This window comes from Delftia sp. BGA-UO-ETr-SB1 (genome assembly GCF_059567865.1).
This window is the reverse complement of sequence record NZ_JCAQOW010000004.1, coordinates 618472-733814: the sequence shown is the minus strand read 5'-3', so window position 1 is coordinate 733814 and position 115343 is coordinate 618472. Positions and strand designations below refer to the sequence as shown.

96 protein-coding genes and 1 tRNA gene (2 of these 97 only partly in view) are annotated in these 115343 nt (G+C 65.8%); 50 read left to right on the top strand and 47 right to left on the bottom strand.

What is annotated here, in order from left to right; translation table 11 throughout:
* Positions 1-713, top strand: the 3' portion of a protein-coding gene (locus tag AC57B5_RS03775) for a tetratricopeptide repeat protein (RefSeq protein ID WP_496398765.1). Its footprint begins 496 nt before the window's first position; 713 of the gene's 1209 nt are visible here — the last part of the coding sequence; its start codon lies beyond the left edge, outside the window; the stop codon is at positions 711-713.
* Between the two features lie 58 nt (positions 714-771).
* On the opposite strand, the gene AC57B5_RS03770 is transcribed toward AC57B5_RS03775, so the two are convergent.
* Entirely contained in the window at positions 772-1275 is a 504-nt protein-coding gene (locus AC57B5_RS03770) for a flavodoxin family protein (RefSeq protein WP_013802753.1), read from the bottom strand.
* A 55-nt stretch (positions 1276-1330) separates the two neighbouring features.
* On the bottom strand, positions 1331-2302 hold the full coding sequence (locus AC57B5_RS03765) for a LysR family transcriptional regulator (RefSeq protein WP_496398764.1): 972 nt from the start codon (positions 2300-2302) through the stop codon (positions 1331-1333).
* A gap of 99 nt (positions 2303-2401) precedes the next feature.
* On the opposite strand from AC57B5_RS03765, the gene AC57B5_RS03760 reads away from it, so the two are divergent.
* On the top strand, positions 2402-3943 hold the full coding sequence (locus AC57B5_RS03760; protein WP_496398763.1) for an MFS transporter: 1542 nt from the start codon (positions 2402-2404) through the stop codon (positions 3941-3943).
* A gap of 24 nt (positions 3944-3967) precedes the next feature.
* Here the strand turns inward: AC57B5_RS03760 and AC57B5_RS03755 are convergent, their stop codons facing one another.
* The 4 genes from AC57B5_RS03755 to AC57B5_RS03740 form a co-directional block, all read right to left on the bottom strand.
* Complete coding sequence (locus tag AC57B5_RS03755; protein WP_496398762.1) at positions 3968-6301, bottom strand: TonB-dependent siderophore receptor; 2334 nt, start codon at positions 6299-6301, stop codon at positions 3968-3970.
* A 180-nt stretch (positions 6302-6481) separates the two neighbouring features.
* A complete protein-coding gene (locus AC57B5_RS03750) occupies positions 6482-7816 on the bottom strand; it encodes a sigma-70 family RNA polymerase sigma factor (protein WP_486639902.1) in 1335 nt (444 codons plus the stop codon).
* Between the two features lie 44 nt (positions 7817-7860).
* Entirely contained in the window at positions 7861-9219 is a 1359-nt protein-coding gene (locus AC57B5_RS03745; RefSeq protein ID WP_216293383.1) for a sensor histidine kinase, read from the bottom strand.
* Positions 9200-9898 carry a response regulator transcription factor gene (locus AC57B5_RS03740; protein ID WP_043790363.1) on the bottom strand — a complete coding sequence of 233 codons (699 nt, stop codon included), beginning with the start codon at positions 9896-9898 and terminating at the stop codon, positions 9200-9202. Before AC57B5_RS03740 ends, AC57B5_RS03745 begins: the two co-directional genes overlap by 20 nt.
* A 277-nt stretch (positions 9899-10175) precedes the next feature.
* On the opposite strand from AC57B5_RS03740, the gene AC57B5_RS03735 reads away from it, so the two are divergent.
* Complete coding sequence (locus AC57B5_RS03735) at positions 10176-12188, top strand: TonB-dependent receptor domain-containing protein (protein WP_496398761.1); 2013 nt, start codon at positions 10176-10178, stop codon at positions 12186-12188.
* Positions 12189-12257: 69 nt separating this feature from the next.
* Here AC57B5_RS03735 and AC57B5_RS03730 read toward each other — a convergent pair whose 3' ends face one another.
* Positions 12258-12647: a hypothetical protein gene (locus AC57B5_RS03730; RefSeq protein ID WP_216293385.1), complete on the bottom strand. Its 390-nt coding sequence runs from the start codon at positions 12645-12647 to the stop codon at positions 12258-12260.
* A 161-nt stretch (positions 12648-12808) separates the two neighbouring features.
* Positions 12809-13708, bottom strand: a complete 900-nt coding sequence (locus AC57B5_RS03725; RefSeq protein ID WP_496398760.1) for a LysR family transcriptional regulator — start codon at positions 13706-13708, stop codon at positions 12809-12811.
* Positions 13709-13909: 201 nt separating this feature from the next.
* On the opposite strand from AC57B5_RS03725, the gene AC57B5_RS03720 reads away from it, so the two are divergent.
* A complete protein-coding gene (locus tag AC57B5_RS03720) occupies positions 13910-14521 on the top strand; it encodes a glutathione S-transferase family protein (RefSeq protein WP_099733905.1) in 612 nt (203 codons plus the stop codon).
* Positions 14522-14567: 46 nt separating this feature from the next.
* Entirely contained in the window at positions 14568-16643 is a 2076-nt protein-coding gene (locus AC57B5_RS03715; protein ID WP_496398759.1) for an FAD-binding oxidoreductase, read from the top strand.
* 86 nt (positions 16644-16729) lie between these two features.
* Here AC57B5_RS03715 and AC57B5_RS03710 read toward each other — a convergent pair whose 3' ends face one another.
* Positions 16730-17761 carry a P-loop nucleotide/nucleoside kinase family protein gene (locus AC57B5_RS03710; RefSeq protein ID WP_192367815.1) on the bottom strand — a complete coding sequence of 344 codons (1032 nt, stop codon included), beginning with the start codon at positions 17759-17761 and terminating at the stop codon, positions 16730-16732.
* Between the two features lie 149 nt (positions 17762-17910).
* Here AC57B5_RS03710 and AC57B5_RS03705 point away from each other — a divergent pair, with 149 nt between their 5' ends.
* From AC57B5_RS03705 to AC57B5_RS03690, 4 genes are all read left to right on the top strand, one after another.
* The gene (locus AC57B5_RS03705) at positions 17911-18609 is read left to right on the top strand and encodes a hypothetical protein (RefSeq protein ID WP_192367816.1); all 699 of its coding nucleotides are present in this window, start codon (positions 17911-17913) and stop codon (positions 18607-18609) included.
* Between the two features lie 15 nt (positions 18610-18624).
* Positions 18625-18858, top strand: coding sequence for a hypothetical protein (locus AC57B5_RS03700; RefSeq protein WP_043781750.1), 234 nt, complete (start codon positions 18625-18627; stop codon positions 18856-18858).
* A 167-nt stretch (positions 18859-19025) separates the two neighbouring features.
* On the top strand, positions 19026-19490 hold the full coding sequence (locus AC57B5_RS03695) for a GNAT family N-acetyltransferase (protein ID WP_192367817.1): 465 nt from the start codon (positions 19026-19028) through the stop codon (positions 19488-19490).
* A gap of 555 nt (positions 19491-20045) precedes the next feature.
* A complete protein-coding gene (locus tag AC57B5_RS03690; protein WP_496398758.1) occupies positions 20046-20975 on the top strand; it encodes a hypothetical protein in 930 nt (309 codons plus the stop codon).
* Here the strand turns inward: AC57B5_RS03690 and AC57B5_RS03685 are convergent.
* The 13 genes from AC57B5_RS03685 to AC57B5_RS03625 form a co-directional block, all read right to left on the bottom strand.
* Positions 20947-21282, bottom strand: a complete 336-nt coding sequence (locus AC57B5_RS03685; protein WP_496398757.1) for a hypothetical protein — start codon at positions 21280-21282, stop codon at positions 20947-20949. The two genes, AC57B5_RS03690 and AC57B5_RS03685, sit on opposite strands and share 29 nt — an antisense overlap.
* A gap of 272 nt (positions 21283-21554) precedes the next feature.
* The gene (locus AC57B5_RS03680; RefSeq protein WP_496398756.1) at positions 21555-23399 is read right to left on the bottom strand and encodes an acyl-CoA dehydrogenase; all 1845 of its coding nucleotides are present in this window, start codon (positions 23397-23399) and stop codon (positions 21555-21557) included.
* A gap of 108 nt (positions 23400-23507) precedes the next feature.
* Entirely contained in the window at positions 23508-24683 is a 1176-nt protein-coding gene (locus AC57B5_RS03675; RefSeq protein ID WP_496398755.1) for an acetyl-CoA C-acyltransferase, read from the bottom strand.
* A 59-nt stretch (positions 24684-24742) separates the two neighbouring features.
* The gene (locus AC57B5_RS03670; RefSeq protein WP_013802769.1) at positions 24743-26842 is read right to left on the bottom strand and encodes a 3-hydroxyacyl-CoA dehydrogenase NAD-binding domain-containing protein; all 2100 of its coding nucleotides are present in this window, start codon (positions 26840-26842) and stop codon (positions 24743-24745) included.
* Positions 26843-26992: 150 nt separating this feature from the next.
* Positions 26993-27688 carry an ABC transporter ATP-binding protein gene (locus AC57B5_RS03665; protein ID WP_012205150.1) on the bottom strand — a complete coding sequence of 232 codons (696 nt, stop codon included), beginning with the start codon at positions 27686-27688 and terminating at the stop codon, positions 26993-26995.
* 10 nt (positions 27689-27698) lie between these two features.
* Positions 27699-28526 carry an ABC transporter ATP-binding protein gene (locus AC57B5_RS03660; protein ID WP_012205149.1) on the bottom strand — a complete coding sequence of 276 codons (828 nt, stop codon included), beginning with the start codon at positions 28524-28526 and terminating at the stop codon, positions 27699-27701.
* Positions 28527-28529: 3 nt separating this feature from the next.
* Complete coding sequence (locus AC57B5_RS03655) at positions 28530-29894, bottom strand: branched-chain amino acid ABC transporter permease (protein ID WP_013802771.1); 1365 nt, start codon at positions 29892-29894, stop codon at positions 28530-28532.
* A gap of 4 nt (positions 29895-29898) precedes the next feature.
* Positions 29899-30852, bottom strand: a complete 954-nt coding sequence (locus AC57B5_RS03650) for a branched-chain amino acid ABC transporter permease (protein ID WP_013802772.1) — start codon at positions 30850-30852, stop codon at positions 29899-29901.
* Positions 30853-30904: 52 nt separating this feature from the next.
* Positions 30905-32140, bottom strand: coding sequence for a branched-chain amino acid ABC transporter substrate-binding protein (locus AC57B5_RS03645; RefSeq protein ID WP_012205146.1), 1236 nt, complete (start codon positions 32138-32140; stop codon positions 30905-30907).
* 241 nt (positions 32141-32381) lie between these two features.
* Positions 32382-33617, bottom strand: coding sequence for a branched-chain amino acid ABC transporter substrate-binding protein (locus AC57B5_RS03640; protein WP_013802774.1), 1236 nt, complete (start codon positions 33615-33617; stop codon positions 32382-32384).
* A 169-nt stretch (positions 33618-33786) separates the two neighbouring features.
* Entirely contained in the window at positions 33787-35424 is a 1638-nt protein-coding gene (locus AC57B5_RS03635) for a 3-(methylthio)propionyl-CoA ligase (protein WP_034392681.1), read from the bottom strand.
* Between the two features lie 112 nt (positions 35425-35536).
* Entirely contained in the window at positions 35537-37372 is a 1836-nt protein-coding gene (locus AC57B5_RS03630) for a CocE/NonD family hydrolase (RefSeq protein ID WP_034392679.1), read from the bottom strand.
* Positions 37373-37450: 78 nt separating this feature from the next.
* Positions 37451-39163 carry a carboxylesterase/lipase family protein gene (locus AC57B5_RS03625; RefSeq protein WP_496398754.1) on the bottom strand — a complete coding sequence of 571 codons (1713 nt, stop codon included), beginning with the start codon at positions 39161-39163 and terminating at the stop codon, positions 37451-37453.
* 190 nt (positions 39164-39353) lie between these two features.
* On the opposite strand from AC57B5_RS03625, the gene AC57B5_RS03620 reads away from it, so the two are divergent.
* The 6 genes from AC57B5_RS03620 (at position 39354) to AC57B5_RS03595 (ending at position 44265) form a co-directional block, all read left to right on the top strand.
* Positions 39354-40370 (top strand): AraC family transcriptional regulator, encoded by a 1017-nt coding sequence (locus AC57B5_RS03620; protein WP_012205141.1) that lies wholly within the window; start codon positions 39354-39356, stop codon positions 40368-40370.
* A gap of 69 nt (positions 40371-40439) precedes the next feature.
* Complete coding sequence (locus AC57B5_RS03615; protein ID WP_496398753.1) at positions 40440-41984, top strand: protein adenylyltransferase SelO; 1545 nt, start codon at positions 40440-40442, stop codon at positions 41982-41984.
* Complete coding sequence (gene msrB, locus AC57B5_RS03610; RefSeq protein ID WP_012205139.1) at positions 41981-42394, top strand: peptide-methionine (R)-S-oxide reductase MsrB; 414 nt, start codon at positions 41981-41983, stop codon at positions 42392-42394. Before AC57B5_RS03615 ends, msrB begins: the two co-directional genes overlap by 4 nt.
* 126 nt (positions 42395-42520) lie before the next feature.
* Positions 42521-43120 (top strand): septation protein A, encoded by a 600-nt coding sequence (locus AC57B5_RS03605; protein WP_034392671.1) that lies wholly within the window; start codon positions 42521-42523, stop codon positions 43118-43120.
* Positions 43117-43398, top strand: coding sequence for a BolA family protein (locus tag AC57B5_RS03600; protein WP_013802780.1), 282 nt, complete (start codon positions 43117-43119; stop codon positions 43396-43398). Before AC57B5_RS03605 ends, AC57B5_RS03600 begins: the two co-directional genes overlap by 4 nt.
* 81 nt (positions 43399-43479) lie before the next feature.
* Positions 43480-44265: a foldase protein PrsA gene (locus tag AC57B5_RS03595; RefSeq protein ID WP_496398752.1), complete on the top strand. Its 786-nt coding sequence runs from the start codon at positions 43480-43482 to the stop codon at positions 44263-44265.
* 178 nt (positions 44266-44443) lie between these two features.
* Here AC57B5_RS03595 and AC57B5_RS03590 read toward each other — a convergent pair whose 3' ends face one another.
* Together AC57B5_RS03590 and AC57B5_RS03585 are read right to left on the bottom strand one after the other, a co-directional pair.
* Positions 44444-46645, bottom strand: a complete 2202-nt coding sequence (locus AC57B5_RS03590; RefSeq protein WP_496398751.1) for a TonB-dependent receptor — start codon at positions 46643-46645, stop codon at positions 44444-44446.
* A gap of 115 nt (positions 46646-46760) precedes the next feature.
* Complete coding sequence (locus AC57B5_RS03585; RefSeq protein ID WP_012205134.1) at positions 46761-47525, bottom strand: ankyrin repeat domain-containing protein; 765 nt, start codon at positions 47523-47525, stop codon at positions 46761-46763.
* Positions 47526-47726: 201 nt separating this feature from the next.
* Between AC57B5_RS03585 and AC57B5_RS03580 the strand changes: the two genes are divergently transcribed.
* Positions 47727-48203: an SH3 domain-containing protein gene (locus AC57B5_RS03580; RefSeq protein ID WP_496398750.1), complete on the top strand. Its 477-nt coding sequence runs from the start codon at positions 47727-47729 to the stop codon at positions 48201-48203.
* Positions 48204-48236: 33 nt separating this feature from the next.
* Here the strand turns inward: AC57B5_RS03580 and thiD are convergent, their stop codons facing one another.
* Positions 48237-49118: a bifunctional hydroxymethylpyrimidine kinase/phosphomethylpyrimidine kinase gene (gene thiD, locus AC57B5_RS03575; RefSeq protein ID WP_043822751.1), complete on the bottom strand. Its 882-nt coding sequence runs from the start codon at positions 49116-49118 to the stop codon at positions 48237-48239.
* 354 nt (positions 49119-49472) lie between these two features.
* Between thiD and AC57B5_RS03570 the strand changes: the two genes are divergently transcribed.
* The 18 genes from AC57B5_RS03570 (at position 49473) to AC57B5_RS03485 (ending at position 63452) form a co-directional block, all read left to right on the top strand.
* Positions 49473-50591 (top strand): FAD-dependent oxidoreductase, encoded by a 1119-nt coding sequence (locus AC57B5_RS03570; RefSeq protein ID WP_496398749.1) that lies wholly within the window; start codon positions 49473-49475, stop codon positions 50589-50591.
* Positions 50592-50710: 119 nt separating this feature from the next.
* On the top strand, positions 50711-50908 hold the full coding sequence (gene thiS / locus AC57B5_RS03565) for a sulfur carrier protein ThiS (protein WP_012205130.1): 198 nt from the start codon (positions 50711-50713) through the stop codon (positions 50906-50908).
* A gap of 32 nt (positions 50909-50940) precedes the next feature.
* Positions 50941-51750, top strand: coding sequence for a thiazole synthase (locus tag AC57B5_RS03560; protein ID WP_013802786.1), 810 nt, complete (start codon positions 50941-50943; stop codon positions 51748-51750).
* Between the two features lie 11 nt (positions 51751-51761).
* Positions 51762-52685, top strand: coding sequence for a thiamine phosphate synthase (gene thiE, locus AC57B5_RS03555; protein WP_496398748.1), 924 nt, complete (start codon positions 51762-51764; stop codon positions 52683-52685).
* 112 nt (positions 52686-52797) lie between these two features.
* Positions 52798-53328 carry a transposase gene (locus AC57B5_RS03550; protein WP_496398747.1) on the top strand — a complete coding sequence of 177 codons (531 nt, stop codon included), beginning with the start codon at positions 52798-52800 and terminating at the stop codon, positions 53326-53328.
* Between the two features lie 152 nt (positions 53329-53480).
* Positions 53481-53819 (top strand): transposase, encoded by a 339-nt coding sequence (locus AC57B5_RS03545; protein WP_047219564.1) that lies wholly within the window; start codon positions 53481-53483, stop codon positions 53817-53819.
* A gap of 551 nt (positions 53820-54370) precedes the next feature.
* Entirely contained in the window at positions 54371-55306 is a 936-nt protein-coding gene (locus AC57B5_RS03540; protein ID WP_496398746.1) for an aromatase/cyclase, read from the top strand.
* Positions 55299-56069 carry an SDR family NAD(P)-dependent oxidoreductase gene (locus AC57B5_RS03535; protein WP_047219562.1) on the top strand — a complete coding sequence of 257 codons (771 nt, stop codon included), beginning with the start codon at positions 55299-55301 and terminating at the stop codon, positions 56067-56069. The genes AC57B5_RS03540 and AC57B5_RS03535 overlap by 8 nt, the downstream gene beginning before the upstream one ends.
* A 13-nt stretch (positions 56070-56082) precedes the next feature.
* On the top strand, positions 56083-57348 hold the full coding sequence (locus AC57B5_RS03530; protein WP_047219561.1) for a beta-ketoacyl-[acyl-carrier-protein] synthase family protein: 1266 nt from the start codon (positions 56083-56085) through the stop codon (positions 57346-57348).
* A gap of 19 nt (positions 57349-57367) precedes the next feature.
* Positions 57368-58483: a beta-ketoacyl synthase N-terminal-like domain-containing protein gene (locus tag AC57B5_RS03525; RefSeq protein ID WP_496398745.1), complete on the top strand. Its 1116-nt coding sequence runs from the start codon at positions 57368-57370 to the stop codon at positions 58481-58483.
* Complete coding sequence (locus tag AC57B5_RS03520) at positions 58480-58734, top strand: acyl carrier protein (RefSeq protein WP_047219559.1); 255 nt, start codon at positions 58480-58482, stop codon at positions 58732-58734. The genes AC57B5_RS03525 and AC57B5_RS03520 overlap by 4 nt, the downstream gene beginning before the upstream one ends.
* Before the next feature lie 513 nt (positions 58735-59247).
* Complete coding sequence (locus tag AC57B5_RS03515; RefSeq protein ID WP_496398744.1) at positions 59248-59988, top strand: antibiotic biosynthesis monooxygenase family protein; 741 nt, start codon at positions 59248-59250, stop codon at positions 59986-59988.
* The gene (locus AC57B5_RS03510; RefSeq protein ID WP_047219556.1) at positions 59985-60629 is read left to right on the top strand and encodes an antibiotic biosynthesis monooxygenase family protein; all 645 of its coding nucleotides are present in this window, start codon (positions 59985-59987) and stop codon (positions 60627-60629) included. The genes AC57B5_RS03515 and AC57B5_RS03510 overlap by 4 nt, the downstream gene beginning before the upstream one ends.
* Positions 60626-61219, top strand: coding sequence for an antibiotic biosynthesis monooxygenase family protein (locus AC57B5_RS03505; protein WP_065346693.1), 594 nt, complete (start codon positions 60626-60628; stop codon positions 61217-61219). The genes AC57B5_RS03510 and AC57B5_RS03505 overlap by 4 nt, the downstream gene beginning before the upstream one ends.
* Positions 61220-61271: 52 nt before the next feature.
* Entirely contained in the window at positions 61272-61994 is a 723-nt protein-coding gene (locus AC57B5_RS03500) for an SDR family oxidoreductase (protein WP_084027392.1), read from the top strand.
* 258 nt (positions 61995-62252) lie between these two features.
* Positions 62253-62699: an anthrone oxygenase family protein gene (locus AC57B5_RS03495; protein WP_065346692.1), complete on the top strand. Its 447-nt coding sequence runs from the start codon at positions 62253-62255 to the stop codon at positions 62697-62699.
* 11 nt (positions 62700-62710) lie between these two features.
* Positions 62711-63187: a hypothetical protein gene (locus tag AC57B5_RS03490; protein ID WP_065346691.1), complete on the top strand. Its 477-nt coding sequence runs from the start codon at positions 62711-62713 to the stop codon at positions 63185-63187.
* 82 nt (positions 63188-63269) lie between these two features.
* On the top strand, positions 63270-63452 hold the full coding sequence (locus AC57B5_RS03485) for a hypothetical protein (RefSeq protein ID WP_139093445.1): 183 nt from the start codon (positions 63270-63272) through the stop codon (positions 63450-63452).
* 194 nt (positions 63453-63646) lie between these two features.
* Here AC57B5_RS03485 and AC57B5_RS03480 read toward each other — a convergent pair whose 3' ends face one another.
* Positions 63647-66385 carry a type IV pilus assembly protein FimV gene (locus AC57B5_RS03480; RefSeq protein ID WP_496398743.1) on the bottom strand — a complete coding sequence of 913 codons (2739 nt, stop codon included), beginning with the start codon at positions 66383-66385 and terminating at the stop codon, positions 63647-63649.
* A 58-nt stretch (positions 66386-66443) separates the two neighbouring features.
* Between AC57B5_RS03480 and AC57B5_RS03475 the strand changes: the two genes are divergently transcribed.
* The 5 genes from AC57B5_RS03475 to AC57B5_RS03455 all read left to right on the top strand — a co-directional run bounded on the left by AC57B5_RS03475 (position 66444) and on the right by AC57B5_RS03455 (position 71464).
* Positions 66444-66653, top strand: a complete 210-nt coding sequence (locus tag AC57B5_RS03475) for a 3-hydroxyacyl-CoA dehydrogenase NAD-binding domain-containing protein (protein WP_496398742.1) — start codon at positions 66444-66446, stop codon at positions 66651-66653.
* Entirely contained in the window at positions 66565-67983 is a 1419-nt protein-coding gene (locus AC57B5_RS03470; protein WP_496398741.1) for a 3-hydroxyacyl-CoA dehydrogenase, read from the top strand. The genes AC57B5_RS03475 and AC57B5_RS03470 overlap by 89 nt, the downstream gene beginning before the upstream one ends.
* A 170-nt stretch (positions 67984-68153) precedes the next feature.
* On the top strand, positions 68154-68873 hold the full coding sequence (locus AC57B5_RS03465) for a Crp/Fnr family transcriptional regulator (RefSeq protein ID WP_012205125.1): 720 nt from the start codon (positions 68154-68156) through the stop codon (positions 68871-68873).
* A gap of 151 nt (positions 68874-69024) precedes the next feature.
* On the top strand, positions 69025-70110 hold the full coding sequence (locus tag AC57B5_RS03460; RefSeq protein WP_013802790.1) for a phosphotransferase: 1086 nt from the start codon (positions 69025-69027) through the stop codon (positions 70108-70110).
* A gap of 79 nt (positions 70111-70189) precedes the next feature.
* Positions 70190-71464: an acyl-CoA dehydrogenase family protein gene (locus tag AC57B5_RS03455; RefSeq protein WP_013802791.1), complete on the top strand. Its 1275-nt coding sequence runs from the start codon at positions 70190-70192 to the stop codon at positions 71462-71464.
* Between the two features lie 70 nt (positions 71465-71534).
* On the opposite strand, the gene AC57B5_RS03450 is transcribed toward AC57B5_RS03455, so the two are convergent.
* From AC57B5_RS03450 to AC57B5_RS03415, 8 genes are all read right to left on the bottom strand, one after another.
* Positions 71535-72992 carry an efflux transporter outer membrane subunit gene (locus AC57B5_RS03450; protein WP_496398740.1) on the bottom strand — a complete coding sequence of 486 codons (1458 nt, stop codon included), beginning with the start codon at positions 72990-72992 and terminating at the stop codon, positions 71535-71537.
* A 1-nt stretch (position 72993) separates the two neighbouring features.
* Positions 72994-74988, bottom strand: coding sequence for an ABC transporter permease (locus AC57B5_RS03445; protein ID WP_141836196.1), 1995 nt, complete (start codon positions 74986-74988; stop codon positions 72994-72996).
* Positions 74988-76229 carry an efflux RND transporter periplasmic adaptor subunit gene (locus AC57B5_RS03440; protein ID WP_496398739.1) on the bottom strand — a complete coding sequence of 414 codons (1242 nt, stop codon included), beginning with the start codon at positions 76227-76229 and terminating at the stop codon, positions 74988-74990. Before AC57B5_RS03440 ends, AC57B5_RS03445 begins: the two co-directional genes overlap by 1 nt.
* 49 nt (positions 76230-76278) lie before the next feature.
* Positions 76279-76656 carry a DUF3325 domain-containing protein gene (locus tag AC57B5_RS03435; RefSeq protein ID WP_063326381.1) on the bottom strand — a complete coding sequence of 126 codons (378 nt, stop codon included), beginning with the start codon at positions 76654-76656 and terminating at the stop codon, positions 76279-76281.
* Complete coding sequence (locus tag AC57B5_RS03430; RefSeq protein ID WP_496398738.1) at positions 76653-78368, bottom strand: PepSY-associated TM helix domain-containing protein; 1716 nt, start codon at positions 78366-78368, stop codon at positions 76653-76655. Before AC57B5_RS03430 ends, AC57B5_RS03435 begins: the two co-directional genes overlap by 4 nt.
* 1 nt (position 78369) lies before the next feature.
* Positions 78370-78705 carry a DUF3649 domain-containing protein gene (locus tag AC57B5_RS03425; protein WP_197485475.1) on the bottom strand — a complete coding sequence of 112 codons (336 nt, stop codon included), beginning with the start codon at positions 78703-78705 and terminating at the stop codon, positions 78370-78372.
* Between the two features lie 205 nt (positions 78706-78910).
* Positions 78911-81406, bottom strand: a complete 2496-nt coding sequence (locus AC57B5_RS03420; RefSeq protein ID WP_047473137.1) for a TonB-dependent siderophore receptor — start codon at positions 81404-81406, stop codon at positions 78911-78913.
* A gap of 132 nt (positions 81407-81538) precedes the next feature.
* Positions 81539-82894, bottom strand: coding sequence for a sigma-70 family RNA polymerase sigma factor (locus tag AC57B5_RS03415; RefSeq protein WP_496398737.1), 1356 nt, complete (start codon positions 82892-82894; stop codon positions 81539-81541).
* 489 nt (positions 82895-83383) lie between these two features.
* Here AC57B5_RS03415 and AC57B5_RS03410 point away from each other — a divergent pair, with 489 nt between their 5' ends.
* Complete coding sequence (locus tag AC57B5_RS03410) at positions 83384-83755, top strand: hypothetical protein (protein ID WP_216293405.1); 372 nt, start codon at positions 83384-83386, stop codon at positions 83753-83755.
* A gap of 9 nt (positions 83756-83764) precedes the next feature.
* On the top strand, positions 83765-84016 hold the full coding sequence (locus tag AC57B5_RS03405) for a hypothetical protein (protein ID WP_496398736.1): 252 nt from the start codon (positions 83765-83767) through the stop codon (positions 84014-84016).
* Between the two features lie 56 nt (positions 84017-84072).
* On the opposite strand, the gene AC57B5_RS03400 is transcribed toward AC57B5_RS03405, so the two are convergent.
* From AC57B5_RS03400 to AC57B5_RS03345, 12 genes are all read right to left on the bottom strand, one after another.
* On the bottom strand, positions 84073-86619 hold the full coding sequence (locus AC57B5_RS03400) for a TonB-dependent siderophore receptor (protein WP_083571160.1): 2547 nt from the start codon (positions 86617-86619) through the stop codon (positions 84073-84075).
* Positions 86620-86782: 163 nt separating this feature from the next.
* Entirely contained in the window at positions 86783-87793 is a 1011-nt protein-coding gene (locus AC57B5_RS03395; protein ID WP_496398735.1) for a FecR domain-containing protein, read from the bottom strand.
* The gene (locus AC57B5_RS03390) at positions 87790-88299 is read right to left on the bottom strand and encodes a sigma-70 family RNA polymerase sigma factor (protein ID WP_047470604.1); all 510 of its coding nucleotides are present in this window, start codon (positions 88297-88299) and stop codon (positions 87790-87792) included. The genes AC57B5_RS03395 and AC57B5_RS03390 overlap by 4 nt, the downstream gene beginning before the upstream one ends.
* 105 nt (positions 88300-88404) lie before the next feature.
* Positions 88405-90939, bottom strand: coding sequence for a ferric-rhodotorulic acid/ferric-coprogen receptor FhuE (fhuE, locus tag AC57B5_RS03385; protein WP_496398734.1), 2535 nt, complete (start codon positions 90937-90939; stop codon positions 88405-88407).
* 141 nt (positions 90940-91080) lie between these two features.
* Positions 91081-92064, bottom strand: coding sequence for a FecR domain-containing protein (locus tag AC57B5_RS03380; RefSeq protein ID WP_496398733.1), 984 nt, complete (start codon positions 92062-92064; stop codon positions 91081-91083).
* Positions 92065-92069: 5 nt separating this feature from the next.
* The gene (locus tag AC57B5_RS03375) at positions 92070-92573 is read right to left on the bottom strand and encodes a sigma-70 family RNA polymerase sigma factor (protein ID WP_448677418.1); all 504 of its coding nucleotides are present in this window, start codon (positions 92571-92573) and stop codon (positions 92070-92072) included.
* An 88-nt stretch (positions 92574-92661) separates the two neighbouring features.
* Positions 92662-95130, bottom strand: a complete 2469-nt coding sequence (locus AC57B5_RS03370) for a TonB-dependent siderophore receptor (protein ID WP_496398732.1) — start codon at positions 95128-95130, stop codon at positions 92662-92664.
* An 89-nt stretch (positions 95131-95219) separates the two neighbouring features.
* Complete coding sequence (locus AC57B5_RS03365; RefSeq protein ID WP_496398731.1) at positions 95220-96224, bottom strand: FecR domain-containing protein; 1005 nt, start codon at positions 96222-96224, stop codon at positions 95220-95222.
* On the bottom strand, positions 96203-96709 hold the full coding sequence (locus AC57B5_RS03360; RefSeq protein WP_012205109.1) for a sigma-70 family RNA polymerase sigma factor: 507 nt from the start codon (positions 96707-96709) through the stop codon (positions 96203-96205). The genes AC57B5_RS03365 and AC57B5_RS03360 overlap by 22 nt, the downstream gene beginning before the upstream one ends.
* A gap of 119 nt (positions 96710-96828) precedes the next feature.
* The gene (locus AC57B5_RS03355; protein ID WP_496398730.1) at positions 96829-99324 is read right to left on the bottom strand and encodes a TonB-dependent siderophore receptor; all 2496 of its coding nucleotides are present in this window, start codon (positions 99322-99324) and stop codon (positions 96829-96831) included.
* 95 nt (positions 99325-99419) lie between these two features.
* Positions 99420-100448 (bottom strand): FecR domain-containing protein, encoded by a 1029-nt coding sequence (locus tag AC57B5_RS03350; RefSeq protein WP_496398729.1) that lies wholly within the window; start codon positions 100446-100448, stop codon positions 99420-99422.
* The gene (locus AC57B5_RS03345) at positions 100427-100969 is read right to left on the bottom strand and encodes a sigma-70 family RNA polymerase sigma factor (protein ID WP_496398728.1); all 543 of its coding nucleotides are present in this window, start codon (positions 100967-100969) and stop codon (positions 100427-100429) included. The genes AC57B5_RS03350 and AC57B5_RS03345 overlap by 22 nt, the downstream gene beginning before the upstream one ends.
* A gap of 228 nt (positions 100970-101197) precedes the next feature.
* Here AC57B5_RS03345 and AC57B5_RS03340 point away from each other — a divergent pair, with 228 nt between their 5' ends.
* The 6 genes from AC57B5_RS03340 to AC57B5_RS03315 all read left to right on the top strand — a co-directional run bounded on the left by AC57B5_RS03340 (position 101198) and on the right by AC57B5_RS03315 (position 111298).
* Positions 101198-103798 (top strand): sensor domain-containing protein, encoded by a 2601-nt coding sequence (locus AC57B5_RS03340; protein WP_496398727.1) that lies wholly within the window; start codon positions 101198-101200, stop codon positions 103796-103798.
* Between the two features lie 255 nt (positions 103799-104053).
* The gene (locus AC57B5_RS03335) at positions 104054-105913 is read left to right on the top strand and encodes a methyl-accepting chemotaxis protein (protein WP_496398726.1); all 1860 of its coding nucleotides are present in this window, start codon (positions 104054-104056) and stop codon (positions 105911-105913) included.
* 315 nt (positions 105914-106228) lie between these two features.
* A protein-coding gene (gene prfB, locus AC57B5_RS03330; RefSeq protein WP_013802816.1) for a peptide chain release factor 2 occupies positions 106229-107333 on the top strand; the annotation gives its coding sequence in 2 pieces (ribosomal slippage) (positions 106229-106309 and positions 106311-107333; 1104 coding nt in all).
* Between the two features lie 78 nt (positions 107334-107411).
* Positions 107412-110138, top strand: a complete 2727-nt coding sequence (gene pepN / locus AC57B5_RS03325) for an aminopeptidase N (protein ID WP_496398725.1) — start codon at positions 107412-107414, stop codon at positions 110136-110138.
* Positions 110139-110188: 50 nt separating this feature from the next.
* Positions 110189-111196 carry a class 1 fructose-bisphosphatase gene (locus tag AC57B5_RS03320; protein WP_013802818.1) on the top strand — a complete coding sequence of 336 codons (1008 nt, stop codon included), beginning with the start codon at positions 110189-110191 and terminating at the stop codon, positions 111194-111196.
* A 26-nt stretch (positions 111197-111222) separates the two neighbouring features.
* Positions 111223-111298: transfer RNA gene (locus AC57B5_RS03315), tRNA-Thr, on the top strand.
* A gap of 46 nt (positions 111299-111344) precedes the next feature.
* On the opposite strand, the gene AC57B5_RS03310 is transcribed toward AC57B5_RS03315, so the two are convergent.
* On the bottom strand, positions 111345-112586 hold the full coding sequence (locus AC57B5_RS03310; protein ID WP_099752468.1) for an MFS transporter: 1242 nt from the start codon (positions 112584-112586) through the stop codon (positions 111345-111347).
* Positions 112587-113304: 718 nt separating this feature from the next.
* Between AC57B5_RS03310 and cysC the strand changes: the two genes are divergently transcribed.
* The 3 genes in view from cysC to AC57B5_RS03295 are tightly spaced (each overlapping or abutting the next) and all read left to right on the top strand, a layout consistent with a single transcriptional unit that may run on beyond the window.
* Positions 113305-113991 (top strand): adenylyl-sulfate kinase, encoded by a 687-nt coding sequence (gene cysC / locus AC57B5_RS03305; protein ID WP_496398724.1) that lies wholly within the window; start codon positions 113305-113307, stop codon positions 113989-113991.
* Complete coding sequence (locus tag AC57B5_RS03300) at positions 113988-114623, top strand: aspartyl/asparaginyl beta-hydroxylase domain-containing protein (protein ID WP_496398723.1); 636 nt, start codon at positions 113988-113990, stop codon at positions 114621-114623. The genes cysC and AC57B5_RS03300 overlap by 4 nt, the downstream gene beginning before the upstream one ends.
* Positions 114616-115343, top strand: partial view of a sulfotransferase family protein gene (locus AC57B5_RS03295; RefSeq protein WP_496398722.1) — the 5' portion only. The gene runs 433 nt beyond the window's last position; only the first 728 of its 1161 coding nucleotides appear in the window; its start codon is at positions 114616-114618; the stop codon falls past the right edge of the window. The genes AC57B5_RS03300 and AC57B5_RS03295 overlap by 8 nt, the downstream gene beginning before the upstream one ends.

Below are 115343 nucleotides of genomic sequence, written 5' to 3'. Positions count from 1 at the left end.
AGTGGAAGCGCCCCGACACGGATGCAGCGGCCCTGCAGGAAATCGAGCGCCTGCAGACCACACTCTACGAACGCTGTCTGGAGCGCTTCGCCAGCGCCGGCACGCCGGCAAACGGCCAGGAGGCCGCGCCCGCCGCGCTGGACATCCACACCTATGCCATGTGCTGCAACAACCTGGGCGTGCTGTACAACGCGCAGGAACAGTACGAGCAGGCGGCTGCCGTCCTCGAAGCCGGGCTGCAGCAGACCTGTTTCCAGGCCCTGCTGGAAAACCTGCGCCATGCCTATCGGCAACTGGGTAACCGCAAGCAAGCCACCGACCTGTCACTGCTGCTGATGGAGGACTACGCGCTTGACACCGGCCTGTATCTGGACTGCGCGCAGACCGCATGCGCTTATCTCAACGAGACCAGCCACCACCAGGACGTCCTCGACATCGTGGCCGAAGCCGAGCGCCGCTATGCGCAGCTTTCGCCGCAGCAACAGCAAGCGCAATGGGAAGTTCGCAGCATGAGCTTCGTTCATGCGCACAAGGTCACCGCCCTCAGGGCCCTGGGCCAGCTCAAGGCCTCGCACCTTCAGCCTGAACTGGTCGAGATCGCCCTGCGCCACGATCCGGGCGATGCCCAACTGCTCGGCATACGCGCCCACATGCAGGGAGCCCGGCAGCAGGTGGGTGGAAAAGGCGGATTCTGGTCGCGCCTGTTCGGCTGAACAACACCGGGCGACCGGGCCACCAAGAAACGTAGGGCACCCAAGATGCTGGCAACCCTCAAAAGACTCCCAGCGCCAGCCCCGCCCCCATCGCCTCCCCCAACGCCCGGCACTGCTCCAGCTCAGCTGCGGCAATCCGCTTGGGTGCCAGGATGGCTTCGGTGGTCTGGGCGTGGGTGCAGATGATCAGGGGCTCGGCCACGGGCTTGAGGCGCCAGCCGGTGGCGATGCGGGCGATCTGGCGGGCGGCGTTCTGGCCGTCGCTGCCCGCGCAGATGAGGCTGGCATAGGGCCGGCCATTGAGGTGATCCAGCGCCGCGTAGTAGCTGCGGTCGAAGAAGTCCTTGAGCTGCCCGCTGATGGCGGCCAGGTTTTCCGGGGTGGCGAAGAGGTAGCCGTCGGCGGACAGCACATCGTCGGGGCCGGCCTCGGAGGCATGCAGCAGGCGCACCTGCACCCCCTGGCCTTCGGCCGCTGCGCCGTCGCGCGCGGCCTCGGCCATCTGGCGGGTGCCGCCGGTCATGGAGTGGTAGACGATCAGCAGGGTCTTGCTTGCGTTCATGCCGCGAGCATAGACCGATGGAGGGAGAACCGGGCCGCTCCCGCCACGGTGCGGCTCAGGTAACCCCTCTGCCGGCCCCATCCGTCAGCGACGCCACGGAAGGCCTGATCCATTGCGGATCATCGAGCTGCCGTTGAATGCAGTCGCGCAACCATTGATGCGCGGGATCCGCCTGATGGCGCGGATGCCAGGCCATGCGCATGGGCTGCACCTGCACGTCGATGGGCAAGGCAAACACCACCAGCCCCAGCGATGCGGCCATGCCATGCGCCGTGCGTGTCGGCACGCAGGCCACCAGGTCGGTGCGGGAGGCCGCAATCAAGGCCGAGAACGAACTGGGCACCAGCAGTGCCAGTTGCCGCTGCAGGCCCAGCGCCTCCAGGGCAGCGTCCACGGGCGAGCTTTCACCCGGGCGCTGGGTGATGCCGACGTGGCGCGCGGCGGCGAACTGCTCGGCGCTCAGCCGTTGCGACTTTCTGGTGGACTTCAACAGGGGATGGCCGGCGCGCACGACGCCCACCAGGGTCTGCTCCGATATCACCAGGCTCTCGGTTTCCGGGTCCATGCTGCGAAAGCTGCCCACATCCAGGTCGATGCGGCCTTCGCGCAGGGCCCCGGGGTCGGCATGGGTTTCGGGCAGGAACTGCAGGCTGGCCAGCGGCATTTCCGCCTCCAGCGCACGCGACAGACTGGCACCGAAGACGACGGCAATGCCTTCGGGCGCCCTCACCACGAAGCGGCGGCGCAGGCCCGCCAGTCCTCCCGCATCGATAGGGTCCTGCAGCGCCCGCGCCTGGGCCAGCAGCGCGCGCACCGGCTCCGCCAGGGCCAGGGCGCGCGGCGTGGGCACAAGGCTGCGGCCCGCACGCACCAGGATGGGATCGCCAAACGCCTCCCTGATGCGTGCCAGCGTATGGCTCATGGCGGGAGTGCTCAGGTGCATGCGCCCGGCCGCTTGCGTCACGCTGCCGGTGCTGAGCAAGGCATCCAGTGCAATCAGCAGGTTGAGGTCGTATGTGTTCGCCATACGAAATCATACGTTCAATACATTGCACTGTACAAAACCCAAACCGCTCCCGACACTGGCGGCCGTTGCCTCAACCCAAGCCCTCGCCGCTGCACGCCCATGACGCCCATGCCCACAACCTCGCTGACTTCCCCGCCCGGTCGGCGGAACCTGCCCCGGCTTTGCTTCGCCATGCTCGTGCTGACGCTCGTCCTCGCGGCCCTGGACCAGACCATTCTTTCGACCGCCCTGCCCGTGATGGCCCGCGAACTGCCGGGCCATTGGCCGCTGGCTTGGGTGTTCTCGGCCTATCTGCTGGCGGCCACCGTGGTGATTGCGCTGTACGGCCGGCTGGCCGATGTGCTGGGCAGAAAGCCCATGCTGCTGCTGGCCATCGGCCTGTTCCTGGCCGGCTCCCTGGCCTGTGGTGCCAGCCATGACCTGCAGCAGCTGGTGTTGGCGCGTGCCCTGCAGGGCGCGGGCGGCGGCGGACTCATGACGCTGACGATGCTGACCCTTGCCGACCTGTTTGCGCCTGAGCAACGGGCCCGCTACCAGGGCCTGCTGGGCGCCGCCTATGGCGTATCGACCATGGTCGGCCCGCTGCTGGGCGGGGCGCTGGTGGAGCATCTGTCCTGGCACTGGGCGTTCTGGCTGAATGTGCCGCTCGCAGGGCTGGCCTGGGGAGTGCTGGCATGGGCGCTGCCCCCCAGGGCGGCTGTGCCGGAGGCTGCCGCCGAGCCCCGGCCCCGCCAGCGCATCGACTGGCTGGGTGCCGTGTTGCTGGCCGCAGCCCTGGTCAGCCTGCTGCTGGCCACCCAGCACAGCCATCTGAATCTGCCAGAGCAGCTGTCGCTGTGGGTGCTGCTGGCCCTGGGCGCCAAGTTCGCCCTGGCATTCTTCGTGCGCCAGCGCCGCGCCACCCATCCGCTGCTGCCCCTGTCGCTGTTTGCCCACCCGGCCTACGCGGCGGTCAGTTTCCTGGCTCTGTCCACGGGCGTTGCGCTGTATGCGGCCGTTGTCTTCCTTCCGCAGTATCTGCAGATTGGCCTGCACCTGTCGCCTACCGGCTCCGCCTGGCACCTGGCGCCACTGATGGCCGGCATCACCGCAGGGGCCATTGGCAGCGGCCGGCGCCTGCGCGCCCAGACGCCAGCCGCGTCGCTCGCCCGGGTGGCCTGCGTGCTGATGCTGTTGTCGTTCGGACTGATCACCGCGGCCTTGCACTGGCTGCCGCAGGCGCCGCTGGCTCTTTCCGCAGGACTGCTGCCGCTGGGCCTGGGACTGGGGCTGATGTTTCCCATCATCACCGTGGTGGCGCAGCGTGTATCGCCGGCCCGGCACCTGGGCATTGCCACGGCGGCACCCGTCATGCTGCGCAGCCTGGGCGGCGCCGCCGGCGTGGCCTTGCTGGCAGCCCTGCTCAGCCATTTGATGAAACAGGAGCTGGCTGCGGCCAGCCCCCTGGCAGCACAGGCCGATGCCGTGACCGCCGCGCTGGGCCACGGGCTGCAGGCCATCTTCGGCTGCGCGGCGCTGGCGGTTCTGGCGGCGTTGGCTGCCTGCCGATGGCTGCCGGCACGCAAAGCCGCAGCGCGTGACGGCCAGGGAGCCCCTGCGGCGCAGAGCGCCGCCATTCGCCGGGGAGCGGAAGGCGCCTAGGCCGCCAGGTTCCTCAGAAATGCCTCAGAAATCCACCGAAGCCGACACCACGAAGGTGCGCGGAATCATCGGCGAGACGGCGCCCCAGGACGTGACACCGGCCCAGGCCTTGCGGTCGCCCACGTTCTGCACCGTGGCGCGCAGCGTGGTCTTGCGACCTGCGATGCGGGTGGCGTAGCGCAGGCCCAGGTCGGTGCGTGTCCAGCCCGGGATGCGCAGGCGGTTGGCCTGGTCCACGAACTGGGCGCCGGTGTAGGCCAGGTCGCCGACCAGGGTCAGGCCCTCAAGGACGGGCACATCCCATTCCACGCCCAGGTTGGCCAGCAGCCGCGAGGTGCCGATGGGCCGGTTGCCCACCAGCGCAGGCGTGGCCGAGCGCGTGATCTCGGGCTTGAGCCAGGTCACGCCACCGAGCAGGCGCAGGCCGCGCGCGGCCTCGCCGTAGGCATACAGCTCCATGCCCAGGTTGCGCTGCTCGCCGTTGGTCTTGTAGACGCCCTGGTCCAGGCCGCCGCTGGGTTTTTCAATGCTGAACAGGGCGGCCGTGGCCATGAAGCTGCCGAAGTCGTACTTGCTGCCCACTTCGTACTGGCGGCTCTTGTAGGGGCGCAGCACCTCGCCGTAGTTGCTGGCCGCGGGCGGCGCGATGTCGCCCTTGCTCAGGCCTTCGATGTAGTTGGCGTAGAGGCTCCAGTTGGGCGCCTGGCGCCAGACCACGCCCACGGCGGGCGTGGTCACGCTCTCGTCGTAGACATTGGCGGCGCCGCCCGTGAGCACGTTGTAGTTGGTGGATTTGATGGCCTGGTGGCGCAGGCCCAGCGACAGTTGCAGCCTGTCCTGCAGCAGCGAGAGCGTGTCCACCAGGGCCAGGCTGGTGTTGCGGTTGTCATGAATGCGCGGAATGGCCGAAGGCCGCGCAATGCTCTGCGGCGCGTGGGCAATGGGCGCATAGATGTTGGACACCACGGTGGAGCCCGCCTGCAGTGCGCGGTGAAAATCCTCGCGGTAGCTGGCCAGCTGCAGCGTGACCGAATGCTTGACACCGGCCAGCGCAAAGCGCGAGCGCAGGCCCGCGTCGATGGTGCTGCGGTCCACGTCGAACACCGCGTAGGTGGGCGTGATGCTGGTGGCGCCCGCCGCACTGGTCAGGCGCGGGGCCGAGTCATAGATGCGGTCCACATCGGCACGCGACTGGCCGATGTTGGCGAACAGCGTGAGCTGCTGCGTGAGGTCCAGTTCGGTGCGCAGCAGCACGGCGCGCTCGCGGTTCTTGGACCATTCCCAGGGCTGGGTCACGTTGCGCCGGCCATCCGGCGCAGCAGGCATGGAGGTGAGCCCCGTGGGCATGATGGGCCGGCCCACGCCGTCGATGCGCTCGTCCTGCGAGAGCAGGTCCAGCGTGGCACGGAAGCGCTCCACCTCGTAGTCCAGCGCCACCGCCAGCACATGGCCGTCGGTGCTTTGATGGTCCATGGACGTATCGCCGCCGTACTTGCTGGCGTTGACGCGGATGCCGTACTGGGCCTCGTCGCCAAAGCGCCGGCCCACGTCGGCGTGGGCGCGCCAGAGGCTGTCCGAAGTCCAGCCCGTGGTCAGCCGCGCCACATCTTCATTGGCGCGCTTGGGAGCGATGTTGATCACGCCGCCCACCGAGCCGTTGGGCGACATGCCGAACAGCAGCGCGCCGGGCCCCTTGACCACCTCGATGCGGTCCACGTACTCGGTGCGCACGCGGTAGTTGGGGGCAATGCCGTAGATGCCGTCAAAGGCGATCTCGCCCGAGTTGCCCTCCCAGATCGGAAAGCCCCGGATATAGAGGTTGTCCACGTTGCCGCCCGGCAGCACGGTGTAGCGCACGGAAGGGTCGCGGTTCACCGCCTCGGCAATGGTGCCGGCCTGCTGGTTGCGCACGGCCTCGGACGTGTAGCTGGTGGTGCTGAACGGCGCCTGCATGTTGCCGGTATTGCCCAGCACGCCCAGGCGCACGCCCTTGGCCACCTGCCCGCCGGCGTAGGGCGCGGGCAGCAGGCTCACATACTGGTCGCCGGCCGTGACGGTGATCTCGGACAGGCGGTGCGCGTTCTCCGGCGCGTTGGCGGCAGTGGGAAGCAGGGTCAGCGTACCGCCCTCGATGCGCCCCTGCAGGCCGCTGCCCTGAAGCAATGCCGCCAGGCCCTGGCGCACATCGTGGCTGCCGTTGAGCGCCGGGGCCTGCCGGCCCTGCACCAGTTCGGAGGAGTAGGTGAGCTGCAGCCCCGCCTGGCGCGCAAACTGGCTCAGCGCCTGGGCCAGCGGCTGGGCCGGCACGTCGAAGGACACCGATTGCGCGGCGGCCAACTGCAGTTGCAGGCCCAGCACCAGGCCTGCACATGCATGAAAAACCGCTGTGCGGCGGAGGCGGAGGCGGAATCGGGAGGACTTGGGAGCGGACATAAGGACTTTCTGGAGGACAGGCTCATTGCGAATCGCCGGCACAGGCAGGGCGCCCGGCCTTTCATATGCAAATACGAGTCACTCCCAAAAACCCTGAAAAAAACTTCACGGCTCCGCGCGCCCGCCGCGCCGCGCAATCCGCAGGCCGCCGTCGTCCAGCACGCTGACCTGCACCGGGGCGAACTGCGGCAGCCCGCGCAGCCAGCGCTCGGTCTGGGCAATGCGCACATGGCCGCTGATGGCCAGTTGCGCCGCGCCCTCCTCCACCACCAGGCGGCGCCGCGTGTAGCGGCCCAGACGGTGCACGACGCGGCCCAGCGGCTCCTGTTCGAAGACCAGTTCGCCCTCGCGCCAGGCCGCGGGCCGTTGCTGGAGCTGCGGTTGCCAGGCAGCGCCGTCGGCATCTCCTGCACCGCCGTCCAGGGGAATGCGCAGCGACTGGCTGTCCTGCAGCAACTGGCTGCGTCCGGTGGCCGCATGCTCCACCCGCACCTGGCCCGACTCCACCTGCACGCGCACCGCATCGGGCTCCAGTTCCACGCCAAAGCGCGTGCCCAGCACGGTCACGCGCAGGGGGCCGGCCTCCACCACAAAGGGCCGTGCCGCATCGCGGGCCACGGCAAAGAAGGCAGCGCCTTCCAGCAGCTGTGCCTGTCGCAGGTCGGCACGGTATGTCAGCGCCACGCGGCTGGCGGCGTCCACGCGCAGCACGCTGCCATCGGGCAGTTCCAGGCTGCGCTGCACGCCCGTGGCGCTGGCCAGTTCACCTTGCCACAGCACGCGGCGGCTCCACATCTGCCAGGCGGGCCAGGCCGCGCAGGCCATGCCGGCCACGCCCAGCAGCGCGCCAAGGGCACGCCGCCGCCGCTTTCTGGAAGAGGCCTGCAAGCCCGCCTCCACCCCGCCGCGCCAGCGCAGCAAGGCGGCTTCCAGGCAGGCGTCGGCCTGCATCAGGTCGCGCTCCACGGTATTCAGGGAGACCTGCAGGCGCTGGGCGATGTCGGCCTGCCGCTCGCCATGCAGGCGGTGGGCCAGCAAGGCGGCCTGCATGCGCTCGGGCAGGTCTGCAATCGTGCGCTCCACCACGGCCAGTGCCTGCCGGTACATGGCGCGGTCGGCCACATCGCCTTCGGCCTCGGGCTGCAATTGCGCCCAGTCGTCCATGCAGCGCTGCTGCGCACCGCGCTGGCGCAGCCTGTCTATCGCCAGATGCTTGGCGGTGGCAAACAGGTAGGCCCGCGCAGCCTCCAGCGTGGGCGAGCTGCCATCGGGCAGTTGCGGCGGCGCATCGGCCAGGCGCAGCCAGGTTTCCTGGGCCAGTTCCTGCGCCTCGTCACGGCTGCCGGTCTTGCCGGCCAGATAGGCCACCAGTTGCTGCTGGCAGGCACAGAAAAGCTGGTGCCAGCGCGCAGCGGTCCAGGAAGCGGAAGGGGTGGGCATGGCCGGGGGGAGGTGAGAAATCGACAACGAGAATGACTATCATTCTAGTTTTGTTTGCCAATGGCCCCTGGCGCAACAGCCCCATGCGATGCACTCCTGAAGCACAGTTCCAGCTCGCAATGGGGACTGCCCAGAAAGCGGATGTCCCCGCCTGCATTGCGCAATATCTTGCGGGTGATGGCCAGTCCCAGGCCGGCGCCCCTGCTGCCGGGCCGCGCCTTGCTGAAGCGGGTGAACATGGCTTCCTGCCGGTCGGACGGAACGCCAGGCCCCTGGTCGGCCACCGTCAGGCGGATCACGTCACCTTCAACCGCCGTCATGGCCACCAAGACATCTCCCTGGCCATGGTGAAAGGCGTTCTCGAGCACATTGGAGATGGCGGTGTGCAGCAGGCTTGCGTCGCCCTGGCAGTGCACGCCATCGATGAGGTCCACCTGCATGCTGCGCGAGCCGGCCTCGAACAACGGCAGCATTGCGGCGATGGCCTCCCTCACCAGCCGCGTGAGATGCGTGGACGCTGCTGCGGGAGCAGCCTCGCCTGCGCCCAGGTCCTGCTCCTGGCGCGCCAGCAGCAACAGCTGCTCGGCCACGCGGCGCAGGTAGCGCACGTCGCCGTCCACGGCCTGCCAATCGGGGCGGGGGTCCGTGCGCGCCTTCTGCAGGCGCAGGTCCAGCACGGTCAGGGGCGTGCGCAGCTCATGCGCCGCGTCGGCGACCAGGCGCTTTTCGTTGGCCAGCGACTGCGCCAGATTCTCCAGTGCGCGGTTGACGGCTTCGGCCAGCGGCAGCAGTTCGCGCGGCAGCCGGGCGGTCGGAATGGGCTGGACCTGACCTGGCTTCATGCCCTGCACAAAACGTGCGGCCTGCTGCACGGGCCTGAGCGTCCAGCGCATCATCCAGTAGATGAGCAGCAGCGCCAGCAGGCCTACAGGCACCAGCATGACCAGGCTTTGCAGCAGCTTGGCGTGCAGCAGATCGCCAATGGCCTGGCGCTCCAGCACATCGCGCTTGGCCACCATCAGGGTGGCTCCATCGGCCAGCGGTGCGGCCACGTTGACAACCTGGCCGCTGTAGATGGGCAGCCGCAACAGCGGCGCCCGCGCACCGTCGGGCGGCAGGCGCAGGCGGCGCGGGGATTGGAGGTTGTCGGAGAACCAGAGCACCCTCCCCTCGGGCGAATACAGCGTGTACGACAGCTCGCCGCCCGCATGGCTTTTGGGCAGCCGGGCCGGATCGCTTTGCATGGTGAAGCCTTCGGCGATCTCCCGCGCCTGGATCACCATCGCCACGCGGCGCAGCTGGTCGCGCGTGTCGTACAGCGACAGCGACAGTGCTCCGGCGCCAGCCGCAAAGGCCAGCGCCAGCCCCAACAGCACGCGCCGCTCAAGACTGGTGCTCTTCATGCGCGGCAGCGGGCAAGACCATGCGATAGCCCACGCCACGCACGGTATCTATCAGCACATTGGCGCCGCCGTCGCGCAGCTTGCGGCGCAGGCGCGAGATCAGCGCCTCCACGGCATTCAGGGTCACGCTCTCGCGCGAGGCGTACAGGTGCTCTTCCATGCGTTCCTTGACCACGATGCGGGGCCACACGCGCAGCATCTCCTCCAGCAGCATGGCCTCGCGCCGGAGCAGATCGATGTGCCTGCCATCCACGGTCGCATGGCGGGAATCGGTTTCAAAGGCCAGATTGCCCAGGCTCAGCCGAGGCTCGCGGCCGCCCTGTGCACGGCGCAGCACGGCGCGTACGCGCGCTTGCAGCTCGGAGATGTCAAAGGGCTTGAGCACATAGTCATCGGCGCCGCAATTGAGCCCGGCCAGACGGCTTTCCAGCGCGTCGCGTGCCGTGAGGATGATGCAGGGGGTTCTGCGGCGGCGGTCATCACAGCGGGCCAGCACCTGCATGCCATCCATATCAGGCAGCCCCAGGTCCAGGATCAGGGCCTCATAGTCGGTGACGGCAAGCGCGTCCAGCGCCTGCCGTCCGGTGGCGGCCACATCCACCGCGAATCCCATGCGCTCCAGATGGGCCTGCAACAGCGCTCGCAAATCTTGGTGGTCTTCAACAACGAGCAGCTTCATCGGTCAGACGTTGATCAGGAATGTCAGATACAAATACGAATCAGACGTATTTTAAATTTGAAAGCTGCAAGGCCAGCGCCATGACGCCGCAAGATCCAGAACCTGCGCCCCCCGCAAGCCCTGAGCCGGCTTAGGCAGCCGCCTGCAGCGCAGCCCCCGCCTCGCCGTTGCCTTGGCGAGGGCGCCCCACCCCAACCCATCACCCGCACCGCCTGCCCGGCGGCGCGTGCCGTCGTGTACGGACAACCCCATTTTCAATAGCGACCGGAGCCAACCAGTGATCGACTCTTTCCTGCAGCCGGCCAGGGCCTGCACCCCTGCCAACCCGCTCACCCTCATCGGCAAAGGCCTAGCCTGTCTGCTGACCGGCAGCACCGTGCTGCTGGCCCATGCACAGCAGGCGGCCGGCGAAGGCAAGCTGTCCGAAGTGGTGGTGACCGCCACAGGCTTCGAGCAATCGCTGGCCGACGCGCCTGCATCCATCACCGTGGTGACAGCCAAGGAGCTGGAAGGCAAGCGCTACCGCGACGTGACCGATGCCCTGCTCGACATTCCAGGCGTCACCATCGAGGGCGGTGCGGGCGGCAAGATCGAATCCACGCAGATCTATATCCGCGGCCTGGGCGAGGACTACACCCTGTTCCTGGTGGACGGCAAGCCCCTGGGCAGCTCCTCCCAGGCCTACTACAACGGCTTTGGCGGCGCGCAACAGACAAGTTGGCTGCCACCCATGTCGGCCATCGAACGCATCGAGGTCATTCGCGGCCCCATGTCGTCGCTGTACGGATCCAGCGCGCTGGGCGGGGTGATCAACATCATCACCAAGAAGGTGTCCACGCAATGGACCGGCAGCGTCACCGTGGACGGAACGATGCAGGAAAACCCACAGGCCGGCAGCGAGGGCCAGCAGCGCTTCTACCTCAGCGGCCCGCTGGTACAGGACCGGCTGGGCCTGACGTTGTACGGCTCGCGCTTCAAGCGCCATGAGGACCGGTTCACCGGCGGCTACGCCGCCCGCGAGAACCGCGACATCACCGCCAAGCTGGCCTGGAAACTCACCGGCAACCAGACCCTGGGCCTGCAGGCCACGCGCGGCACCGGGGACAACGAGCGCACGGCCCGCACGGGCGCCGCAGGCTCGGTGCAGAACGAACGCAACTACTACGCGCTGACGCATGACATCGAATGGGGCTGGCGCATCCGCACCAGCTCCTTCATCACGCGGGAGAACGTGCAGATCACCAATGGCGCCTACCAGTCCGAATACCGGGCCACCTACCTGCAGTCCAAGACCGTCGTGCCGCTGGACCGGCACATGGTCTCGTTCGGTGCCGAGTACAAGAACGAAGAGACTGCGCACGACGGCAGCCGCTTTCCGGGATCGCGCAACATCAACCTCGAACGCTGGCAGATGGCCCTGTTTGCCGAGGACGAATACTTCCTGACCGACCGCTTCTCCGTCGTGGGCGGCATACGCTACGACCGCAACCAGCACTACGGCAGCGAATGGATTCCGCGCCTGTACGGCATCTACCGCCTGAGCAGTGCACTGACCCTCAAGGGCGGCATCAGCGGCGGCTACAAGGCACCCACCCTCAAGCAGGCCGACGACAACATCGTGGAAATCGCTGCGCGTGGAGCGGCCTGGGACATGGGCAACAAAAACCTCAAGCCCGAGAAAAGCACCAACTACGAAATCGGCCTGAACTGGACGCCCGCGCAGGACGTGAACGCCAGCATCACCGCCTACCAAACCGACTTCAAGGACAAGATCAGCACGCAGACCATCTGCACCAGCCCCACCTCCGCCCCCGCCTGCGAATACAACGGCGAAGTGCGCTCGCGCATCAACCAGTACGTCAACGTCAGCTCGGCCACTATCAAGGGACTGGAGTTGGCCTACGGCATGCCCATCGCCCTGCCGCTGGGCCGGGGTCGGTTCAACACCTCGTACACCTTCACCTCCAGCGACGTGGCCAGCGGACCGGACGCCGGCAGGCCTCTCAACAACCTGCCCCGCCACATGCTCAATCTGGGCGCGGACTGGAACATCACAGGCCAGATCAAGCTCTGGGGCAAGGCCCGCTACAAAAGCAGGAGCATAGACGGCGGCACGGCCCAGCTACCCGCCTACACCCTGGTGGACATCGGCGCCAGCTACCAGGCAACGCCCAACATCCAGCTGTTCACGGGCCTGTACAACCTGCTGGACAAGACCGTGAACCTCGCCGACTACGGCAAGACGCTGGATGGACGGCGCTTGTATTTGGGGGTGACGGCGCAGTTTTGAGGGTAGCGGCATAGAAGACCGAGCGATTTCACCGCATCAGGTGGAGAAAGCTACGGGCACGAGTATTAATCAGTCCCAGACACTGGGAACGTGCAGGGTCTCGGCCTTTCTCGCCCTGGGAACCGGAATATATTTAGACAAGGCATCTTTTTCGCGCCGGACTTCATTGCAGGTGATTTCCGCGCTGCGGAAGATGCGCTTTCCCTGCGGACCACCGCTGGAGAAAGGCCTCACTTCAATGCGCACGCTTACGGTCTCAGGCAGAGGAGACCCGTTTGCCGCTTCAGCGCCGCATAGCAGGTTCAGTTTTCTCTGAGCACTACTGTGAGATGAGTGACGAGAACTCTTGGTGGGATTGCCCTGTGCATCGAATCCGAGAACATTCCAGTCCAAAACCGGTTCAGCACGAACAAGGCATGCGCTGCACGCCACTAAAACAAAAGCAACAAGGGATTTCATGGATCTATCGAGAAATTGCACCGGCTCTTAACGCCCATTCATCAATGGGCATTGAATGAAAGTGCCTGCCTGTAGAAAGATGACTAGCTGTCCGGATTATGCAGTGACTTCAATAGGCGGACTTGCCGCCAGTGTGCCGAGGAAAACCCAGTCCGGGCCCGCTACCACCTCAACGCCGCCACCCGCAGCGCATCCACCGCCATATCGATGAAGGCCCGCACGCGATGCGCGGCGTGCCTCCCTTCCCTGTGCACCAAATGAATCGGCAGCGGTGGCCGCTCGAAGGGCTCCAGCACCAGGCGCAGTGCGCCGTCCTGCACGGGCTTGGCGATCTGGTAGAGCGGCAGGCGCGTGATGCCTTGCCCGGCCAGGGCGCAGTCCGCCGCAGCCTCGTTGGTCATGGACATGAGGCGCGGCTGCAGGCGCACGGCCAGGGCCTTGTCGCCTTCAAGAAACCGCCATTCGGGCGTGGAGGTGAGGCCGGATGCGGTGATGGTGGTGTGCTGCGCAAGCTCCTCGGGCCGCTGGGGCACGCCGTGGCCGGCCAGGTATGCGGGCGAGGCGCACAGCACCTGCCGCACGCTGCCCACGCGGATCGCCTGCAGCGAGGAGTCGGGCAGATCGCCGATGCGCACGGCCACGTCCACGCCCTCGTCCACCAGGCTGACCACGCGGTCCACAAACCAGCAGTTGACGTCCACCTCGGGAAACCGGCCCAGGTAGTCGTGCACCACGGGCAGCACGTGCATGCGCCCGAAGTTGACCGGCGCCGTGAGCGTGAGCCGGCCGCGCGGTGCGGCATGGGCGCTGGCGGCATGCTCGTCGGCCTCTTCCAGCTCGGCCAGGATGCGGCGGCAGCTGTCCGCATAGGCGGTGCCGGCCTCGGTCACGCGCACGAAGCGCGTGGTGCGCGTGAGCAGGCGCACGCCCAGGCGCTCCTCCAGGTCGGAGACGGCCCGCGTCACCACCGAGGGCGAGACCTTGAGCCGCCGTGCGGCCGAGGCGAAGCCGCCCGTGTCCACCACCGCGAGAAATGCCGTCATGGACTGGAAGCGATCCATCTGTGCCTGCCTTGTCTTTGTCGTGTGTCTGCCCGGCTGCGAGCGGCCCGCGCAGGCCTGCCCAGGTTGGCGCCGGCGCTTTGTTCGCGTTCCCGCAAGAGTGACTTGCCGCCGCCAGGGATTCTAAAGATGCGGGCGGAGAAGGAGGATACGTCCCGTGGCGCCGACAACCGGCGCCTTCACCAACCCCAAGGAACCGCAATGAAGCTCTACCACTTTCCCCTGTCCGGCCACGCCCATCGCGCCCGCCTCTTCCTCGGCCTGCTGGGCGTGGAGCATGAGCTGGTCCACGTGGACCTGGCCAACGGCGCGCAGAAGAAGCCCGAATTCCTGGCGCTGAACCCGCTGGGCCAGGTGCCGGTGCTGGACGACAACGGCACGGTGATTGCCGACTCCAACGCCATCCTGGTCTACCTGGCGCGCAAGCTGGACCGCCAGGACTGGATGCCCCGGGGCGCGCAGGCCGAGGCCGAGATCCAGAAATGGCTGAGCATCGCCGCCGGCCCCATCGCCTTCGGCCCGGCGGCGGCCCGGCTGGTCACGGTGTTCAAGGCCCCCTTCCAGGCCGAGGAAGTGATAGCCCGCGCCCACGCCATCCTCGCCAAGATCGAGGCGCAATTGACCACCCGCCCCTTCCTCACCGGCGGCACGCCCACGATTGCCGACGTGGCCCTGTACAGCTACATCGCCAGCGCGCCCGAGGGCAATGTGGACCTGCAACCCTACCGCGAAGTGCGCGCCTGGCTGGGCCGCATCGAGGCGCTGCCGGGCTTCGTGGCATTCGCCCAGACACCGGCCGGCCTGCGGGCCTGAGTGCCTGAGCCACACCTCCCCTGACCCCCCGGCAAAGGAGCGCACCATGCACCCGCAACCCCTGCAAAACCCCGCCTCGCCCTGGCATGCGGGCGAACTGGCGATCCAGCAAAGCGTTGGCGTCGTGGGCCGCATGGACATGCCGGGCCGCAAGTTCCTGCGCCCCTTCCTGCTGGACCAGCACCGCGAGTTCTATCCTCTGCTGCATTTCGTGGTGCTGGGCAGCGTGGATGCGCAAGGCGACGCCTGGGCCACGGTACGGGCAGGCGAGCCGGGCTTCCTGCACTCTCCCGACCCGCTGACACTGCATGTGGCGGCGGGCCGCGATGCGGCCGACCCGGCCGAGCCGGGCCTGGCAGACGGCCGTGCCGTGGGCCTGCTGGGCATGGACCCCATGACGCGCCGGCGCAACCGGCTCAACGGCACCGTGCGGCGCAAGACAGGCGTTGATGGGACGGGCGCCTTCGACATCAGCGTGGTCCAGAGTTTCGGCAACTGCCCGCGCTATATCCAGAACCGCAGCGTCCGGTTCGTCCGTCCTGCGGACGAGCCCACGCAGGTGCCGGCGGTCGAACTGGCATCGCTGGACCCGCGCGCGCGGGAGCTGATTGCGCAGGCGGACACGTTCTACGTGGCGTCCTACGTTGAGGACGGGGACGGCTCGCGCCAGGTCGATGTCTCCCACCGTGGCGGCAAGCCGGGCTTTGTACGGATCGACGCCGATGGAACGCTGACCATTCCAGACTTCTCGGGCAACCTGTTCTTCATGACCCTGGGCAACTTCCTGGTCAATCCCAAGGCAGGCCTGCTGTTCATCGACTCCGAAACCGGGGAAATGCTGCAGATGACGGGCGAGGCCAGCGTCATCCTCGACTCCCCGGAAATCGCCGCCTTCGAGGGCGCCGAGCGCCTGTGGACCTTCAAGCCCCGCCGCATCGTGCGCCGGCCCGACGCCTTGCCGCTGCGCTGGAGCATGGCCGCCGACGGCTGGTCGCCCCACCTGCAGATGACCGGAAGCTGGGCCGATGCCAGCCAGCGCCTGGCCGCCGCCCGGCTGGGGCGGCAGTGGCGGCCGTTCCGGGTGGCGCAGGTCGTGGATGAGAGTTCCAACATCCGCTCGCTCTACCTGGAGCCGGCCGATGGCATGGCCACGGTGGCTCCCCTGGCCGGCCAGCACCTGCCGCTGCGCCTCACGCTGGCGGACGGCAGCCATCTGCAGCGCACCTATACGCTGTCGCTGGCGCCTTCGGACGGGCGCTTGCGCATCAGCGTCAAAAGGCAAGGCCGAGCATCCAGCCATCTGCATGGCCTGAAGCCCGGCGATCTGGTCGAGGCCCGCCCGCCCGCTGGCAGCTTCACCGCCGATACGGCCCTGCGCCGCCCCGCCGTGCTGCTGGCCGCAGGCATAGGCATCACGCCCTTGCTGGCCATGCTGCGCCACATCGTCCACGAAGGCCGGCGCACCCGCAGCCTGCGGCCCACCTGGCTGTTCCAGGCGGCTCGCACGCGCAGCGAACGGGCCTTTGACACGGAGATTGCCGAACTGGTGAAGGCCGGCAATGCCGAGGTGCACTGGGTGCGCACGCTCAGCCAGCCCGGCACGGCAAAGGCCGGCCGAGACTACGACCATGAGGGCCACATCGACATGGCCCTGTTGAAAGCCACCCTGCCCTGGGACGACTATGACTTCTACCTCTGCGGCCCGGACACCTTCATGCAGGCCACCTATGACGGCCTGCGCGAACGCAATGTGCCCGACGAGCGCATCCACGCAGAAGCCTTCGGTCCCTCGGCCCTGAAGCGCTCCATGGCCGGTGCAACCCCCGCCGCCGAACTGCGGGCACCCGCCACACAGCCTGTCCGCATCATCTTTGCCGACTCGGCCAAGGAAGCGCGCTGGAAGCCCGGCGACGGCAGCCTGCTCGAAGTGGCCGAGGCCCGGGGGCTGGAGCCCGCCTTCGGTTGCCGGGGCGGCAGCTGCGGCGACTGCCGCGCGCGCGTGCTGCAGGGCGGGGTGACCTATGCCTCGCCACCCTCCTTCGCCGTGCCAGCGGGCGAGGCGCTGATCTGCTGCGCCGTGCCTGCGCAGGGGACGGGGGAGGCTTTGCATCTGGCGTTGTGAGGAGCCTGTCTCTGCGCGCTTTCCACATCAGGACATACCGACGGCAAAAGGCACATCAGCGATTGCTGCCCAATGCTTGGCTGCATCTAGCTTTCTATCTGGACGAGTATCGATTCATCAAGCTCTATGACTTCAAACAGGCCCTGACCCCGCTCATAGACCTCCCCTGACAGGAACCGAACCACTTTCTGGCCGATGAGCATGCACATCTCCACGACAAAGCCATCTGCATCCCGGCGCATGTCTTTTATCCGCACAAGGCCCAAGGGCAACTCAGCCAGCAGTCGGTCACGGTAACCAATGGATGCAGGCACGCCGGGACCCGACTCAGACGCCTCTGGAGTCACAAGGTACAGGCCGTGAAACCCGCTGCCATCCTCGATACGGGAAAGCATTGACCAGACACGTCCGTCCACCAGTTGGATCCAAATCTCGATGAACTGGAGATAGGGCACCTGCGGATGGCTCCAGACTGCTTCGCCAGGTACCCAGTGCTGCCGACCTGATTCATCCATATCCCAGCGGCCGCCTTCGGCCAACGCCATCTCGCAAGCTCGCCAGCCCACAATCACCTGCTGGTCGAGATCCTGAAGGGACGGGAACTGGCGCGGCCCCATGGGCTGGATGGAGCTCCCGGGGGCCGGCTTGGTGTCGTCGATATGGACTACCGCGAACCCTTCCTGCTCACTCGGCGGCTCGAACATGGCAAACACGCTGCGAATGGCCTGCTCCGGCACCTGGTGATCGGCTCGCCGCTGCGTGTTCCTCCGCAAGGCGGTCTGCAAATCGGCTTTGAGCCAAATACAGACTACGGGCACGCCATGTGATCTGGCGATCTGAATGGCACGCTCACGATGCACCGTCTTCGGAAGGGCGGCATCAAAGAACACCGCATCACCACCCAACGCTGCGGCGTTCTGTTGAATCCAGCTGCTCTTGCCTGCAGCTTGCACCCCCACCACCACATAGAGCTTGGTCGCGGGCGAGCTGACAGACAGTGCTTTGTCCAAGTCCCGGTACGCCAACTCCCATGCGGCAGCACTGCGTTCCGGGGTGAACAGGCGACCTTGTTCGGTTTCCAGATAGTGGTCTGGATTGATGTGCTTTGTAGTGTCCATGGTGAGCTGCAAGATTCTGGATCACTGTAGCTGGGCACGGCGCCGTACCGTCCGCAGACAAACGAACCCGCCATGCAAAACGGCCTTGATCGATACACTCGCTGCAATTCCTGCGCCCTCGTACACGCCGCAAATCCAAAGCCCTGCCCATGCAACTCACCAACTGCCTGCTCCGCCTGTCGCCCTTGGTCCTCACCTGCCACATCGGCCTGGCCTGCGCACAGATCACCACGCCCTCAGCAGGCACCTATGTGCGCAAGGGCGGGGGTGGCGATCTGGTGGTGCGGGCCAATGGCAAGTTCCATATCCAGACCGTCGGTGCCAACGGCCATACCTGTGAGCTGGAAGGCACCATCACCAACGGCCGGGCCAGGATGGCGAATTCGGCCTGCGCCGTGGACTTCACGCCTGCAGGCCAGCGCGTCGGCGTCGACACGGCCACCGCCGATGCATGCCGGGACTTCTGCGGCATGCGGGCCTGGTTCGGTGGCGATTACCTTCGGCCCACACCCGGCTGCACGGACAAGGCCATTGCCGCATCGCGCAGAAACTTCAAGCGCGCGTACGACGCCAAGGACTACCGCCTGGCGCTGACCACGCTGGCGCCGGTGCTGCAGGACTGCGATGAGGTGCTGACCGGGGTTATCAAGGGCTGGCTGCGCAACGACCTGGCGCTGGCGCAGCTTCGCTCGGGCGATGCAGCCGCCTGCCGCCAGACCCTGGCGCCGCTGGCCGAGGAAGCCGGCAAGACGGATCAGGAACTGCGCGAGGCCTATCCACCCACCGATGCCGATGTGGTGCTGCCCATGCTCAAGGCTGCGCGCACCAATCTGCGCTTGTGCAGTTGAGGCGGTGCCATCGCCATGAAAGATCCCGCATCGCCCAACGCAGGAATCTCCGGGCATTTCCGGCGTGAGGCGAAGTGGATGCTGTGGGTGCTTGGCGTGCTGCCCTTGGCGCTTGCCTTGCTGGCAGCGTGGCTGGCGCCACTGATCCTGAACCATGTGGAGAAAGACAAATGCCTGAAAGCTGGAGCACAGATCTCCAGGCAAACCGGCAGGTGCGAACGCCCTGAACAGGCGCCCCCGAAGGAGTGAATTGCGGGCTATCCCGTTGCCCGCCTGGCGCACGACGATGCCCTGTGCTTGGGCGTGGTGCCCATGCTGTAGCGGATCGGCGGCGGCCCGGGCGTCTTGCCCTATCCTTGTGCGCTTTCATTCCAACTGAGCAGCGCCCTTGAACCGGGCTTGACCCCTTGCCACCCATGACCGATATCCGCCCCGCCCACTTTCCCGAAGACCTCGACGCCGTGGTCCGCATCTTCCGGGAGTACGTGGCCAGCCCCACCGTGAGCCTGGACTTCCAGGACTTCGAGACCGAGTTCGCCGCCCTGCCCGGCAAGTACGCCGCACCCGAAGGCTGCGTGCTGCTGGCCTGGAAAGACGGCCAGCCCGTGGGCTGCGCCGCCCTGCGCCAGGTGGATGCGCAGACAGGCGAAATGAAGCGCGTCTACGTGCGCCCCACGGTACGCGGCGAGAACCTGGGGCGCCGCCTGGTGGAAGGCATCCTGGACGCTGCACGCCACACAGGCTACAGCCGCATCTGCCTGGACGTGCTGCCCGAGTTCCAGGCCGCGCAGCGGCTGTATGAGTCCCTGGGTTTTGCGGATGCAGAGCCGGTGAGCTTCAATCCCGTGCCGGGCACGCGTTATCTCGGACTGGATCTTTGAGGCATGCACCCTCCGGCAGGCGGCCTTCAGCGCCTGCACGGCTTCCGATGCGCTGACACCTGGTCCCTGAGTCCTCGTCTGCCAGCATTCGGCACGGTGAGACCGTAGCCCATCCCCCGGTCCAACAGCCTGCCCGCAAGCGCAGCGGCGGTACGGACCACCTCTCCCCGCATCCTTCATCCGCAAATGCCCGTGGCCGAGCCGGGCAGCCTGCGCTTGTGCCCCGTGAATACCGCCCATGGCGAATGGCGCTGCCTGGGACCAAACGCTCATTGGCAGCATCTCTATTCACCTGGAATTTCAAACCTGATTTTAGGAATTGTCCTAAGGATAATTCTGAAAATGATCTGTGGGCGACTTCTTTGATTGACCTCGTGCAGGCCATGAAATCAAATGAGGACTCTTCGCACAGCAAACATCAGAAACCCGCTCGGACACTGACAGCGGATTATTCGCCTGCTTGCAACCACTCATTTCCGTCAAATTGCCTTTATTGATCAAGGCGCATTGGCTGGAATCCTCGATTCCGCTTCTGATCCAGCGTCTCCATACACCATGCCAGCCTCCATTGCCGCCACCTTCTATCAGATCGGCTATGCCGACATGCTTGCTCGCCAAATGGAGCAGAAACAGATCGATGCCATTGTGCTCACGCCACAGGAATACGCAGACATACTGAGCGACAAGGCGCGCAACAATCCTCGCCTGGCGGCCACGCTGCATGCCATGCTGGCCCACAGTGCGCTTGGTCGATACTGGACACACACCGCCAGCCCGAATGCAGGCAAACCCTGGGTCGCTCCCGCCTCCCTGATGGTCAGCGACGCGTACCTGATCACCAAAACGCTGATTGCATTGGGCCTGGCCGGTGCCCGCTCCTATATCAAGACAACCGCCACAGGCACCTATATCATCATCACGGGCTACGCGGGACTTCGCCGCCAGCTGCTGCAAGGCACGCGATTCCTTGCCGCCAATCCACGCATGGTCCAGATGGGCCTGGGTATTCGCGGTCTGCAGAATGTGGCCAAGGGCGGGTTTCTTCTGAGCCTGGTGGTGGGCACCGGGATAGAGACACTGGACTTCATCTTCAATGACGAGAAGACCATGCATGATCTTGTGGGTGGGATTGGAGTGGAGGCGGTCAAGGCGGGATTGGCGACGATGGTGGGCCTTGGCTTGGGAATAAAGCTTGCAACGGCAACGTCCCTTGCAATTCTTCCTTTGGCTGCTGTGGCAGTGGCCGTACTTGTCACAGGAATCATCTTGAATCAAATAGACGATGATTTAAAAATCAAACAACATGTGATCAACATGCTACGCATTTCCACAAGCAGCATGCCTCAAGGAATATATCGAATAAATATAGACAAACTCAATCTGGAAAATCATAAAACAAATCATCAGATAGAGTATAAACTTAACGAGTGTTCCACAGAAATTTTCAGAAATGAATTTATGTGCCGCACAAATCGCAAAAACTAATCAATAAAATGTTGGACGCAAAAAAAATAAGGAAAACCTTGATTTGGGGCATCCCTTTAGATGTTTTCGTTTTTATTCTTTGCATTTGGTACATTAAGCATGCAATATTTAATGATATCAAAGATCTCATTGAACTATCAGCATCAATAAGAATAACACCCGGAGCACCAGTCGTAGCATATTTTCCCGTAATATTGGCAGTTGGTCTAATTTCTTCATTATCCAAGGCAATACCATGCAAAACATCAATTTTAAAGGTAACTGAACGCAGCTTTAACGCAACCATGCTGGCAGGATTAATAATCATGGCTTCTTGCCTTGCCCTCATAGCTCCCTTGCAATACTATGCAATGCCCAAACTTGGCTATACACGCTGTAATATCCTGGAAGGGCACCCCACCATATATTTCACGGACTGGGTCAAAAACCCCGAGTGGTGCGTTCGCGGAAAAACCAGGGAATGGGTCAAAGAGCAGGCCAGGCTCTCCGGCAACCTTGAAAATCCCTGAAATAAAAAAAAACGCAGACCACATGGTCCGCGCCTTTTTGCATCCTCCGGCAGCCGTGCTGCCAACTCCCTCAGAACGCCTCTTCACTCATCTCCGCGCAGGTCATGTCGCGCTCACGCACGACCTTGAGCCATGCGCCTATCCGGGGCAGTTCGTAACGGAAGAAGTAGCGCATGGCGGCCATGCGGCCAGCGTTGGCAGGTTCAGCCAGGGCGGCGTCCTTGGCGAGTACGGCCAGGGACACGTCCAGCCAGGTCCAGGCCAGTACCGTGTGGCCGAAGGCCTGCATGTACGGCACGGCATTGGCCAGGGCCTGTTGCGGGTCGTCGGTGGCCCATGCGGCCTTGGTGGTGGCGCCGACTTCCTGCAGAGCCTTGGCCAGTTCATTGGCATGGCCGGCCAGTTCGGGCCGGGCCATGGCGCGCTGGATGGTGTCGTTGATGCGCGTGGCCAGCAGCTGCAGGCCCTTGCCGCCCTCCATGAGCACCTTGCGGCCCAGCAGGTCCATGGCCTGTATGCCGTGCGTGCCTTCATGGATCATGTTCAGGCGGTTGTCGCGCCAGTATTGCTCCACGGGGAAGTCGCGCGTATAGCCGTAGCCGCCATGGATCTGTATGGCCAGGGAGTTGGCCTCCAGGCAGAACTCGCTGGGCCAGCTCTTGGAGATGGGGGTCAGCACTTCCAGCAGCAGCCGGGCCTCGGCCACGGATTCGGGCGTGCCGGTGTGCTGCTCATCGACCAGGCGCGCGCAGAACAGGTTCAGCGCCAGCGCGCCTTCGCAATAGGACTTCTGCGCCAGCAGCATGCGCTTGACGTCGGCGTGCTCGATGATGCGCGACTGGGGCCGCGTGGCATCCTTGCCGGCTGCACCCGGCGCCCCCTTGATCGGCCGGCCCTGCGGGCGGCTCTGCGCGTAGTCCAGGCTGGCGTGGTAGCCGGCCAGGCCCAGCATGGTGGCGGCCATGCCGATGGAGATGCGGGCCTCGTTCATCATATGGAACATGCATTTGAGGCCCTCGCCGGGCTTGCCGACCAGGTAGCCCACGGCCCCGGCGCCGCCGCGCACGGGAAAGCGCCCTTCCCCGAAGTTCAGCAGCGTGTTGGTGGTGCCACGCCAGCCCAGCTTGTGGTTGAGGCCGGCCAGGGCGACGTCGTTGCGCTCGCCGGTGAGTTGTCCTTCGGTGTCCACGAGCTTCTTGGGCACGATGAACAGCGAGATGCCCCGCACGCCGGGCACGGGCTTGCCATCGGGGCCGGGGATCTTGGCCAGCACCAGGTGGACGATGTTCTCGGTCAGCTCATGGTCGCCCGCGCTGATCCACATCTTGTTGCCCTTGAGGCGGTAGCGCGGGCCCAGCGCATCGCTCTCGAAGTCGGCGCCATCGGGCTCGGCACGGGTGGCAATGTCGCTCAGTGACGAGCCGGCCTGGGGTTCGGACAGGCACATGGTGCCGGCCCAGCGGCCATTGAATTCATTGGTGGCAAAGACCTGCTTTTGCATGTCCGTGCCGTGGGCCATGATGGCATTGGCATTGCCCGAGGTCAGCATGTTGGAGCCGATGCTGATGGAGGCCGCCGCGAAGAAGCTGTTGGCTGCCGCCTCCACCGTATAGGGCAGCTGCATGCCACCGATGTCGTAGTCCTGGGCGGCGCTGAGCATGCCCGAGTCGGCATAGGCCTGGCGCGCATCGTGGGTGCACTGGGGCAGGATGACTTTCTCGCCGTCGAACTGCGGCTCCTGCGTGTCCACGGTGCGGTTGAAGGGGGCGTACTTCTCGCGGGCGATGCGCTCGCAGGTGTCGAGCACGGCATCGAAGGTGTCGCGCGAATGGTCGGCAAAGCGCTCGCGCTCGCCCAGCGCATCGGCGCGCAGCCATTCATAGAGCAGGAAATCGATGGTGGAACGCAGGCGCATGGTGATGTCCGGAATCAAAAAAGAAGCCGCAGGCGCCGCCAGAGGGAGCGCGTGCGGCCAACAGGAGTAACGGGAACAGGCGGTGGCGGCCGCAGCCGCCACCTGCACTTACAGCACTTCGAACACGCCGGCGGCACCCATGCCGCCGCCGATGCACATGGTCACGCAGACACGCTTGGCACCGCGGCGCTTGCCTTCGATCAGGGCGTGGCCCGTCAGGCGCTGGCCCGACACGCCATAGGGATGGCCCAGGGCGATGGCGCCGCCGTTGACATTGAGGCGGTCGTTGGGGATGCCCAGCTTGTCGCGGCAGTACAGCACCTGCACGGCAAAGGCTTCATTGAGCTCCCACAGGTCGATGTCCTGCACCGTCAGGCCCAGCTTCTTGAGCACCTTGGGCACGGCGAAGACGGGGCCGATGCCCATTTCGTCGGGCTCGCAGCCGGCCACGGCAAAGCCCAGGAAGCGGCCAAGAGGCTTGAGGTTGTTGCGCGATGCATAGTCCTCGCTGACCACCACGCAGGCGCCTGCGCCGTCGGAGAACTGGCTGGCATTGCCGGCCGAGATCACGCCGCCGGGCAGCGCGGGGCGGATGCCCGAGATGCCTTCCTTGGTCGTGCCTTCGCGCACGCCCTCGTCCTTGCTGCAGGTCACTTCCTTGGTGATCAGGCCGCGCACCTTGTCGGCCACGCCCATGGTCACGGTGATGGGCGCGATCTCGGCGTCCAGCAGGCCGGCGGCCTGGGCCGCGCAGGCCTTTTGCTGGCTGGCGGCGCCGTATTCGTCCATGGCGTCGCGGCCGATGCCGTAGCGCTTGGCGACCTGTTCGGCGGTCTGCAGCATGCTCCAGTAGATCTCGGGCTTTTGCTTGGCCAGGGCCAGGTCCTGGATCATGTGCAGGTTCATTTCCTGCTGCACGCAGGAGATGGACTCCACGCCGCCGGCCACGTAGACATCGCCCTCGCCCGCGATGATGCGCTGCGATGCGGTGGCGATGGTCTGCAGGCCCGAGGAGCAGAAGCGGTTGATGGTCATGCCCGATGCGGTGATGGGCAGGCCGGCCTTGAGCGCGATCTGGCGCGCAATGTTCATGCCGGTGGCGCCTTCGGGGTTGGCGCAGCCCATGATCACGTCATCGACGGCGGCAGGGTCGACGCCTGCGCGCTGCACGGCGTGCTGCACGGCATGGCCGCCCAGCGTGGCGCCATGGGTCATGTTGAAGGAGCCCTGCCAGCTTTTGGCCAGGGGCGTGCGGGCGGTGGAAACGATCACGGCGGATGTCATGGATATTCCTTGTATGGCGGGTTTGCGGTGGTTCGCAAAAAGTTCGTGCGCCGCACGTCTCAGCTGAATTGCTTGCCTTCGGCCGCCAGCTTCGCCAGCAGCGGGGCTGGCTGCCAGAAATCGGCGTCGTCGTTGGGGTTCTTGGCGAAGCGGTTCATGGCCTGGACCACGTTGAACAGCCCGACCTCACCCGCGTAGTGCATGGGGCCGCCGCGCCAGATGGGGAAGCCATAGCCGGTCAGGTAGACCATGTCGATATCGCCCGACTTGCCAGCGATGCCGTCTTCCAGGATGTGGGCGCCTTCGTTGACCAGGGCGAAGACCAGGCGCTGGACGATTTCCTCATCGGAGATCTTGCGCGGGGTGATGCCCAGCTCCTTGCGGTGGGACTCGATCATCTGGTTGACCAGCTCGGACGGGATGGCGTCGCGCTTGCCCGCCTGGTAGTCGTACCAGCCCGCGCCGGTCTTCTGGCCGAAGCGACCCAGCTCGCACAGCTTGTCGGCCGTGCGGCTGTACTTCATGTCGGCGCGCTCGACGGCGCGGCGCTTGCGGATGGCCCAGCCGATGTCGTTGCCGGCCAGATCGCCCATGCGGAACGGGCCCATGGCGAAACCGAACTTCTCGATGGCCTTGTCCACCTGGGCGGGCGTGGCGCCTTCGTCCAGCAGGAAGCCGGCCTGGCGCGAGTACTGCTCGATCATGCGGTTGCCGATGAAGCCATCGCACACGCCCGAGACCACGGCGGTCTTCTTGATCTTCTTGGCCAGCTTCATCACGGTGGCCAGCACGTCCTTGGCGGTGTGCTTGCCGCGCACCACTTCCAGCAGCTTCATCACGTTGGCGGGGCTGAAGAAGTGCATGCCCACCACGTCCTGCGGGCGCTTGGTGAAGGCGGCGATCTTGTCCACGTCCAGCGTGGAGGTGTTGGAGGCCAGGATGGCGCCAGGCTTGGCAACCTCGTCCAGCTGCTTGAACACGGTTTCCTTGACGCCCAGCTCCTCGAACACCGCCTCGATGATGAGGTCGGCATTCTTGAGCGCGTCATACGACAGCGTGGTGCTCAGCAGCGCCATGCGCTGGTCGTACTTTTCCTGGGTGAGTTTGCCCTTCTTGACCTGGGCTTCGTAGTTCTTGCGGATGGTGGCCACGCCACGGTCCAGCGCTTCCTGCTTGGTCTCCAGAATGGTCACGGGAATGCCCGCGTTCAGGAAGTTCATGGAGATGCCGCCGCCCATGGTGCCGGCACCGATGACGCCCACGGTCTTGATGTCGCGCACAGCCGTGTCCGAGGGCACGTCGGCGATCTTGGAGGCCGCGCGCTCGGCCATGAACAGGTGGCGCAGCGCGCGCGACTCGGGCGACCACATCAGTTGCATGAAGGCATCGCGCTCCAGGGCCATGCCCTCGTCGAACTTCTTGCGCGCGGCGTTCTCCACCGTGTCCACGCAGCGGGCCGGGGCCGGGTAGTTCTTGGCCATGCCCTTGACCATGTTGCGTGCGAACTGGAAGTAGGCGTCGCCCTGGGGGTGCTTGCAAGGCAGGTCGCGCACGCGCGGCAGCGGACGCTTGTCGGCCACTTCCAGCGCAAAGGCCTTGGCCTCGTCCAGCAGGGACTCGGGCGAAGCGGCCATCTTGTCGAACAGCTTCTGGCCGGGGATGGAGGCCAGCAGCTCGCTCTTGACGGGTTCGCCGCTGACGATCATGTTCAGCGCGGTCTCCACGCCCAGCACGCGCGGCAGGCGCTGCGTGCCGCCTGCACCGGGCAGCAGGCCCAGCTTGACTTCTGGCAGGGCCACCAGGGTGCCGGGAGCGGCCACGCGGTAGTTGCAGCCCAGCGCCAGCTCCAACCCGCCGCCCATGCAGACGGTATGGATGGCGGCCACCACGGGCTTGCTGCCCTGGTCCAGCGAGTTGATCAGCGAGACCAGGTGAGGCTCGCGATACGCCTCTTCCTTGCCGAACTCGTTGATGTCAGCGCCGCCCGAAAAAGCCTTGCCGGCGCCCGTGATGACGATGGCCTTGACGGCCGGGTCGGAATAGGCCTTGTCCAGCCCCTCGACGATGCCCCGCCGCGTGGATAGTCCCAGGCCGTTGACCGGCGGATTGTTCAAGGTGATGACGGCGATGGCACCGTCCACTTTGTATTCAGCAGTCATGCTGTTGTCCCCTATGCGATAGAAAAAGAACGATCGTGCGATTTTGATTGTAAAAAAAATGCGGGCCGGCGCCACTGCGGTTTGTCCCAAGCGGGACAAGCGCCGTGGCCCGGGCCGCCTGCCTGGCAGCATGCCCAGCCTTGTGCGGCATCAGACCTCCAGCCACTCCTTGCGCACCTTCTGATCGGCGCGCAGCCCGTCGGGCGTGCCGTCGAAGACGATGCGCCCATGGCCCATGACCAGGGCGCGGTCCGAGATGCTCATGGCAATGGTGAGCTTTTGCTCGATCAGCAGCACGGACACGCCGCGCTGCTTGATCTTTTGCAGGTACTCGCCCACCAGCTCGACGATCTTGGGTGCCAGGCCCTCGGTGGGCTCGTCGATGATGATCAGGTCGGGGTCGCCCATCAGCGTGCGGCACAGGGTCAGCATCTGCTGCTCGCCGCCCGACATCACGCCGGCCTCGGTGTGCTGGCGCTCCTTCAGGCGCGGGAACATGGCGTACATGTCGTCGAAGCCCCAGCGGCTGTCCCGGCCCTTGCCCTTCTGTCCCAGCAGCAGGTTCTGGTGCACGGTGAGGTTGGGGAACACGTCGCGGCTCTCGGGCACGTAGCCCACGCCCAGGTGGGCGATCTCGTAGGCCTTGCGGCCGGTCAGGCTCTGGCCCTTCCAGTCCAGCGAGCCCTCCCAGTGCACCAGGCCCATGATGGCCTTGGCCGTGGTGGAGCGGCCCGAGCCGTTGCGCCCCAGCAGCGCGACGATCTCGCCGGGCTGCACCGAGAAATCCACGCCATGCAACACATGGCTTTTGCCGTAATAGGCATGCAGGTTGTTGATGTTCAGCATCCGTGCTCCCTCAATGTGCGCCAGCTTGTTGATCCGCCACAGACGAGCCCAGATAGGCCTCCTGCACGCGCGGATTGGCACGCACGGCCTCGGGCGTGTCGTAGGCGATGACTTCGCCGTAGACCACGACGGCGATCTTGTCGGCCAGGCCGAAGACCACGCCCATGTCGTGCTCCACGGTCAGCAGGGTCTTGCCTTCGGTGACCTTCTTGATCAGCTGGATGAAGTGGGCCGTTTCGCTGTTGCTCATGCCGGCCGTGGGTTCGTCCAGCAGGATGACGCCGGCGCCGCCGCCGATGGTGATGCCGATCTCCAGCGCACGCTGCTCGGCATAGGTCAGGTTGACCGCCAGCGTGTCGCGCTTTCTGTGCAGGCCGATCATCTCCATCAGCTCATCGGCGCGGGCATTGGCGTCGCGCAGCTTCGACAGGAAGCGCCAGCAGCTGTAGCGGTAGCCCAGGCTCCACAGCACGCTGCAGCGCAGATTCTCGAACACGCTGAGCTTGGGAAAGATGTTGGTGATCTGAAAGCTGCGCGACAGCCCCATGCGGTTGATTTCATAGGGCTTCTTGCCGTCGATGCGCTGGCCGTTGAGCAGCACCTGGCCGCTGGTGGGCTCGAAGCGGCCACTGATCAGGTTGAACAGCGTGCTCTTGCCCGCGCCGTTGGGGCCGATGATGGCCACGCGCTCGCCCGGCTTCACGGCCAGCTGGGCGCCGCGGATGATCTCGGCCTTGCCGAAGCGCTTGTACAGGTCGCGCAGCTCCAGCGCATAGGTGGCCTCGCCAGCCGCGGCGGCGGCCGCGGTGCCCGGACGTTCGATTGCAATGCTGGACATGGTTCAACCCTCCCCGCGCTTGATGGCTTCTTCGATTTCTTCCTGGATGCGCTCCCAGCGGCGCAGGCACCAGCGCCTGGCCACTTCCAGCAGGCCCAGGCCCACCACGAAGATGGCAACGGCCACGGTCCAGGTCGATGCCGAGCTGGTATCGAGCTGCACGCCCATGAACGAGACCTGCGGACCCAGGGCCGCATTGAGCTGCAGGTGGTAGATCATCTCGACGATGGCCGCGCCGCCCACGATCATGACCAGGGCGCTGGCCGCGATGGCCAGGTAGGGCTGGGCCAGCCGGCGCCACTTGCCGAAGCGCGCCACGCGCAGGTTCATCATGATCAGGCTGGCCACGCCACCGGGTGCGTACATCACCATCAGCAGGAACACCAGGCCCAGGTACAGCAGCCAGGCCTTGGTCAGCTCCGACAGCAGCACCGAGGCCAGCACCAGCAGCACGGCGCCGATGATGGGCCCGAAGAAGAAGGTGGCGCCGCCCAGGAAGGTGAACAGCAGGTACGAGCCCGAGCGCATCACGCTCACGCTGTCCATGGCCGTGATGATCTCGAAGTTGATGGCTGCAAGTCCCCCGCCCACGCCTGCGAAGAAGCCCGCGATGATGAAGGAGAAGTAGCGCACGCGCTGCGTGTTGTAGCCCACGAACTCCACGCGCTCGGGGTTGTCGCGCACGGCGTTGAGCATGCGGCCCAGCGGCGTGCCCGTGAAGGCGAACATGGCGGCCGTGCAGATGAAGCAGTAGGCGGCGATCAGGTAGTACACCTCCATGCCCGAGCCGAAGGTCAGCCCGAAGAAGGGCTTGCCATAGACGCGGTCGGTGGTGATGCCGCCCTCGCCTCCGAAGAACTCGGGGAACATCAGCGCCATGGACGCCACCAGCTCGCCGATGCCCATGGTGATCATGGCGAAGGTGGTGCCCGACTTCTTGGTGGTCACATAGCCCAGCAGGGCCGCGAAGAACATGCCGCCCAGGCCGCCGATGATGGGAATCAGCACCAGCGGAATGCCCCAGTCGCCGGAGCTGGCCCGGTTCATCGCATGGATGGCGATGAACGAGCCCAGCCCCGTGTAGACCGCATGGCCGAAGCTCAGCATGCCGCCCTGCCCCAGCAGGATGTTGTAGGACAGGCAGATGATGATGAGATAGCCGATCTGGCTGAGCATGGTCAGCGCCAGGCTGCTGGTGAACACCAGCGGCGCGACGATCAGCGCCAGGGCGAAGGCGCCCCAGATCAGGATGCGGCCGATGTTGAGCGGCTGGAAGCTGTAGTGGCGCCCTGCGCCCGCAGCCCCCGAAGCGCCCGGAACGCCTTTTGCGGCAGTGGATGTCATGGTCGTTTTGGTGATCGAGGACATGGTGTCAATCTCCCCGCGTGCCCAGGAGGCCCTTGGGCCGGAAGATGAGGATCAGCACCAGGAACAGGTAGGGCAGGATGGGCGCGACCTGGGAGATGGTGAGCTTGAGCAGCGGCCAGCCAAAGGTCTGCTCGCCGACCGGGCTGCCCAGCGAGGTCAGCAGGCTGGCCAGCGACCAGTCGATGGCCACGGCAAAGGTCTGCACGACGCCGATCAGCAGCGAGGCCACGAAGGCCCCCGCCAGCGAGCCCATGCCGCCGACCACCACCACCACGAAGATGATGGAGCCGACCGACATGGCCATGGCCGGCTCGGTCACATAGGTGTTGCCGCCGATGACGCCGGCCAGCCCCGCCAGCGCGCAGCCGCCGCCGAACACCATCATGAACACGCGCGGCACGTTGTGGCCCAGCGCCTCCACCATCTCGGGGTTCTTGAGCGCGGCCTGGATGACCAGGCCGATGCGCGTGCGCGTCAGCAGCAGCCAGACGGCCACCAGCATCAGCAGCGCCAGCAGCATCACGAAGGAGCGCGAGCGCGGGAACTGCGTGCCGTACAGCGTGAACAGCGGGCCCTGCAGCGCGGGCGGCAGGCCGTAGGGCACGGTGCCCCGGCCCCAGACCAGCTGCACCACCTCGAGGATGAGATAGGACAGGCCGAAGGTCACGAGCAGTTCGGGCACATGGCCGTACTTGTGCACGCGGCGCAGGCTGTAGCGCTCGAACATGGCGCCCAGCGCGCCCACCAGCAGGGGCGCGACGAACAGCGCGCCCCAGAAGCCGATGATGCCGCTGAGCGTGTAGCCGAAGTACGCGCCCAGCATGTAGAAGCTGGTGTGGGCGAAGTTGAGCACGCCCATCATGCTGAAGATCAGCGTCAGCCCCGAGCTGAGCATGAACAGCAGCAGTCCATAGCTCACGCCGTTGAGCAGCGATATGGTGAAGAACTCAAGCGTCATCGAAAGGCCTTGGTCTCGGTGCGTTGGGGACAGGAAGCGGTGCGGGCCGCTCTCAGGACGGGCGCTTCATCTGGCAGGAGGTGGGCGTGCTGGCCACGTAGGGCTCGTAGTACTTCACCGGGGCGAAGGTGTAGCCCGTGTTCTCTGCGTCATACGGGTTCTTGCCGCCGGCCTTTTCCCAGCGCGTGATGTACAGGCCCTGCTGCAGCTGGTGGTCGGTCTTGCGCATCTCCACTTCGCCGTTGAAGCTCTTGAGCTTCATGCCCTCCAGCGCGGCCGCCACCTTCACGGGGTCGGTGCCGCCGGTCTTGACGAAGGCCGCATCCAGCAGCGCGAACACGTGGTAGATCGAGCTTTGCGTGAGGTCGTCGTTCATCTTCTTCTTGAACTCGGCCATCAGCGGCTGGATGGGGCCGCCCATGTTGTAGTGGCCATAGCCCACGGTGTAGACCTTGCCGTCGGAGGCCGCGCCCATGGCCGTGGGCGAGCCCGAGCCGAAGGCGTAGTAGGTATAGAACTTGACGTTGTTCAGGCCCGCGTCATTGGCGGCCTTGAGCAGCAGCGACAGGTCCGAGCCCCAGTTGCCCGTGATCACCGTGTCGGCGCCCGATTGCTTGATCTTGGCGATGTAGGGCGCGAAGTCGCGCACCTGGGCCAGGGGCGCGAAGTCGTCGCCCACCACCTGCACGTCGGGCCGCTTGGCCTTGAGCATTTCCTTGGCGTACTTGGAGACCTGCTGGCCGTGCGAGTAGTTCTGGTTGATCAGGTAGACCTTCTTGACTTCGGGCACGTCCTTCATGTACGTGGTCAAGGCCTCCATCTTCATGGAGGTGTCGGCATCCAGGCGGAAGTGCCAGTAGCTGCACTTGCTGTTGGTGAGGTCCGGGTCCACGGCAGCGTAGTTGAGGTAGACGACTTCCTTGCCCTTGTTGCGCGCGTTGTGCTTTTCCAGCGCATCCATGATGGCCAGGGCCGGGCCCGAGCCGTTGCCCTGCACCACGTAGCGTGCGCCCTGGTCCATGGCCGAGCGCAGCACGGCCGTGGTCTCCTGCGGGCTGAGCTTGTTGTCCAGCGGGATGATCTCGAACTTCACGCCCGAGGCATTTTTCCTGTTGAACTCCTCGGCCATCAGCTGGAAGGTCTTGAGCTGGTTCGTGCCCACGGCGGCCATCAGACCCGACAGCGGATCGATCCAGCCGATCTTCACCGTCTCGCCCTTTTGCGCCCAGGCGCCCGATGCACAGGCCAGCATGGCCGAGGCGGCCACCGAATGCACGATCCACTTCATTTTTCTGTCTCCTTTTTCCGGTTGATTCGGATATCTGTATTGGCGCCAGACTAACGCCTGAATGACAATTTCCCTCTGGGGAATGCCTTAGAAACTATCGCGCATGCGACTTGGCTGCGGCCCTGGACACATTGGCGACAGATCGCCATCGATCAGGCCAGGAAACCGTGTTTTGCCTGATTTCGGGCAAAAAAAGGGGCGCCTCGCGCCCCTTTGCGAAGTTCAATGGCCAGTTATGCCGTCATGAGGGTCGCTTCATCTCACAAGATGTCGGCGTGCTGGCCACATAGGGCTCGTAGTACTTCACGGGAACGAAGGTGTAGCCGGTGTTCTCCGAATCCATCGGGTACTTGCCGCCGGCCTTTTCCCAACGCGCGATGAACAGGCCCTGCTGCAGCTGGTGGTCGCTCTTGCGCATCTCCACTTCGCCGTTGAGGCTGTTGAACTTCATGCCTTCCATGGTGGCCGCCACCTTGGCCGGGTCCGTGGTCTTGGCGCGCAGGAAGGCCTGGTCCAGCATGGTCAGGCCCGAGTACAGCGAGCCCGTGTACATGTCGTCGTTGAACTTGGCCTTGTAGCCCTTGGTGATGCGGTCCAGCGGGCCGGGCAGGTTCATGTGGCCGTAGCCCACCATGTAGACCTTGTCGGCGGCGGCCGCGCCCATGGCCGTGGGCGCGCCGGTGGCGATGGCGTAGTAGGTGTAGAACTTGACGTTGTTCAGGCCTGCATCGCTGGCGGCCTTGATCAGCAGCGCCAAGTCCGAGCCCCAGTTGCCCGTGATCACCGAGTCGGCACCCGACTGCTTGATCTTGGCTATGTAGGGTGCGAAGTCGCGCACCTGGGCCAGCGGCGAGAAGTCGTCGCCCACGATCTCCACATCGGGGCGCTTGCGCTTGAGCATCTCCTTGGCGTATTTGGAGACCTGCTGGCCGTGCGAGTAATTCTGGTTGATCAGGTAGACCTTCTTGACTTCGGGCACGTCCTTCATGTACGTGGTCAAGGCCTCCATCTTCATGGAGGTGTCGGCATCCAGGCGGAAGTGCCAGTAGCTGCACTTGCTGTTGGTGAGGTCCGGGTCCACGGCAGCGTAGTTGAGGTAGACGACTTCCTTGCCCTTGTTGCGCGCGTTGTGCTTTTCCAGCGCATCCATGATGGCCAGGGCCGGGCCCGAGCCGTTGCCCTGGAAGACGTAGCGCACGCCCTGGTCCATGGCCGAGCGCAGGGCCGCCGTGGTTTCCTGCGGGCTGAGCTTGTTGTCGATGCCGATGATCTCGAACTTCACGCCCGAGGCCGTGCCCTTGTTGAGCTCCTCGGCGATGTACTGCAGGCTCTTGAGCTGGTTGGACCCCAGCGCGGCCATGAGGCCGGACAGCGGGTCGATCCACGCAACCTTCACCGTCTCGCCCTTCTGGGCCATGGCGCCCGTGGCGCAAGCCAGGGCCAGGGATGCCGTCAATGCCTTGATCGCAAACTTCATGAAGCGTCTCCTCTTGTGGTGGTTTCTGGGCGAGGCCCAGGGTAATGGCCCCTGTGCCCTGCCCTGATCGGTGATTGCCCCTAGCGGCTATCGCCGACGAGACTCGGACCGGCCGCCCCGGCCAGGACATGCCCCCGCATGCCCTGGCCCGGTGGCCGCCCGCAACGGCTCAAAGCCCCGGCAGCCGGTAGCCGGCCAGCTGCTCGCGCAGCCGGGTCTTGAGCATTTTTCCGGTGGCGCCCAGCGGAATGGCATCGACGAAGACCACGTCGTCGGGGATCTGCCACTTGGCGGTCTTGCCCTCGTAGAACTTGAGCAGTTCCTCGCGCGTGACCTCGGCGCCGGGCTTCTTCGCCACGGCGACGATGGGGCGCTCGTCCCACTTGGGATGCGGCATGCCGATGCAGGCGGCCATGGCCACGGCCGGATGGGCCATGGCGATGTTCTCGATGTCGATGGAGCTGATCCACTCGCCGCCGGACTTGATCACGTCCTTGCTGCGGTCGGTGATCTGCATGAAGCCGTCCGGGTCGATGGTGGCCACGTCGCCCGTGGGGAACCAGCCGCGGCCCTGCGCGTCCTTGACCAGCGGGCTCTCGCCCTTGAAGTAGCTGTCCACGATCCAGGGGCCGCGCACCAGCAGGTCGCCGTAGCTCTTGCCGTCCCAGGGCTGGTCGGTGCCGTCGCTGTCGACGATGCGCATGTCCACGCCGTAGATGGCGCGGCCCTGCTTTTGCAGGATCTTCATCTGCTCGTCCTTGGGCAGCTGCAGCTGCTTGTTCTTGAGCGTGCACAGCGTGCCCAGCGGGCTCATCTCGGTCATTCCCCAGGCATGCAGCACCTCCACGCCGAACTCGTCCTGGAAGGCCGTGATCATGGCCGGCGGGCAGGCGGAACCGCCGATCACCGTGCGCTTGAGCGTGGAAAACCGCAGGCCGCCCGGCCTGATGTGGCCCAGCAGCATCTGCCAGACCGTGGGCACGCCGGCCGCGTAGGTGACGCCTTCGGCCTCGATCAGCTCGTACAGCGACTTGCCGTCCAGCGCCGGGCCGGGAAACACCAGCTTGCAGCCCGTGAGCGCGGCCGAGTAGGGAATGCCCCAGGCGTTGACGTGGAACATGGGCACGACGGGCAGCACCGAGTCGCGCGCCGATATGCACATCACATCGGGCAGCGCGGCCGCGTAGGCGTGCAGCGTGGTGGAGCGGTGGCTGTACAGCACGGCCTTCGGGTTGCCCGTGGTGCCGCTGGTGTAGCACATGCTGGAGGCCGTGTTCTCGTCGAATTCGGGCCACTGGTACTGGTCGGACTGGCCGCCAATCCAGTCCTCGTAGCTGACCAGGCCCGGAATGCCGCTGTCGGCGGGCAGGCGGTCCGCATCGCACAGCGCCACCCACTGGCGTACCGTGGGGCACTTGGCATGCACGGCCTGGATGATGGGAAGGAAGGTCAGGTCAAAGCACATGACGCGGTCTTCCGCGTGGTTGATGATCCACGCCACCTGGTCGGGGTGCAGGCGCGGGTTGACCGTGTGCAGCACGCGGCCCGAGCCGCTGACGCCGAAGTACATCTCCATGTGGCGGTAGCCGTTCCAGGCCAGCGAGGCCACGCGGTCGCCGGGCTGCAGGCCCAGGCCGTCCAGCGTGTTCGCCAGCTGGCGCGAACGCCGTGCCAGGTCGCGGTACGTATAGCGATGGATATCGCCCTCCACCCTGCGCGAGACGATCTCCGCATCGCCATGGTGGCGGTCGGCGAAGTCGATCAGCGACGAGATCAACAGTGGTTGGCTTTGCATCAGACCCAGCATCTATAGGCTCCTAAGGTGATTGAACTTCGTGAACGTCGTGAACTGCGGACCGCGGATTCGCGCAAGGCCAAGGCCCTGGTGCGCGATGCCGCTGCCCGCATGGAGGGTGGGCTCAGGCCGGCGCCCTGGGTCCGATCCCGGCAGGGACAGGCGCATCGTTTTTCCGGCATGGTTGACGCATTGTCTTGTCGCAACTCGGCAGCGTCTTCGCATGCTCGTATGGGATATACCCTAGGACGATGCTGGAGGCATGCGCCGCGTCATGCCACAGCGTGTTCGTGGACGGCGTCTTGTCGTTGCCGAAGATCCAGTATCCGGTCTGCGATGGCGAATCCACTGTCACGCGAATGCTTGAACCGGCGCGGAACACATGCGCGAATTTCTGGATCTCCACCCGCATCAACTGGGGCTGGCCGGCAACCAGTGGCACATCCTTGTCCCGTGTGTAGGCACCCCAGGGACGCAGCGCCGTGGAACGGCTCTCATCGAGCGCACGCTTGGAGGCACGCAGCCAGCCGCGCTGCACGAACATCTCCTGCCCGTCCGGCCGCACCTCGGACACGGTGACCTGGATGTCGGTATTGGCGGCCGTGGCGCTGAGCCACAGGTCGGCCGAGCCTTCGCCATAAAAACTCAGGTCCTGCGGCAGGGCCGCCGTGGTGAAGACCAGCTGGCCATCCTTTTCCGACGCGGGCACGGCGGGCCAGCCTTCGGCCGCCGGGTTGTTCACCTGCGGACTCAGGGCCGGATAGCGGTAGCTGGACGAAGCCGTGCCTGAGGCGGGTGCGCTGTCGCCCAGCGCCTGGCCGGGCTGCATCCACAGGCGCAGGGGCTTGACCTGGACAGGCAGCCGGTCAAACCGTGCCTCGCCCGTGGGCATGAGCTTGGCGCCGCCATTGAGGGCCTTGGCGTCCGTGGTCTGCATCTCCTGCAGCAGGCGCACGCGCGGCTCCTTGTCGAAGCCGTTGTCCTCGCCCTTGACGAAGCGCGCCAGGAAGCGCTTCAAGGTCTGGTCGATATGGTCCGAGGTGATGTTCGTGTGGTGGTCGCCGTTGGAGCTGACCAGCCACATCCTGTCGGGCGCAATGGTGTCCTCGTAGTAGCCCGAGCGCGGGCCGATCTGCTCGTCCTGCCAGGACTGCGTGCCCAGCGTGGGGATATTGATCTTGCCGCTTTGCAGCATGGCGCTGCGCTCCAGGTACAGGCCATCGGCATAGGGGTTGTCCAGCCACTTGATGAGGTCCAGCTCGGGCCGCTTGATCTTCTCGATATTGTCGGCCACCGTCTTGGCGCATTCCGTGTCGCCACCGTTCTTCACCGCCAGGTCGGCAGCCGTGCGCCAGATGCGCGGGAAGCCGTTCCACCACTGCGCCGGAAAACCGATGTTGGCAATGCCGCCCGGATAGCCCACGTCGCGGTAGGGATCGCCCACATTCTTGCTGGGCGTGATCGCCAGCAGCCCCTTGGGCCGGTGCGCAGCCACCCACAGCTGGTTGTAGCCCGAATACGAGTAGCCGATCATGCCGATGCGGCCATTGGACCAGGCCTGCCGCCCGGCCCATTCGATGGCAAAGGCCCCAGCCGCACCTACGCTGGCGTCAAACACCTTGTCATCCCCCGTGGAGCAGCCCGTGCCCGGCACATTCAGCCCCATGACCGCATAGCCTTCCTTGGTCCAGGGACTGCTGATGTTGGGGTACGAGCCCGAGATATAGCCGTCGTACTCGACCAGCAGCGGGAACGGGCCCTGCCCCTCGGGCAGCAGCAGCGAGTAGCGCATCCTGCTGCCGTCCGGCAGGGTGATGTAGCCCGATTGCTGGCCCGGCCCCATGGGCGCGGGCATGCCCGACGATCCCCCTCCGCAGGCGGCCAGGCCCACGGCGGCGGCGGCAATGGCCCCCGCCAGCGGCCAGCGCCAGGCATGTGTGAAAACGGTCTTGACTGTCATGGGTACTTGTCTCCTTCGTTGTTGTTGGCTGTCTCTCGGGGCTTGCCGCGGCAAGCCCCTGCTCGCTCACCTGCTCGCTCACTGCAGCCGGATGCTGGTCGCGCCCGGCTCGGCATCAAAGATCAGGCTGGACGGCCAGGGCTTCCATGTCTGGCCCAGGGCCGCGTTCTGCGGATTGCCCGTCTGCATGAAGGCCTTGAGGCTGGCCATCATGGCGTTCGACAGCGCAAGCCGGCCCGGGGCATTCGCCGTGCTGTTGGTCACGCGGGAGAACACGGACGGCCCGAAGTTGCCGAAGAGAAAGGGCAGATCGAACGCATGGGCCGCTCCGTAGACCGTGTTCCAGGGCGCGGGCTGGCGCGCCCAGTCGAAGCGGTAGCTCCAGACCTCGGCCTGCCGGGTGCGCAGCGTGTTGAGCAACTGGTCGCGGCTGGGGTCGGCGAACAGATGGGTCAGTTGCGCCATGCGGGCGTTGTAGCCGGTGACCGGCGTATCGACGGGCAGGTAGGCGGCATCGATGATGTCGGCCAGGCCCGGCGCGTTGGGCGACTGCGCATCGAAGGACTGCATCATGCGAAAGCGCGCCGCATCATCGATCCTGAAGCCCGGCTTGCCGCCCAGCGCAGCCAGCAGGGGCGCGAACAGCTTGCCCTCATCGGCCGTGTAGCCGGCCATCACGGGCATGCGGTTGTATTGGCCCGCAGCCAGCGCGGCCATGGGATCGGTGGGCAGCAGCAGGCCGTCGGGAATCGGTCCCGCGCCCGTCAGGCCCTTGGCCACCAGGGTCTGCAGCAGCACGCGCGCATCCTTGCCGCGCAGGTAGGCCGCAATCTGCGCCGGTGTCCAGCCGGCAGCCACCGTGGCCGCAGCCGCCACATCGGCAGCCAGCCCATCGGCCACCATCAGATGGGCCAGCAGCAGCGCGGACTGGGTGGCGTAGGCCGAAGCCGGCTTGAGCGTGGCCAGCACGCCGGCCGGCAGGTTGGATGGAAGCGACAGCCCGCCGCTGATGGGCACCAGCCTGTGGAACAGGCCGCGCGCCGACTCGGCCGCCAGCAGCGCCAGCACATTGGTGGCACCCGCCGACTGGCCCATGAGCGTGACATTGCCCGGATCGCCGCCAAAGCCCGCGATATTGCGCTGCACAAAGCGCAGCGCCTGCAGGTTGTCCAGCAGCGCGAAGTTGCCCGTGGCCGGCGCGCCGGCCTGCATCTGCGGCATGTGCATGTAGCCCAGGATGTCCAGCCGGTAGTTGGCCGTCACCACCACGGCATTGGCGGCGCGCGCCAGGGCCGCACCGTCATACAGCGGATCGGCCGTATAGCCCGAGATGGCGCTGCCGCCATGGATGAACACCAGCACCGGCAGCTTCTCGGCGCCGCTGGCCGGGCGCCAGATGTTGAGCGTCAGGCAGTCCTCGCTGCCCACGGGCTGGCCCAGGGTGGAGGCAATGGTGTCGTCGAAGCGGTTGTTGGCTCCCGGGCCGTACATGCGCCCGATCTGCAGGCAGGCATTGCCGAACTGGCGCGCCTCGCGCACGCCCTCCCAGGCCTTGGGCTCGGCCGGCGGCTGCCAGCGCAGCGCGCCCACGGGCGCCTGGGCAAAGGGCACGCCCTTCCAGTAATAGGTGCCCGTGGCCGCGCCATCGTCCACGCCGCGCAAGGGGCCGTAGGCCGTCTCGCGCAGTTCGGGACCTCCGCCGCCCGAGCCGCCGCAGGCCGCAAGCCACAAAGCCATTGAAGCCACGGCCAGGCGTATGCCGCCAGCCATCCACCGCTGTCCTGTGCGCATGCTTGTCTCCTGAATGGTTTTTGGGGTTTCCCGTATGGGCCGCGCCGGGCCCATGGGTCACACTGCGCAGTCGTTCGCCGCGCTGCAAAAATTCTAGGAACAGCGCGGCAAAACGCCGCTATCGCAACCACGCCAAAACAGTGACTTCAGAACGCAAACAGCGCCCCGAATGGCCCAGGAAAACCCGGTCATGACAACGCAGCGCAGCAGCTCCGCCGCCTGGGTGCGCGGCATCCTGGACATGATGGCCACCGAAGGGCTGGCCCCGCAAAGCCTGTGCGCCGCAGCCGATATCGACCTTGCCGCACTGCAGCATTCGCAGGCCCGTACCGATGTGGACCGAGTGAGCCGGCTCTGGGAGCTGGCCGTGGCCCAGTCCGCCAATCCCACGCTGGGGCTGGACCGGCAACTGGCCGCGCGCCACGGCAACATCGATCTGGTCGGCTACTCGCTGGCTTCGGGCCCGCACCTGCTGGCCGGCTTCCGCGACCTGGAACGCCACATGGCCGTGATCTCGGACGCAACGTCCTTCACGCTGGAGCGCGATGCGCGCGGCTACTGGCTGTCCATACATCACATCGGCGCCACAAGGCCCGTGCCGCGCCAGCGCGTGGAGTTCGCCGTGCTCACGCTGCTGGTGCTGTGCAACTGGCTGACGCGGCGCGATGTCCGGCCGCTGGCCGTGGAATTCATGGCCGAGGCGCCCGCCCCCTCGCACGAGGCCGCCTACCGCGCAGCCTTCGGCCTGCTGCCGCGCTTCGGCGAGGACGCGAACCGCTTCCTGCTGTCCGAGGCCGACCTGCTCGCCCCCATTCCCACGCACAACCCCGAACTGCTGGCACTGCACGAAAAGCTGGTCGAAACCGAACTCGACCACCTGGGCCAGGCCGGCGTGGGCGCGCGCGTGCGCCACGAGATCGCGCGCCTGCTGCCCCAGGGCGAGCCGCGCCGCGAAGACGTGGCCAGCCTGCTGGGCCTGACCGACCGCACCTTGCAGCGCCGCCTGCAGGCCGAAGACACCAGCTACCAGCAACTGCTGGACGAAACCCGGCGCGAGCTGGCCCTGCAGTACCTGGGCGAGCCGCGCCGCAGCCTGGCCGAGGTGGCCGACCTGCTGGGCTTTGTGGACCAGAGCAACCTCTTTCGCGCCTGCCGCCGCTGGTTCGGCATGCCGCCGGGCCAGTACCGGCAGCAACTGCGTGCGTGAATGCATGGGGTGAATGCGCGCATGAACCTTGCGCCCCACGGGGCATAGGCGCTGGGGGACAATTCCCGCATGAACCTGCATGCTGCCGCCGAAGGCCAGGCTCCGGCGACCTCCCCACGCCCTCCCATCTCCTGGCAAGACGGCTTCGCCGCCCTGGGCCCGGACTTCTTCACCCATCTGCGCCCCACGCCGCTGCCCGAGCCGCACTGGATTGCCACCAGCACCGGCACCGCCGAGCTGCTGGGCCTGGACCCGCAGTGGCTGGCCTCCGATGAGGCCCTGCAGGCGCTCACCGGCAATGCCGTGCTGCCCGGCAGCCATCCGCTGGCCAGCGTCTACAGCGGCCACCAGTTCGGCGTCTGGGCCGGCCAGCTTGGCGACGGCCGTGCCATCTTGCTGGGCGAAACGGCCTCGGGCCAGGAAATCCAGCTCAAGGGCGCGGGCCGCACGCCCTACTCGCGCATGGGCGACGGACGCGCCGTGCTGCGCTCGTCCATCCGCGAGTTCCTGTGCAGCGAGGCCATGCACGCCCTGGGCATTCCCACCACGCGCGCGCTGAGCCTCACCGGATCGCCCGCCCCCATTCGCCGCGAAGAGATCGAGACCGCCGCCGTGGTGGCGCGCGTGGCGCCCAGCTTCATACGCTTTGGCCACTTCGAGCACTTTGCGGCGCGCGACCAGATAGCGCCGCTGCGCCAGCTGACCGACTACGTGATAGACCGCTACTACCCCGAATGCCGCACGGCCGAGGCACTGGCCGGCAACGCCTACGCCAACTTCCTGCAGGCCGTGAGCGAGCGCACGGCGCGGCTGCTGGCGCACTGGCAGGCCGTGGGCTTTTGCCATGGCGTGATGAACACCGACAACATGAGCATCCTGGGGCTGACCATCGACTACGGGCCCTTCCAGTTTCTCGATGCCTTCAACCCCGGCCATATCTGCAACCACAGCGACACCCAGGGCCGCTACGCCTTCAACCGCCAGCCCCAGGTGGCCTACTGGAACCTGTACTGCCTGGGCCAGGCCCTGCTGCCGCTGATCGGCGAAGAGGAACTGACCATTGCAGCGCTGGAGTCGTACAAGCAGGTGTTTCCGCAGGCCTATGGCGCCCTCATGCTGCGCAAGCTGGGCCTGCCCGAAGATGCGCCAGGCACGCCGCCCGCCGAGGGGCGCTTTGCCGCCCTGGTGAACCCGCTGCTGCAGCTCATGGCCGACAACGCGGTGGACTACACCATCTTCTTCAGCCGCCTGACCGATGCGGTGGCTGCCGGTGCCAGTGCCGGCACGGACCTCGACCTCGACCTCGAGCCCGTGCGCGACCTGGTGCTGGACCGCGAGGCCTTCGACCGCTGGGCGGCCCTGTACGCACGGCACCTGGCAGGCACGGATGCCGCAGCGGCCGCCGCTTTGATGCAAGAATCGAATCCGCGCTTCGTGCTGCGCAACCACCTGGGCGAGATGACCATCCGCGCCGCAAAGGCCGGTGACTTCGCTCCCGTGCGCCAATTGCTGGCCGTGCTGCAGACTCCGTTCGACCCCCACGCCGAGCATGCCGAATGGGCAGGCTTCCCGCCCGACTGGGCTTCCTCCATCGAGATCAGCTGTTCATCATGAGCTTTCCCATCCACAAGACCGAACAGGAATGGCAGGCCGAGCTGCAGGCCAAGGGCGCCGAACCTGCCGCGTTCCAGGTGACACGCCATGCAGCCACCGAGCGCCCGTTCACCGGCCGCTATGAACAGTTCTGGGCCGATGGCAGCTACCACTGCATCTGCTGCGGCAGCAAGCTGTTCGACTCCGACACCAAGTTCGATGCCGGCTGCGGCTGGCCCAGCTTCGACCGCGCCATCCCCGGCGCCATCACCGAAATCGTGGACCGCAGCCACGGCATGGTGCGCACCGAAACCGTCTGCAGCCAGTGCGGCGCCCACCTGGGGCATGTGTTCCCCGACGGCCCCTCCGACACAGGACTGCGCTACTGCATGAATTCCGCATCGCTGGAATTCGAGCCGCCCAAGGCCTAGGCTCCAGGCACGCAAAAACCCCAGGCCACGCGGCCCTGCACCGGTGCCGGGCCGCGCCGGCTGCGCCACAATGCGCCTGCCAAGCTCAGGCCCCATGCCTGACTCCAAGCCCATCGAAACCTTCCAATGAAGTTACTGATCGACTTTTTCCCCATCATCCTGTTCTTCGTCGCCTTCAAGGTCTGGGGCATCTACACGGCAACGGCCGTGGCCATCGTCGCCACCATTGCCCAGATCGCCTATCTGCGCGTGCGCCACGGCAAGGTCGAGCCCATGCAATGGGTGAGCCTGGGCGTGATCGTGCTGTTCGGCGGCGCCACCTTGCTGGCCCACAACGACACCTTCATCAAGTGGAAGCCCACCGTGCTGTACTGGCTCATGGGCAGCGCCCTGTTGATAGGCCAGCTGGTGTTCCGCAAGAACCTGCTGCGCTCGGTCATGGGCGCACAGCTGCAACTGCCCGACAACGCATGGCGCACCCTGAACTGGAGCTGGGCGGCGTTCTTCGCGGTCATGGGCGCGCTCAACCTGGTCATCGCCTACCGCTTCGACACCGACACCTGGGTCAACTTCAAGCTGTTCGGCGGCATGGGGCTGATGCTGGTCTTCGTGATCGGCCAGGCCATCTACATGAGCCGCTTCATGCAGGAAGACAAGGGCGAGGCAGCAGCCGCCACGCCCGACGCCCTGCCCCCGTCTGGCGTGCAGCAGGACAAGCAGCCATGAGCGCGCCCGCCCATCCGCTGCCCATCACCGCCGAAGCCATGCAGGCCGTGCTGCGCGAGCGCCTCGCCCCCGATCACCTGGAAGTGATCGACGAGAGCCACCAGCACGCCGGCCATGTGGGCGCCAACGGCACCGGCTTCGGCACGCATTTCCGCGTGCGCATTGCGTCACCTTTGTTTCAAGGCAAGCCACGCGTGGCACGCCATCGCCTTGTGTATGATGCGCTGCAAGAATTCATTGACCAGGGCGCACACGCCATCGCCATCGAGGTTCTTTGAACTTTTACAGGCTCCGACGATTCGGAGCCTGTTGCGTATCCGCGCTATAGAATCAATTTTTCCTTCATATCTGGAATTCGCATGAAAAAACAGCTTCTGACCAGCCTGGTGACTGCCGCCGTGCTGAGCACCGCGGCCCTGTCCGCCTCGGCCCAGAACATCGCCGTCGTCAACGGCAAGGCTGTGCCCAAGGCACGCGCCGAAGCGCTCAAGCAACAGATCGAGCAAAGCGGCCGCCCCGTGACGCCCGAGCTGGAAGGGCAGATCAAGGAAGAAGTCATCGCCCGCGAGATCTTCATGCAGGAAGCCAACAAGCGCAGCCTGGCCAACAGCGAAGCCTACAAGCAGCAGATGGAACTGGCCCGCCAGACCATCCTGATCCGCGCGCTGTTCGAGGACTTCCAGAAGAAGAACCCCGTGACCGACGCCGAAGCCAAGGCCGAGTACGACAAGGCCGTCGCTGCCAACAGCGGCAAGGAATACAAGGCCAGCCACATCCTGGTCGAGTCGGAAGACCGCGCCAAGGCCATCATTGCCGAGATCAAGGCCGGCAAGAAGTTTGAAGACATCGCCAAGAAGGAGTCCAAGGACCCCGGATCCGGCGCCCGTGGCGGTGACCTCGACTGGGCCAACCCCGGCAACTACGTGCCCGAGTTCTCCGAAGCCCTGATCAAGCTCGAAAAGGGTGGCATGACCCAGGAGCCGGTCAAGACCCAGTTCGGCTACCACATCATCCGCCTGGACGACGCACGTCAGGCCGAACTGCCCAAGTTCGAGGAAGTCAAACCTGAGATCGTGAAGCAGCTGCAACAGCAAAAGCTGGCGCAATTCCAGGAATCGCTGCGCGAAAAGGCCAAGATCCAGTAAGATGCGTACGAGTCGGCGGTTTTTGCCGCCGGCCTGACCATCACCAGCCCGCCTTGTGCGGGCTCTTTTTTTGTCCGACGACCCTGTCAAAAACAAAAGCTGCCCTCTGGGGGCAGCTTGCACGCATTGTTGCCTGCGGCCGACACGCTGAGCGTCGGGCCCCAGGCAATCCGGCACTTCAGAACTGATAGGTTGCCGTTACCCTGGCCGTGCGGCCTTCGCCGTATTCAACGGCCGAGGAACGCGACTGCTCGCCCAGGCGCTGGCGCACGCCGGCCACATAGGCCTTGTTGCCGATGTTTTCGAGATTGAGCCTGAGCTTCCATTGCCGGTTGAGTTCATAGCCGACCATGGCGCTGTGCACCCAATAGGCAGAGAGTTTCCCATCGCCTGCCGAGGTGACATTGCGCGTGCCCACGAAGCGCACCCCATAGCCCAGCGTCCAGCCTTGGGGCAATGCATAGGTGGTCCACAGGTTCAGCGAATGGCGCGGCGTATTGCCCAGCGCCTGGCCCACACGCGCAGGCTCGTTCAATGACTTGAGGGTCTTGCTGGCCATGAAGGTGTAGTTGGCGAAGACATCCCATTGCGGCGTCACCTTGCCTGCGGCACCGAGCTCCAGCCCGCGCACGCGCTGCTCTCCGGCCAGCAGATAGCTGCCATCGGCCATCTGCTCTCGGGCATTGGTCTTGTCCACCTGGAACAGGGCGCCGGTCAGCGCCAGCTGGCGGTCCAGCACATCCCACTTGGTTCCCAGTTCCAGGCTGGTGTTCTTCTCGGGTGCCAGCGAGGCCGTGGCCGCATCCAGGCCCGAGCCCGTGGAGACCAGGAATTCCGCGGAAGGATTGAAGGCCGTGCCGTAGGCCAGGTAGATGCGGCCGTTGTCGGCGGGCTTGAAGCTCAGGGCCGTGCGGCCGCTGAGCCGGCCGTCGGAGCTGTCCACCGAGGTGCGCACGCCAGCGGCCGTTGTGGCGTTGGAGCGCCCGTCGATCCAGTCATAGCGCAGGCCAAGGTTCAGATCCCAGCGCGGACCCAGCGCAATGGAGTCGGTGGCATACAGCGCGCGGGTGTCCAGGCTGGTTTCGTTCCTTCCGCTGTTTTGCAAGTCCGTCGTGCCCGTCCAGTATCCGGGCGGACGGGCCAGCGGATAGCCGCCGGCCGGGAACTGCCGGTTGATGTTGTAGGAAGAGGTGGTGCGGTCATAGGTCTCGCGTGCGATCTCGAAGCCCGTGATCAGCGTATGCCCCAGCACGCCTGTGTCGAAGCGCTGGGTCAGGTTGGCCTGGTTGATCCACAGGGTGGTGGCCGCATCGCGGCCATAGGCCTGGGGCCCTGCGGGCCGGTAGTAGCCAGGCTGCATGCCCCGGAGATCGACATGCGAGGCAGAGATCACGGTATCGCGGCTCAGCCGCGAGTAGCGCGAGAGGTTCTGCAGCTTGGCGCCCGAGGCGAAGTCATGCTCGATCTTCGCGGTCAGGGCATCCTGGCTGATCTTTTCCCGGTCAAGGTTGCGCCAGCCGAAATAGGCATTGCGCGAGACGCCATCGAGCATCTTGCCGCGAAAGGCCGGCACACCAAAGTCGGGAAGATTGTCATCGTTCTGGTGGAAGAAGCTGAGAGTCACGCGCGTGGGCGAATTCAATCCCAGAGCCAGCGAGGGCGCCACACCCCAGCGCCGCTTGAAGATGGTGTCGCGCCCGGCCACGTCGCTGTCATGGCCCATGAGGTTCAGGCGCATGGCGGCCTTGCCGCCAGCCAGCACCCGGTTGGTGTCGAGCGTGAGGCGCCGGTAGCTGGCCGTGCCCAGGCCTGCGTCGGCCTCGGTGAAGTCATGGGCCTTGGGCTGCTTGCTGATCATGTTGATGCTGCCGCCCGAGGTGCCTGCCCCGCCAAAGACCGAGTTCGGGCCCTTGATGACTTCGACAGACTCCGTGTTGAAGAGGTCGCTACGGTTGTTCTGCCCACTGTCGCGCAGCCCGTCGATCTGCAGGTTGGCGTTGGCGCTGAAGCCGCGGATGTTGATGCTGTCGCCCGAGCCCGCACCGCCCTCGCCCGCATTGAAGGTGATGCCCGACACATTGGACAGCGCCTGCTGCAGGCTCAGGGCGTTCTGTTCCTGGAGCACCTGCCCCGGTACCACCGTAATGGTCTGGGGCACGTCCAGCAGCGGCTTGGCGTACTTGACCGAGCCGGATGCCTCGGTGCGCGAGCCGGTGGTGCGCGGCCCCGAAACGGTGACCGGCGCCAGCTGGACCTGGCGATCCTCAGGGGGCACATCCTGCGCGTATGCGGGTGTGACCAGCGCCGCAGCGAAGACCGAATAAAGGCATGACTGGGGGCCGGAGACGAAAGGTCGGGAACGGCAATCTGAAGTGCGCATGGCAAGGGCCTTTGTTGAAAATGAAAATCATTTGCAACAAGGCCTTTCCCAAGCAATCAGATCCGTCTGATTCTGATGCTCAGACCTTGATTTCAGTCGTTTTCGCTTGCGTCGATCAGCGCGCTCCCGCCTCCTGCAGCAGCCGCTCCACCTCATGCTGGCTGCGCTGGCGGGCGTGGGCCAGGGCCGTGACGCCGTCCTTGTCGGGCAGGCTGAGGTCCGCCTTCGCCGTGATCAGCTGGCGCACGATGTCCTGGTAGCGCGGGCCACCATCGCCCAGCAAAACGGCTTCGAGCAGGCAGGTCCAGCCCAGCCGGTTCACATGGTCGGCCCGCACACCGGCAGCCAGCAAGGCCTGCACGGTATCGACGTGGCCGCGCTCGCAGGCGGGGATTAGCGCCGTGCCGCCATAGCGGTTGACGCTTTGCAGGTCCGCACCATACGACAGTGTCATGCGCAGGATTTCCAGCCGGCCCAGGGCACCGGCCAGCAGATAGGCGCTGTCCTGCAGGTCGTTCTTGAGATTGGGATTGGCCCCGTGGACCAGCAAGGAGCGCGCGACCTCGACATGGTTGCCGCGCACGGCCAGCAGCAGCGGCGTGTTGCCCTGCGGATCGCGCACATCCACCGGCGCGCCGCGCTTGAGCCAGTCGCGCACCTGCAGCGCTTCGCCCGCCTGGGCGGCCGCCAGCAGCGCGGGGCCGAATTCGGGGCGGTTCACCACACCCTCCTGCGCCTTGGCCGCGTCGCGGCCCTCGGCGGCTGCGGCAACGGCCTGGGCCTCCTGCGCCTGGACGTCCGCCAGTCCCGCCGCAAGGCAGGCCGTCAGAATCGCCGCGTGCCGGCCCTGCGCGCCGGATCGGGAAACAGCATGGTGCATACAAGCCCTCCTGGAAAACACTGTGGTGCGGCAAGCGTACGGCAAGCCCGGGCGATTGCACGCGAACCCGGGGTGCCGCCCGTCAGTTTCATTCAGGAACTATAGCGGCATCGCCTGATCCCACGCGCTTTCCCTGGGCTCGGCCCGCGCTGGAAAGTCTCCGCGCGCCAGCCGACCTCGAACGAAAGGAGACCCGTTCCCGTGCCTTGCAATCAACGCCGTGCCGCCCGCTGGCTGGCAGCAGCCGCCACCGCCCTCGCCGTCCTCACCACCACCCTGGCCCCGGCCGCCGCCCATGCGCGCGAGTTCGTCAGCGTCAAGGGATCCAGCGTCAATGTGCGGCAGCAGCCCACCACGCGCTCGGCCACGCTGTGGGAACTGGGCAAGGGCTATCCGCTGCAGGTGATGCAGCGCAAGGGCCAGTGGCTGCGCGTCAGGGACAACGAGAGCACGCTGGGCTGGGTGCATGCGCCGCTGACCGGCAAGACCCCGCACATGGTGGTGACCGGGCGCACCGCCAACCTGCGCGCCGGCCCGGGCCAGAACCATCGCGTGGTGGGCAAGCTGGCTGAAATGGAAGTGGTGCGCACGCTCAGGAAACAGGGCTCCTGGGCCCAGGTCCAGCGCGACAACGGCCAAAAGGGCTGGGTGGCGCGCAGCCTGACCTGGGGCTGGTGACCTGGGCTGATTACCTGGACGTCTGGCTGACGTTCAGCCGTTGACCACAACCTGCGCGCGCGGCGCATAGCCGTGGTTCAGCGGGCCATGGCCGGCGCCCGTGAACACATCGGCGCCGGCCGCAATCGCGCCCAGGATGTAATCGCGCGCCTGGGCCACGGCCGCCTCCAGCGGCAGGCCCAGCGCCAGGTGCGAGGCAATCGCCGAAGACAGCGTGCAGCCCGTGCCGTGCCCGTTGTGCGTGGCAATGCGCTGCGACTGCAGGCGCAGCCGCTGGCCGTTGCCATGGCCCAGCAGGTCCACCACCAGATCGCCCGACAAGTGCCCGCCCTTGAGCAAGGCGGCCGGCGCCCCCAGCGCCAGGAGTTCCTGCACGGCGCCGTCCAGTGCGTCTATGCCCTCAATGGAGTGGCCCAGCAGCAGCGCCGCCTCGTCCAGATTGGGCGTGACCACGGTGGCCAGGGGGAACAGTTCGCGCACCAGCACGGAGGCGGTTTCCGGCGCGATCAGCCGGTCGCCGCTGGTGGCCACCATCACGGGGTCCAGCACCACGTTGCGCAACTGGTGGCGGCGGATGGCATCGGCCACCACCTGCACCACCTCGGGCGTGGCCAGCATGCCGATCTTGACGGCGTCGGCGCCGATGTCCTCGACCACCGCATCGATCTGGCCGCGCAGTATGTCCACGGGAATGCCGTGGATGCCGCTGACGCCCAGCGTGTTCTGCACGGTGATGGCCGTGATGGCCGTCATGCCGTAGCAGCCCAGGGCGCTGCAGGTCTTGAGGTCGGCCTGTATGCCGGCGCCGCCACCGCTGTCGGAGCCCGCGATGATGAGCACGCGGGCATAGCGCTTGCGCGCGGCGGGAGCCGGTTCGGGGGATGCGGCGGTCGAAGGGGAGTGGTCGGCAGTCATGGGCGAAAATTATCACCCATGCGCATGGTCAATACCGGCAGCTGCGGGATGTGCTGTAATGCCTGCTGACGGACGAAACAGGGGTGTCCCGTCGGTGAAACAGGGCCTGGCCCGCCTCGCCGATGCGTGACTGAGAAACACCCTGGGGCCCCGGGGCGACCAGCCCCCTGCCGCACAAGCCTGCACCACAGGCACCTTGCCGCGCAGCGCCCCTGCACCCGATCCAGGTCATGCTGGCGTGGGGAGTTTCAATCAATCGGGGTGGTACGCCGCGTTTTGTCCAGCACATGCCCTGTGCGCGGACAGCCGGCCGGCAGTCCCACGGGCATGGGCGCACTTGACCACCAGATGCACATGTCCGTTCTACAAGCTTCTTCCCGCATCGCCATTCTGGGCGGCGGCCTCATGGGCCGGCTGCTGGCATTGGCGCTGGCCCGTCGCGGCCACGGCATTGCCGTATACGACGCCCACGGCCCCGAAGGCGATGGCGCAGCGGCCCGCGTGGCAGCCGCCATGCTCGCGCCCCTGGCCGAATCGGCCATCACCGAGCCCGGCGTGGTGCGCATGGGCCAGCACGGCCTGACGCGCTGGCCCGAACTGCTGGCCCAGCTCGATGCGCCCGTGTTCTTCCAGCAAAACGGCACCCTCATCCTCTGGCACCGCCAGGACGCGGGCGATGCCCAGCGCTTCTTCGGCCTGCTGGAGAAAAACCGCCGCATCAACCCCAGCCTTCCCGCGCTGCAGCCGCTGGCCGACCAGGCCCTGCACGACTGCGAGCCCGCACTTGAGCGGCGCTTTGCCCAGGCCATGTACCTGCAGGGCGAAGGCCAGCTGGACAACCGCCAGCTGCTGGCCGCACTCCACGCCACGCTGACCCGCCTGGGCGTGGAGCAGCACTGGAACCAGCCGCGCGAGCTGGCCGACTTCCAACCCGGCACGCCGGGCCAGCCCGACTGGGTGCTGGATTGCCGGGGCCTGGGCGCACGCGGCCAGTGGCCTGCGCTGCGCGGCGTGCGCGGCGAGGTGGTGCGCATCCACGCGCCCGAGGTCACGCTGCAGCGGCCCACGCGCCTGATCCATCCGCGCTACCCGATCTACATTGCGCCCAAGGAGGACCACCTCTTCGTCATCGGCGCCACCGAGATCGAGTCCGACGACATGTCGCCGGCCAGCGTGCGCTCCACGCTGGAGCTGCTGAGCGCCGCCTACACCGTGCATCCGGGTTTTGCCGAGGGCCGCATCGTCGAGATAGCCACCCAGTGCCGCCCCACCCTGCCCGACAATCTGCCGGCCGTGCGCTGGAGCGCGTCGCGCGTGATGGAGGTCAACGGCCTGTACCGCCATGGCTTCATGATCGCGCCGGCCATGCTGGACGTGGTGCTGCAGCTGCTCGACAGCGGCGATTCCGAACTGGCCCGCCGCTTCGATGTCGCCGTCGAGAATGCGCCATCGCAGCACAAGGCAGCCGCCTGAACGGCACGCACGGCACTTTCACGCACAACAGACCGGACATGCATGCAGGGTCGCCAGGCCCGGCCCTGCCTAAGATCGAACAAGCCCCCGTACCCGCCTTTCGTTTCCCCCCAGCCGCCATGAACATCACCATCAACCAGCAAGCGACCGAACTGAGCGACGGAGCCACCGTGGCCGACGCGCTGGCCCAGCTTGCGCCGCGCCCGCCCTTTGCCGTGGCCATCAACACCGTCTTCGTGCCCAAGGCCCGCTATGCCGAGCAGGCGCTGAACGACGGCGACCGCCTCGAAGTGATCTCGCCGGTGACCGGCGGCTGATGCCTCATCCGACTCTCCCATTGCCTCACGCCATGACGACTTCCGCCCCTTCCTCCGACGACAGCCTGGTCCTGTACGGCCAGCGCTTTGACAGCCGCCTGCTGCTGGGCACCTCCCGCTATCCCTCGCCCGCCGTGCTGGAAGCTGCCGTGCAGCGCGCCCGCCCGGCCATGGTCACGGCCTCGCTGCGCCGCCAGGGCAGCAATGCCGCCGAGACCGGTGCCAGCTTCTGGGAACTGCTCAGAAAGCTCAACGTGCCCGTGCTGCCCAACACTGCCGGCTGCATGACCGTGCAGGAAGCCGTCACCACGGCCCAGATGGCGCGCGAAGTCTTCGAGACCCCCTGGATCAAGCTGGAGCTGATCGGCGACGACTACACCCTGCAGCCCGACACGCTGAACCTGGTCGAGGCCGCCTCCATCCTCATCAAGGACGGCTTCCAGGTCCTGCCCTACACCACCGAGGACCTGGTGCTGTGCCAGCGCCTGGTGGATGTGGGCTGCCAGGCCGTCATGCCCTGGGCGGCGCCCATCGGCACGGGCCGCGGCCCCGTCAACCCCTACGCCATGCAGACGCTGCGCGAGCGCCTGAAGGTGCCGCTGATCGTGGATGCGGGCCTGGGCCGGCCCTCGCATGCCTGCCAGGTCATGGAATGGGGCTATGACGCCGTGCTGCTGAACACGGCCGTGGCCCTGTCCGAAGATCCCGTCGCCATGGCCGGCGCCTTTGCCGATGCCGTGAATGCCGGCCACGCCGCCCACCGCGCCGGCGCCATGGCCGAGCAATCGGCCGCCCAGCCCAGCACGCCCGTGCTGGGCACGCCGTTCTGGCACCACGGCTGAGGAGACCGGCCATGAGCAACGACTCCATCCAATCCTGGGCAGATGCCATCGTGCGCCTGCACGGCGCCACCTTCGCCCCTGAAGGCTCCGCCCTGCCCTCGCAGCCCGTGCCGCAGGCACAGCTCCAGGAGCCGGCCTATCTTGCGGCGCTGCAGGCCTGCAGCGCGCTGGGCTTCATCGCCATCGACGCCGAGACGCTGGCCTGCGCCTGGCAGGCGCAGACGCTGCGCAGGGGCCGCTTCGAGGCCACGCTATGGCCCGACGATCCGCGCGACTTCGGCCTGGAGGGCGCCGATCCCGCACTGGCCTTCCCGGACTGCCCAAGGTCCCTGGGCCTGTACGGCGTGCTGCCCGATGCGCAATGGGTGGGCCGCATGGCCCGCGCCGGTGTGCCCACCGTGCAATTGCGCTTCAAGTCCGAGGACCGCGACGCCATCGCCCGCGAAGTGCGCGCCGCCGTGGCCGCCGTGGAAGGCACGGGCGCCCTGCTCTTCATCAACGACCACTGGCGCGAGGCCATCGATGCCGGCGCCTATGGCGTGCATGTGGGCCAGGAAGACCTGGATGCGCTGGCCGGTGCCGACCTGCAGGCCATCCACGCCTCGGGCCTGCGCCTGGGCGTGAGCACGCATGGCTATGCCGAAATGGTGCGCGCCCATGCGGTGCAGCCCAGCTACATCGCGCTGGGCGCCGTCTTTCCCACCACGCTCAAGAAAATGGCCACGGCTCCGCAGGGCCTGGCGCGCCTGGGCGCCTATGTGCGCCTGATGCAGCGCTATCCGCTGGTGGCCATCGGCGGAATCTCGGCCGACCAGTTCCCGGCCGTGCGCGCCACGGGCGTGGGCTCGGTGGCCGTGGTGCGGGCACTGGTCAATGCCGAGGATCCTGAAGCGGCGGCGCAGCAGTTGCTCGCAAGCATGCACGCTGCCGACTGAGGTACTGGCCAAGTGCCAAGGCAAAAAGGGAGCATGTCAGGCTGTGTAAAAAGTCTTCAGCTGTCCTAGTCGCGATGCCCTCCAGGAGTTAGCCTGGAGGGCATCGTTGTTTGTGGAGCAGCTCTACGGCCCGCCGCAGTGGAGAGAGCCGGCACAAGCCGCCGTGTTACCAGTAATGCTCGATGAGTTTGTCGCGCCAGATGCCCTTGTCCGCGTCATCGACGGCTGGATTGCCGCTTTACCCATGGCTTATCTGGGCTTTGCCAAGTCCATCCTCCAACGCATGGGCGCGCCGCCATATGACACTGCCGATCTGCTGCGGCTCTATCTCCAGGGCTATCTCAACGCGACACGTCCCTTTCGCTCTTTGAGGCGCGAGTGCCACCACAACGCCGAGTGCATGTGGCTGCTCGGTCGCCTGGCTCCAGACTACAAGACCATCGCCGAATTCCGCCGAGGCAATCTGCAGGCATTGGTTTCCACCAGTGCTGCCTTCGTGCAGTTCGCCCGCACGCAGTGCTTGATCGCCCCAACGACTGTGGCCATCGACGGCTGCAAGGTGCAGGCCGTCGCCTCAAGCAAAGCCATCGTCGGCCCGCGCCGGGCCTGGTACAAAAAGCCCAGTGCAATGCCCAGCAGATAGAGAGATACCTCGCCTTACTCGAAGAATCGGCCCGGCAGGAGACGTCAACGCCCGGGCAGGGCATTCGTGTGTGCAAGGCTTTGGCACAACTGCAGGCCAACAGCGAGGCAACTGCAGGCTAGGCAAAGGCCCTGGCCGCCAGTGGCAAGACCATGTACATCACCATCGAGTCCGATGCCCAGGTCATGCAAAGCCTCAACAGTGTGCCGGGCTACAACCTGCCGACCGCTGTGGAGGCCGAGAGCCACCTGATAGTGGCCCACGAGGGCTGTGCCGATGCCAACGATCAGAGGCAGATCCAGCCAATGGCCCAAGCCGCAAGCGATGTACTGCTAGCACCCTGCACCGCTGATGCGGGTTATGCCAATGCAGCGCAGATCACCGCACTGCAAGCCCAGGGCATACGGTGTTATGTGCCGGCCAAGCGCACGATCAACAACCAAACTGGAGGGCGCCGCAGCGGCCTGCCTCCTTGGAGTACGGATCGATGAGAGCTATCAGGCCTGCTCATGGCACCACTTGATCCATCGATTCCAAGCACTCACTCTTGTGTGTCCACTTGTTGGACTGCGGCTGGGCTAGGCTGATTTGCTTCATGGGTGATGAGTATGGTCGCCGTCGCTCAACGCAAGCACGTCTCGCATGGATTCTTGCAGACCCTCTTTAGCGTGCGCACTCCCTCGCATTCGAGAAACCAGGACGATGCCCAATAATCCTGAAATGACAGCATCTGAGCGTGCGCCTGCAATTCCTAGGAGAACTCTGATTTTCCAAAAAGGACTTGCCAAGCGATAGGCATGTGGAAAAAAATAAATCTCAGTTGCAAATCTCCAGGGATCCAGAATTTTGGTCCGACGCTCACTGTCATCCCGAGAATAGAGATTCTTACCGACGCAACAAATCTGCCCCTCATCATTTTGGGCGCCAAAGACGGCGTCTCCTTTTCGCTTAAGCGCCGTCAGCGGATGCTCGATTCTTCAGAAGCCTCGGAGTAACAAGCAACTCCAAACCGCATACTACCTGCAGGGAGAGGTCAAGTTTAATGAAAACGGAACATAGTATTCTCATCTGCCATTCGCCTGAGGAAGCGTTTCAGGTAAGCCTCAACGTTGCTAAATGGCCCGAAATTTTCCCTCCCTGCCTGGAAGCCAACGTCCTTTCGGAAACGGAGACGGAGCAGGCTATCGCGCTAACAGCCCTGGCCAACGGTCAAATCCTATCCTGGCAGTCGGTCCGGCAGATTGATCGCAAGCGTCGCTTAATCAAATTTCGCCAAAGCAAACCTTCACCCTTGGTCAAGTCGATGGTGGGCTCCTGGACCTTCGACCCGCTCCCCAAAGGCTGCAAGATTAGCCTGATGCATGAATTCGAGATCGCAGATCAGGTGAAAGGATTCGTTCCTGAAGTCGAGACCAAAGAACAAGCGATGCAATTCATGGAACGGAGTATCGAGGCAAACAGCAACCGCGAGCTATCTGCAATCGCAAAGCACTTGGATCAGAAAGCCTGGTATCACAGTTTCTCGGAGACCATGATTTTCCATGCCCCCAAAAACCTCATTCTAGACCTGATCTGGGACGCAGAAGAATGGCCGAACTTGCTGCCGCACTGTTCGAATATAAGAATGATTTATTCCGATAGCGTGAACCAAGAGTTTGTTATGACCGTAAATGTTACCAATGGGACTGAAGAGATTCGGAGCATTCGCAGGAAAGATGCCGACGCGATTTCATACTTCCAGCCCTCTCCCCCAGAGGTTCTCCTGGAACATCGTGGTTCGTGGACATTTTCGTCTGTGAACGAAGGCTCTGGGATAGCGGTCACCTCGTACCATGAGGTACTACTCAATCCTTCACTCTGGGCCGCGAAAGGATCGCGGAACGACGCCAAGCAAAAGGTCGAAACCGCGATCAATCTTAATAGTTTCGGCACTATGAAGGCCATCAAATCAAGGTTGGAAGGCAGATCAAATGCGTAATGCAATAGTGACTGGCGGAAGCCGCGGCATTGGCTTATCGATAGCGCAGAGCCTCTTAAACGCAGGCTACAACGTTGCAATAGTCGGGCGTAGTCAGTCCAATCTCGATGCCGCCGTGAAACAGCTCTCTGGGACGGGTCGGGAGGTAATCGGAATACGATGCGATGTAACAGATTCCGATGAAATTACCCAAATGACATCGTCCGCTGTCGAAAAACTTGGTCCTATCAAGGTTCTCGTGAACTGCGCGGGTCGCAGCGGCGGCGGTGTGACGGAGAATATCGATAATGAGTTATGGCTATCTGTTATCAATACAAACCTGAATTCTGTTTTCTTCGTAACGAAAGAGGTTCTCAGGTCCAAGGCAATGGGCGCTGGCGGTGCCATTATCAATATTGCTTCAACAGGGGGCAAGCAAGGAGTTGTGCATGGTGCCCCCTATAGTGCTTCGAAGCATGGTGTTATTGGGTTCACCAAAGCACTTGGATTGGAGCTCGCGCGCAAAAGGGCAGACATCACCGTCAATGCAGTGTGCCCGGGCTTTGTCGAAACCGAGATGGCCGCGACGGTCCGTCAAAACTACGCGAAGCTCTGGAGCGTCACCCCCGAGGAAGCCAAGCGACGGATTGAGGAACGTGTGCCGCTCGGACGGTACATCGAACCCGGCGAGGTCGCCAGCATGGTTATCTACTTGGCATCCGACCAGGCGCGCGGGATCACGGCCCAGGCAATGAATGTCTGCGGCGGTCTTGGAAATTACTAATTCAAGAGGGTTTATGAAAAAGAAGCGTGTGGCCGTCACGGGCCTGGGTGTCATTGCACCCAACGGATGCAATGTTGAAGATTTCTGGACCGCAACGTGCAATGGCAGAAGTGGTGTGCGGCCAATCACGACTTTCGATGCTTCACCGTTCAAGGCCAAGGTGGCCGGGATCGTCGAGTACTTCGACGAGGAAGACTGCGAGGTCTCTGCCGCTTCTCAGGCTGGATATGATCGTTATGTCCTGTTCGCTCTGGCCGCTGCCTCGGAAGCAGTCAATATGGCCAAGCTCGATTTCGACAAACTTGATCCTCATCGTATCGGAGTTTGCGTTGCAACCGCTATCGGTGCGACGAAGTATCTGGAAGAAGAATTTCTGCACCTCACGGATGGCGGGCATGGTGACGTCGATGCGGAAAAGGCGTCACCAGTACTGCTGTCAGGCCTCGGCTTTCACGTCGCATCGACGGAGATCGCCCGTCGCTACGGCGCATCCGGACCGGTCTCGACATTGGCAACGGGCTGCACGGGCGGTATTGACGCTGTCGGCGAGGCGTTGGATATGATCCGGTCCGGCAATGCGGACATTGTCATCGCGGGAGCGTCAGATGCACCGATAACTCCTATCGCGCTCGGTGCTTTCGATATCATCGGCGCCGTCACCAATGATCGGAACGACAAGCCCGAATCCGCCTCCCGGCCATATGATGCATCGCGCAGCGGCTTTGTACTCGCCGAGGGCGCTGGAATATTCATTCTGGAAGACATGGAACACGCGATTGCTCGCGATGCACATATTTTCGCGGAAATTTCTGGTTTTGGGTCGACATGCAACGCCCATCATATGACAGACCTCAAACCTGATGGCGAGGATTTACATCGGGCCATGATTTTGAGTCTTGCCGATGCGGGGGTTGCTTTCTCAGAGATTTCGCATGTCAATGCTCACGGAAGTTCGACGCCACAGAATGACATCAACGAAACCAATGCGATCAAGCGAACCTTCGGAGACTATGCATATCGCATACCTGTTACCTCCATAAAGTCGATCGTAGGGCATGCTCTGGCGGCGGCCAATGCAATTGAGCTGGTCGCATCTATACAGTCGATTGTCCACCAAGAGGTTCCACCGACGCTCAATCTGCACCAGCCCGACCCAGCCTGCGACCTCGACTATGTACCCGGCAAGGGGCGGCCGGCGGTGCTGGGACATATTCTCAAGGACGCAAGTGGCTTCTCCGGAATTCATAGCGCCTTGATCATCTCGCAAATCGTCCCCTAACGCAGAGGATTGCATAACCATGGAGCGTAATGCTGTCATCACGGGCATTGGAGTCATCTTACCTGGCATACGAACCAAGGAAGATCTCTGGACATCCCAATCAAATTCCAGCATCTTTTTCAGGCAGGTCTCAAAAAATATCAGCGGAGCCAGCATCGACCCATCCGAATTCAAGGGAGAGATTTCAGGCCGAACGGCCATAAAGATCGACGTTTTCACAAGCTATGCTCTAATCGCAACTCAGTCAGCAATTGCAGATGCTGGGATAGATATAGAGATAATCGACAGGCAAAGAACTGGCGTGTTTGTCGGAAACTGTTTTGGCGGCTGGCAATTCACGGAACGCGAGTTGCGGAAACTATATATCCAGGGGCCACGAGCTGTCAGCCCATTCCAAGCCACCAGCTGGTTTCCCACTGCACCTCAGGGACAAATCACCATCCTTCACGGTCTAAAGGGCTTCAGTAAGACCTATATGGCTGATCGAATGAGTAGCCTCTTATCTGTAGCGGCAGCAGCAGCAAAGATCCGCTCAGGTATCCTGGATGTGGCAATCGCTGGTGGGACTGAAAGCACCAACACCGGTTTTATCTATGCCGGCCTCGACTTCGTTCCGTCAGCGCACGCGGTGGATGGCAGCAAACACGGGTTTCGAATTTCTGAGGGCTCGACATTCCTCGTGCTCGAAGAGGAGGAGGCAGCGCGACGGCGCGGTGCCCGAATCTATGCCCGCATAGGCGCTTTCTCACAGGCCAACAGCCCGAGCAAGGCGGACCGATACCCTACGGATGCCGATGCATTCCGCCGCACGATGCGTTCCGTGATCGGTAATCGTCAGCCGGAGATCGTGATCTCGGACGCAAGCGGTCTCGATTGCGTCGAGAACGCTGAACATGAGGCCATCGCCAACATCGCCTCGAAGTCGATTATTGCTCGCCCCAAAGAACGTATCGGCCACACCTTCGGTGCGGAAAGCGCAGTCGACATCGCGTTTGGCTGCCTTATGCTTGAAAAGCAGCAGCAATCTCCGCATATCATCGGTCAACCAGTCTCGATTGAACGTATTGTCATAAATGCCGCTGCCATGGGTGGCGGAGTCGCAAGCCTAATCATTGAGCATGGGAGCACATCATGAAAGATCATGTATCCATTGAAGCAATCGTGATTAATTCCTTGAAGGCCCTTGTCGAAAGCGAGGGGTTGAAAGTCGAGATCACGCGGACAAGCATTATGGCAGATGACCTTGGGGTTGACTCCACAGAGTTGGTTTTCATCCTCCTCGAAATCGAAAAGCAAACAGCTCAAGCGTTGAAAGACATTGACTACGGCCGGATTAGCACCGTTGGCGATCTGATTGATGCAGCCCAAGAGGCTGCCGGTGTATAGGTTTGACCAGCAACCTAGCTAGGCCCTGCGGCTTCTCGATTACAGCTGTTGCAGAAGGGAGCTCTGACCAGTGCCTTGTACGTTTAACTTCTATACGTCCGTCTCAGAGGTTGGCCTGACTGAATCCACATATCGGGCAGGACAACTGATCGCTATCGCCTCAAGTGCGAAATTGGAGCTGCAGGGCTACGCCCAGCCTAGCTATGAGGCGATGGTGATCAGCAGCCGTCGAAATAGCATTGCTCAGCCTGCAGCGCTCAACTTTCGGACCCAGATCATCAGGCGTGGATATGGCGGGCGGCCCATGGCCGATGCGCCCAGCATCTTGCTGGTGACTTTGTGCTTGATGCGAGCGGCCGATCAGAGCCAATTCCTGAACCAGTTCGACCGCGCTTTGTCATTCATTAAGGGAAAACCAGGATTTTTCACATCACGCCTTTTCCGCGAATGCGACGCCATCGACCTGATCAGGTTCGTCAACATAGCTCATTGGTCCGACCTGAATAGCTTTCAATGCGTTTTCCGCAATCCTGCGTTCCACAAGATCGTGAGTACGACCTTTCGCCCGACCAGCGAATTGATGTTGGCGGAAATTCCATCGACTTCGAAACACAAACTCCAATGATGCTTGCACGTATAGATATACTGACATCAGCTCAGATCGAGGAATGCTCCTCGCGTTGGCTTGAGCAGACCAATGAGGCTCTAAAAACCAGAAGCATAGATGCCGCTTGCCTTCTGAAAGTATTTAGACGCGTCAATCTTCCGGGGTACGCAGCAGTCAGCATCGCAATTATTAATGAACCGCCTGACGACATGGCATTCAATTCTGTTGACCAGGGGCTAGGAGCTGCAAATCTGTTCAGGCCCGTCGACCGCTGCCACGGACCTTGCTTTGTCGGCGACGTCCGTGAGCGAATGATAATTGTGAACCCGTATCGCATTTCCGTCGAGGAAGCGCCCGCCAATGCCGAAATGTGGCTTGAGACGGCCACGATGATGAAAGATAAGCTTGGCTTTATGTCGGCAACCCTCTTCCAGACTATTACGCCTGGTCAGGGCAATTATCACTTTGTCAGCATGGCCGAATGGGCATCGGAGGATGCTTTTCTCTCGATATTTGGCGGCGAAGACTACCACGCCATCGTCGCCCCCTATCAAGAAAAATTTCAAATTTGCTTCGCTCGCACGGCCTATGCCAGCGAGGACGACACTTATTCTCCGCATGCGGTGATGACAGGAAAATCTTCATGATCATGGCACTTGACTTCATCCAAAGTGACCACCCTGCCGAAGCTGCTTCCATTTGGAACCTTATTGCGACGTATTTTTCGGGATGTGATGGTTTCGACAGGGCTCAGCTGGTCAAGGTCGATCAGGAGTATCAAACACGTTCGCGGTATGCGTTTGCCAGCCTTTGCAAATGGTCATCCGCGTCGGCATGGATCGCAGCGCGTGACCGAGCGCGACAGGAGCTCGCCATCATCGAGGCCCTACGCTCTGGAAAGGTCAGGTTCTTTGGCCATACCATGAGGCTCGTCGATGGGGACGACTATATTTTCTCCTCGGATACAAAACGATGCATATTGCTCGATGTCATTTATATTCCGAACGCGCGCGTCAATAACTATGAAGAAATGTGGAACCAGTGCAACGCGTACATGCGGACACAGCCCGGCTACATCAACGCATCGCTCTACCAAAATCAATCCGACGCTGATGAAGTGAAATTCATCAATATTGCGGAGTGGAATCGAACCAACGACCTTATCGACGCAACGCACACAAATCGATTCAGCGAAATTGTCGCTGACTTCAAAGAAGATTTCGCCCTCTATTTTTCTCATCGTTTGAGCATCGGACCTAAGCGCCTTCTCGGGGAGAGCGGCGCATGAATTATCTTATTGAAATTGTGCGAAGCAATGCGCAATTTAAGGACTACTGGCTCGCACGAGCTGACGAGCTTAATGCCATGAGCGCCGGCATTGTTATGGAGCTTTACTCGTTCAACGAGGATATCCGAAACGCGGACTATAGCCATTTGTCGATATTGAAGTTCGATTCACCAGAGCAGCGAGCAGATTTTCTATTTCATCCGACACGTCTGTTGGAACAGAAATTCGAGACTGACAGAGTCGAGTGCGATCTCGATATCGAGATCGGATTACTTAGTGACGCGGCCAGCGGACACGTTTTCTTGATCAATCCATTCGAGATCCAGCAGGAAGACATCCCCGCTGTGCTCGACATGTGGCACAAAGCAAAGGGACACATGATTGCCCATGAGGGCTTTATAAATGCCAGGCTGTTCCGATCTAGTGATCCATCGGCCAAATACGGTCTCGTCAACGTGGCACATTGGCAGTCGTCAAAGTTGTTTAAGGATGCGCTCAACGATCAGGCATATGACAGCCATCGTGAACGATCCCTGAACTACAAGTTGCATCCGTCGCTCTGCAAATTTGAAGCCAGATTCCCCACTTAGCGGGGGATTTTGGCCACCATTCAACCAGCACACATCCACACAGGAAATGAAAATGACGAAACCCTTAGCTCTAATAACAGGGGCCAGCCGTGGCATCGGAAATTCGCTAGCATGCGCATTTTCTGAAGATGGCTTCAACATTGTCGCGGTTGCTCGGAATGGGGAGAAGCTTGAGCAGCTTGCGGAAAAGTTGAAGCGTGAACACGGAACCAAAGTCATTCCGATCACAGTCGATCTAACTGACAATATAGCCACCGCAACTCAGATTGAAGCGGTGCTCTCAAAAGAAAAGCGATTGGATGTACTGATCCATTGTGCTGGGATCTTCCGCTTTGGCACTGGAGATCTGGGCGTCGCCGATTTTGAGCTCATGTTTAGAACTAACGCAATGGCAGCCCATAATATCACAAAAATCAGCCTTCATTATCTTCGGCAGGCAAAGAAGGCCCATATTTTCGCAGTCGCCTCAATCGCAGGCATAGAGCCATTCGCACCGGTAGGCGGATATGCGGCGAGTAAACATGCACTGGTTGGCTACACCCGTTCAATTGCCAGACAAGAGATATTGAACGGCATTCGAACGACCGTAATCTGCCCTGACGTGGTGAACACCGAAATGGCCTCCGGCAGCGGCATGACGCCAGAACAGATGATTGAATCGGAGGATATTGTCCGAGCGGCTCGTTTTGCTATGTCATTATCTGACGCCGCAACACTAGAAACCATCACTATTGGATGCCGGCCGGTTCACGGCAGCATCCGTCATCAATTGTGAACTCAACCGGTCAATACAACGCAATGACTACACCTGGTGCAAGTAGTGCTGGCAGGAAGCAACGATCACGGATTTACATCACCGAAACACGGAATGCGATGAGGAAAGCTCGCTGAAGCTAGGGCGACACCCTGCACCAGATCGGCAAGCTCTCGGCCTATCCATTGTCCGCCTTCGCGCCACCCCGCATCTGCTTCAGAATGTCTGGCGTGGCTGGCATTTTGAACCCCCGATACCGGATCACGGCAGGAGATAGTAATGCAGCTCTTATTCAGAATTCTGGCGATTATTGGATCGGCTATGTTCGCGGGCGTCATGCTCGCTATCGGCGTGATCCTCGGTGGCTACTGGAAACACTTGCCGCCCGCTGAGTTCTTAGATTGGTTTGCGCAGCACAGCGGCCTCGTCATGCGCGCAATCCCATTGGTCGTCATCCCGACCTTGATTGGCTTGGTCGGTGCATTCTGGTACGACTCGAAAAAACCTGCCACGCGCTGGCTTTGGCTTGCGTCCCTCGCCTGCATCGTCGTTGTCCTGGGCTTCACACTTGCCTATTTCATGCCGATCAATACTGCCTTCGCCAGCAAGGTGGTTGCGATTGATCAGGTAGCCGCGATGCTCGAATCCTGGCTTTTACTCCACAATATCCGCATTGCCCTCGCATTGGCTGCATCGGTGCTGGGAATCTTGGCTATCAATCACTAAAGAGAAACACGATGCTCAGAATTATTCACCCTATTGCCGGTCTGGTCGCCATCCTCACAATAGCAACGTTCTGGCTCTCAACAGCCATTTCCGAATTATTCGCCTCCCAGGCCACGATGATTTTCATCAAGACGGCTATTCCCTGGGGCTTCATCCTGCTGGTGCCAGCCCTTGCCGCCACGGGCTGCTCCGGCTTCATCCTATCGAAAGGGCGACGACAAGGGTTGGTCAATACCAAACTCAAACGCATGCCCTTCATCGCTGCAAATGGTCTGCTGTTACTGATACCGGCGGCATTTTTCCTTGCGTCCAAGGCAAAGGCTGGCGAGTTCGATATTGCGTTCTATGCGGTGCAGGCACTAGAACTGGCTGCTGGCGCGTTGAATATCACCCTACTGGGCCTGAGCATGCGCGATGGGATAGCGCTTACGCAATGGCGGCGCAAAAAGGTATCTTCCAGCGCTACGCATAGGAGCATCCGTAAGTGAACCGGCTTGAATCGCCCCAGGAATCGAAGAGGCTCCTTTAAATGCTCCACCGAGGTTGTTGAGCGCCCCGTGCGCATGGTCCTTGAAAGTGAGGACCTTCATCGACGAGCAGTGCAAGCGCTTCGGGCTCAAGCCGATCTGCAAGGCCTCGCAGATTGCCCCGTCGGGCTACTGCCGCCGTGCGGCGCGTCTGCGCAATCAGGCGCTGTTGCCAACCAGAACGCAGCGCGATGCCAGCCTGGCACAGCAGATCGGGCGCGTCTAAACCAGCAATTTTCAGGTCTACGGCTATCTCGCAAGGCCTGGCGGCAAACGCGTTGCGGTAGCGCGCCAGTCAGGCCATACCTGCCTGACTCACACCAGCTAGCCTCCACGAATGCCGGGGCGATTCACTTTCTAGCCTGAGCAGGCAGACTATTTACACAGCCTGACATGCTCCCTTTTTTCGGTGCACACCGCTCAACCCTTGGGCGGATCCTTGTCGTCTGCCTGCGGCGACGGAGCCTGTGGTGAGCTACGAAAGGCCGGGTCGGTCTCGCGCGACAGCAGCATGTCCACCGAGCGGCTCAGCGGCTCGTCCAGGCCACGGTGCTCACGCACGGTGTCGGGCGGCTCCAGCTCCCACTTGTCCAGCGCCAGGTCCATGTCCAGCGGCGCCTTGAGATTGTGGCTGCTGAAACCCACGGCACCCGAGCCGGGCACCGACAGCGTCACGGGCGGGAAGCGCGAGGGCACATCGACATGCGGCAGCTCGTTCTCGCCCAGGTCCGTGAGGTCTATGTCCAGCAGCGGTGCCGACTCATCGTGGATGAAGGAAGGCGCCTCGCCCAGGGGCACGGCGCGCACCTGGCCTGCGGGCAGTTGGCCGGCCTGATCCAGATCGAAGTTCAGGGGCTGCAGCTCGAAGTGCAGCGGTGCGGACAACGAGTCCGGTGCGCTGCTCGCAGGCCTGTCGCCGCCACCGACTGCACCCGTGGACAGGGGCAGCGTGTCCATGGGGGTGAACTCCAGGCCCGGCTCCAGCGGCGTCACCGAGGCCGGCTGCGGCTGTGCAGGTTCTATCGGCGGCTGCAGCTCTGCCATCCAGTCCACGCCCGTGGCTGCGGATGCAGGAGCATGCGCCGGCGTGGCTTCTGCAGCCGCTGTGAAGGCAGCCGCGCCAGCCGTGGTTGCTGCGGCCGTGCCCGTGACCATGCGCGGTGTGGTGCGCTCGCGCGGGCCGGGTTCGCCGCGTGTTCCGGCAGGTGAGGTGCGCGCAATGGACAGCAGCAGCAGCAGGTCGTCGAAGGCGGCCAGATCGAAGGGAGCCGGCGCATCGGGGTCGGGTGCACCGTCCTGCTTGAACAGGTAGTGCGCCAGGCAAGTTTCGACTTCGTCCACGGGCCACAGGGCCTCGATGCGTGCCAGTTGCTCGGGATAGCCCTGCAGCAGGCTGCTGCCCTTGTCGGTGAAGCCCGGCATGGCCGGCACACGGGCGTTGAAATGCCTGGCAAAGCGGGCGCGCAGCTGGTCGAAATCGTCGCGGCGGCTCAGCGTGTAGTACAGGTGCAGCAGCTCCAGATAGGCCAGCGGCGAGGAATCCTCATGCGTGTCGATATGCGAGCGCAGCAGCTCGATGGCCTGCTGGTGCTCGCCCACCGAGATGAAGAATTCCGCCTGCTGCTGCACGTCGAACAGTTCGCCGGGCTGCACCATGCGCCTGGCCTTGATGGCCTCGGGCCCGGACGTGCGCACAGGTGCCGGGGCCTGCGGCGCAGGCTCGGTTTCCAGCTCGGCATGCACGGACACAGGCACGGGAATGGTGGCCGGGCCGAAGTCGCCAGGGTCCACATCCTCGTGCAGCTCATAGGTCACGCCGGGGCGCATCTGGGCGCCGCGCTGCACATAGGGCGAAGCCAGGGTATCCGGTCCCCGGCGGTCGTCCTGCTGCGGTGCCGCAGGCCGGTGCTCACGCAGGCTGGGGGCCATGGGCCGCGTGGGCCGATGGGGATCCAGGGAATGCGGCAGGGTGTGGATCTCGTCATCGCGCACATGCGGCGGGGTCGACGGCACGGGGTCCTGCGACGAACGCTCCACCGATTCCCGCCAGGCGTTCTGCTCGCGCGAGAACAGCGAAGTGCCCGAGCGCATGCGCCAGGCCATCCAGCCGATCACGGCCACGGCGGCAATCAGGGCCAGTAGCAGCGCATTGAACAGCCAGGACGAGCCGCCGGACTCCTGGCGCATTGCGTCCAGCTCGGCCCGCAGCTGGGCCAGTTGCCCACGGTCCACGCCGTCGCGCTTCTTGAAGGCCGCCATCTCGGCCTCCAGCGCCTGCACGCGCTTGTTGGCCTCGGCCAGCTGCTCGCTGCCGGCATCGAACATGGGAGCCGCAGATGCGGCGCCGCCTTCGGGTGTTCCAGGTGTTCCGGCTGCTCCAGCGGCGCCCGGGGTGCCGCCCGTTCCCAGCCATTCCTCCACCGGCTCCATGCGCAGGCGCGGTTCGATGCGCAGGCCCGCCTGCAGCTGCCCGGCCTGGGCCTGGGCGGTCACGCCCACGGGCGGCTTGGACTTTTCGGCCGCGGCCTTGGGTTTCGGCCTGGGTTTTGGTTTGGGCTGGGGCTGCGCCTCCTTGGGAGCGGACGCCGCGGCAGGCCGGGCATCCGACCGGGCACTGCGGGCAGCGGCCGCGCGGGAGGGTGTCGAAGAGGATTCAGAAGCGGTGCCAGCCACACCGGCTGCACCAGCGCCAGCGCCAGCACCGGCTGCTGCAGCGGCGCCCACGGTCGGCAGCGCAGGCTGCGCTGCTGCCAGTTCACGCAAATTGATGGGCTGGTTGCCTGAGGCGTCCACCGAATCTGGCAGCTGCGCCAGCAGCGTATAGCTGCGGCTGATGCCGCCACCTTCGCAGCCCGCCCACAGCTTGAGCGTCACGATGGGCTCGTCCACCGTATAGCGGGCCTGCACCCGCACGGCCTTGCCCGACGAGGTCGGGCTGACACTGACGCGCGAGGATTCGATGGGCCTGTCACCGGCCAGCAGCTCGGCGCGCACACAGGAGCTGCCGGCGTCGTTTCCGCTATCGGGCTGCAAGCCCACCACCAGGTCGAACGGAGCGCCCAGCACCACGTTGCCCCGAGGACTGCCCAACGACAATGCGGACGCGTTCCAGGCCATGGAGGACAGGGCGACGCCGAGAATGGTGCTACAAATTCTCACATCAGCCTTTCTTTGAACGCTTGCATTTTTGCATAGACACCTGTAGGACACCTCCTCTATGTATATGATCCAAAACAACATTTCTCCTATCAGAAACGTCGGATTGATAGGCGCAGGCATCATGGGGCAAGGCATTGCCCAGTTGGCCGCCCAGGCAGGCGCCAGGGTGCTGTTGCAGGATGCCCGCCCCGGCGCTGCCGCACAAGCGCAACCAACAGCTGCTTGCGCTGTGGGACACGCTGCAGAAGAAACAAAAAATAACAAGTGAGCAGGCCGCAGATTGCAAGGCCCGGCTGACGGTGGTGGACGGTCTCGATGCCTTCAGGAACTGCGATCTGGTGATAGAGGCCATCGTCGAGCGCATGGATGCCAAGCAGGCGCTGCTGCGCGAGCTGGAGGCCATCGTCGCGCCCGGGACCCTCATCGCCAGCAATACCTCGGCCCTGTCCATCACCACGCTGGCCACGGCGCTCAAGCACCCGCAGCGCTTTGCCGGCTTTCACTTCTTCAACCCGGCCCCGCTGATGAAGGTGGTGGAGATCGTGCGCGGCCTGGCCACGGATGAGGCCACCTGCGCCACGCTGGCACATTTCGCGCGCAGCTTCGGCCACACGCCCGTGCGCGCGCAGGACACGCCGGGCTTTCTGGTCAACCACCTGGGCCGAGGCTATGTGACCGAGGCGCTGCGCATCGTGCAGGAAGGCATTGCCGACTTCGCCACCATCGACCGCATCCTGCGCGAGCAGGTGGGATTCAAGCTCGGCCCGTTCGAGCTGATGGATCTCACCGGCCTGGATGTCACCCATGCCGTGATGGAGCACATCTACCACCAGTACTACCAGGAGCCGCGCTACCGCCCCAGCCCCATTGCCGCGCAGCGCGTGGCGGCCGGCCTGCTGGGCCGCAAGACCGGCCAGGGCTTTTACCGCTATGCCGAAGGCCGCGCCGAGCAGCCTGCCGAGCCTGCCGTGCCGCAGGTGCAGACGCTGCCCCCGGTCTGGGTGTCCGCACGCGCGGCCCGGCGCAACGAGATCTACCAGTTGCTCAAGAGCCTGGGCGCGCGCATTGAAACCGCGCAGGCACCGACCGAGCAGGCCTTGATCCTGGTGGCGCCGCTGGGCCTGGACGCGACCACGGTGGCTGCCGTGGAGCGGCTGGACTGCACGCGCACCATGGGCATCGACATGCTGATCGCCGACGCCGACACGCGCCGCCGCGTGCTGGCCACCACGCCGGCCACGCGCACCGACATGCGCGATGCCGCCCATGCGCTTTTTGCCAGCGACGGCAAGGCCGTGAGCGTGATCCGCGACAGCGGCGGCTTTGTCACCCAGCGCGTGGTGGGCTCCATCGTCAACATCGCCAGCGACATCTGCCAGCAGGGCATCGGCAGCCCGGCCGACCTGGAAAAGGCCGTGACCCTGGGCCTGGGCTATCCCATGGGCCCGCTGGCCATGGGCGACCGCTGGGGCCCCACCAACATGCTGGAGGTCCTGTTCAACCTGCAGACCGTGTATGGCGATCCACGCTACCGCCCCAGCCCCTGGCTGCGCCGCCGTGGCGCGCTGGGGCTGAGCCTCACGCACGAGGAGCCATAAGCCCTGCAAAGCCGGCGACCCGATGCAAGACGGGTCGCCTTTTTTTCGCCGCCCTGCCCCGTTTTCGGCAGGCCCAGACACCGAAGTGACAGGCCCGCCGGCGGCATGCTGCGCCGCGGCGGTCCCACACGCGACAATGTGACCGTCATCAGTCACGCAAAAGACAGGCCATGGACGACCCGATTCTTACCATCGAAGAACGTGAAGCGATCAATTCCGGTCGCTGGTTTTCATCACTTTCTCCATCGCTTCGGCACGACATTCTTCGATGCGCTTACGTCAAACGGTTCAAAGATGGCACGCTCATCTGCGCACGCGGAGAACCGCCCGAGGAATGGATCGCCTGCGCCCGGGGTGCGGTGCGCGTGAGCTCCACCTCGATCACGGGCAAGCAGATCACGCTGGACTACGTGGAGCCGGGCATCTGGTTCGGCGACGTGGCCATCCTGGACGGGGACAAGCGCACGCACGATGCCTATGCGCACGGCGAGACCACGCTGCTGTGCGTGTCCAAGACCGACTTCAAGAAAATCCTGTCCATGCATGTGGAGTTCTCGGAAGCCATGCTGCGCCTGCATGCACGGCGCATCCGCCAGCTCTACGGCCTGGTCGAGGACCTCAACACCCTGCCGCTGCGCGCGCGCCTGGCCAAGCAGCTGCTGCACCTGGTGCGCAGCTACGGCGTGACCAGCCTGTCGGATGGCAGCGAGATCCGCATCGGCCTGCACCTGGCGCAGGAGGAACTGGCCCAATTGCTGGGCGCCTCGCGCCAGCGCGTGAACCAGGAACTCAAGGCCATGGAGCGCGAGAACGCCATCCGCATCGAGCCGGGCGGCCTGGTGGTCTGCGACCGCGACACGCTGCTGCGCATCGCCGCGCCCGACGCCTGAACCTGCGCGGCCCGCGCCGCGCCCTTTTCTCTGCCACATCCCTTCCACCGACCGGACGTTCGCGCCGGCCGGTGCCTTGCCGCGCCCGTGCCGCGCGGCCGCACCCCTTTCTAGAACCGGTTTCCGAACCGATCACAGGACTGACTGCCCCATGAGCACTTTCGACCATTTCGTAGGCACGCGCCCCGTCTCCGACCAGCACGCATTCGACGTGCCCGCGCTCACCGCCTGGATGCAGGGCCATGTGCAGGGCTTTGCCGGCCCGCTGCAGGTGGAGATGTTCAAGGGCGGCCAGTCCAACCCCACCTACAAGCTGATCACGCCCGGCCGCAGCTACGTGATGCGCTCCAAGCCCGGCCCCGTGGCCAAGCTGCTGCCCTCGGCCCATGCCATCGAGCGCGAGTTCCGCGTGATGAAGGGCCTGGCCGGCACCGACGTGCCCGTGCCCCACATGTATGCGCTGTGCGAGGACGAGTCCATCATCGGCCGCGCCTTCTACATCATGGAGTGCATGGAAGGCCGCGTGCTCTGGGACCAGTCCCTGCCCGGCATGGAGCCGGCCCAGCGCGCCGCCATCTACGACGAGATGAACCGCGTGATCTCGGCCCTGCACACCGTGGACTTCGCGGCCCAGGGCCTGGCCGACTACGGCAAGAGCGGCAACTACTTCGAGCGCCAGATCGGCCGCTGGAGCAAGCAGTACGTGGCCTCGGTCACCCAGCCCATCCCCGAGATGGACCAGCTCATGCAGTGGCTGCCCGCCCACATGCCGGCCAGCGCGCTGGATGCCTCGCGTGTGTCCATCGTGCACGGCGACTTCCGCCTGGACAACCTGATGTTCCACCCCACCGAGCCGCGCGTCATCGCCGTGCTGGACTGGGAGCTGTCCACCCTGGGCCACCCGCTGGCCGACTTCAGCTACCACTGCATGAGCTGGCACATCCCGGCCACGCTGGGCCGGGGCATCGCAGGCAAGGACCTGGCGGCCCTGGGCATTCCGGGCGAAGAGGAATACATCCGCCGCTACTGCGAGCGCACGGGCCTCAAGGACGTGGACACGCTGCGCGCCGACTGGAACTTCTACATGGCCTACAACATGTTCCGCATCGCGGCCATCCTGCAAGGCATCGCCAAGCGCGTGGAGGCCGGCACGGCCTCCAGCGCCCAGGCCAAGGCCTCGGGCGACACCGCCCGGCCCATGGCCGAGCTGGCCTGGTCCTTTGCCCAGCGCAGCTGAGCCATCCAGACCAGCACCCAACACTCACCGATCACCCCGTTTCCACCACAAGCGACAAGCCAAGAGAAGGAGCGCATCCATGGACTTTGAATATTCGCCCAAGACCAAGGACCTGCAGGAACGCCTGCTGAAGTTCATGGACGAGCACATCTATCCCGGCGAAAAGGACTATGCCGCCGAGATGGAAGCCAACACCGCCGCAGGCAAGCGCTGGACGCCGCTGCAGACCATCGAGAAGCTCAAGGTCAAGGCCCGGGAGCAAGGCCTGTGGAACCTGTTCCTGCCCGTGGACAGCGCCGAGGCCGCTGGCTACAAGGGCGGCGGCCTGACCAACCAGGAATACGCGCCGCTGGCCGAGATCATGGGCCGCGTGCCATGGTCCAGCGAGGTGTTCAACTGCTCGGCGCCCGACACCGGCAACATGGAGACCATTGCGCGCTACGGCAGCACCGAACTCAAGGAGCGCTGGCTCAAGCCGCTGCTGGAGGGCAAGATCCGCTCGGCCTTCGCCATGACCGAGCCCGAGGTGGCCTCCTCCGACGCCACCAACATCTGCACCCGCATCGAGCGCCAGGGCGACGAGTACGTGATCAACGGCCACAAGTGGTGGATCTCGGGTGCCGGCGATCCGCGCTGCCAGGTCTTCATCACCATGGGCAAGACCGACCCCGATGCGCCCAAGCACTCGCAGCAAAGCATGATCATCGTGCCCGGCGACGCGCCCGGCATCCGCATCGTGCGTCCGCTCAACGTCATGGGCTATGACGACGCGCCGCACGGCCACATGGAGATGTACTTCGAGAACGTGCGCGTGCCCGCTGGCAACATCCTGCTGGGCGAGGGCCGTGGCTTCGAGATCGCCCAGGGCCGCCTTGGCCCCGGCCGCATCCACCACTGCATGCGCCTGATCGGCCTGGCCGAGCGCGCGCTGGAGCTGATGTGCAAGCGCGCCAGCTCGCGCATCGCCTTCGGCAAGAGCGTGGCGCAGCAGACCGTGACGCAGGAACGCATCGCCGAGGCACGCTGCCGCATCGACATGGCGCGCCTGCTCACGCTCAAGGCCGCCTGGCTGATGGACATTGCCGGCAACAAGGTGGCACGCAGCGAGATCGCCATGATCAAGGTCGTGGCCCCCAGCATGGCCTGCCAGGTCATCGACTGGGCCATGCAGGTGCACGGCGGCGGCGGCATGAGCGACGACTTCCCGCTGGCCAGCGCCTACGCCCACGCGCGCACGCTGCGCTTTGCCGACGGCCCGGACGAAGTGCACCGCAACGCCATCGCCAAGTGGGAGCTGGGCAAGTACGGCGCCTACGGCAAGGATGCCGGCGTGCCCATCACGCGCGGCAGCTGAGCAGGCTTCAAGCCTGAGGCCTGAGGCCGCGCACCCGACAGGATCGGGTGGCGGCCCTGGCCCTCACCTCTCAGCCAGGTGGCAATGCCCCCTGGCTTTTTTGTGCCTGCCTTTCCGGCATTTCAGCGCCCATGGCAGGCGCCTCCCATCCCCCGCCCAGCGCCCGGTACAGCGCCACGCGCGCCTGCAGCTGCAGCAGGCGCTGCAGCACGGCATCGTCCTGGGCCGCGTACAGCGTGGTCTGGGCCTGCAGCAGGGACAGCAGGCTTTCCGCCCCGGCCTTGTAGCGCAGCTCGGCCAGCGACACGGCCTGGCGGGCCTGGGCCAGCACCTCGGCCTGGGCCTCGGCCTGGGCCTTCAGGCCGTGGACGGCGTTGAGCGCCAGGTCCACATCGCCATAGGCGGCGACGATGGACTTGTAATAGCCGGCCAGCAGTTCCTCGCGCCGGGCCTGGGCGCCATCGCGTTCGGCCGCCAGCCGACCGCCGTCGAAGATGGGGCCGGCCAGTCCGGCCAGCAGCGAATAGACCGGCTCGCGCAGCCAGTCGCTGGCGCGGCCCGCGCTGGTGCCCGCGCTGCCCGTGAGGGTCAGCCGGGGCCACAGCGCCGCACGGGCGGCCTGCAGGTTGGCGCTGGCGGCGGTCAGTTGCGCCTCAGCACTGGCAATGTCAGGGCGCCGCTGCAGCAGTTGCGTGGGCAGGCCTGGGCCGATCTCGGGCAGTTGCAGGGCTTGCAGCGAATCCGTGGCCAGCGCGGGGCGGCGGGCCTGGCCCAGCAGCACGGCCAGCGTTGCATCGGCATCCTCGCCCTGGCGGCGCAGCGTGGCCAGGGCCTGGCGCTGGCTGGCCACCAGGCCGCGTTGCTGGGCCAACTCCAGCTGGGTGGCGGCGCCTGCGCGCGCGCGGGACTCCACCAGGCCCAGCAGCCGCTCGGCATTGGCCACATTGCGCGCCGCAATGGCCTGGCGCTCACGCAGCGCCACGGCCTGCAGCCAGCCATGGGCCACCTGGGCGGTGACCGTGAGGCGCACCGTGTCCTGGTCGAACCGGCTGGCCTGCCAGGCCGCCGCCGCCGCATCGCGCGTGGCGCGGTTGCGGCCCCAAAAGTCCACCTCATACGAGGCCGTCAGCGCGGCGCCATAGACGCTGGCCTGCCCGCCCGCCACCTGTGCATGGTTCATGCGCTGGGCGCGCAGCTCGCCGCTGAGCGACGGCAGCAGCGCCGCGCCTGCCTGGCGCGTGGCCGCCTCGGCCTGGCGCACGCGGGCCATGGCGGCAGCCATGTCCAGGCTCTGGTCCTGGGCGGCCTGCACCACGCCGCCCAGTTCTGCGCTGCCAAAGGCCTGCCACCACTGCGGTGAAACAGAGGCAGGGACGGCTTCGCCCTGCTGCTTCCAGGAAGCGGCCAGCGCAGGCGCCTCCCGGTCCGGCATCGTCTGCTGCGCGGCGCAACCGCCCAGCGCAGCCAGGGCCAGGGCGATGCAGCCCAGGCGCGCATTTCCCAGCGTCTTGTCGTTCATGTCTTTCATCTCACTCTCCCGCCAGCGCACGCACCGGGTCCAGCCGCGCCGCCGTCTTGGCAGGCATGTAGCCGAACACCAGGCCCGTCACCACGGCGCAGGCAAAGGCGCCCAGCATGGCGCGCACCGAAAACACCACGGGCACGCCCGCCACGATGAGCACCACGCCCACGGCCAGCCCGGCCAGCAGGCCCACCGTGCCGCCCACGAAAGTGACCAGGCTGGCCTCGGTCAGGAACTGGCGCAGGATGTCGCGCTGGCGCGCGCCCGTGGCCATGCGGATGCCGATCTCGCGCGTGCGCTCGCGCACCGTCATCAGCATCACGTTCATCACGCCGATGCCGCCCACCACCAGGGAGACGGCGGCAATCAGCCCCAGCATCACCGCCATGCTCTGGCGCGTGGCCGCCTCGGCCTGGATGCGCGCCGCCGCATTGCCAATGCCGAAGTCCTCACGCCCGCCGTGGCGCGCCAGCAGCAGCTTGCGCATGGCCTCCTCCGCCTCGTGCACCACGTCGGAGGACATGGCCTCGATCACCACATAGTCGGGCTGGGTCTGCGACTGGTAGACGCGCGCCCGGCCCGAGCGGTAGGGAATGAAGACCATGTCGTCATAGTTCTGCGCGCCCGAGTCCGCGCCGCGCTCGCTCATCACGCCGATGACCTCGAAGGCCGATGTGCCGATGATCAGCTGGCGCCCCAGCGGGTTGGGCGTGTCGGGGAAGAAGTGCTGGTGCGCCTTGTGGCCCAGAACCACCAGGGGCGCCAGATCGCGGTCCTCGGCCTCGGTGTAGTAGCGGCCCTGGGCTACCTTCCAGTGGTGCACCAGGGGCATCTCCTCGCTGGCGGCGAACACGTAGATCTGCTTGTCGGCCTTGCCGTAGCGCACGGTGATGGGGTCGCCGATCACGGGCATGACGCGCCGTATCTCGGGCAGTTCGCGCACGGCGGCCAGGTCTTCCTCGGTCATCTGCCCGGCCGGCCCGCCCGTGGCCGGCGGCTTGCTGCCCATGTAGAGGATGGCCGTGCCCATGGTCCCCATCTGCTCGACCACCTTGCGCCGCGCGCCCTCGCCAATGGCCAGCATCACGATGACCGAGGCCACGCCGATGACGATGCCCAGCAAGGTCAGGCTGGTGCGCACGCGGTTCATGCGCATGCCGCGCCAGGCGCTGCGCGCGGCCTCGAACAGCTCGGCCAGCCAGGGCGCGCCGGCGCTGCTGCGCTGCGGCGTGAGCGGCAGGGCAGCGGCGCCCGCATTCACCCCGTTTGCGGCATCGTCGCGCTGGCTGTCGCTGGTGATGCGGCCGTCGCTGATCTCGATCACGCGGCGCGCCTGGGCGGCCACAGTGCGGTCGTGGGTGATGAGGATGATGGTGTGGCCCGCATCGGCCAGCTCGCGCAGCAGGGCCATGACCTCGGCGCCGCTGTGCGAGTCCAGCGCGCCCGTGGGCTCGTCGGCCAGGATGATCTGGCCGCCGTTCATCAGCGCACGCGCAATCGACACGCGCTGCTGCTGCCCGCCCGACAGCTGGTTGGGCCGGTTGCCCAGGCGCGAGCCCAGGCCCAGGCGCTCGAGCAGCGCACGGGCACGCCGCACGCGCTCTTCCTTGGGCAGGCCCGCGTAGATGGCAGGCATTTCCACGTTCTCGCTGGCGCTTTCGCTGGCGATCAGGTGGTAGCCCTGGAAGACGAAGCCGAAGGCCTCGCGCCGCAGCCAGGCCAGCGCGTCCGAGTCCAGCGTGGCCACGTCCTGGCCCTGGAAGTGGTAGCTGCCCTCGCTGGGCCGGTCCAGGCAGCCCAGGATGTTCATCAGCGTGGACTTGCCCGAACCCGAGCTGCCCACCACGGCCACGAACTCGCCCGCGCGTATCTCCAGGTCGATGCCGTGCAGCACGGTGACGGCGGGCTGGCCGCTGTCGCCGCCGCCGTAGTGCTTGGTGATGCCGCGCAGCTCGATCAGCGGTGCGGTCAGCGGCGCGCCGGCCTGCATGCCCTGCGCCATCACCATTGCAGCCACCGCGGGCCACGGTCCAGAGGCGTCTCGCCGACGATGACGCGCTCGCCTTCCTGCAGGCCCTCCAGCACCTCGGCCTGGTGGCGGCTGCGCACGCCCAGGCGCACGGTGCGCTGCTCGGGCTGGCCCTTGGCGTCCAGCACGCGCACGGTCTGCGTGCTGCCGGCCTTCTCGGCCTTCTCGGCGTTCTCTGCCTTCTCTGCCTTGTCAGTCGTTCCCGCCTTGTCGGCCACGGCCATCAGCGGCACGGTCAGCGCCTGCGCGGCCCGTCCGGTGACGAAGACCACCTGGGCCGTCATCTGGGGCATCAGCTCGGCGTCCTCGTTGTCCACATCGAACAGCACGGTATAGGCCACGGCCTTGGTGGCGGGCGCAGGCGCCTGGCCCGCATTGCCGCCGGCCGGCGCCTGGCTGGTAGAGGGCGAAGGCAGCACCTGGCGCACCTTGCTGGACCAGCGCCGGGGCCTGGCCTGGTCGGCGCCGCCCAGCGTGGTGAAGTACACCGGCATGTCGTCGCGCACGCGGCGCACGTCGGCCTCGGACACTTCGGTCCACACCGTCATGGCCGACAGGTCGGCAATGCGCAGGATGTTGGGCGTCTGGTAGGTGGCGTTCAGCGTCTGGCCCTCACGTGCCTCCACCGACACCACGGTGCCCGCCATGGGCGCGTAGATGCGCGTATAGCCCAGGCGCGCCTCGTCGGCCTTGAGCGTGGCCTGGGTCTGGTCGATCTGGGCCTTCAGATGCTCCATGCGAGCGCCGGCTGCGGCCAGGTTGGCTTCTGCGGTCTGCAGGTCTTCCTCGCGCGTGGCCCCGTCGCGGGCCAGCTGGCGCTGGCGCGTGAGCTGCTGCTCGGCCAGCTTGCGCAGCGCCTGCTGCTCGGCCAGCTGTGCGCGCAGGCCCGCCAGCGAGGCACGCCCCGCATCCACCGTGGCGCGCTGCACGCTGGGATCGATCTCCACCAGCAGTGCGCCCTTCTCCACCTGGGCGCCGGGCTCCACGCGCAGCCGGGTGACCTGGCCCGACACCTGGGCGCCCACGTCCACATAGCGGCGCGGCTGCAGCGTGCCGATGGCCGTGACGGTGGACTCGATGTCGGTGCGCGCCACGGTCTCGGTCTGGTAGGCCACGGCAGGCCGGCTGGACCACCAGGCGGCCGCGCCCCCGGCCGCCGCCAACAGGACCACCGCCACGGCGATGGCTTTCCAGCGTTGCTGCGTGCGCGTCATGCTTGCCTCCCGACCACACACACCCCGAACTGGAACGAAAGCAGGAAACTCATCTGAAAAACCCCGTAGTACCGAAACTGAAAACAATCCACGCCAAATCCGCCACGGCAAGCACGCCAGCCAACCAGGCCAGCCGCGCCGCCCAGCGCGCATGGGCGCTGATCAGGGCCACGGCCATCAGCGCGCCGGCGGACACAAAGCCCAGCCAGGCCACCGAGCCCACCGTGCCGCCCCAGCCCGAGACAACGGGCACAAGGGCCAGCGCCAGCAGCGCCGTGCCCAGGCCGCGCAACTGCGGGCCGCGGCGGGCCGGCAGCTCGCGCGCGCCGGTCAATTGTTCGTAGTGGCGGTCCATGGCAAAGGCCAGGGCCGCCATGCCTGCAAAGGCCAGGGCCAGTGCGGCCAGGGATGCGTGCAACGTGCTCATGCCTGCACCTCCGAGGGGCCGGCTACGGCGGCCTGCCCCTTGGCCGTCCTTGCCTTGGCGGCGGCACCCGCGCCGCGCCGCGCCAGCCAGCGCCAGGCCCAGGCGGCCGCCAGCCCCGTGGCCAGACAGAACAGTTCCACCCCGGCGCTTTCCCAGTCGCCCTCCCGCATGTGGGCCCACAGCGGCTCGCCCACGGTGATCCAGTTGAGCAGCGGCAGCAGCAGGCACAGCATGGCCAGCAGGCCCATCTGCTGGCGCCAGGCCGTCGCTGGCGCGCAGGCCAGCGCATGCACCAGCGCCAGGCCCCACAGCCCGAAGAACACGGCCAGCTCCCAGTCATCGCGGTGCGCCAGGCCCACGGGCACCAGGCGGTTGGCCCACAGGTAGCCGATGCAGCCCAGGCCCAGCCCGGCGATGGCCGCGACGTTCAGGCCCTCGATCAGCCGGTACACGCGCGCCGTGGCGCTGCCGAACTCGCCCTGGTGGCGGCTGCGGCGCTTGACCATGAAGAGGATGGCGCCCGTGGCCATCATGGCCGCGCCCGCCAGGCCGCACAGGAAGTACAGCCACTTCATGGCCAGCCCGCCGAACTTGACCATGTGCAGCCCACCCATGACCGCCTGGGCCAGCGAGGGGGTGCCGCCGTCGGCGCCGCCGGGCAGGCGTACCTGCAGCACCTCGCCCGTGGCGGCCGAGAACATGGCCATGCCCGAATTGGGGCTCAGGCGCTGATGTGCACGGTCATCGCTGTTCCAGCCGTAGACGCCGATGCGTGCCGATGCATCGCCGGGATGGTTGACGACCACCGCGCGCACCGCCTGGCCCATCAGCTCCTGGCCGCGCCGCACAAAGGGCTCCAGATCGGGCACCGCCAGGGGCTTGCCGGACAGCGCGGGCGGTCCGGCCTCGTTCATGTCGGCGATGAAGGCCGTGCGGGCAGCCTGGTCCGTGCCATAGACCGTCCAGACGCCAACGGGCATGAAGCTCAGGCTGGAGATGGCGATGCCGGTATAGGCAATCATGAACTGGAAGGGCAGCGTCAGCACCGCCACGGCGTTGTGCGCGTCCAGCCAGCTGCGCTGGCCCTTGCGTGCGCGAAAGGTGAAGAAGTCCTTGAAGATGCGCTTGTGCGTGATCACGCCGCTGACCAGGGCCACCAGCATGGCCATGGCGGCAATGCCGATCACCCACAGCCCCACCTGCCCTGCATGCAGTTCATAGTGGAAGTCCACGAAATGGTTGCCGCCCATGGTGGCGCGCGCGGCACCGTGGCCGTGGCCGGCCCCCATTTCCTCGCCCGTGGCGGTGTCCAGCTCGGCATCGGCGTACTGGCGGTTGGCGTCGAACCAGTAGACACGCAGGTCGCCGCCACCCTTGTCGTCGGACGGCCAGATCTCCCACATCTGCGCACCCTGGTGGTGCTTTTGCATGTAGGCCGCGCCCCAGGCCAGGCGCTGGCCCAGGTCCGCACCCTGCCCGGCCGGCACGGCGGCGCGCGCTGCCGCCTCGGCCGCCTCCTCGGCATGGTGCTCGGGCGTCATCCAGTGCGTGATGGCTTCCTGGAACACGGCCAGCGAACCCGTGAGGAACACCGCGAACAGCAGCCACGAAAACCACAGCCCGCACCAGGTATGCAGCCAGGCCTGGGCCTGGCGGAAACCGCCCGTGGCAGCGCCGCTGCCGGGGACCTTGCTGATCTGCGCCTTGGCCATCTCAAACGCCCCCGCCATTGCGCGCCAGCAGCAGCGCGGCGCCGCCCATCAGGGCCGCAGGCACCAGCAACCCCAGCCAGACCCGGCCCGCAGAAACCGGCGAGAACGCCCAGATCACCGCCAGCGCGTGCAGCGCAAAGCTCCACTGCATGCCGGCGATCACGGCATCGACACGCGCGCCGGGCAGCGCAGCGGCCAGGAAGGCCGCCAGCGCGCTGGCCAGCGCATAGCCGCCGAAGACGGCGGCCAGCAGGCGGGACAGGACAAGCAGGCCCGGATGGACGGGCCTGTCGGCCTGGGTGATATCTGCAGGATCAGCGGGTTGGGATTGGGGCATGTAATGGGTATTCGGATAAGCACAGGAACGCACGAATGCGTGCAAACAAGGGGCCAAAACGGATGCCGTGATGCGGCGGCCTTCAAGGCCCTCCTCATACATGACAAACGAGATCGAAAAAAAGGCCAGCCGCAATGGTTTTCGCCATTGCGGCCAGTGGCCTGGGTCGGACTGGGGCGGGCCCTCCTGGACCCCGCCCCGGCCCTCAGAAGGTGCCGCGCAGCGTCAGCACCGCATTGCGCGGCTTTCCATAGAAATTGCCGCCGCTCGCATAGCCCACGGTCTGGTAGTACGTCTTGTCAAAGATATTGTTGAGATTCAGGGAAACCGTCCAGCGCGGATCGATCCGGTACTGCACCATCGCATTGATGACCGAATAGCCGCCCTGGGTGAAGTTGTAGCGGCCGACTTCATTCCAGTCGGCGTCATACAGCGTATCGCGCACATGGTGCTTGCTCTGGATATGGGCGCTGCCGCCAATCTTCCAGCGCGACAGCTCGCCCGGCAGCACATAGGCCGTGGACAACTTGAGCAGATGGCGCGGCGTGATGCTGCTGTAGGGCGCATCCTCGGTCTTGTCGCGCGTGGTGGTGTAGGTGTAGCCGGCCGCGATCTGCCAGCCGGGGCGCAGCTCGCCGCCGATCTCGGCGTCAAAGCCGCGGCTGGTCACCTTGCCCTGCGGCAGAAAGCAGCAATTGCCCGACCATTCCTCGTGATTGCTCGGATAGCGCGTATCCGTCACCGCCGTGCCCGTGCGAACCACGTTGAAAAGGCTGAATGTGGCATTGAGCCGGCCATCGGCCAATTCGCCCTTGAAACCGGCCTCATAGCTCTTGCCCTTGACCGGGTCCAGCGAATTGCCCGGAGGAGGCCCCGACTTGGACAGCGCCTGCGGCTTGAGAATCGAGGAATAGCTCAGATACGCCGACCATTGGTTGTTCAGGTCATAGATCACCCCGCCATACGGCGTGAACTTGGCCGGCTCGGAAAAGCGGCTGCCCGATGCCAATTCCCACTGGCCCGCCGCATTCAGCGACTCATAGACCTGGTTGAAGCGGTACTTGGCATAGCGCGCGCCCACGATCACATGCAGGCGGTCCGTCGGATGCAGGCGCAGCACGCCATAGCCGCCCGACTGGTCCTGGCCCCAGGGGTTGTAGCGGCGCGAGATCTCGCCGGCCGGCGCCGGGCGCCAGGCGCCGGGGTTGTAGACATCGATGGGCTCCACGCCCGTGGCATCGGTGGAATAGCCCACGTTCCAGAAGCTCTCCACCTTCTGCCGGTCCATGCCCAGCAGGATTTCGTGCGTGCGCCCGCCCAGGTCGAAGCTGCCGGCCAGGCTGGCGTCCAGCACGGTCTGCCGGTTCTCGTACAGGTAGTGGCCGCCGCCGTTCCAGTTCACGCCCAGGCCGGTTGCGGGGTCCAGCGCGCCGTAGCCGAACACCGTGGAGCCGTCATAGCTGGACTTGCTGCGGGTCAGGTTGAGCTTGCCCTTCCAGCGTGCGGAAAAACGGTGCTCCAGCGCGCCGAACAGCTCGCTGTTGTCCTTGCGGCCCGTGGCCCAGGGCTGGGTGAAGCTGGTGTGGCGCGGCAGGCCGATATCGCTGCCGTCGCTGTAGCGCGGCACGTCGCCGCCGCCATCGCCGCGCGTGCGGATCTTGCTGCGGCTCATGCCCACGGTCAGCAGGGTGTCGGGCGTCAGGTCCGCCTCGACCACGCCGTAGAACTGGGGAGCGCGCGTGTGCTTGATGTCCACGAACTGGTCCGTGTCCTGGTAGGACAGCACGGCCCGGCCGCGCACCCGGCCATCAAGGGCCAGCGGCCCCGTGGCATCCACCATGGTCTGGTAGTTGTTCCAGCTGCCGATGGACTGCTGCACCACGAAGCGCGGCTCGGCCAGCGGCTTCTTGCGCACGATGTTGATGATGCCGCCCGGGTCGCCCACGCCGCCCAGCAGGCCCGAGGCACCGCGCATCACCTCCACGCGGTCGTAGAAGTCCATGCTCTGGTTGACGCTGTAGGTGTACTGGGCGATGTTCAGCGGCGCGCCGCCGTCGATCTGCATGCTGTCGATCTGGAAGCCGCGCGAATAGAAATAGGTGGAGTCGAAATTGATCTGGCTGGTGGTGATGCCGGGCGTGGCGGCCAGCGCGTCGCGGATGTCGGTCATGCGGCGGTCGTCGAGCTGCTGGCGCGTGATCACCGACACCGATTGCGGGATCTCGCGGAACGACTGGTCCGTCTTGGAGGCGATGCTGGTCACGCGGCTGGTGTACGAGCCCGTGCCCTCGGTCGTGCCGTCGATGGCCCGGCGCGCGCTCACCCGCACTTCGGCCAGCGTCTTTTCGATGGCGGCGACGGGCTGCACGGTCAGCGTGCCCTCTTGCACATGGCCCTGCAGGCCGCTGCCGGCCAGCAAATCATCCAGCGCCTGGCGCAGCGGCAGCTCGCCCCGTACGGCCGGCGCCTGCCGCTGGGCGGCCAGCGAGGGCGTGAACACCAGCTGCAGCCCGGCCTGCCGCGCGAACTGGTCCAGCGCGCTGGCCAGCGGCTGCGCCGCTATGTCGAAGCGCAGCGTCTGTGCGGCCGGCTGGGCCAGCGCCGCCTGCAGCGGCATGGCCAGGCCCAGGCAGAGCACGGCATGGGCCAGCGGATGGAGGGCGGCGCGGCAGGCGCCCGAAGAAGGGAAAAGCGGATGCATGGAAATCGTCCTTGGCAGTGATGGAAGGGACCCACAGGGATCACTGCCATGACGACTGGCCAGGAAAACTCCTGAAAAACAATGTGCGCCCCGCTGCCGTGCGCATGCAGTTGCTCTTGCCACCGTCACGCCTCAGCCCGCCGCGGCCACCAGCAGGCCGCCATCGGCCTGCCTGCGCACTTGCACCGGCAGCGCATGGGGCAGCGCCCGCACCCAGGCATGGGCCTTGGCGATGCGCACGCGCCCGCTCAGCGGCAGGCGCGCGGCCTCCGGCGTGGCCTGCAGGTCGAACGGCGCATAGCGTGACAGCCGCGCCAGGGCCTCGCCCAGCGTGGCATCGGCAAACACCAGCTCGCTATGCCGCCAGGAGGCCGCCTGCCCCGCATCGCCCCGGGTCTGCGTGGCCACCGTGCCTTCCAGGCGCAGGCCCTGCCCTGCAGACAATTCATAGAAGCGCCCGCCATCCGCATCGGATTGCACGCGCACACGCCCCGACTCCACCTGCACCGTGACCCGCTCCTGCCCCTGGGCGCCCGTGGCCAGTTCCACGCCGAAGCGCGTGCCCAGCACGGTGACGCGCACGCCGCCGGCCTGCACGGTGAAGGGCCGGTCCTCGTCCCGCTCCACCTCGAAGAAGGCTGCGCCCTGCGTCAGCTGCACCACGCGCCGCGTGGCGAAATACTCCACCTGCGCGCTGCTGAGCGCGTCCAGCAGCAGGCTGGAGCCATCGGGCAGGCCATGGCGCACCTGCTGGCCGCGCAGGCTGGACCAGCCGGCCTGCCACTGCACATGCGTGTCGCGGTAGAGCCGCCATTGCTGCCAGCCCAGGCTGCCGCCCAGGCCGAAACCGGCCACGCCCAGCAGCGCGGCCAGGCTGCGCCGCCGACCTGCATGTCGCGCAACGGCGACGCCTGGCCGCGTACCGCGCCAGCGGTGCAGCGCATCCTCTATGCAGGCACTGGCCTGGATCAGGTCGCGCTCCACGGTGTTGAGGCTGACGCCCAGGCGCTCGGCGATCTCGGGCTGGCGCTCGCCCTGCACGCGGTGGGCGATGAAGGCGGCCCGGCAGCGCTCGGGCAGGCTGTGCAAGGCGGACTCCAGCACGGCCAGCGCCTGGCGGTACATGACGGAGTCGGCCACATCGGGCGCATGGCTGGGCGCCAGTTGTTCATGGACTGCCGCCTCGCCCAGGTAGCGGGCATGGCGCTGGCGGCGGCGGTGCGCATCCAGCGCCATGTGCTGGGCCATCACGGCCAGATAGGCCGTGGCGTCGCGCGGCATCTGGGCCGGATTCCCGGCCCCGGCCAAGTCTGCGGCCTCGGCCGGGGCGCTGCGCGCGTGTTCCGCCAGCCGCAGCCAGGTGTCGTGCACCAGGTCGCCCGCCTCCTCGCGGCTGCCCGTGCTGCGCGTGGCGGCACGCACCAGGTCGGCATAGGCCCGGTCAAAGCCGGAAAGCAGAGCGCGGGTGAAGGAGGCGGACAAATCCATGGGGCTGGATCATAACCGCGCAAAGAAGAATCATTCTCAATAAACGCAATGCATGCCGGGCTCTTTCAGCGGTTCCTGGGCCATCCCTGAAAGGGCGCGATTGCAAGGTGCGACGGGCCGCGAAGCGACTTTGCGCACGCCGCACGCGCTATCATCCGCACCAGCCCCCTGTCACGGGGCCGGTGCTTCAAAACACCCATTTAGTAAGCGGTGCTGCCTCCCCGAAAGCGAGGCCTTGTCACGTCTGGATTCCGGGCTGTGGACGCTCGTCCACGCCCCTGCGGTTTCGGGCGGGATGGGGCTACCCGTAAGGGCGTCCGCACATCTTGCTGTGTGTTTTGAACATCCCGTCCACCTGTTTCGTGCTTCAAAACGCGGAGTCGGTGGTTTCAGTCTCAGTAAGGAGCACGGAAACATGACTGCCGTTTCTCTGGCACTCGCCTGCGCGCCCTCTTTTGGCGCCGCCCCTTCCACACGGAGGGCCCAGGCATGAACCCCGCCCAACCCACCCCCGCCACGGACAGCCACAGCACCCGGCAGCTGTCCAATGCCCTCACCCAGGTGGACCATCTCGTGCAGCAAGGCTGTGCAGAGATCTCCTCCATCGCCCAGTTGGCACTGGCATGGCTGGAGACGCCCAAGGGCCATCGCCACATGGACGTGGTGGCCCGCGCCCTTCAAAGCATCCGCGACAGCGCCGAGACACTGGCCGACTACGCCGGCACCGAGGCCCAGGCCATGGGCTGCGGGTTTGAAGACGCGGCCGAGATGCGCCGCGCCGAAGCGGCCGAGGCAGCTGCCAAGGCCATGGCGCACCTGCTCGACTGCCGCACCCAAGAGCCGGTGCGCCCGCAGGGCTGAGGCATGGCCATGGACAAGGACACCCTCAGGACACAGCCACCCAGCCTGCACCAGTTGACCAGCGCCATCACCAAGATCCACGGCAGCGTGCAGGAAAACTGCACCGAGATCTCGGCCCTGGCGCAACTGGCCCTGGCGGCAGTGCATGCACCGCAGGAGCACCACAGCCAGCAGGCCCTGGCCCATGCGCTGTGCGCCATCCGCGACAGCGCCGACCTGCTGGCCGGCCATGTGAAGGTGGAGGCCCGGCGCGTGGTGTGATCCCCCGCAAGGCCGCTGGCTGCACAACGGCGGCCCGAACGCCTGCGCCGCCGTCCTCAGAAGCTGCCGCGCAGCGTGAGCATGGCGTGGCGCGGTGCGCCATACAGGTTGTTGCTGAACGTTGTGCCCAGGGTCTGGTAGTAGGTCTTGTCGAGCAGGTTGTTGATGTTCAGCGTGACCGTCCAGCGCGGGTCGATGCGGTACTGCACCATGGCATTCCACAGCGCGTAGCCGCCCTGCGTGAAGTCAAAGGGCACGGACGTGCCCGCCGCCGACAGCGCCGTGCCGCTGACGTAGTGCGTGCTCTGGATCTGGGCGCTGCCGCCCACTTTCCAGCGCGACAGCTCGCCCGGCAGCGTATAGGCCGTGGACAGCTTGAACAGGTGGCGCGGCGTGATGCTGCTGTAGGTCTTTTCGGTGCTGCGGTCGCGGGTGTTGTTGAAGGTGTAGCCCGCTGCCAGCTGCCAGCCGGGCTGCAGCTCGCCGCCCAGCTCCATGTCGAAGCCCCGGCTGGTGACCTTGCCCTGTGCCAGGTAGCAGCAGTTGCCGCTCCAGCGGCTGTTGCTGGTCTCGTAGCGCGGGTCCACCACGGCCGTGCCCGTGCGCTCCACATTGAAGAGGCTGAAGGTGGCGTTCAGCCGCCCGTCCATCAGCTCGCCCTTGAGGCCGGCCTCGTAGCTGGCGCCCTTGACCGGCGGCAGCGAGGTGCCCGGCGCCGGGCCGGCCATGCTCAGCGCCTGCGGCTTGAAGATGGACGAATAGCTGGCATAGGCCGACCACTGGCTGTTCAGGTCATAGATCACCCCGCCATAGGGCGTGATCTTGGTGGGTTCCTTGAACGGCGTGTTCGACCAGGGCGTGCGGTTGCCCTGCGCATCCAGGTTCCAGATCGACTGCTGGAAGTCGTAGCGGCTGGCGCGCGCACCCAGGATGAGGTGCAGCCTGTCCGTGGGATGCAGGCGCAGCACGCCATAGCCGCCCATCTGCTTTTGGCCCCAGGGGCCGTAGCGGGTGTTGAAGTAGGTTTCCGTGGGCGGCGTCCAGATGCTGGGAGCAAACGGATTGCTGGCCACGGTGCCGCTGCCCGTGAAATTGGCGCTTTGCCAGAAGCTTTCCACGCGCTGCCAGTCCGCGCCCAGCAGCAATTCATGCGTGCGGCCCATGAGCTGGAAGGGACCACCCAGGCTCAGGTCCACCACCTCCTGCGTATTGCCGGACTGGATGTGGCCGCCGCGCCAGACCGCACCCGCCAGGGTCTGCGGGTTGATGGCGCCGCCCATGTAGACCCAGAAGCGGTCCAGCTCGGTCTCCACGCGCGAGACGTTGAGCTTGGCCTTCCAGCGGTTGTCGAATTTGTGCTCGAGCTGGGCGAACAGCTCCTTGGTCTCGTAGTCGTAATAGGCCCAGGGCTGGGTGAAGTTGGTGTGGCGCGGCAGGCCCAGGCTGCTGCCGTCGGCAAAGCGCGGCAGGCCGGCATAGTCGCCGTTCTCATGGGTCTTTCCGTAGCTGCCGCCCACGGTCAGCAGGGTGTCGGGCGTGAGGTCGGCCTCCAACACGCCGTAGAGCGAGGGCTTTTCGCTGCTGCGCAGGTCCATGTAGGAGTCACCCTTGTGGTAGGACAGCACGGCGCGGCCGCGCACGCGGCCGTCGTCGGCCAGCGGCGCGCTGGCATCGAGCTCCACGCCGCGCCGGCTCCAGGAGCCAGCCGACAGCGCGGCCTTGAACTGCCGCTGGGCCAGCGGCTTCTTGCGCACCAGGTTGATGATGCCGCCCGGATCGCCCACGCCGCCCAGCAGGCCCGAGGCGCCGCGCATGACTTCGACGCGGTCGTAGAAGGCCATGTCCTGCTGCGGCGAATAGGTATAGGCGCCCAAAGCCAGCGGCGCGCCGCCGTCGATCTGCATGCTGGTGATCTGAAAGCCCCGCGAATAGAAGTCGCCCACGGTATTGGCCACGACCACGCCGGGCGTGAGCTTGAGGGCCTCGGTCACATCGGTCACGCGCTGGTCGTCGAGCTGTTCGCGTGTGACCACCGATACCGACTGCGCAATCTCGCGGAACGACTGGTCCGTCTTGGAGGCAATGCTGGTCACGCGGCTGGTGTAGGAGCCCGTGCCTTCGGTCGTGCCGTCACCGGCGCGGCGCGCGGCCACGCGCACCTCGGCCAGCGACACCGCGCGCGGGGCAACGTCTGGCGCCCGGGCATCGGGCACGGCGCGCTGGCGCAGCACATAGCCGCCTTGCGGCTGCACCGCCGCCTCCAGCCCCGTGCCCTGCAGCAGCGCAGCCAGGCCGGCCTGCGCGGTGTGGCTGCCCTGCAGCCCCGGGCTGCGCAGGCCCTGGACCTGTTCCTGGGTGAAGGACAGCAGCAAACCCGAATCGCGCCCGAAGCGGTTGAGCGCGTCCTCCAGCGTGCCCGCCGGAATCTGGTAGCTGCGTGTGGGTGCTGTGGCGGCCGTGGTGTTGACGGAAGGCGAAGGCGCCTGCGCCCACAGGTTGCTGCCCAGCCCCGCGCAGGCCAAAGCCAGCAACAGGCCACGGGACGGGACGACGGAGGGGCGCAAGGCGCAGGGAAAGCGCCGGGGCGCTGCGGGATATGCCATGGTGTGCGAAGGACTGGGCCTGGAAGGAAAAGACAAACGGATGGATGGACGAATCGATGGGCGGGCCCGGCATGGCAAGCCCCCCTCTTCCTCCATGTCCCGCGAGTTCTCGAAACAGACCACCCCGGGCGCAGATTTCTTCAAAAAAACTGCGCAGACCCCTTCAAGCCCCTGCCGCCTTCTTGCCCACCACCACCTCGCGCCGGCCCCACCAGCGCGTCATGGAGCGCAGCTCCAGTCCCGGCAGCGCACCGATCACGGCCAGCACGCGCGGGACATCGGCCAGCGGATAGGTGCCGGAGATGCGCAGGTCGGCCACTTCGGGCTCGCAGGCCAGGGCCGCATCGCTGTACGGCTGCAGCGCCTGCAGCATCCGGGCCAGCGGCATGCCGCGCGCCACCAGCATGCCCTCGGTCCAGGCGGTGCTGTCCTCATGCACGGCGATGGCTGGCGAGACGCCATCGGCCCTCAGCGTGGCCTGCTCGCCCGCGCTGAGCACCAGCACACTGTGGCCGGCCAGCCGGGGGGTCAGGCGCACGGCACCCTCGAACACACCCACCTGGAAATCACCATCCGCGAGCGCACGCACGGAAAACCGCGTCCCCAGGGCCAGCGCCTCGCCCGCAGTGGTCTGCACGGCAAAGGGCCGGGCGGGCTGCTCGGTGTCCTTGGCCGTGGTGACCAGCACCTCGCCCTGCAACAGGCGCAGGCGGCGGTGCCGGGGACCGTATTCGATGTCCAGCGCGCTGGCGCCGTTGAGCACGATCTGCGTGCCGTCCGGCAACGCCATCTGCCGACGCTCGCCCCGCGCCGTGCGTGCATCGGCCACCCAGCCCTGCCAGGGCAAGCGCTGCTCCAGCTGCCAGGCAATGCCGGCACCAAAGGCCGCAACGGCCAGGGACCGGATCACGCGCCGGCGAGCGGAACCACGCGGAGCCAGCGCAGCCCGGGCTATCGGTGATTGCGGCGGCGCCACCAGCCCAGCCAGCCGCTGGTTGACGGCAGCGATGCGCTGCCAGGCCTGCTCGTGCAGCGGATCGGCCGCGCGCCAGGCCTGCCAGGCTTGCCATTCGCGGGCCAACTCATCGGACAGCTGGCCATCCTGGTGCTTCAGCCACCACTCGATGGCGCTGCGCGCTACCTCGGGCGGCAGGCCGGCTCCCGGCGCCGTCATGCATCCACCGCGAAATAGCAGTGCATGCCGGCCTGCACCAGGTAGCGCTTGACGGTGGTCAGCGACAGGCCCAGCTCGCGCGCAATGTCGGCCTGCTTCATGCCGTCCAGCTGGGCCATCAGAAAGGCCCGCCGCACGGGAGCAGGCAGGCCGTCGAGCATGCGGTCGATCTCGTCCAGCGCCTCCAGCAGCAGCGCGCGCTCCTCGGGCGAGATGGCAAAGGACTGCGGCGCCTGGGCCAGCGCCTCCAGATACGCGCGCTCCAGTTGCTGGCGCCGGTAGTGGTTGGCCAGCACGCGCTGCGCCACCGTGGTCAGGAAGGCGCGCGGCTCACGCGCCTGCACAGGCTCGTCGCGCGCCAGCAGGCGCACAAAGGTGTCGTGCGCCAGATCGGCCGCCTGGTGCACATCGCCCAGCTTCTTGCGCAGCCAGCCCTGCAGCCAGCCGTGGTGGTCGGTGTAGAGCGTGGCGACTTCGCGGTGAAGGGAGGTTTCGGCGGCAGGCATGGCGCGGGAGGAGGAATGCGTGGGCGGCTGGCCCGAAATATGAGATCAATTCTCATTTGCATTCTAACGGTTGGCCTGCGCTGTTGCCCCCGCCGCCCTCTCCAATCAGAACTTGTAGTTCAACACCGCCATGGCCTGGCGCGGCGTGCCGAACTGGCCCTGGCCGTCGATGTTGACGTAGTACTTCTTGTTGAAGAGGTTGTTCAGGTTCAGCTGCAGCGAAAGCTTGGGGCTGAAGGCATAGCGCGCCATGAGGCTGGCGGTGGCGAAAGATTTCTGCTCGAAGACCAGGTCATTGCCCGCCACGAAGACGCTGGCGCGGGTGCGGCTTTGCCATTGCAGGCCGCCGCCCACGGTGAGCTGATTCCATCCACCGGGCAGGCGGTAGGAAGTGAACAGCTGGGCCTGGGTCTTGGGCGCCCAGGCGTTGATGGACAGGCCCTGGGCGTCACGCGCGACGGTGTGGGCAATGCCGGCCGACAGGTTCCAGCCCGTGGCCAGCTCGCCCGAGACCTGGGCCTCGAAGCCCTTGCTGGTCACGCCCTTGGCGCCGTAGTAGGCGAAGTCGGTGGTGCCGGGCACGACCTGGCCTTCGTCCAGCTGGGCCACGTTGTCCTGCTGGATGCGGAAGACGGACAGCGAGCTGTTGAGCCTGCCGTCCAGGTGCTCGCCCTTGATGCCGATCTCGAAGCTCTTGCCGGCCACGGGGTCCAGGTAGCTGCCGCCGCGGTCGCGGTAGTTCTGGGGCTGGAAGATGTCGGTGTAGCTGGCATAGGCGGAGAAGCCTTCGCTCAGGTCCAGCACCAGGCCTGCGTAGGGGATGAAGACGTTGTGGTCGCGCACCTCGCTGAGGCTGCGCACCTTCCAGCTGCTCTGGCGCCCGCCCACGATGAGCTTGACCGGATCGGCCAGCGACAGGCGCAGCGCGCCGTACAGCGCATCCTGGCGCGTGTGGTCCAGGCTGCTGGTGGTCAGCGGCCCCCAGGTGGGCTCAGCATAGGAGCCGTCCCATTGGTAGTAGTTGCCCACGTCCTGCAGGGGGCTGGTGCGCGCATGGCCGGCCTTGTGCTCGCGGGCACGGCTGCTGCTCAGGCCGACAACGGCCTCATGGCGGCGCCCGCCCAGTTCCCAGCCGCCCGTCACCTGCAGGTCGGCGCTGTTTTGCTGGAAGCTGTATTCGGAGTAGTTGGGCAGGGCTGCCATGCCCAGGCCGGTGGTGATGTCGGGCTGGCGCATCAGGTACAGCAGCTTGGCGTCGTAGGCGCTGTCGCGGTGCACGAAGTTGGCCTTGAGCTTCCAGTCGTTGCCAAAGCGGTGCTGCAGGTTGGCGAAGATGTTTTTGTTGGTGCTGTTCCAGCGCGTCCAGTTCGCGGCCGTGGTCTTGGAGGTGCTCCAGTCGGCCGGCATGCCGTTCGTGAAGACCAGCGGCAGGCCGCCCCAGGTCGAGCCGGTGGGCCGGTTGGACTGGTAGTCGGCGCCCACGCTGAGCGTGGTGTCGGGCGTGAGGTCGGCGTCGATCACGCCGTAGAAGACCTGCTTGCGCGCGTGGTAGAGATCCACATGGGAGTCGCGCTCTTCGGCCATGCCGGCGACGCGTGCGCGGATGCGGCCGTCCTGCGTCAGCGGCATGGACAGGTCCACCGTGCCGCGATGGTGGTTCCACGAGCCCACGCTGGCCGAGGCCGAGCCCGTGAACACCTTGCTGTTGGCGTGCTTGCGCACCATGTTGATGGAGGCCGACGGATTGCCCGCGCCCGTGAGCAGGCCCGTGGCGCCACGCACCACTTCGACGCGGTCATAGATGGTGGTATCGGTGCCCGAGTCACCGTAGAACGACAGGCCGATGGAGGTGGGCACGCCGTCGTACTGCAGGTTGTCCACATAGAAGCCGCGCGAGTAGAAGTCCGAGCGGTCGCTGTCCGAGCTGACGACATGGATGCCGGTGACGCTGCGCATGGCGTCGTTGAGCGAGAGCAGGCCCTGGTCCTCGATCTGCTGGCGCGTGAGCACGCTGACGGACTGCGGCGTGTCGCGCAGCGACAGGCTCAGGCCCGTGGCCGCCGCCGTGGCCGGCGTGGTGTAGGAGCCCGAGCCTTCGGTGGTGGGGCTGGCCTGGGCCGAGGCCGTGACCAGCACGGTCCTGAGTGTCTGGGAGGACCCCGCGCCTGCCGCACCCGCAGCACCCGCAGCGCCGGAGGCGGCCGGCACCACAGGCATCTCGCGCAGGGTGTAGCCGCCACCGGCCGAGCGCACGGCCGCCAGCGGCGTGCCCAGCAAGGCGCGGTCCAGCGCCTGCTCCACGGTGAAGCGCCCGCTCACGCCGCCGCTGCGCAAGCCTTCGGTGACGCCCGAGCCGAAGGTGACCAGCACGCCGGCCTCGCGCCCGAGCTGGTTGAGCACGCTTTCCAGCGGGCCGGCTGCAATGCTGTACTGGCGTTGCTGCGAAGCACCGGCAGCCGGCTGCGCCCAGGCCTGAGCCGGAGCCAGGGCGCCTGCGGCAGCCAGCCCCGCCAGCGTGCCCGCGCACAGCACCTGCAGGGCCAGCGCCACAGGGCGCAACGCCGGGGCCGCCGGGGATGGGCGGACGGTGGAGGCGGCAGTCTGCCGCATGGAGTTCTGGCGCATGGTCTGAGGGCGCATGGAAAGGCCTTGTTGCAATGGTTGTAGAGAAGCGTTGGCGCACGCTGTGGTGCGCTCCTGTCTCTGTTGACAGCCATCGCCGGCAAATCAGCTCAAATTTTTTTCAGGAAAGTGCGAAGGCCTTCATGCCGGCCGTGCCGCTCATGCCTTGCCCGCCCCGGCAGGCCGCACCATCACCCAGTAGCGCGAGAAGGAGTGGATTTCCACGGGCAGCGACGAGGTCAGCGCGGCCAGCACGCGGTCGGTGTCGGCCAGCGGATAGGCGCCGGAGACGTGCAGGCCGGCCACGGCCGGGTCGCAGCCCAGGCGCCCGCGCCGGTAGCGGCCCAGCTCGGCCAGGAAATCCTCCAGCCGCATGCGCGAGGCCACCAGCATGCCTTCGGCCCAGGCGCTGGCCGCCGTGTCCAGCGCGCCGGAGTGCACGGCCTGCTGGGCCGTGAACGTGCCCTGCTCTCCTGCATTGATGCGCTGCGCGGCATGCGGGGCATGCGCGGGCCGCAGTTGCACGGCGCCTTGCAGCACGCCCACTTCAACGCCGGACTCGCGATCGCGCACCGTGAAGCGCGTGCCCAGGGCCTGAACGGCGCCCATGGCGGTCTGCACGATGAAGGGACGGTGCAGGCTGTCCGGCGCGGTCTGCACGAGGATTTCGCCACGCACCAGCTCCAGCACGCGCTCGGCCGCGCCGTAGCGCAGGTTGAGGGCGCTGCCGGTGTTGAGCACCACGCTGCCGCCATCGGGCAGCGGCAGCCGGCGCTGCTCGCCCACGGCAGCCACCTGGTCGGCCGTCCAGCCCCGCCAGGCCTGCGAGCGCACGACGGCCGCGGAGCCTGCGCCCGAGACCAGCAGCACGGCCAGCGCCTGCACCGCACGGCGCCTGCCGGCCGAGCCGGGTGCGGCCAATGCGGCCCGCGCCAGCGGCATGGGAATGCCGGCCATCTGGCTGCCCATGGATTCGATGCGCTGCCAGGCGGCCTCATGCTCGGGGCTGGCCGCACGCCAGCGCTGCAGGCCAGCGTGCTGCCGGGCCTGGGCCTTGCCGGAGTTCAGTTGCAGCCACCATTGCACGGCCTGGCGGGCCACTTCGGCAGAAATGGGGGAAGAAGCGGAAGGGAACGCCTGCATGCCGCCTACTCCGGGAAGAAGCAGCGCATGGCCGCCTTGGCCAGATGCCGCTTGACGGTGGAGACGGAAATCCCCAGCTCGGCCGCGATCTCGCCATGGCCGAGCCCTTCGAGCTGGGCCAGCAGGAAGGCCTGCTTGGCCAGCGCGGGCAGGCGGCCCAGGCGGCGGTCTATCTCCACCAGGGTCTCCAGCACCATGAGCCGGACCTCGGGCGGCGGCGCCACGGGCTCGGGCATGGCGGCCAGCGCATCGAGATAGGCCTGCTCGATGGCGCGGCGCCGCACCTGGTTGATCAGCAGGTTGCGCGCAATGGTGGTCAGGTAGGCGCGCGGCTCCTGGAGCTGGTCCAGGCCCTTGGCGCCCAGCACCTTGAGGAAGGTGCTCTGCGCCAGATCGGCCGCGTCGAAGGCATTGCCCACCTTCTTGCGCAGCCAGCCCTGCAGCCAGCCGTGGTGGGCCAGGTACAGGGCTGTGACTTCTCGGTACTGGGTGGCGGAGGCGGATGGCATGGCAGGTCCCGATTCCCTTGGGGGCGGGGCCCACAATCAAACAAGAATCATTCTTATTCGATTGTATCCATGCCAACCTGTCTCTGTTTCAGAAGCGGTAGCGCGCCGTCAGCAGCACATTGCGCGGCGCCCCGAAATGGTTGTTGTCCTGGGTGCTGCCAATGGCCTGGTAGTAGTACTTGTCCGTGAGGTTGTTGACGTTCAGCCGTATATCCAGCTGCCGGCTGAATTGGTAGCTCGCCATGAGGTCCACCAGCGTATAGCCCCCCTGGCGCACGCCGTAGCCGGCCGAGCGGGTGTCGCTGCGCGTGCGCACGGATCCGCCCAGGGACCAGCGCTGCCAGGCGCCCGGCAGCTGGTAGCGGGCCGACAGCTTGAGCAGATGGCGCGGGGTCTGGGTGTCATAGGGCGTGCCGGCCTTGGCGACGTCCGAGTCGCGGACATGCTGCGCCCTGTTGTAGGTGTAGCCGGCCATCAGCTGCAGGGAGGGCGTGACGGCACCCGCCACCTCGAACTCCACCCCCCTGCTTCGCACCTCTCCGGTCTGCGCATAGCAGGACGCCACATTGGGACTGCACTGCGATTGCGGCAGTTGCAGCGGCAGATTCTTCTGGTTGATCTGGAACAGCGCCGCGCTGGCCTGCAGCCGGCCCTGGGCGTACTCGCCCTTGATGCCAAGCTCGAGGTTGCGTCCCGTCACCGGGTCCAGCAGCGCGCCTCTGGCGCCCTGGTTGCTCTGGGGCTGGAACACGCCGGTCCAGCTGGCATAGGCGGAATGCCGGCTGTCCAGCGCATAGATCAGGCCTGCATAGGGCGTGATGCGGTCATGGACCCGGTACCTGCTGGAATCGCTCCATTCCCCCGAGCGCGTGAGCATGTCGTAGGAGTAGGAATCCACGCGCGCGCCCAGCAGCGCGGTCAGGGGCTGCGCGACGCTCAACCGCAGTGTTCCGTAGGCACCCAGCTGCCGCTGGTGGCCGCGCCGCGACCACAGGGTGTTGATGGCCGGCCGGGCAACGGAGCCCGGGTCCCAGGTCATGGGGTCCACGATCTGCTGGTAGTCCGACGGCCACCCGCCAGGCCCGTCGTCGTCGCTGTTTTGCCTCACGCTGGCACCGAAGACCATTTCATGGGTACGGCCCAACCATTGCCAGGGCCCCTGCGCGAAGGCGTCGAGACTGTATTGGGTCTTCTTGTAGGCATAGGCTCCCACGCCCTGGCCGAAGTCGGCGGAATCTTCCAGCGGATACAGGTAGGTCCCCAGCATGTCCATCTTCGCCTGCAGCACGCGTGCGGTCAGTTGGGTCTTCCAGCCGTTGCCCAGGCCATGCTCCAGTTCAGCGAAGAGGCTGGCGTTTTCCTTGTTCCAGTAGGCCCAGTCAGGCGTCACGCGCGCCGATCTCGGCAGCGGGTAGAAGCTGCCGTCACGCCGCGTGGGCAGGCCGTTCCAGTCGGCGCCGGGGTTGTCTTCCCTGTTGTAGTAGCCGCCCAGGCTCAGCCGCGTGCGCGGGGCGATATCGGCCTCCAGCGTGCCGTAGACCAGTTGGCGCTCATGGCGGTACGCCCGCTTGAAGGTGTCCGTATCCTGCAGGGCCACCACGGCGCGGCCTCGCAGCGTACCGGCCGCATTGAGCGGGCCGGACGCGTCGATTTCGCCGCGCAGGTTGTTCCAGGAGCCCAGGCTGCCCGTCAGCGAGACCTGAGGGACATCCGTGGGGCGCTTGCGCACGAGGTTGATGGTGCCGGACGGATTGCCCGTGCCCGTCATCAGTCCGGCAGCGCCGCGCAGCACCTCCACGCGGTCGTACATGGCCATGGTGGCCAGGCCCTGCGTGTCGTAGTCGAAGGCCAGCGGCACGCCATCGGCCAGGAAAGAGTTGACCTCGAAACCCCGCAGGAAGAACTGTGTGCGTTCTCCGCCTCCGATCTGGCGTGTGCTCAGGCCCGTGGCATCCAGGGCAACCTCCTCCAGCGACTGAAAACCGCGGTCATCGATCTGCTCGCGCGTGATCACGCTCAGCGATTGCGGGGTCTCGCGCTGCGACAGACCCAGCCGTGTCGCCGTGCTGCTGGGTCCGGTGGCCGCATAGCTGCCCGATCCTTGCGTCACGGCGCTGCGCTCGGCCTGCGCCGTGACCAGCACCTCGCCCAGCGCGGTGGCGCCTGCCGCCTGGACGGCCTGGGTCGCCTGCCTGCGCAGCGTGTAGCTGCCATCGCTGCGCGCCACCATGTCCAGCCCGCTGCCGGCCAGCAGGCGCTGCAGTGCCTGCTGCGGCGCATAGTGGCCGGACAGGGCCGGGCTGGTCAGCCCTTCGGTCAGCGCAGGATCGAAGGACAGCGAAATACCCGCCGCCGTGGCCACGCCGGCCAGCGTGCGGCCCAGCGGCCCGGGCGCGATCTGGTAGGCCTGGGCTGCGGGAGCGGGAGCAGGTACGGAAGCGGGGGCCGGTTCGGCCGCCTGCACGGCGCCTGCGGCCAATGCCATGCCCAGCAGGGCCAGGCGGGCGGCATGCGCCAGGGGATGGAAGACGGGATGCGGCATGGGTACGGCAGGCATGGAAATCGGTCCTTGGAGGCGGTGAAGAAAGAAGCTCTTTCCCCGTTGCCAGCCGAGATCCGAAAAAGTACCAGCCTGCCTCGATTTTTCTAGTTCCTGGCGACCACGGTGATCCAGTAGCCGCGCATGCGTGTCTGCACGTCGACGGGATAGGTGGAGGCCAGCATGGTCAGCGTCCGGTCCGTATCGCCCAGCGGGAAGGAGCCGGACACGCGCAGCGCGCGCACCTCGGGCGCGCACTGCAGCAGGCCGGGCCGGTAGCGCGACAGTTCGGCGCAGAACGCGGCCAGCGGCATGGCGTCGGCCATCAGCATGCCGTGGGTCCAGGCCGTGACCTCGGGCTGCAGGGGCTGGGGCCCGGTCACCTCCCCCGCTCGCAATACCGTTTGCTGACCGGCTTGGACGACCAGCACCGGGCTGGCGGCGCCGCGCAGCGTCACTTCCACGGCTCCCTCGGTCACGGCCAGGCGCACGGGGCCGCCGTCCGCCCTGCCCCCTTCTTGCCGCACGGTGAAGCGGGTGCCCAGGGCGCGCAGCCGGCCATGGGCGGTGTCCACGACAAAGGGGCGGCGCGGTGTGGCGGTATCGGCCGCCGTTTCTATGGAAACCGCGCCCTGGCGCAGGGTGAGCAGGCGCAGTGCGCCATCAAACCGGATGTCCACCGCGCTGGCCGTGTCCAGCAGGAGGCGGCTGCCATCGGCCAGATGCTCGGTGCGGCGCTCGCCGGTGGCGGTGCGCAAGTCGGCGCCCCAGCCGCGCTGGTCCGCCGCACTCCATACCAGCCAGCCTGCAGGCGCCACGGCCAGCAGCGCGGCCAGCCGGGCCACGGTGGCGCGGCGCTGGGCGCGGTGGCTTCGGGGCCGGTCCAGCGCCGGCATGGCCAGCGCTGCAGGCAGGCCGCCCAACTTGCCCAGCAGCCGCTCGGCACGCTCCCAGGCCAGGGCATGCTGTGGGTCGGCCTGGCGCCAGCGCTCGCAGGCGGCGCGGTCGGCGTCGGTGGCGCCGCTGTCGTGCAGGCGCATCAGCCATTCGGCGGCCTCGTCGAGCACGCGCGCTTGCAGGGGCGTCTCCATCACGCCATTGCCACCAGGCATTGGCGAAACGCCTGGGCCATGTAGCGCTTGACGCTGGTGAGCGAGACCTCCAGCTGCTGCGCGATGTCCTCGTACTTCATGCCGTCCAGCTGGGACAGCAAAAACGTGCGCCGCACGATGGGCGGCAGCGCGTCCAGCATGGCGTCTATCTCGTGCAGGGTCTCCAGCACCAGGGCGCGCTGCTCGGGCGAAGGCGCCACGGGCTCGGGCAGCGCGGCCAGGGCTTCGAGGTAGGCGCGCTCCAGCGCCTGGCGCTTGTACCAGTTGACGAGCACGCCCTTGGCCACCGTAGTCAGGTAGGCACGCGGCTCCTGCACACCGGCCAGGTCGCGCACGCCCAGGATGCGCACAAAGGTGTCCTGCGCCAGGTCCGCCGCATCCGCCCCGTTGCCCAGCCTGCGGCGCAGCCAGCCCTGCAGCCAGCCATGGTGGGCGGTGTACAGGGAGGCGGCTTCTCGGTGCTGGGGGGTGGAGGCGGATGGCATGGCAGGTCCCGATTCCCTTGAGGGCGGGGCCCGCAATCAAACAAGAATCATTCTTATTCGATTGTATCCATGCCAGGGAGCGTGCGAGAGCGCTTTCGACCGGCCTGATGCCGCAAGGCCTACCAGATGTACCCGAACCGAACCACCATGTTGCGCGCTTCGCCGTAGTTGCAGGCATTGGCGGAAAAGCACGACGCCGTGTGGTACTTGTCGAACAGGTTCTTCACCGTCAGGCTCACGCTGGCCCCGCGCCAGTCACTGCGCATCTTTCCCAGGTCATAGCGCAGCGAGGCATCCACCAGGGTGAACGACGGCACGCGGAAGCTGTTGTCCGCATCGCCCCAGCTCCAGCCGATGTAGCGTGCCCCCACGCCCGCCCCCAGCCCCAGCAGGTCGCCCCCAAAGGCATAGTCCACCCAGGCCGACGCCATCTTGCGGGGCACTTCGTAAGGCGACTTGCCCTGCACGTTGCCGCCCCACTGGTCTGGCTGGGCCCGGGTCACCTTGACGGGGTTGTAGGTCAGCGCGGCCAGGAGCTTGAGGCCTCGCGTGGGCTGGACTGCCGCCTCGAACTCGATGCCGCGAGAACGCACTTCGCCTTGCTGTATGGAATAGCGGACGTTCTCGGGGTCGGTGGTGAGTACGTTCTGCCGGCGCAGCTCGAAGGCGGCCAGCGTGAAGCTGCTGCGCTCGTCGGGCGAGTACTTGACGCCGACCTCGACCTGTTTGCCGGTTTCCGGATCAAAGGGCCGGTCGTTGCGGTCAGCGCCCATCAAAGGGACAAACGACTCGCTGTAGCTGACATAGGGCGCCACGCCATTGTCTGCAAGATAGGTCAGGCCGACACGGCCGGTGAAGGATTTGGGCTTGCGCACGCTGGTGGACACGGGGTCGGCCAGGCGGCTGGTCTGCTCCAGGCGGCTCCAGTCGTGGCGTCCGCCCAGGGCCAGCACCCAGCGGTCCTTGCGGATGCGGTCCTGCACGTAGAGGCCTACCTGCTGGGCGCGCTCATCGCGCAGCGCATCGGGCTGCAGCAGCGAGGTGTCGATGAAGCTGCCATAGACGGGCCGGTAGATGTCCAGCTGCGGACCGTCGGCAATATAGGAGTCGAAACTGGAGCGGCTGCGGTTGTAGTCCAGCCCCACGATGAGTTCATGCTGCAGGCTGGCCGCCGCGAATTGGCCCGACAGGCTGGTGTCCACGGTGTAGACGCCGCCCTTGCCATCGCGCGAATCGATCTCCCGGTTGGTGATGGAGCCGTCGATCAGCGGCCCGTAGCGGAACATGTACTGCTCATGGTTGCGTGCGTGCAGGTAGCGGAAGTTCTGCCGCAGCGTCCAGCCGCTGTCGAATTCGTGCCGTGCGTCATAGCCCAGCGATGCGACCTCGGTCTCTTCACGGTCGAAGCCCGGCTCCCCCAGGAAGCGGTTCAGGGGCAGCCGGCCATTGGGGTTGCGCCCGTTGAGCGCATCCCACTGCACGTTGGTGGACATCATGGCGTGGTTCTTCTGGTAGAAGCCGCGCAGCGTGACACTGGTGCGCGCGTCCGGCGCCCAGGTCAGGCTGGGCGCCAGGTAGACGCGGTCATCACGCATGAAGTCGATCTGCTGGTCGGCCGCCCTGGCCAGCCCCACGAGGCGGTAGCTCACCGTGCCATCGTCACCCACCGGCCCTCCGAGGTCGAAGGCCGCCTGCCGGCGAGCATGGCTGCCCACGGACAACTCCATGCCGCGCACCGCATCGGCCGAAGGCCGCTTGGACACGAAGTTCACGATGCCGCCCGGCGAGTTCTGGCCATACAGCACCGAGGCCGGCCCCTTGAGGACCTCCATGCGCTCGGCCCCGTAAGGCTCCATGCCGAAAAAGCCCAGCGTGCCCAGCGGCATGAGGCGCAGCCCGTCCAGGTAGAAATTGCCCGAGAACTGGCTGAAGCCGCGCACCGACAGACTGTCATCCGCAGGATTTGCCCCGCCCGTGTTGGTGCGCACGCCGGCCGTGTACTGCACGGCGTCGTTGAGCGTGCGCACGCCCTGGTCGTCCATGCGGTCACGCGTGATGACGGACACCGATTGCGCCACCTCCAGAATCGACGCATCGGTCTTGGTGGCCGTGCTGGCCCGGCGCGCCACATACCCGCTGGTGCTGCCCCAGGGGCTTTCTGCCGGGGCCGCGGCGGTCACCCTGACCTCACCCAGCACGGTCGATGCCTGGGTGGCCTCGGGCACCGCACGCAGCACAAAACCACCCTCCCCCGCCGCCTGCGCCTGCAGGTCGGTGCCGGCCAGCAGCCGGTCCAGCGCCTCGCGCACCGTGAGGCGGCCCTGCACGCCCTGGGTTCGCCGGCCCTGCACCAGGGCGGGCGGCGCACTGATGCTCACGCCTGCGTCAGCGGCAAACGCCGTGAGCGCGGCGGCCAGTGGGCCTGCCGGCACCTGGAACGGACGCTGCACCGCGCTGGCAGCCGCCGCACCGGCCTGGGCCAGCGCAGCGCGCGGCAAGGCGGCGCCTGCCACCAGGCCCGCTGCCATGAGCACGGCAAGGCCTGTCTGGGACAGTGGAAAGAGCAAGGGGGAGGGAGTGCGCGCCACGCTGCGCATGCCGGGCCGGAGAGCCATGGTCTGTTTTTCCTTCGGAAGTCGTTCGATGAAATCGGTTGCCATCGAACAGGACACCGCCTGCCGCAGAAAGGGGCCAGATTCCGAAAGAAATTTCAAGCCGGTGGCGTACCGCGCGCCGCCACCGTCACCCAGTAGCGCGTGCGGTAGTGGACCTGCACGGGCAGCAGGTGCACGAGGTTGGCGAGCACGGCGTCCGTGCCGGTATCGGCATCGCCCAGTTGAAAGGCACCGGTGACGCGCAAATCCGCCACAGACGGATCGCAGTGCAGCCAGCCGGAGCGGTAGCGCGACAGCTCGGCCACAAAGTCGGCCAACCGCATGTTGTCTGCGGACAGCAGGCCGCGCGCCCATTGGGCGGCGCCGGCGTCCGCAGGCTCGGCACGGCCTATGCCCATGGCGTCAAACCACAGTTGCTGGCCTGCCTGCAGCTGCTGCGCGGCGCCGCCACGGGTGGTGATCTGCACGGCGCCCTGCAGCACGGCCACCTCGCTGCGCTCCCGGACACTGCGCACGACAAAGCGCGTGCCTATGGCGCGCACCCTGCCCTGCCCGGTGGTGACCACGAAGGGCCGGGGTGGGGTCTGCAGGTCGGGCGCGGTCTCTATGAAGACGGCGCCCTCACTCAGGTGGACACGGCGCAGCGCCTCGTCAAACAACACATCGACGGCACTGCCCGTATCGAGCACGATGCGGCTGCCATCGGCCAGCGTCCATTCGCGGCGCTCGCCCGTGGCCGTCGCATGGGTGGAGGTCCACTGCATCCAGGGCGTGGCGTGCCAGGCCAGCCAGCCCACGGGGGCGGCCGTGATCAGCAGAGCCAGCGCGCGCACGGTGTCGCGGCGGCCCATGGCGCCCAGGCGGCGCTGCTCGCGGCCCAGGGCCGGCGCGCCCAGTGCGGGCGGCAGGCTGCCCGCACGCTGGCTCACGGCCAGGGCGCGCAGCCAGGCCTGCTCATGGACATCGGCACGGGTGCGCCAGGCCTCGAAGGCGCGGTGGTCGGCCTCGCTGGCCTCGCCCGAGTGCAGCAGCACGAACCATTCGGCGGCCTGCAGGGCGATTTCGCGCGACAGCGGCGCTGCGGCCCGGGAGTCCACGGCGTTCATGCCGACAGCAGAATGCACTCGGCCATGGCCTGGGCCATGTAGCGCTTGACCGAACGCAGGCCCATGCCCAGTTGCTCGGCAATGGCCGCATAGGTCAGCCCCTCGACCTGGGACAGGATGAAGACCGCGCGCACCTTGGGCGGCAGGCCGTCGAGCATGGCATCGACCTCCTGCAGTGCCTGCAGGATGAGCAATTGCTGCTCGGGCGACGGCGCCTGCGGCGCTGGCAGCACGGCCAGGGCCTGCAGCCAGGCCTGCTCCAGCGACTGGCGGCGCAGGTGGTTGATCAGCAGGCGCCGCGCCACCGTGGCTAGGTAGGCGCGTGGCTCGCGCAGGGCGGGCAAGTCGCCTGCAGGCGCGGTGAGCAGGCGGATGAAGGTGTCCTGCGCCAGGTCAGCCGCGTCGCAGGCATTGCCAAGTCGGCGGCGCAGCCAGCCTTGCAGCCAGCTGTGGTGGCCAGCGTAGAGGGCGGAGATTTCGCGGTGCAAGGGGCTGGAGACCGCGTTGGAGGTGGCGCTGGAGACTGGGGCGGATGGCATGGTAGGACCCGATGGCTTGAAGGCGGAATGCGCCATCAAACAAGAATCATTCTCAAATCATTGTAACCAGCGGCAGCACTTGCCTAAGAGTGTCATCAGGCGGACCATCCATGGGCGAACAGAGGGAGCAAGTGCGATCAGGTGTGGCTGGACATCCAGCTGCTGCGCCGGATCGGTATCATTTAGAAACAATCATCATCAGCTCAGCATCCATCAGGAGAGCGAACCATGTTCGAAACGCGGGTAGCAGGCACGGCAGGGCAGCAGGCGCTGTGGAGCACGCTGGACAAGGCCATGGCGCTGGCGGAGTTCACGCCCGAAGGCCGGCTGATGCGCGCCAACGCCAATTACGAAGCCATTCTTGGCTACCCGACCTCGGGCGCCGAGGGCCTGCTGCACAGTGACCTGTGCACCCAGGCACATGCCGATCCCGACGCCTACGGCCGGTGGCGCCAGCGCTGGGGCGCGGGCGAGACGATTTCGCGCGTGGGCGAACACCGGCGCCGTGATGGCAGCACCTGCTGGCTGGAGGCCACCTATGCCCCCGTGCTGGATACCCAGGGCGCGCTCAGCCATGTGCTGTGCATTGCCACCGACATCACGGCCCGGGTGCAGGCCGACCGCAGACGGCAGGAGCATTTGCGGCGCCTGTCCCTGGTGGCCGATGCCACCGACGCGGCCGTGGTGATCGCCGACGGCAACTGGACCATCTCCTATGTCAACGCAGGCTTCACCCGCATGTTCGGCTGGAGCAGCGAAGAGGTCGTGGGCCGTGCACCCATCGCCCTGCTGGTGCCCCATGCCTCGCCCGAATTCACGGCCGCCTACCGCGCCGAACTGGACGCAGGCAAGCCGGTGTACCGCGAGGAAATCCTCGTCGGCAAGGACGGCGAGCGGTATTGGGTCAGCGCCCAGGCCAATCCCGTCATGGGCCCCGACGGCCGCCTCCACACCACGGTGACCGTGATCACCGACATCACCGAGGCCAAGATGCACGAGGTGCTGCAGCGGCGCGCCCTGGAGGCCATGGCCCGCGACCAGCCGCTGACCGAGGTGCTGGACCTGGTCTGCCGCGAGGTCGAGCGCATTGCGCCCGACATTGCGGTGTCGGTGCTGGAAGTCGATGACCAGAACCGCCTGCATCCGCTGGCCGCGCCCAGCCTGCCGGCCTCCTATTCGGCGGCGCTGGACGGCGTGCCCATCGGCCCCAATGTCGGCTCCTGCGGCGCGGCGGCCTTCCACAACCGGCCCGTGCTGGTGGGCGACATCGCCACCGATCCGTTGTGGGCCGACTTCAAGCACCTCATCCTGCCGCTGGGGTATACGGCCTGCTGGTCCACGCCCATCTGCGGGCTGCAGGGCGGCGTGGCCGGCACCTTTGCCTTCTACTACCGCCATTTCGACCGGCCCGGCCCCGATCCCTTCCACCAGCGGCTGGTGGAGGCCTGCACCGACCTGTGCGCGCTGGCGCTGGAGCGCGAGCAGGCACGCCGCCGCATCCGGCAGCTGGCCTTCTACGACGGGCTGACCACACTGCCCAACCGCAGCCTGCTGCTGGCCCAGGCCGAGCAGGCGCTGTCCGTGGCTTCGCACGAGGGCCACGAGCTGGCCGTGGTCTTCATCGACCTGGACCGTTTCAAGCAGGTCAACGATTCGCTGGGCCACCCGGCCGGCGACAGGCTGCTGTGCAGCGTGGCCCAGCGCATCCAGGCGGAGCTGCGCACGGGCGACATTGCCGGGCGCCTGTCGGGCGATGAATTCGTCATCGTGCTGCCACACTGCGGCGGTGCGCAGGCGGCCGAGGTGATCGAGCGGCTGCAGTCGGCACTTGGCGAGCCCTGCATGATCGACGACGTGTCCCTGGCCAGCACGGCCAGTTGCGGCATTGCCGTGTTTCCCGCCGACGGGCGCGACATGGAGACCCTGCTGCACCGCGCCGACATGGCCATGTACCAGGCCAAATCGGGCGGGCGCGGGCTCTACAGCTTCTTCAGCCCCGAGATGAACCGCCTGGCGCAGGAGCGGCTGGTGCTGGAGACGGCGCTGCGCGACGCCCTGCGCAGCGGCGGCCTGCGACTGCACTACCAGCCCCAGCTCGACCTGAAGGACGGGCGCCTCTACGGCGTGGAGGCCCTGGCGCGCTGGAGCCATGCGGAATTCGGCGAGATCTCGCCCGCACGCTTCATTCCGCTGGCCGAGGAATGCGGCCTGATCGGCGAGCTGGGCACCTGGGCACTGCGCGAGGCCTGCCGCCAGCTGGGCGAGTGGCGCAGCCGGGGCATTGACGTGCCGGCCATGTCGGTCAACCTCTCGCCCACGAGCTTTCACAACCTGGACCTGCCGCGCATGATTGCCGACACGCTGGAGCACAGCGCGCTCAAGCCGCAGGACCTCACGCTGGAGATCACCGAAAGCCTGCTGCTGGACACCAACCCGGGCACCATGCGCACGCTGCAGGCCGTGCATTCCCAGGGCGTGCGCCTGTCCATGGACGACTTCGGCACGGGCTACTCCAGCCTCAGCTACCTGCGCCGCCTGCCCGTCAGCGAGCTCAAGCTGGACCGCAGCTTCGTGGCCGACCTGGAAAACGACGAAGCCGCCCAGGCCCTGAGCAACGCCATCCTGGGCATAGGCCGCAGCCTGCACCTGACCGTGGTGGCCGAGGGAGTGGAGACGGCTGCGCAGAACACCATCCTGCGCGAACAGGGCTATCCGGTCGCGCAGGGCTATCTGTTCTCGCGCCCGCTGCCGGCAGCGGATCTGGAGCAGTGGCTGCAGGCATCGAGCCTGCAAGCCGGCGTGGCGACGGACGTGGGACCGGACGTGTGAACGGCATGTGAGCGGGCATGTGAACGGACCAGGCCATGCGCGCGGAGACCTTGGCCGGAAAAAGTAACAATCCGCAATAAATATTCGGACTGGACCTATTTTTCCCTAAGCCTCGCCGGCAAGTGACCGATAACTGCGGCATGGCGGGGCCGAGTGTCGGTCCCGCTGATCGCCATCGATCGCCACCGCATCCCCTCGATTCGCAGCCACCGCCGCTCACCCGCTTTCGCTTCTCGCCGTACGGCACTCCCCACCATGATGTTTTTCCGCAATCTGAAGCTGGCCCACAAGCTGCTGGCCTCTTTCATCGCCCTGCTGCTGCTGACCGCCGGCCTGGGCCTGTTCTCCGTGGTCCAGCTGGACCGTGTCAACCGCACGGCCACCGACCTGGCGCACCACTGGATGCCCGCCGAGCGCGTGATCATGGAGATGCGCTACCAGCTGCAGCGCTACCGCTCGCAGACCATGCAGCATGTGCTGGCCACCTCGATGGATGAAATGGCCATCTACGACAAGAGCATGCCGGCGCTGTGGTCCGAGCTGCTCAAGAACCAGCAGGCCTTCGAGCGCTATGCCAACACCGCGCGTGAGCGCGAGCTGATGGCCGGCATCAAGGACGACCTGGGCCAGTACGCGCAGCACACGGCAAAGATCGTGGACCTGTCCCACGCCCTGCGCACCGACGAGGCGTCCGAGGTGCTGCGCGGCGATTCGGTCAAGACCAGCCGTGCCATCAACGCCAAGCTGGACGAACTGCTCAAGATCAACGCCCAGGGCATCGAGGATGCCAACCAGGCAGGCGACGACATCTTCACCGCCGCGCGCTGGTGGGTGATCGCCCTGCTGGCGGGGTCCGTCCTCTTCGGCCTGGGCATGGCGCTGCTGATCGCCCGCAGCGTGGCACGCCCCCTGCAGCAAGCCGTGAGCCTGGCGCAGGCCGTGGCCGCCGGCGACCTGGGCAGCCGCATCGAGGTGCATGGCAAGGACGAGACCGGCCAGCTGCTGCAGGCCCTGCAGCACATGAACGAGAGCCTGCAGCGCATCGTCGGCCAGGTGCGCCAGGGCACGGACTCCATCGCCACGGCCAGCGGCCAGATCGCCTCGGGCAACCAGGACCTGTCGGCCCGCACCGAGGAACAGGCCAGCTCGCTGGAGCAGACCGCCGCCTCCATGGAGGAGCTGACCTCCACCGTCAAGCAAAACGGCGCCAACGCCCAGCAGGCCAACCAGCTGGCCGCCGCCGCCTCCCAGGTCGCCGTGCGCGGCGGCTCGGCCGTGGCCCAGGTGGTGCAGACCATGTCCGCCATCAACGATGCCTCGCGCAAGATCGTGGACATCATCGGCGTCATCGACTCCATCGCCTTCCAGACCAACATCCTCGCGCTGAATGCGGCCGTGGAAGCGGCCCGCGCCGGTGACCAGGGCCGGGGCTTTGCCGTCGTCGCCTCGGAAGTGCGCACCCTGGCCCAGCGATCGGCCGCCGCCGCCAAGGAGATCAAGCAGCTCATCGACGACTCGGTGGGCAAGGTCGAGGAAGGCAGCGCCCAGGTCGACTCGGCCGGCAAGACCATGGAGGAGATCGTGGCCAGCGTGCGCCGCGTGACCGACATCATGGGCGAGATCTCGGCCGCCAGCCATGAGCAGACGGCCGGTATCGAGCAGGTCAACCAGGCCGTTACGCAGATGGACCAGATGACCCAGCAGAACGCCGCACTGGTGGAGGAATCGGCGGCGGCCACCGGCGCCCTGCAGGCCCAGGCCAAGGCGCTGGCCGAAGTGGTCAGCGTGTTCAAGCTCTCGCCGTCCACCGGCATGCTGGGCAACAGCCGTGGCGTCAACCACGCCGCTGCCGTGGCAGCGCCCCGCCACGCGCCGACGGCGCCCCGTCCGCATCTGGCGCCTTCCGCTCCCAAACGCGCGGTGCCCGCACGTGCCTCGGCCGCCCTGCCTTCTGCAACCGGTGCGACCGGTTCGGCCGGTGCAACCCCTGCTCCGGCAGGCGCCGCGCGCCCGGCCCAGCCAGCACAGCCGGCCCGGCCCGCCGTGACGGCATCGGCCAAAGCCAAGGCCAAGGCGGCCAGCACGGCTTCCGACGACGATTGGGAAACCTTCTGAACCAGGTTTTCGCCCGCCCCGCCGGGGGCGGACACGCCTGCCAAGGCCCGACCAGCTCCAGCTGGCCGGGCCTTTTTTCCGGGAGGTCTGCAGCCAGATCACGCCAGGGTCCACGCTGCAACCTGCGCATTGCCATGGCCAAGCCCTTCAAATCTGCCATGATCGGCCGCTGCAAGCCCTTGTTTTGAAAGCCATCGTCACACGGCAGCGCGCCTCCAGGCCCGCGCGGCGGGCGCTTGCCCCGGCACGATGCCCCAGCATGAGAAAATCGGCGATTCGGCCAAGAACACATTCATCAGAAGAACGGAACACATCATGGAAGCAGAACGCATCAACCTCATCGGCAACACCCTCGAAGATCTGTCGCAGCGTGCGGCAGATCTACGGAGGTATCTTTGACTACGATGCAAAGTACGAACGACTGCGCACGGTAAACGCCTCGCTGGAAGATCCCAGCGTCTGGAACGACCCCAAGAAGGCCCAGGAGCTGGGCAAGGAAAAGAAGCTGCTCGACGGCGTCGTGCTGACGCTGCAAAAGCTGACCACCGAGCTGGCCGACAACGCCGAGCTGTTCGAGATGAGCAAGGAAGAAGGCGATGAGACCGGCCTGCTCACCATCGAGGGCGAGACCGCCAAGCTGCAGCCGCTGATCGAGGAACTGGAGTTCCGCCGCATGTTCGGCAAGGAAGCCGATCCGCTGAACTGCTTCGTGGACATCCAGGCCGGCGCCGGCGGCACCGAAGCCTGCGACTGGGCCGGCATGCTGCTGCGCCAGTACCTGAAGTACGCCGAGCGCAAAGGCTTCAAGGCCACGGTCGAGGAAGAGACGCCGGGCGACATCGCCGGCATCAAGAGCGCGACCATCCACATCGAAGGCGAGTACGCCTACGGCCTGCTGCGCACCGAAACCGGCGTGCACCGCCTGGTGCGCAAGTCGCCGTTCGACAGTTCGGGCGGCCGCCACACCAGCTTTGCCTCGCTGTTCGTCTACCCCGAGATCGACGACTCGATCCAGATCGAGATCAACCCCTCGGACGTGCGCACCGACACCTACCGCGCATCGGGTGCGGGCGGCCAGCACATCAACAAGACCGACTCGGCCGTGCGCCTGACGCACATGCCCACCGGCATCGTCGTGCAATGCCAGGACGGCCGCAGCCAGCACAGCAACCGCGACGTGGCATGGCAGCGCCTGCGCTCCAAGCTCTATGAGCACGAGATGCAAAAGCGCATGGTGGAGCAGCAAAAGCTGGAGGACACCAAGACCGATGTGGGCTGGGGCCACCAGATCCGCTCGTACGTGCTGGACAACAGCCGCATCAAGGATTTGCGCACCAACGTCGAAATCTCGGCCACCCAGAAGGTGCTGGACGGCGACCTCGACGCTTTCATCGAAGCCTCGCTCAAGCAAGGCCTCTGAGTTTCAAGCCCCTGGGCGGCACCGGCCGCACAGGGGCTTGAACTCTGTCCCCTGATATTGGCATAGGAAGGAATCTGTATGCTGCAACTGCGTGACGGGCAGGCCCCTGCCACCGCCATCCACCGCGCCGACTACCAGGCTCCTGCCTGGTGGATCGACACCGTGGACCTGACCTTCGATCTCGATCCGGCCAAGACCCGCGTGCTCAACAAGATGCGCGTGCGCCGCAACACCGAGGTGCCGGCGCAGCCGCTGCGCCTGGACGGCGATGAACTGAACCTTGCGCGCGTGCTGGTCAACGGCGGCGGCACCTCGTTCAAGATGGACGGCGATCAGCTCGTGCTGGAGAACCTGCCCGAGGGCGGCGACCCCGTCGATCTGGAAATCTTCACCACCTGCGCGCCCGCCAAGAACACCAAGCTCATGGGCCTGTATGTGAGCCAGGGCACGTTCTTCACCCAGTGCGAGGCCGAGGGTTTCCGCCGCATCACCTATTTCCTGGACCGTCCCGATGTGATGGCCATGTACACCGTGACGCTGCGCGCCGACAAGACCGCGTACCCGGTGCTGCTGTCCAACGGCAACCTGGTCGAGCAAGGCGCGCTGGAAGACGGCCGCCACTTCGCCAAGTGGGCCGATCCGCATAGAAAGCCCAGCTACCTGTTCGCCCTCGTGGCCGGCAATCTGGTTGCGCGCGAGCAAAAGATCAAGAGCCGCGCAGGCCGCGACCACCTGCTGCAGGTCTTCGTGCGCCCCGGCGACCTGGAGAAGACCGAGCACGCCATGAACTCCCTCATGGCCAGCGTGGCCTGGGACGAGGCCCGCTTCGGCCTGTCCCTGGACCTGGACCGCTTCATGATCGTCGCCACCAGCGACTTCAACATGGGCGCCATGGAGAACAAGGGCCTGAACGTCTTCAATACCAAGTACGTCCTGGCCAGCCAGTCCACGGCCACCGACACCGACTACGCCAACATCGAGTCCGTCGTCGGCCACGAGTACTTCCACAACTGGACCGGCAACCGCGTCACCTGCCGCGACTGGTTCCAGCTGTCGCTCAAGGAAGGCCTGACCGTCTTCCGCGACCAGGAATTCAGCATGGACATGGCGGGCAGCCCCTCGGCACGCGCCGTCAAGCGCATCGAGGACGTGCGCGTGCTGCGCACCGCCCAGTTCCCCGAAGATGCGGGCCCCATGGCCCACCCGGTGCGGCCCGACAGCTACATCGAGATCAACAACTTCTACACCGTCACCATCTACGAAAAGGGTGCCGAGGTCGTGCGCATGCAGCACAACCTGGTGGGCCGCGAAGGCTTTGCCAAGGGAATGAAGCTGTATTTCGAGCGCCATGACGGCCACGCCGTCACCTGCGACGACTTCGCCCAGGCCATGGCCGACGCCAACCCCGGCAGCGAGCTGGCCCAGCGCCTGGACCAGTTCAAGCGCTGGTACAGCCAGGCCGGCACGCCCCAGCTGCGCGCCGAAGGCAGCTACGACGCCGCCGCACGCACCTACACGCTGACCCTGAGCCAAAGCTGCGCGCCCACGCCCGGCCAGGCAGAGAAGCTGCCCTTCGTCATCCCCGTGCAGATGGGCCTGCTGGGCCAGGACGGCCGCGCGCTGACCCTGCGCCTGCAGGGCGAGGACCAGGCGGCAGCGGGCGACAGCCGCCTGCTGGTGCTGTCCGAGCCCAGCCACATCTTCGTCTTCACCGACGTGGACCAGGAGCCCGTGCCCTCGCTGCTGCGCGGCTTCAGCGCCCCCGTGGTGCTGCAGCACAGCGACAGCGATGCCGCCTTGCTGACCCTGCTGGCCCATGACAGCGACGCCTTCAACCGCTGGGAAGCCGGCCAGCGCCTGGGCCTGCGCATCGCGCTGCAGGCCATTGGCGACACCTCCATCACGGCAGACGCCAGCGGCCAGATCACGGCCGCCCTGCTGCCGGCCTCCTTCATCGAGGCCATGCGCGGCGTGCTGCGCCATCCCCAGCTGGATGCGGCCTTCAAGGAGCTGATGCTGGCCCTGCCCGGCGAAAGCTACATCGCCGAGCAACTGGCCGTGGTCGATCCGCAGCGCGTGCACGCCGTGCGTGAAGCCATGCGCCAGCAACTGGCGACCGAGCTGCAGGCCGACTGGCAGCAGGCATGGCAAGAGCACAGCGACACCGGCGCCTACCGCCCCGACCCCGTCAGCTCCGGCCGCCGTGCGCTGGCAGGCCTGGCCCTGTCCATGCTGTGCCTGGCCGCACGCGCCTCCGGCGACAGCGTCTGGCCCGGCAAAGCGCTGCAGCGCTTCAAGGACGCAGGCAACATGACCGACCGCATGAGCGCCCTGACGGCACTGGTGCAAAGCGGCCATCCGCTGGCCGCCCAGGCCCTGGCGCGTTTCCACAAGCTGTTCCAGCACGATGCATTGGTGCTGGACAAGTGGTTCGCGCTGCAAGGCGGCGCCTGCGACCGTGGCGGCAACGTGCTGCCGGCCGTCAAGCAGCTGATGAAGCACCCCGACTTCCAGATCAAGAACCCCAACCGCGCGCGCAGCCTGATCTTCAGCTACTGCAGCGCCAATCCCGGCGCCTTCCACCGCGCCGACGCGGCGGGCTATGTGTTCTGGAGCGAGCGCGTCATCGAGCTGGACGCCATCAACCCCCAGGTCGCTGCCCGCCTGGCGCGCGCCCTGGACCGCTGGAGCAAGCTGGCCGAGCCCTACCGCACGGCCGCACGCGAGGCCGTCGCCCGCGTGGCGGCCCGCGCTGAACTGAGCAACGACGTGCGTGAAGTCGTTACCCGCGCCCTCGCGGATTGACCCAAGGCGCGGCCCAGGCCGCGCCTCCCGGATTTTTAGGAGTTGAACCCATGAAGAAAAACGTCAGCCTGACCCGCTACCTGGTCGAGCAGCAACGCGTGGACGGCCTCATCCCCGGCCAGCTGCGCCTGCTGCTGGAAGTCGTGGCCCGTGCCTGCAAGCGCATCAGCCAATCCGTCAACAAGGGCGCCATCGGCGACGTGCTGGGCACGGCCGGCAGCGAGAACGTGCAGGGCGAAGTCCAGAAGAAGCTGGACATCATCGCCAACGAGGTGCTGATCGAGGCCAACGAATGGGGCGGCCACCTGGCAGCCATGGCCTCCGAGGAAATGGAAGGCATCTACCTGGTGCCCAACCGCTACCCGCACGGCGAATACCTGCTGATGTTCGACCCGCTGGACGGCTCGTCCAACATCGACGTCAACGTCTCCATCGGCACCATCTTCAGCGTGCTCAAGAAGCCCGAAGGCCACCCCGGCGTGACCGAGCAGGACTTCATGCAGCCCGGCACCCAGCAGGTCGCGGCCGGCTACTGCATCTACGGCCCCCAGACCACCCTGGTGCTGACCGTGGGCGACGGCGTCTCCATGTTCACGCTGGACCGCGAGCAAGGCTCCTTCGTGCTGGTGCAGGAAAACATCCGCATCCCCGAAGACACCAAGGAATTCGCCATCAACATGTCCAACATGCGCCACTGGGATACGCCCGTCAAGCGCTACGTGGACGAATGCCTGGCCGGCGTGGAAGGCCCGCGCGGCAAGGACTTCAACATGCGCTGGATCGCCTCCATGGTGGCCGACGTGCACCGCATCATGACCCGCGGCGGCATCTTCATGTACCCCTGGGACCGCCGCGAGCCCAACAAGCCCGGCAAGCTGCGCCTGATGTACGAAGCCAACCCCATGTCCTGGCTCATAGAGCAGGCCGGCGGCGCCGCCACCAACGGCAAGCAGCGCATCCTCGACATCCAGCCCACCCAGCTGCACGAACGTGTGAGCGTCATCCTCGGCTCCAAGAACGAAGTCGAAAAAGTGACGCAGTACCATTCCGAGGCATGAATTTGCCGTTATAATTTTTGTCTGTCGCCGGTGTAGCTCAGTTGGTAGAGCAGCTCATTCGTAATGAGAAGGTCGAGGGTTCGATTCCTTTCTCCGGCACCAAACAAGAAGCCCCTGGTTCGCAAGAGCCAGGGGCTTTTTCGTTGGGTCATGCTTGTGGCTTCGCGCCTCCTGCGCGCGCCGCCATCCGCACCGCGAGGGCCGACAGTACAGCGCTGCCGCCCACCAGCAAAATGGACGACGTGTAGCTGCCCGACAGATCGAACAGCAGCCCCGCCAGGCTGCCCCCTGCCACGGCAGCAATACCGACCGACACGTAGAGCGCACCCAGGATGGCGCCCAGGCTCCGCGTGCCAAACCAGGTGGCAGCCACGGCCGGGTACAGCGCGATGCAGCCGCCATTGACCGCACCGAATGCCAGTGCGAATCCCGCCAGGGCCGTGAAGCCATGCGCCATGGACCACAGCCCGCACAGCAGGGCCAGACTCGCGGTCAGCACCATCAGAAAGCGCAGCGGCCCCATCCTGTCGCCCAGCCGCCCCAGCACCAGACGCCCGAGCACATTGCCGACGCCGATCAGCCCGATCAGCAAATTGGCCTGCGCGGCAGGCAGCCCCTGCTGACGCGCCAGCGGATTGATGTGGATCAGCGCCAGGAACAGGCCGATGGAGCCGAAGAAGATGGCGGCGAAATACCACCAAAAGCGCGCCTGCCGGGCCGCTTGCCCCAGGCCGACGCCCACCACACCTTGGCCCGTCTGCCCCGCAGCCTTGGCGCTGCCGGGTTGGATGCCATCGGGATGCAGGCCCAGCTCCTCGGGCCTGCTGCGCAGGGCGGCTGCGGCAGCCAGGCCGGCCAGTGCGATGGCTGCGGCATAGACCTGCATGGTCAGTTGCCAGGACAGATGCTCCATGAGTGCGCCGGCCACCACGGGCCCGAGCAGCGTTCCAAGTCCGGTGCCGGCAAGCGCGATACCCGAAGCCGAACTACGCCGCAGCACGAACCAGCGCTGAATGGTGGAGACAGCAGGCACGTAGACCAGACCAACTCCCAGCCCGACCAGCGCACAGAAGGCACCCAGGAAAGCCGCCAGCGATGATGTCAGCAGGCTGCTGGCCACAAAGCCCAGCGACAGCAGCACAATGCCGGCCGAGGTGACGGTGCGCACCGAGGTCCTGTCGCTCCAGGCGCCCGAGAACACGCCGACGGCGTAGTAGATCAGTGCCGTCAATGAAAAGATGGAAGCCGTGGAGAAGCTGCTGGCGCCGAACTGTGCCTGGATGCTGGCAAAAAACGCCCCGAACGAATAGGCGGCACCAAAAATCAGCGCCAGCAGCACATGGACAGCGCCCACGATGTACCAACCCCGGAACAGCCTGCCTCGGTCCATATGCACCTCCTTGATAGGGCTGACTGTAGTTGTCTATACATGTTCAGACATTAAGTATCAACCCGGAGATCACAGGCCAGCGAGATCACCGGCAGTTGCCCGTCAGAGGTCAGGCAAGCTCAACGAGCCGCCTAACCACCAACGGCTGATCGGTGCTTCGCCTGGAGGCGGCGCCTTCTCTCTGCGCCGGCACCGCGCAGCCTCTCACTTTCAAAGTCAGCCCCGAGCAGCCCCCCCCCTCCTTCAGGCATGCGGGACAGCGCCGGGCGCCGGACATCTGGAATCTGCAGCCAGTACCTGGTTTCAGTGATATGTCGCGCATATGCATTGAACAGATTGTCCAACCATTCGCCATCAGACGCAGATTTATCTGTCTTATATTCTCAATTCGCACCATGCTATTGATAACAAGAAATCAATCACTCACCAAAACCGCAGCAACATGTTCAATCGAAATAATCAATGACTATTGCAAATGAATTATCAAGAATCATGAAAAATATAAGCATTTACTGATGATCACCAAAAGCACATCTCTTGTCCGCCATCCTCCTCTGAAGAAGAAAATAAATGACCAATGAAAGCGCTTGAATCCGGCCACACAACGAAAAACCGCTTCAGCAATTTCTTCTTGAAAATTTCTTACAATCCATCGATATTCCTGCATACCTGATGCACTCAGCATCCACTCCAGGCCTTTCCTTCCCGTATTGAATCCATGCTGTTTTCCGGCCAAAATCCGCCGCCCGACATACATGACCAACTGTCTTCCGTTTCAAGGCAAGACCGGGAGATACTCCATGGTCATAAAGCCGTTGCGATATGGCTGACCGGACTTTCGGGGTCCGGCAAATCGACCATCGCCAATGCGCTGCAGGCGCATCTGCACGCAGCCGGCCGGCGTACCTATGTGCTGGACGGGGACAACATCCGCAGCCGGCTGAACCGCGATCTGGGCTTTTCCGAAGAAGACCGGGCGGAGAACATACGCAGGGTCTCGGAGGTCGCCCGGCTTTTCGTGGATGCGGGCACGATCGTGATCGCGGCCTTCATTTCCCCTTTCCGTAGCGAGCGCGACACTGCCAGGGCCTTGTTCGACAAGGGTGACTTCCTGGAGGTGTTCGTGGATGTTCCCCTGTCCGTTGCCGAGCGGCGGGATCCCAAGGGCCTGTACATAAAAGCGCGCCGCGGCGAACTGCGTCAGTTCACCGGAATCGACTCGCCCTATGAACCCCCTGTGGCAGCGGATCTGACCCTGCGCACGGACCAGCTCAGCGTGGCCGCATGTGTTTCGCGCCTGCAGGCGTTGCTGCTGCAGGGGCAGCCGACTGCGCCGGGCACGCCCGCCCAGGGCATGGCGCCGCTGATGACCGGCCCCCTGCCACTGGTCAAGGCGCTGCAATGAATGCCAAGCCCGCCCTGTCCTGCGCGCATGAAGACGCCTGTGCCGGCACGCCCCTGTTTGCGCGGCTTGATGCCAGGGTTGCGCTGCAGGCGCTGCGCGAGGAGGTGGATGCGCTGCTGTCATCGCCATGGTGCGACCACGTGAACCACGGCGGCTACGAAGGCGTATGGCGTGTGATGCCGCTGCGCTGCCAGCGCCAGCATGTGGCGGCCCACCCCATTCTCCAGAGCTTCTCCATCGAGGAACCCGAGGAGGATTGGGAGGACCTGCCCCTGCTGCAACACTGCCCCGCCATACGCCAGGTGCTGGAGCAACTGCAGTGCCCGCTGCGCTCTGTGCGCCTGATGCAGCTGAAGGCCGGCTCATCCATCAAGCCGCATCGCGACAGTGGGCTGGGCCTGGCGCATGGCCAGGCTCGGCTGCATGTGCCCGTGCACACACATCCGGATGTGCAGTTCATCGTGGAAGGCCGCACGATCCCCATGGCCGCAGGGGAGCTCTGGTATTTCAATGCCGATGCCACGCATGAAGTGGTGAACCGGGGCACCCGGGACCGCACCCACTTGGTCATCGACTGCCTTGCCAACACCTGGCTGGCAGACAGCATCGGCAAGGGACACGCCCATGCATGAGCTGCAGGCGGCCTTTGCCGAACTGATCGCAAGCCCCCGGCAGCACACCCTGTTCCAGCAGGCCAGGAGCATGGAGTCGCTACTGGTGCAGTTGCGCCTGCTGTGGTGTCTTCCCGCCTGGAACGATGGTCGCCTCATGCAGGCGCTGCAGCAGTTGAACCAGGCGGCTGCCGTGCCGACTGCCGCACTGCTGGCCGGTGGCTGGCTGCCACACAGGTATGAGGCACGCACGCGCAGCATCCTTTGGTGCCTGCCGGATGGCGCTGCCACCGAGCCGTTTCATGACGAGTACATCAGCCGCTGCCTGCAGCGCAGGCTGCTGAACCAGTTCATCCGGCCGCGCACGCCGCTGGCCGGCCTGTGCGCGGAATCCCCTCCCAGGCCCGGGGGCCACCCGCCTGCCGGCTTCATCTTCCACCTCTCGCGCTGCGGCTCCACCCTGGTCTCGGGCTGCCTTTCCGAACTGGACGGCACGCTGGTCCTGTCGGAGCCACCTGTGTTCACCGAGTTGCTGCTGGACAGCTCGCTGGACCGGGCGCAAAAGCGCGATGGCATTGCCGGCCTGGTGTCGGCCATCACCGCGGCCGTGCCGGGGCGCCGTAACCTGGTGGTCAAGTGGAATGCCTGGGACATTTTCCAGTGGGAGCTGCTGCACGATCTCTACCCCGAGGTGCCCGGCCTGATGCTGGTCCGCGATCCTGTGGAGATCCTGGCCTCACA

Bases quoted from the DNA above. Each gene is read 5' to 3' on its own strand.
- AC57B5_RS03770 (WP_013802753.1), bottom strand. From the start codon at position 1,275: ATGAACGCAAGCAAGACCCTGCTGATCGTCTACCACTCCATGACCGGC.
- AC57B5_RS03765 (WP_496398764.1), bottom strand. From the start codon at position 2,302: ATGGCGAACACATACGACCTCAACCTGCTGATTGCACTGGATGCCTTG.
- AC57B5_RS03760 (WP_496398763.1), top strand. From the start codon at position 2,402: ATGACGCCCATGCCCACAACCTCGCTGACTTCCCCGCCCGGTCGGCGG.
- AC57B5_RS03750 (WP_486639902.1), bottom strand. From the start codon at position 7,816: ATGCCCACCCCTTCCGCTTCCTGGACCGCTGCGCGCTGGCACCAGCTT.
- AC57B5_RS03745 (WP_216293383.1), bottom strand. From the start codon at position 9,219: ATGAAGAGCACCAGTCTTGAGCGGCGCGTGCTGTTGGGGCTGGCGCTG.
- AC57B5_RS03740 (WP_043790363.1), bottom strand. From the start codon at position 9,898: ATGAAGCTGCTCGTTGTTGAAGACCACCAAGATTTGCGAGCGCTGTTG.
- AC57B5_RS03730 (WP_216293385.1), bottom strand. From the start codon at position 12,647: ATGAAATCCCTTGTTGCTTTTGTTTTAGTGGCGTGCAGCGCATGCCTT.
- AC57B5_RS03725 (WP_496398760.1), bottom strand. From the start codon at position 13,708: ATGGATCGCTTCCAGTCCATGACGGCATTTCTCGCGGTGGTGGACACG.
- AC57B5_RS03720 (WP_099733905.1), top strand. From the start codon at position 13,910: ATGAAGCTCTACCACTTTCCCCTGTCCGGCCACGCCCATCGCGCCCGC.
- AC57B5_RS03715 (WP_496398759.1), top strand. From the start codon at position 14,568: ATGCACCCGCAACCCCTGCAAAACCCCGCCTCGCCCTGGCATGCGGGC.
- AC57B5_RS03710 (WP_192367815.1), bottom strand. From the start codon at position 17,761: ATGGACACTACAAAGCACATCAATCCAGACCACTATCTGGAAACCGAA.
- AC57B5_RS03705 (WP_192367816.1), top strand. From the start codon at position 17,911: ATGCAACTCACCAACTGCCTGCTCCGCCTGTCGCCCTTGGTCCTCACC.
- AC57B5_RS03700 (WP_043781750.1), top strand. From the start codon at position 18,625: ATGAAAGATCCCGCATCGCCCAACGCAGGAATCTCCGGGCATTTCCGG.
- AC57B5_RS03695 (WP_192367817.1), top strand. From the start codon at position 19,026: ATGACCGATATCCGCCCCGCCCACTTTCCCGAAGACCTCGACGCCGTG.
- AC57B5_RS03690 (WP_496398758.1), top strand. From the start codon at position 20,046: ATGCCAGCCTCCATTGCCGCCACCTTCTATCAGATCGGCTATGCCGAC.
- AC57B5_RS03685 (WP_496398757.1), bottom strand. From the start codon at position 21,282: ATGATTATTAATCCTGCCAGCATGGTTGCGTTAAAGCTGCGTTCAGTT.
- AC57B5_RS03680 (WP_496398756.1), bottom strand. From the start codon at position 23,399: ATGCGCCTGCGTTCCACCATCGATTTCCTGCTCTATGAATGGCTGCGC.
- AC57B5_RS03675 (WP_496398755.1), bottom strand. From the start codon at position 24,683: ATGACATCCGCCGTGATCGTTTCCACCGCCCGCACGCCCCTGGCCAAA.
- AC57B5_RS03670 (WP_013802769.1), bottom strand. From the start codon at position 26,842: ATGACTGCTGAATACAAAGTGGACGGTGCCATCGCCGTCATCACCTTG.
- AC57B5_RS03665 (WP_012205150.1), bottom strand. From the start codon at position 27,688: ATGCTGAACATCAACAACCTGCATGCCTATTACGGCAAAAGCCATGTG.
- AC57B5_RS03660 (WP_012205149.1), bottom strand. From the start codon at position 28,526: ATGTCCAGCATTGCAATCGAACGTCCGGGCACCGCGGCCGCCGCCGCG.
- AC57B5_RS03655 (WP_013802771.1), bottom strand. From the start codon at position 29,894: ATGTCCTCGATCACCAAAACGACCATGACATCCACTGCCGCAAAAGGC.
- AC57B5_RS03650 (WP_013802772.1), bottom strand. From the start codon at position 30,852: ATGACGCTTGAGTTCTTCACCATATCGCTGCTCAACGGCGTGAGCTAT.
- AC57B5_RS03645 (WP_012205146.1), bottom strand. From the start codon at position 32,140: ATGAAGTGGATCGTGCATTCGGTGGCCGCCTCGGCCATGCTGGCCTGT.
- AC57B5_RS03640 (WP_013802774.1), bottom strand. From the start codon at position 33,617: ATGAAGTTTGCGATCAAGGCATTGACGGCATCCCTGGCCCTGGCTTGC.
- AC57B5_RS03635 (WP_034392681.1), bottom strand. From the start codon at position 35,424: ATGCTGGGTCTGATGCAAAGCCAACCACTGTTGATCTCGTCGCTGATC.
- AC57B5_RS03630 (WP_034392679.1), bottom strand. From the start codon at position 37,372: ATGACAGTCAAGACCGTTTTCACACATGCCTGGCGCTGGCCGCTGGCG.
- AC57B5_RS03625 (WP_496398754.1), bottom strand. From the start codon at position 39,163: ATGCGCACAGGACAGCGGTGGATGGCTGGCGGCATACGCCTGGCCGTG.
- AC57B5_RS03620 (WP_012205141.1), top strand. From the start codon at position 39,354: ATGACAACGCAGCGCAGCAGCTCCGCCGCCTGGGTGCGCGGCATCCTG.
- AC57B5_RS03615 (WP_496398753.1), top strand. From the start codon at position 40,440: ATGAACCTGCATGCTGCCGCCGAAGGCCAGGCTCCGGCGACCTCCCCA.
- msrB (WP_012205139.1), top strand. From the start codon at position 41,981: ATGAGCTTTCCCATCCACAAGACCGAACAGGAATGGCAGGCCGAGCTG.
- AC57B5_RS03605 (WP_034392671.1), top strand. From the start codon at position 42,521: ATGAAGTTACTGATCGACTTTTTCCCCATCATCCTGTTCTTCGTCGCC.
- AC57B5_RS03600 (WP_013802780.1), top strand. From the start codon at position 43,117: ATGAGCGCGCCCGCCCATCCGCTGCCCATCACCGCCGAAGCCATGCAG.
- AC57B5_RS03595 (WP_496398752.1), top strand. From the start codon at position 43,480: ATGAAAAAACAGCTTCTGACCAGCCTGGTGACTGCCGCCGTGCTGAGC.
- AC57B5_RS03590 (WP_496398751.1), bottom strand. From the start codon at position 46,645: ATGCGCACTTCAGATTGCCGTTCCCGACCTTTCGTCTCCGGCCCCCAG.
- AC57B5_RS03585 (WP_012205134.1), bottom strand. From the start codon at position 47,525: ATGCACCATGCTGTTTCCCGATCCGGCGCGCAGGGCCGGCACGCGGCG.
- thiD (WP_043822751.1), bottom strand. From the start codon at position 49,118: ATGACTGCCGACCACTCCCCTTCGACCGCCGCATCCCCCGAACCGGCT.
- AC57B5_RS03570 (WP_496398749.1), top strand. From the start codon at position 49,473: ATGTCCGTTCTACAAGCTTCTTCCCGCATCGCCATTCTGGGCGGCGGC.
- thiS (WP_012205130.1), top strand. From the start codon at position 50,711: ATGAACATCACCATCAACCAGCAAGCGACCGAACTGAGCGACGGAGCC.
- AC57B5_RS03560 (WP_013802786.1), top strand. From the start codon at position 50,941: ATGACGACTTCCGCCCCTTCCTCCGACGACAGCCTGGTCCTGTACGGC.
- thiE (WP_496398748.1), top strand. From the start codon at position 51,762: ATGAGCAACGACTCCATCCAATCCTGGGCAGATGCCATCGTGCGCCTG.
- AC57B5_RS03545 (WP_047219564.1), top strand. From the start codon at position 53,481: ATGTACATCACCATCGAGTCCGATGCCCAGGTCATGCAAAGCCTCAAC.
- AC57B5_RS03540 (WP_496398746.1), top strand. From the start codon at position 54,371: ATGAAAACGGAACATAGTATTCTCATCTGCCATTCGCCTGAGGAAGCG.
- AC57B5_RS03535 (WP_047219562.1), top strand. From the start codon at position 55,299: ATGCGTAATGCAATAGTGACTGGCGGAAGCCGCGGCATTGGCTTATCG.
- AC57B5_RS03530 (WP_047219561.1), top strand. From the start codon at position 56,083: ATGAAAAAGAAGCGTGTGGCCGTCACGGGCCTGGGTGTCATTGCACCC.
- AC57B5_RS03525 (WP_496398745.1), top strand. From the start codon at position 57,368: ATGGAGCGTAATGCTGTCATCACGGGCATTGGAGTCATCTTACCTGGC.
- AC57B5_RS03520 (WP_047219559.1), top strand. From the start codon at position 58,480: ATGAAAGATCATGTATCCATTGAAGCAATCGTGATTAATTCCTTGAAG.
- AC57B5_RS03515 (WP_496398744.1), top strand. From the start codon at position 59,248: ATGCGTTTTCCGCAATCCTGCGTTCCACAAGATCGTGAGTACGACCTT.
- AC57B5_RS03510 (WP_047219556.1), top strand. From the start codon at position 59,985: ATGATCATGGCACTTGACTTCATCCAAAGTGACCACCCTGCCGAAGCT.
- AC57B5_RS03505 (WP_065346693.1), top strand. From the start codon at position 60,626: ATGAATTATCTTATTGAAATTGTGCGAAGCAATGCGCAATTTAAGGAC.
- AC57B5_RS03500 (WP_084027392.1), top strand. From the start codon at position 61,272: ATGACGAAACCCTTAGCTCTAATAACAGGGGCCAGCCGTGGCATCGGA.
- AC57B5_RS03495 (WP_065346692.1), top strand. From the start codon at position 62,253: ATGCAGCTCTTATTCAGAATTCTGGCGATTATTGGATCGGCTATGTTC.
- AC57B5_RS03490 (WP_065346691.1), top strand. From the start codon at position 62,711: ATGCTCAGAATTATTCACCCTATTGCCGGTCTGGTCGCCATCCTCACA.
- AC57B5_RS03475 (WP_496398742.1), top strand. From the start codon at position 66,444: ATGTATATGATCCAAAACAACATTTCTCCTATCAGAAACGTCGGATTG.
- AC57B5_RS03470 (WP_496398741.1), top strand. From the start codon at position 66,565: ATGCCCGCCCCGGCGCTGCCGCACAAGCGCAACCAACAGCTGCTTGCG.
- AC57B5_RS03465 (WP_012205125.1), top strand. From the start codon at position 68,154: ATGGACGACCCGATTCTTACCATCGAAGAACGTGAAGCGATCAATTCC.
- AC57B5_RS03460 (WP_013802790.1), top strand. From the start codon at position 69,025: ATGAGCACTTTCGACCATTTCGTAGGCACGCGCCCCGTCTCCGACCAG.
- AC57B5_RS03455 (WP_013802791.1), top strand. From the start codon at position 70,190: ATGGACTTTGAATATTCGCCCAAGACCAAGGACCTGCAGGAACGCCTG.
- AC57B5_RS03450 (WP_496398740.1), bottom strand. From the start codon at position 72,992: ATGAAAGACATGAACGACAAGACGCTGGGAAATGCGCGCCTGGGCTGC.
- AC57B5_RS03445 (WP_141836196.1), bottom strand. From the start codon at position 74,988: ATGGCGCAGGGCATGCAGGCCGGCGCGCCGCTGACCGCACCGCTGATC.
- AC57B5_RS03440 (WP_496398739.1), bottom strand. From the start codon at position 76,229: ATGACGCGCACGCAGCAACGCTGGAAAGCCATCGCCGTGGCGGTGGTC.
- AC57B5_RS03435 (WP_063326381.1), bottom strand. From the start codon at position 76,656: ATGAGCACGTTGCACGCATCCCTGGCCGCACTGGCCCTGGCCTTTGCA.
- AC57B5_RS03430 (WP_496398738.1), bottom strand. From the start codon at position 78,368: ATGGCCAAGGCGCAGATCAGCAAGGTCCCCGGCAGCGGCGCTGCCACG.
- AC57B5_RS03425 (WP_197485475.1), bottom strand. From the start codon at position 78,705: ATGCCCCAATCCCAACCCGCTGATCCTGCAGATATCACCCAGGCCGAC.
- AC57B5_RS03420 (WP_047473137.1), bottom strand. From the start codon at position 81,406: ATGCATCCGCTTTTCCCTTCTTCGGGCGCCTGCCGCGCCGCCCTCCAT.
- AC57B5_RS03415 (WP_496398737.1), bottom strand. From the start codon at position 82,894: ATGGATTTGTCCGCCTCCTTCACCCGCGCTCTGCTTTCCGGCTTTGAC.
- AC57B5_RS03410 (WP_216293405.1), top strand. From the start codon at position 83,384: ATGAACCCCGCCCAACCCACCCCCGCCACGGACAGCCACAGCACCCGG.
- AC57B5_RS03405 (WP_496398736.1), top strand. From the start codon at position 83,765: ATGGACAAGGACACCCTCAGGACACAGCCACCCAGCCTGCACCAGTTG.
- AC57B5_RS03400 (WP_083571160.1), bottom strand. From the start codon at position 86,619: ATGGCATATCCCGCAGCGCCCCGGCGCTTTCCCTGCGCCTTGCGCCCC.
- AC57B5_RS03395 (WP_496398735.1), bottom strand. From the start codon at position 87,793: ATGACGGCGCCGGGAGCCGGCCTGCCGCCCGAGGTAGCGCGCAGCGCC.
- AC57B5_RS03390 (WP_047470604.1), bottom strand. From the start codon at position 88,299: ATGCCTGCCGCCGAAACCTCCCTTCACCGCGAAGTCGCCACGCTCTAC.
- fhuE (WP_496398734.1), bottom strand. From the start codon at position 90,939: ATGCGCCCTCAGACCATGCGCCAGAACTCCATGCGGCAGACTGCCGCC.
- AC57B5_RS03380 (WP_496398733.1), bottom strand. From the start codon at position 92,064: ATGCAGGCGTTCCCTTCCGCTTCTTCCCCCATTTCTGCCGAAGTGGCC.
- AC57B5_RS03375 (WP_448677418.1), bottom strand. From the start codon at position 92,573: ATGCCATCCGCCTCCGCCACCCAGTACCGAGAAGTCACAGCCCTGTAC.
- AC57B5_RS03370 (WP_496398732.1), bottom strand. From the start codon at position 95,130: ATGCCTGCCGTACCCATGCCGCATCCCGTCTTCCATCCCCTGGCGCAT.
- AC57B5_RS03365 (WP_496398731.1), bottom strand. From the start codon at position 96,224: ATGCCTGGTGGCAATGGCGTGATGGAGACGCCCCTGCAAGCGCGCGTG.
- AC57B5_RS03360 (WP_012205109.1), bottom strand. From the start codon at position 96,709: ATGCCATCCGCCTCCACCCCCCAGCACCGAGAAGCCGCCTCCCTGTAC.
- AC57B5_RS03355 (WP_496398730.1), bottom strand. From the start codon at position 99,324: ATGGCTCTCCGGCCCGGCATGCGCAGCGTGGCGCGCACTCCCTCCCCC.
- AC57B5_RS03345 (WP_496398728.1), bottom strand. From the start codon at position 100,969: ATGCCATCCGCCCCAGTCTCCAGCGCCACCTCCAACGCGGTCTCCAGC.
- AC57B5_RS03340 (WP_496398727.1), top strand. From the start codon at position 101,198: ATGTTCGAAACGCGGGTAGCAGGCACGGCAGGGCAGCAGGCGCTGTGG.
- AC57B5_RS03335 (WP_496398726.1), top strand. From the start codon at position 104,054: ATGATGTTTTTCCGCAATCTGAAGCTGGCCCACAAGCTGCTGGCCTCT.
- pepN (WP_496398725.1), top strand. From the start codon at position 107,412: ATGCTGCAACTGCGTGACGGGCAGGCCCCTGCCACCGCCATCCACCGC.
- AC57B5_RS03320 (WP_013802818.1), top strand. From the start codon at position 110,189: ATGAAGAAAAACGTCAGCCTGACCCGCTACCTGGTCGAGCAGCAACGC.
- AC57B5_RS03310 (WP_099752468.1), bottom strand. From the start codon at position 112,586: ATGGACCGAGGCAGGCTGTTCCGGGGTTGGTACATCGTGGGCGCTGTC.
- cysC (WP_496398724.1), top strand. From the start codon at position 113,305: ATGCTGTTTTCCGGCCAAAATCCGCCGCCCGACATACATGACCAACTG.
- AC57B5_RS03300 (WP_496398723.1), top strand. From the start codon at position 113,988: ATGAATGCCAAGCCCGCCCTGTCCTGCGCGCATGAAGACGCCTGTGCC.